The 115,343-nt window shown below is 39.1% G+C and carries 102 protein-coding genes, 3 pseudogenes and 1 riboswitch (1 of these 106 running past the window's edge); of the genes and pseudogenes, 38 read left to right on the top strand and 67 right to left on the bottom strand.

All coding sequences use genetic code 11. The features are described 5' to 3' along the window. Both JWG41_RS18830 and JWG41_RS18825 read right to left on the bottom strand, forming a co-directional pair. Positions 1-306, bottom strand: the 5' end (the start) of a protein-coding gene (locus JWG41_RS18830) for a J domain-containing protein (protein WP_205271347.1). 405 nt of this gene lie to the left of the window's left edge; 306 of the gene's 711 nt are visible here — the first part of the coding sequence; its start codon is at positions 304-306; the stop codon falls past the left edge of the window. Between the two features lie 15 nt (positions 307-321). Further along, positions 322-1,041: an LIC_12936 family protein gene (locus JWG41_RS18825; RefSeq protein ID WP_205271346.1), complete on the bottom strand. Its 720-nt coding sequence runs from the start codon at positions 1,039-1,041 to the stop codon at positions 322-324. Positions 1,042-1,159: 118 nt separating this feature from the next. Here JWG41_RS18825 and JWG41_RS18820 point away from each other — a divergent pair, with 118 nt between their 5' ends. Then, positions 1,160-1,504 (top strand): STAS domain-containing protein, encoded by a 345-nt coding sequence (locus tag JWG41_RS18820; protein ID WP_135601399.1) that lies wholly within the window; start codon positions 1,160-1,162, stop codon positions 1,502-1,504. A gap of 10 nt (positions 1,505-1,514) precedes the next feature. On the opposite strand, the gene JWG41_RS18815 is transcribed toward JWG41_RS18820, so the two are convergent. Beyond that, positions 1,515-2,084: an LIC10729 family protein gene (locus tag JWG41_RS18815; RefSeq protein ID WP_332461315.1), complete on the bottom strand. Its 570-nt coding sequence runs from the start codon at positions 2,082-2,084 to the stop codon at positions 1,515-1,517. A gap of 36 nt (positions 2,085-2,120) precedes the next feature. Between JWG41_RS18815 and JWG41_RS18810 the strand changes: the two genes are divergently transcribed. Next, complete coding sequence (locus tag JWG41_RS18810) at positions 2,121-3,053, top strand: bifunctional riboflavin kinase/FAD synthetase (protein WP_205271344.1); 933 nt, start codon at positions 2,121-2,123, stop codon at positions 3,051-3,053. Here JWG41_RS18810 and JWG41_RS18805 read toward each other — a convergent pair. The 6 genes from JWG41_RS18805 to JWG41_RS18780 are packed head-to-tail and all read right to left on the bottom strand — an operon-like array spanning position 3,039 to position 9,656. Next, positions 3,039-3,803 (bottom strand): hypothetical protein, encoded by a 765-nt coding sequence (locus tag JWG41_RS18805; protein WP_205271343.1) that lies wholly within the window; start codon positions 3,801-3,803, stop codon positions 3,039-3,041. The two genes, JWG41_RS18810 and JWG41_RS18805, sit on opposite strands and share 15 nt — an antisense overlap. 8 nt (positions 3,804-3,811) lie before the next feature. After that, complete coding sequence (gene rodA / locus JWG41_RS18800; RefSeq protein ID WP_205271342.1) at positions 3,812-5,326, bottom strand: rod shape-determining protein RodA; 1,515 nt, start codon at positions 5,324-5,326, stop codon at positions 3,812-3,814. Beyond that, positions 5,326-7,263: a penicillin-binding protein 2 gene (gene mrdA, locus JWG41_RS18795; RefSeq protein ID WP_205271341.1), complete on the bottom strand. Its 1,938-nt coding sequence runs from the start codon at positions 7,261-7,263 to the stop codon at positions 5,326-5,328. The genes rodA and mrdA overlap by 1 nt, the downstream gene beginning before the upstream one ends. Further along, a complete protein-coding gene (mreD, locus tag JWG41_RS18790) occupies positions 7,260-7,775 on the bottom strand; it encodes a rod shape-determining protein MreD (RefSeq protein WP_205271340.1) in 516 nt (171 codons plus the stop codon). The genes mrdA and mreD overlap by 4 nt, the downstream gene beginning before the upstream one ends. Then, a complete protein-coding gene (gene mreC, locus JWG41_RS18785; RefSeq protein ID WP_205271339.1) occupies positions 7,772-8,953 on the bottom strand; it encodes a rod shape-determining protein MreC in 1,182 nt (393 codons plus the stop codon). The genes mreD and mreC overlap by 4 nt, the downstream gene beginning before the upstream one ends. 58 nt (positions 8,954-9,011) lie before the next feature. Continuing rightward, complete coding sequence (locus JWG41_RS18780; protein ID WP_205271338.1) at positions 9,012-9,656, bottom strand: hypothetical protein; 645 nt, start codon at positions 9,654-9,656, stop codon at positions 9,012-9,014. 70 nt (positions 9,657-9,726) lie between these two features. On the opposite strand from JWG41_RS18780, the gene JWG41_RS18775 reads away from it, so the two are divergent. From JWG41_RS18775 to JWG41_RS18765, 3 genes are all read left to right on the top strand, one after another. Beyond that, positions 9,727-10,452 (top strand): hypothetical protein, encoded by a 726-nt coding sequence (locus tag JWG41_RS18775; protein WP_205271337.1) that lies wholly within the window; start codon positions 9,727-9,729, stop codon positions 10,450-10,452. A gap of 15 nt (positions 10,453-10,467) precedes the next feature. Beyond that, positions 10,468-11,178 (top strand): YqjF family protein, encoded by a 711-nt coding sequence (locus tag JWG41_RS18770; RefSeq protein WP_205271336.1) that lies wholly within the window; start codon positions 10,468-10,470, stop codon positions 11,176-11,178. A gap of 211 nt (positions 11,179-11,389) precedes the next feature. Next, positions 11,390-12,358: a hypothetical protein gene (locus JWG41_RS18765; protein WP_205271335.1), complete on the top strand. Its 969-nt coding sequence runs from the start codon at positions 11,390-11,392 to the stop codon at positions 12,356-12,358. A gap of 44 nt (positions 12,359-12,402) precedes the next feature. On the opposite strand, the gene JWG41_RS18760 is transcribed toward JWG41_RS18765, so the two are convergent. Genes JWG41_RS18760 through JWG41_RS18730 form a run of 7 tightly spaced genes read right to left on the bottom strand, consistent with a single transcriptional unit; the run spans position 12,403 to position 18,412 of the window. Beyond that, positions 12,403-13,071 carry a hypothetical protein gene (locus JWG41_RS18760; RefSeq protein ID WP_232374115.1) on the bottom strand — a complete coding sequence of 223 codons (669 nt, stop codon included), beginning with the start codon at positions 13,069-13,071 and terminating at the stop codon, positions 12,403-12,405. Positions 13,072-13,116: 45 nt separating this feature from the next. Then, complete coding sequence (locus JWG41_RS18755) at positions 13,117-13,929, bottom strand: hypothetical protein (RefSeq protein WP_205271333.1); 813 nt, start codon at positions 13,927-13,929, stop codon at positions 13,117-13,119. 26 nt (positions 13,930-13,955) lie between these two features. Then, positions 13,956-14,546 (bottom strand): LOG family protein, encoded by a 591-nt coding sequence (locus tag JWG41_RS18750; RefSeq protein ID WP_205271332.1) that lies wholly within the window; start codon positions 14,544-14,546, stop codon positions 13,956-13,958. Then, entirely contained in the window at positions 14,533-15,669 is a 1,137-nt protein-coding gene (locus JWG41_RS18745) for a hypothetical protein (RefSeq protein WP_205271331.1), read from the bottom strand. The genes JWG41_RS18750 and JWG41_RS18745 overlap by 14 nt, the downstream gene beginning before the upstream one ends. Further along, entirely contained in the window at positions 15,666-16,511 is an 846-nt protein-coding gene (locus JWG41_RS18740; protein WP_205271330.1) for a DUF4846 domain-containing protein, read from the bottom strand. Before JWG41_RS18740 ends, JWG41_RS18745 begins: the two co-directional genes overlap by 4 nt. Next, complete coding sequence (locus JWG41_RS18735; protein WP_205271329.1) at positions 16,508-17,530, bottom strand: zinc-dependent alcohol dehydrogenase; 1,023 nt, start codon at positions 17,528-17,530, stop codon at positions 16,508-16,510. Before JWG41_RS18735 ends, JWG41_RS18740 begins: the two co-directional genes overlap by 4 nt. A 54-nt stretch (positions 17,531-17,584) precedes the next feature. After that, entirely contained in the window at positions 17,585-18,412 is an 828-nt protein-coding gene (locus tag JWG41_RS18730) for a hypothetical protein (protein ID WP_205271328.1), read from the bottom strand. 86 nt (positions 18,413-18,498) lie between these two features. Here JWG41_RS18730 and JWG41_RS18725 point away from each other — a divergent pair, with 86 nt between their 5' ends. Next, positions 18,499-20,139 carry an ankyrin repeat domain-containing protein gene (locus JWG41_RS18725; protein WP_205271327.1) on the top strand — a complete coding sequence of 547 codons (1,641 nt, stop codon included), beginning with the start codon at positions 18,499-18,501 and terminating at the stop codon, positions 20,137-20,139. Here JWG41_RS18725 and JWG41_RS18720 read toward each other — a convergent pair. After that, complete coding sequence (locus tag JWG41_RS18720; protein ID WP_205271326.1) at positions 20,136-20,573, bottom strand: ABA4-like family protein; 438 nt, start codon at positions 20,571-20,573, stop codon at positions 20,136-20,138. The genes JWG41_RS18725 and JWG41_RS18720 overlap by 4 nt on opposite strands. After that, positions 20,570-21,493, bottom strand: coding sequence for a hypothetical protein (locus tag JWG41_RS18715; protein ID WP_205271428.1), 924 nt, complete (start codon positions 21,491-21,493; stop codon positions 20,570-20,572). The genes JWG41_RS18720 and JWG41_RS18715 overlap by 4 nt, the downstream gene beginning before the upstream one ends. A 70-nt stretch (positions 21,494-21,563) precedes the next feature. Between JWG41_RS18715 and JWG41_RS18710 the strand changes: the two genes are divergently transcribed. Next, positions 21,564-22,235 carry a TetR/AcrR family transcriptional regulator gene (locus tag JWG41_RS18710; protein ID WP_205271325.1) on the top strand — a complete coding sequence of 224 codons (672 nt, stop codon included), beginning with the start codon at positions 21,564-21,566 and terminating at the stop codon, positions 22,233-22,235. On the opposite strand, the gene JWG41_RS18705 is transcribed toward JWG41_RS18710, so the two are convergent. The 6 genes from JWG41_RS18705 to JWG41_RS18680 form a co-directional block, all read right to left on the bottom strand. Further along, complete coding sequence (locus tag JWG41_RS18705; protein WP_205271324.1) at positions 22,213-22,794, bottom strand: slr1658 superfamily regulator; 582 nt, start codon at positions 22,792-22,794, stop codon at positions 22,213-22,215. The two genes, JWG41_RS18710 and JWG41_RS18705, sit on opposite strands and share 23 nt — an antisense overlap. Positions 22,795-22,916: 122 nt before the next feature. Then, on the bottom strand, positions 22,917-24,428 hold the full coding sequence (locus tag JWG41_RS18700; RefSeq protein ID WP_205271323.1) for a PP2C family protein-serine/threonine phosphatase: 1,512 nt from the start codon (positions 24,426-24,428) through the stop codon (positions 22,917-22,919). A gap of 131 nt (positions 24,429-24,559) precedes the next feature. Further along, positions 24,560-24,907: a slr1659 superfamily regulator gene (locus JWG41_RS18695; protein ID WP_205271322.1), complete on the bottom strand. Its 348-nt coding sequence runs from the start codon at positions 24,905-24,907 to the stop codon at positions 24,560-24,562. Positions 24,908-24,920: 13 nt separating this feature from the next. Then, positions 24,921-25,478 (bottom strand): slr1658 superfamily regulator, encoded by a 558-nt coding sequence (locus JWG41_RS18690; RefSeq protein WP_205271321.1) that lies wholly within the window; start codon positions 25,476-25,478, stop codon positions 24,921-24,923. A 151-nt stretch (positions 25,479-25,629) separates the two neighbouring features. Continuing rightward, a complete protein-coding gene (locus tag JWG41_RS18685; RefSeq protein WP_205271427.1) occupies positions 25,630-26,490 on the bottom strand; it encodes an LIC_13355 family lipoprotein in 861 nt (286 codons plus the stop codon). A gap of 140 nt (positions 26,491-26,630) precedes the next feature. Further along, positions 26,631-27,197: a hypothetical protein gene (locus JWG41_RS18680; protein WP_205271320.1), complete on the bottom strand. Its 567-nt coding sequence runs from the start codon at positions 27,195-27,197 to the stop codon at positions 26,631-26,633. Positions 27,198-27,376: 179 nt separating this feature from the next. Further along, positions 27,377-27,501, bottom strand: a riboswitch (cobalamin riboswitch). A 149-nt stretch (positions 27,502-27,650) separates the two neighbouring features. Between JWG41_RS18680 and JWG41_RS18675 the strand changes: the two genes are divergently transcribed. Next, positions 27,651-28,412 carry a lysophospholipid acyltransferase family protein gene (locus JWG41_RS18675; protein ID WP_205271319.1) on the top strand — a complete coding sequence of 254 codons (762 nt, stop codon included), beginning with the start codon at positions 27,651-27,653 and terminating at the stop codon, positions 28,410-28,412. 40 nt (positions 28,413-28,452) lie between these two features. Here JWG41_RS18675 and JWG41_RS18670 read toward each other — a convergent pair whose 3' ends face one another. Genes JWG41_RS18670 through JWG41_RS18660 form a run of 3 tightly spaced genes read right to left on the bottom strand, consistent with a single transcriptional unit; the run spans position 28,453 to position 32,012 of the window. Continuing rightward, a complete protein-coding gene (locus JWG41_RS18670) occupies positions 28,453-29,085 on the bottom strand; it encodes a TetR/AcrR family transcriptional regulator (protein ID WP_205271318.1) in 633 nt (210 codons plus the stop codon). 60 nt (positions 29,086-29,145) lie between these two features. Next, on the bottom strand, positions 29,146-30,984 hold the full coding sequence (locus JWG41_RS18665) for an alginate export family protein (RefSeq protein WP_205271317.1): 1,839 nt from the start codon (positions 30,982-30,984) through the stop codon (positions 29,146-29,148). Between the two features lie 41 nt (positions 30,985-31,025). Next, positions 31,026-32,012, bottom strand: coding sequence for a sodium-dependent bicarbonate transport family permease (locus tag JWG41_RS18660; protein WP_205271316.1), 987 nt, complete (start codon positions 32,010-32,012; stop codon positions 31,026-31,028). Positions 32,013-32,156: 144 nt separating this feature from the next. On the opposite strand from JWG41_RS18660, the gene JWG41_RS18655 reads away from it, so the two are divergent. From JWG41_RS18655 to JWG41_RS18605, 11 genes are all read left to right on the top strand, one after another. Beyond that, entirely contained in the window at positions 32,157-33,710 is a 1,554-nt protein-coding gene (locus tag JWG41_RS18655; RefSeq protein ID WP_205271315.1) for a helix-turn-helix domain-containing protein, read from the top strand. A gap of 38 nt (positions 33,711-33,748) precedes the next feature. Further along, complete coding sequence (locus tag JWG41_RS18650) at positions 33,749-35,359, top strand: SulP family inorganic anion transporter (RefSeq protein ID WP_205271314.1); 1,611 nt, start codon at positions 33,749-33,751, stop codon at positions 35,357-35,359. Between the two features lie 61 nt (positions 35,360-35,420). Further along, the gene (locus tag JWG41_RS18645; protein ID WP_232374113.1) at positions 35,421-36,341 is read left to right on the top strand and encodes a TPM domain-containing protein; all 921 of its coding nucleotides are present in this window, start codon (positions 35,421-35,423) and stop codon (positions 36,339-36,341) included. Between the two features lie 114 nt (positions 36,342-36,455). Further along, positions 36,456-37,748, top strand: coding sequence for a TolC family protein (locus tag JWG41_RS18640; RefSeq protein WP_232374112.1), 1,293 nt, complete (start codon positions 36,456-36,458; stop codon positions 37,746-37,748). Continuing rightward, positions 37,738-38,607, top strand: a complete 870-nt coding sequence (locus JWG41_RS18635) for an efflux RND transporter periplasmic adaptor subunit (RefSeq protein WP_232374128.1) — start codon at positions 37,738-37,740, stop codon at positions 38,605-38,607. The genes JWG41_RS18640 and JWG41_RS18635 overlap by 11 nt, the downstream gene beginning before the upstream one ends. 77 nt (positions 38,608-38,684) lie before the next feature. Beyond that, complete coding sequence (locus JWG41_RS18630; RefSeq protein WP_205271311.1) at positions 38,685-40,631, top strand: ABC transporter permease; 1,947 nt, start codon at positions 38,685-38,687, stop codon at positions 40,629-40,631. Then, complete coding sequence (locus JWG41_RS18625) at positions 40,628-41,254, top strand: TetR/AcrR family transcriptional regulator (protein WP_205271310.1); 627 nt, start codon at positions 40,628-40,630, stop codon at positions 41,252-41,254. Before JWG41_RS18630 ends, JWG41_RS18625 begins: the two co-directional genes overlap by 4 nt. A gap of 77 nt (positions 41,255-41,331) precedes the next feature. Beyond that, a complete protein-coding gene (locus JWG41_RS18620) occupies positions 41,332-43,305 on the top strand; it encodes a right-handed parallel beta-helix repeat-containing protein (protein WP_205271309.1) in 1,974 nt (657 codons plus the stop codon). Between the two features lie 15 nt (positions 43,306-43,320). Beyond that, the gene (locus JWG41_RS18615) at positions 43,321-43,632 is read left to right on the top strand and encodes a PLDc N-terminal domain-containing protein (protein WP_205271308.1); all 312 of its coding nucleotides are present in this window, start codon (positions 43,321-43,323) and stop codon (positions 43,630-43,632) included. A 19-nt stretch (positions 43,633-43,651) separates the two neighbouring features. Further along, on the top strand, positions 43,652-44,713 hold the full coding sequence (locus tag JWG41_RS18610) for a multicopper oxidase domain-containing protein (protein ID WP_205271307.1): 1,062 nt from the start codon (positions 43,652-43,654) through the stop codon (positions 44,711-44,713). Further along, positions 44,695-45,261, top strand: coding sequence for an SCO family protein (locus tag JWG41_RS18605; RefSeq protein WP_205271306.1), 567 nt, complete (start codon positions 44,695-44,697; stop codon positions 45,259-45,261). Before JWG41_RS18610 ends, JWG41_RS18605 begins: the two co-directional genes overlap by 19 nt. On the opposite strand, the gene JWG41_RS18600 is transcribed toward JWG41_RS18605, so the two are convergent. The 11 genes and pseudogenes from JWG41_RS18600 to JWG41_RS18550 form a co-directional block, all read right to left on the bottom strand. After that, entirely contained in the window at positions 45,239-47,155 is a 1,917-nt protein-coding gene (locus JWG41_RS18600; RefSeq protein ID WP_205271305.1) for a sensor histidine kinase, read from the bottom strand. The genes JWG41_RS18605 and JWG41_RS18600 overlap by 23 nt on opposite strands. Positions 47,156-47,165: 10 nt before the next feature. Further along, positions 47,166-47,645: pseudogene (locus JWG41_RS18595) on the bottom strand (energy transducer TonB); the annotation flags it as partial. A gap of 170 nt (positions 47,646-47,815) precedes the next feature. Further along, a complete protein-coding gene (locus JWG41_RS18590; protein ID WP_015681199.1) occupies positions 47,816-48,217 on the bottom strand; it encodes an ExbD/TolR family protein in 402 nt (133 codons plus the stop codon). Positions 48,218-48,219: 2 nt separating this feature from the next. Beyond that, positions 48,220-48,833 (bottom strand): annotated as a pseudogene (locus tag JWG41_RS18585) (MotA/TolQ/ExbB proton channel family protein). Position 48,834: 1 nt separating this feature from the next. Continuing rightward, entirely contained in the window at positions 48,835-49,338 is a 504-nt protein-coding gene (locus tag JWG41_RS18580) for a hypothetical protein (protein WP_205271304.1), read from the bottom strand. Beyond that, the gene (locus JWG41_RS18575; protein ID WP_205271303.1) at positions 49,338-51,854 is read right to left on the bottom strand and encodes a TonB-dependent receptor plug domain-containing protein; all 2,517 of its coding nucleotides are present in this window, start codon (positions 51,852-51,854) and stop codon (positions 49,338-49,340) included. The genes JWG41_RS18580 and JWG41_RS18575 overlap by 1 nt, the downstream gene beginning before the upstream one ends. Further along, a complete protein-coding gene (locus JWG41_RS18570) occupies positions 51,826-52,167 on the bottom strand; it encodes a hypothetical protein (RefSeq protein ID WP_205271302.1) in 342 nt (113 codons plus the stop codon). Before JWG41_RS18570 ends, JWG41_RS18575 begins: the two co-directional genes overlap by 29 nt. After that, complete coding sequence (locus JWG41_RS18565; protein WP_232374110.1) at positions 52,164-52,580, bottom strand: hypothetical protein; 417 nt, start codon at positions 52,578-52,580, stop codon at positions 52,164-52,166. Before JWG41_RS18565 ends, JWG41_RS18570 begins: the two co-directional genes overlap by 4 nt. 8 nt (positions 52,581-52,588) lie before the next feature. Further along, positions 52,589-52,963: an LIC20211 family lipoprotein gene (locus tag JWG41_RS18560; protein WP_205271301.1), complete on the bottom strand. Its 375-nt coding sequence runs from the start codon at positions 52,961-52,963 to the stop codon at positions 52,589-52,591. Between the two features lie 126 nt (positions 52,964-53,089). After that, positions 53,090-53,827, bottom strand: a complete 738-nt coding sequence (locus JWG41_RS18555) for a LytR/AlgR family response regulator transcription factor (protein WP_205271300.1) — start codon at positions 53,825-53,827, stop codon at positions 53,090-53,092. Between the two features lie 9 nt (positions 53,828-53,836). Next, positions 53,837-55,762, bottom strand: a complete 1,926-nt coding sequence (locus JWG41_RS18550; RefSeq protein WP_205271299.1) for a SpoIIE family protein phosphatase — start codon at positions 55,760-55,762, stop codon at positions 53,837-53,839. A gap of 92 nt (positions 55,763-55,854) precedes the next feature. Here JWG41_RS18550 and JWG41_RS18545 point away from each other — a divergent pair, with 92 nt between their 5' ends. The 3 genes from JWG41_RS18545 (at position 55,855) to ahpF (ending at position 59,046) form a co-directional block, all read left to right on the top strand. Continuing rightward, entirely contained in the window at positions 55,855-56,772 is a 918-nt protein-coding gene (locus JWG41_RS18545; protein ID WP_205271298.1) for a hydrogen peroxide-inducible genes activator, read from the top strand. A gap of 106 nt (positions 56,773-56,878) precedes the next feature. Continuing rightward, a complete protein-coding gene (gene ahpC, locus JWG41_RS18540) occupies positions 56,879-57,442 on the top strand; it encodes an alkyl hydroperoxide reductase subunit C (protein WP_205271297.1) in 564 nt (187 codons plus the stop codon). A gap of 44 nt (positions 57,443-57,486) precedes the next feature. Next, positions 57,487-59,046 (top strand): alkyl hydroperoxide reductase subunit F, encoded by a 1,560-nt coding sequence (ahpF, locus tag JWG41_RS18535; protein ID WP_205271296.1) that lies wholly within the window; start codon positions 57,487-57,489, stop codon positions 59,044-59,046. On the opposite strand, the gene JWG41_RS18530 is transcribed toward ahpF, so the two are convergent. Together JWG41_RS18530 and JWG41_RS18525 are read right to left on the bottom strand one after the other, a co-directional pair. Then, a complete protein-coding gene (locus JWG41_RS18530) occupies positions 59,032-61,410 on the bottom strand; it encodes a PAS domain-containing protein (protein WP_205271424.1) in 2,379 nt (792 codons plus the stop codon). The two genes, ahpF and JWG41_RS18530, sit on opposite strands and share 15 nt — an antisense overlap. Positions 61,411-61,453: 43 nt before the next feature. Next, the gene (locus JWG41_RS18525; RefSeq protein WP_205271295.1) at positions 61,454-61,888 is read right to left on the bottom strand and encodes a hypothetical protein; all 435 of its coding nucleotides are present in this window, start codon (positions 61,886-61,888) and stop codon (positions 61,454-61,456) included. Between the two features lie 146 nt (positions 61,889-62,034). Between JWG41_RS18525 and JWG41_RS18520 the strand changes: the two genes are divergently transcribed. From JWG41_RS18520 to JWG41_RS18510, 3 genes are read left to right on the top strand one after another with little or no spacing between them, the layout of a single operon-like run. Then, positions 62,035-67,104: an alpha-2-macroglobulin family protein gene (locus tag JWG41_RS18520; protein WP_205271294.1), complete on the top strand. Its 5,070-nt coding sequence runs from the start codon at positions 62,035-62,037 to the stop codon at positions 67,102-67,104. Next, positions 67,101-69,290, top strand: coding sequence for a transglycosylase domain-containing protein (locus tag JWG41_RS18515; RefSeq protein ID WP_205271293.1), 2,190 nt, complete (start codon positions 67,101-67,103; stop codon positions 69,288-69,290). The genes JWG41_RS18520 and JWG41_RS18515 overlap by 4 nt, the downstream gene beginning before the upstream one ends. Beyond that, entirely contained in the window at positions 69,277-70,932 is a 1,656-nt protein-coding gene (locus JWG41_RS18510) for a sulfatase-like hydrolase/transferase (protein ID WP_232374108.1), read from the top strand. Before JWG41_RS18515 ends, JWG41_RS18510 begins: the two co-directional genes overlap by 14 nt. Here the strand turns inward: JWG41_RS18510 and JWG41_RS18505 are convergent. Next, positions 70,929-71,600 (bottom strand): TetR/AcrR family transcriptional regulator, encoded by a 672-nt coding sequence (locus JWG41_RS18505; protein WP_205271292.1) that lies wholly within the window; start codon positions 71,598-71,600, stop codon positions 70,929-70,931. The two genes, JWG41_RS18510 and JWG41_RS18505, sit on opposite strands and share 4 nt — an antisense overlap. 234 nt (positions 71,601-71,834) lie before the next feature. On the opposite strand from JWG41_RS18505, the gene JWG41_RS18500 reads away from it, so the two are divergent. Together JWG41_RS18500 and JWG41_RS18495 are read left to right on the top strand one after the other, a co-directional pair. Then, positions 71,835-72,245: a DUF5329 family protein gene (locus JWG41_RS18500; protein ID WP_205271291.1), complete on the top strand. Its 411-nt coding sequence runs from the start codon at positions 71,835-71,837 to the stop codon at positions 72,243-72,245. Between the two features lie 129 nt (positions 72,246-72,374). Next, on the top strand, positions 72,375-73,550 hold the full coding sequence (locus JWG41_RS18495; RefSeq protein ID WP_205271290.1) for a YncE family protein: 1,176 nt from the start codon (positions 72,375-72,377) through the stop codon (positions 73,548-73,550). A gap of 46 nt (positions 73,551-73,596) precedes the next feature. On the opposite strand, the gene JWG41_RS18490 is transcribed toward JWG41_RS18495, so the two are convergent. Next, positions 73,597-74,445 (bottom strand): NAD(P)H-binding protein, encoded by an 849-nt coding sequence (locus JWG41_RS18490; protein ID WP_205271289.1) that lies wholly within the window; start codon positions 74,443-74,445, stop codon positions 73,597-73,599. A 147-nt stretch (positions 74,446-74,592) separates the two neighbouring features. On the opposite strand from JWG41_RS18490, the gene JWG41_RS18485 reads away from it, so the two are divergent. Continuing rightward, on the top strand, positions 74,593-75,489 hold the full coding sequence (locus JWG41_RS18485) for an AraC family transcriptional regulator (RefSeq protein ID WP_205271288.1): 897 nt from the start codon (positions 74,593-74,595) through the stop codon (positions 75,487-75,489). On the opposite strand, the gene JWG41_RS18480 is transcribed toward JWG41_RS18485, so the two are convergent. The 6 genes from JWG41_RS18480 to JWG41_RS18455 all read right to left on the bottom strand — a co-directional run bounded on the left by JWG41_RS18480 (position 75,457) and on the right by JWG41_RS18455 (position 83,536). Further along, complete coding sequence (locus JWG41_RS18480; protein ID WP_205271287.1) at positions 75,457-76,326, bottom strand: RNA polymerase sigma factor; 870 nt, start codon at positions 76,324-76,326, stop codon at positions 75,457-75,459. The genes JWG41_RS18485 and JWG41_RS18480 overlap by 33 nt on opposite strands. Then, positions 76,323-76,700 (bottom strand): DUF1304 domain-containing protein, encoded by a 378-nt coding sequence (locus JWG41_RS18475; RefSeq protein ID WP_205271286.1) that lies wholly within the window; start codon positions 76,698-76,700, stop codon positions 76,323-76,325. Before JWG41_RS18475 ends, JWG41_RS18480 begins: the two co-directional genes overlap by 4 nt. A gap of 102 nt (positions 76,701-76,802) precedes the next feature. After that, positions 76,803-78,410 carry a hypothetical protein gene (locus JWG41_RS18470; protein ID WP_232374107.1) on the bottom strand — a complete coding sequence of 536 codons (1,608 nt, stop codon included), beginning with the start codon at positions 78,408-78,410 and terminating at the stop codon, positions 76,803-76,805. A gap of 277 nt (positions 78,411-78,687) precedes the next feature. Then, positions 78,688-80,304 (bottom strand): hypothetical protein, encoded by a 1,617-nt coding sequence (locus JWG41_RS18465; protein WP_205271284.1) that lies wholly within the window; start codon positions 80,302-80,304, stop codon positions 78,688-78,690. A gap of 231 nt (positions 80,305-80,535) precedes the next feature. Continuing rightward, a complete protein-coding gene (locus tag JWG41_RS18460) occupies positions 80,536-82,050 on the bottom strand; it encodes a hypothetical protein (RefSeq protein ID WP_205271283.1) in 1,515 nt (504 codons plus the stop codon). A 55-nt stretch (positions 82,051-82,105) separates the two neighbouring features. Next, positions 82,106-83,536, bottom strand: coding sequence for a glycogen/starch synthase (locus JWG41_RS18455; RefSeq protein ID WP_205271282.1), 1,431 nt, complete (start codon positions 83,534-83,536; stop codon positions 82,106-82,108). A 70-nt stretch (positions 83,537-83,606) separates the two neighbouring features. Here JWG41_RS18455 and pckA point away from each other — a divergent pair, with 70 nt between their 5' ends. Beyond that, complete coding sequence (pckA, locus tag JWG41_RS18450; RefSeq protein ID WP_205271281.1) at positions 83,607-85,199, top strand: phosphoenolpyruvate carboxykinase (ATP); 1,593 nt, start codon at positions 83,607-83,609, stop codon at positions 85,197-85,199. A gap of 279 nt (positions 85,200-85,478) precedes the next feature. On the opposite strand, the gene JWG41_RS18445 is transcribed toward pckA, so the two are convergent. From JWG41_RS18445 to JWG41_RS18435, 3 genes and pseudogenes are all read right to left on the bottom strand, one after another. Continuing rightward, on the bottom strand, positions 85,479-86,315 hold the full coding sequence (locus tag JWG41_RS18445) for a hypothetical protein (RefSeq protein WP_205271280.1): 837 nt from the start codon (positions 86,313-86,315) through the stop codon (positions 85,479-85,481). Between the two features lie 96 nt (positions 86,316-86,411). After that, entirely contained in the window at positions 86,412-87,323 is a 912-nt protein-coding gene (locus JWG41_RS18440) for a hypothetical protein (protein WP_205271279.1), read from the bottom strand. A 181-nt stretch (positions 87,324-87,504) separates the two neighbouring features. Then, positions 87,505-90,717, bottom strand: a pseudogene (locus tag JWG41_RS18435) (FN3 associated domain-containing protein). Positions 90,718-90,966: 249 nt separating this feature from the next. On the opposite strand from JWG41_RS18435, the gene JWG41_RS18430 reads away from it, so the two are divergent. Beyond that, on the top strand, positions 90,967-91,467 hold the full coding sequence (locus JWG41_RS18430; RefSeq protein WP_205271278.1) for a hypothetical protein: 501 nt from the start codon (positions 90,967-90,969) through the stop codon (positions 91,465-91,467). 33 nt (positions 91,468-91,500) lie between these two features. Here the strand turns inward: JWG41_RS18430 and JWG41_RS18425 are convergent, their stop codons facing one another. From JWG41_RS18425 to JWG41_RS18380, 10 genes are all read right to left on the bottom strand, one after another. Then, the gene (locus tag JWG41_RS18425) at positions 91,501-91,707 is read right to left on the bottom strand and encodes a helix-hairpin-helix domain-containing protein (RefSeq protein WP_205271277.1); all 207 of its coding nucleotides are present in this window, start codon (positions 91,705-91,707) and stop codon (positions 91,501-91,503) included. A gap of 5 nt (positions 91,708-91,712) precedes the next feature. Beyond that, positions 91,713-92,219, bottom strand: a complete 507-nt coding sequence (locus JWG41_RS18420; protein WP_408611797.1) for a DUF1993 domain-containing protein — start codon at positions 92,217-92,219, stop codon at positions 91,713-91,715. 145 nt (positions 92,220-92,364) lie between these two features. Continuing rightward, positions 92,365-93,303, bottom strand: coding sequence for a hypothetical protein (locus JWG41_RS18415; RefSeq protein WP_205271275.1), 939 nt, complete (start codon positions 93,301-93,303; stop codon positions 92,365-92,367). A gap of 145 nt (positions 93,304-93,448) precedes the next feature. Further along, positions 93,449-95,059, bottom strand: coding sequence for a TPM domain-containing protein (locus JWG41_RS18410; RefSeq protein ID WP_205271274.1), 1,611 nt, complete (start codon positions 95,057-95,059; stop codon positions 93,449-93,451). A gap of 100 nt (positions 95,060-95,159) precedes the next feature. Beyond that, positions 95,160-95,885, bottom strand: coding sequence for an Ig-like domain-containing domain (locus JWG41_RS18405; RefSeq protein ID WP_332461319.1), 726 nt, complete (start codon positions 95,883-95,885; stop codon positions 95,160-95,162). 229 nt (positions 95,886-96,114) lie between these two features. Beyond that, positions 96,115-96,948 (bottom strand): hypothetical protein, encoded by an 834-nt coding sequence (locus tag JWG41_RS18400; protein WP_232374104.1) that lies wholly within the window; start codon positions 96,946-96,948, stop codon positions 96,115-96,117. A gap of 197 nt (positions 96,949-97,145) precedes the next feature. Next, positions 97,146-97,874, bottom strand: coding sequence for an Ig-like domain-containing domain (locus JWG41_RS18395; RefSeq protein WP_205271272.1), 729 nt, complete (start codon positions 97,872-97,874; stop codon positions 97,146-97,148). 170 nt (positions 97,875-98,044) lie between these two features. Further along, entirely contained in the window at positions 98,045-98,872 is an 828-nt protein-coding gene (locus JWG41_RS18390; protein WP_205271271.1) for a hypothetical protein, read from the bottom strand. A 98-nt stretch (positions 98,873-98,970) separates the two neighbouring features. Beyond that, positions 98,971-99,732, bottom strand: coding sequence for a hypothetical protein (locus tag JWG41_RS18385; RefSeq protein ID WP_205271270.1), 762 nt, complete (start codon positions 99,730-99,732; stop codon positions 98,971-98,973). A gap of 67 nt (positions 99,733-99,799) precedes the next feature. Beyond that, the gene (locus tag JWG41_RS18380) at positions 99,800-100,618 is read right to left on the bottom strand and encodes an LA_0442/LA_0875 N-terminal domain-containing protein (RefSeq protein WP_205271269.1); all 819 of its coding nucleotides are present in this window, start codon (positions 100,616-100,618) and stop codon (positions 99,800-99,802) included. Between the two features lie 270 nt (positions 100,619-100,888). Here JWG41_RS18380 and eat point away from each other — a divergent pair, with 270 nt between their 5' ends. Further along, positions 100,889-102,199 carry an ethanolamine permease gene (eat, locus tag JWG41_RS18375; RefSeq protein ID WP_205271268.1) on the top strand — a complete coding sequence of 437 codons (1,311 nt, stop codon included), beginning with the start codon at positions 100,889-100,891 and terminating at the stop codon, positions 102,197-102,199. 17 nt (positions 102,200-102,216) lie between these two features. Here eat and JWG41_RS18370 read toward each other — a convergent pair whose 3' ends face one another. From JWG41_RS18370 to JWG41_RS18355, 4 genes are read right to left on the bottom strand one after another with little or no spacing between them, the layout of a single operon-like run. After that, positions 102,217-104,289 (bottom strand): adenylate/guanylate cyclase domain-containing protein, encoded by a 2,073-nt coding sequence (locus JWG41_RS18370; protein ID WP_205271267.1) that lies wholly within the window; start codon positions 104,287-104,289, stop codon positions 102,217-102,219. Further along, positions 104,289-105,836, bottom strand: a complete 1,548-nt coding sequence (locus JWG41_RS18365) for an FMN-binding glutamate synthase family protein (RefSeq protein ID WP_408611792.1) — start codon at positions 105,834-105,836, stop codon at positions 104,289-104,291. Before JWG41_RS18365 ends, JWG41_RS18370 begins: the two co-directional genes overlap by 1 nt. 44 nt (positions 105,837-105,880) lie before the next feature. Then, the gene (locus JWG41_RS18360; RefSeq protein WP_205271265.1) at positions 105,881-106,279 is read right to left on the bottom strand and encodes a response regulator; all 399 of its coding nucleotides are present in this window, start codon (positions 106,277-106,279) and stop codon (positions 105,881-105,883) included. After that, positions 106,276-107,799 carry a PAS domain S-box protein gene (locus tag JWG41_RS18355; protein ID WP_332461314.1) on the bottom strand — a complete coding sequence of 508 codons (1,524 nt, stop codon included), beginning with the start codon at positions 107,797-107,799 and terminating at the stop codon, positions 106,276-106,278. Before JWG41_RS18355 ends, JWG41_RS18360 begins: the two co-directional genes overlap by 4 nt. 137 nt (positions 107,800-107,936) lie before the next feature. On the opposite strand from JWG41_RS18355, the gene JWG41_RS18350 reads away from it, so the two are divergent. Continuing rightward, positions 107,937-108,290: a single-stranded DNA-binding protein gene (locus JWG41_RS18350; RefSeq protein ID WP_205271264.1), complete on the top strand. Its 354-nt coding sequence runs from the start codon at positions 107,937-107,939 to the stop codon at positions 108,288-108,290. 47 nt (positions 108,291-108,337) lie between these two features. Here the strand turns inward: JWG41_RS18350 and JWG41_RS18345 are convergent, their stop codons facing one another. Continuing rightward, positions 108,338-109,411 (bottom strand): hypothetical protein, encoded by a 1,074-nt coding sequence (locus JWG41_RS18345; RefSeq protein ID WP_205271263.1) that lies wholly within the window; start codon positions 109,409-109,411, stop codon positions 108,338-108,340. Positions 109,412-109,462: 51 nt separating this feature from the next. Beyond that, positions 109,463-109,969 (bottom strand): DUF3332 family protein, encoded by a 507-nt coding sequence (locus tag JWG41_RS18340; RefSeq protein WP_205271262.1) that lies wholly within the window; start codon positions 109,967-109,969, stop codon positions 109,463-109,465. A 131-nt stretch (positions 109,970-110,100) separates the two neighbouring features. Here JWG41_RS18340 and JWG41_RS18335 point away from each other — a divergent pair, with 131 nt between their 5' ends. The 6 genes from JWG41_RS18335 to JWG41_RS18310 all read left to right on the top strand — a co-directional run. Continuing rightward, positions 110,101-111,561: an MBOAT family O-acyltransferase gene (locus JWG41_RS18335; RefSeq protein ID WP_205271261.1), complete on the top strand. Its 1,461-nt coding sequence runs from the start codon at positions 110,101-110,103 to the stop codon at positions 111,559-111,561. A gap of 116 nt (positions 111,562-111,677) precedes the next feature. Next, positions 111,678-111,956: a PilZ domain-containing protein gene (locus JWG41_RS18330; RefSeq protein ID WP_232374103.1), complete on the top strand. Its 279-nt coding sequence runs from the start codon at positions 111,678-111,680 to the stop codon at positions 111,954-111,956. Then, positions 111,953-112,645, top strand: coding sequence for an NAD-dependent epimerase/dehydratase family protein (locus tag JWG41_RS18325; protein ID WP_205271259.1), 693 nt, complete (start codon positions 111,953-111,955; stop codon positions 112,643-112,645). Before JWG41_RS18330 ends, JWG41_RS18325 begins: the two co-directional genes overlap by 4 nt. Beyond that, positions 112,642-113,379 (top strand): lysophospholipid acyltransferase family protein, encoded by a 738-nt coding sequence (locus tag JWG41_RS18320; protein ID WP_205271258.1) that lies wholly within the window; start codon positions 112,642-112,644, stop codon positions 113,377-113,379. Before JWG41_RS18325 ends, JWG41_RS18320 begins: the two co-directional genes overlap by 4 nt. A 25-nt stretch (positions 113,380-113,404) precedes the next feature. Beyond that, positions 113,405-114,571, top strand: a complete 1,167-nt coding sequence (gene metK, locus JWG41_RS18315) for a methionine adenosyltransferase (protein WP_205271257.1) — start codon at positions 113,405-113,407, stop codon at positions 114,569-114,571. 2 nt (positions 114,572-114,573) lie between these two features. Further along, the coding region (locus tag JWG41_RS18310; RefSeq protein WP_205271256.1) for a transketolase family protein at positions 114,574-115,343 on the top strand (770 nt) is incomplete at its 3' end.

The following is a 115,343-nucleotide window of genomic DNA, read 5'->3' as shown; positions in this document are numbered from 1 at the left end:
TGTGAATCGAACCCGAGAAACTGGCAGGACTACCGGATGTTCTTCTAGTTTGCGTTTTACAAATTCGCGAGCGTAGTTTTTTTTGAATTCCTCATCATATGATTTTCGTCCCTCTCCGGTTAGGGTTTGGTAGGCGAGATAGAGGATTTGGAATTTGGAATAGGAACCAGTGAGAGGATTGTCTGGGTGGAATTGTTTCACCAGATGACGGAAAGAGGTTTTAATCTCTTCCGTCGTGGCTCCAAAAGGAATCTCTAGGACTTCGTAAAGGTTGGTAGGTTGTTGTGGTGGTATGGTGTGACTCATTCCACCCTCACAGTATTATGGTTCTTGAAAGTCCCCGCTGACAGAAACTTCCAATACGGATTCAGAAACCACTCGAGTTTCTAAACTACCTTTTGCTTGAATGTATCGGTCAATGGTTCTTGCCACTTCACGGAGTCTATCTCGGTATGCAGCTGCTAAACGGAGTCTTTCCCATGGGCTTTGGATTTTTTCCAACTCTAAGTTCAGTGTATTGTCATCTGCATTAGTTACAGTGCGAACAGAAAGTGTTAGTCCTTTCACTCCACCAGCTGTATTGTTTTTTAATTCACGGTAAGTGGTGACTGGGTCTTTGCCTCTTTCCGTGAGTGATTTTCTGGACCAAAAAGCAATTTCATCTAATGAAAATCCGCCACCTTCCGCTCCGCCACCACCTTTCAATTTCATAACGAAACGACTGTGTAGGACATAACGTGGTTCAAAGGGTAGGTGGATTTCCCTTGCATTGGTCACTTGACCATAACGGCTATCTTTGATTTTCTTTTCGAAACTTAGGAATTTCACCTTATCGTTGATCACTGCGTGGTAATCATCGATTTCTTTGCCGATTCTTTCGATCTTCTGTTGTTGTTTTGCGTTATAAGGAATGAGAGCAATGCTTCCATCCGGATTTAACTTTTTAGAATCTGATTGGCTAACAGGTTCATTTTTTTCGTCGGCAGCAAAAAGGCCAACGGTGAGTAGAAAGGATAGAATTAGGACAAACGAGATGCGCATACGAACTCCCAGATAGTAGACTCTATATATATTTTCGACTTTTGAAATGAAATCATTAATTTGTTAAAAATAAGGTTGATAAAAAACGCAAAAACCCGATCCTTGCGGAAGGTCTCCCATGGAAATAAATCTAAAAAAAAATGCAGACGCCTATGTGATCAGCATTTCTGGAAGTTTGGACATTTACACTTCCCTGGATTTTAAAAACTTCCTGGAAACCAATGTTCCCACTCAACCCACTGAAAATCTACATGTCATCATCAATTTAGAGAAACTCAATTATATTGATTCCTCTGGAATTGGAATGCTCATCAAACAGCTGAATTATGTCCAGGAACTGAAGGGAAAGTTCTCCATTGCCAATATGAAACCGGCGATCGAGAAGGTTTTCAAAGTGGCAGGCCTTACTAGTTACTTCCAAACCATTGGCGAAGACGAATACCGCGAAAAATACGCAGTTTAGTCGTTTCTTTTTACTCTCTCGCTCCTAGTCGATTTTCCAATACAAACGCATCCCAAACCCCCCAAAAACGCCCAAGTGAGTTATTGCTTGGGACGAGATCGACATAAATCTTTCCATCAGGATACTCAGAAGGTTCCAAAGGAATTTCAATGGGATTGGGAAAACTTTGGTTTCTGTCAGCATAAACAGAAAGTTTGGGCCTTCCATTCACAAGGAGGTTCAATTTTCTCGGTTTGAATTTAGATCCTTTTAAAGGTCTGTACCGAGTTATGTCCAAATAGAGATACACTGTGGATTTGGAAACGATGGGTTTTTCCAAAAGGAAACGAAGTCCTGTTTCTGGTACCATCCTACAAATGTAGTCTTGCAACCCGAGGTGGGCGCCGTCCGGTTCCAATTCATAAGACTGGTAGATGGCCCAAGTTTTCAGTTCGGGGAAGGTGGCAATGTCTTCTGGGAGGAGGCCTTCTTCCAATCCAAATTCCTGTTTGGGAATGATAGAGTCTGATGCGAACACAGAAACCAAGTTTGATAAAAAGATTGCCGTAAGGAGAAGGATTCGTAGTTTCAATGGAAGCACCTAGTACAAGTATCGGATTACGAGACAAGTCCCCCTTTGAAAATTATTCGCTCTTTAGAACTGATCCAAAACGAGTTTCAAAATGGCTCCTCCTTGACTCTCGGCAACTTCGATGGGATCCATGTAGGCCACCAGACCTTACTCCTTCGAACTGTGGAAAAAGCAAAGGAACTAGGGATCCCTTCTGTGGTTGTTACCTACTATCCAAACCCTTCTGTGGTTCTTGGCAAAAAACCAAATTTTAAATACCTCTCTTCCGAAAAGGAAAAAGAAGAACTCATCAGTGGGTTCGGCATCGACTACTTACTTGTTTTGGATTTTACTTTGGAACTTTCTAAAATGTCTGCAGAAGACTTTTTAGAAAAAATTATGATCCAAATTTTGAACGCCAAACATATAGTCATTGGTTATAATCATTTTTTTGGAGCAGAGCGCCGCGGTGATTTCACACTTTTAGATTCAAATAAAACTAAATATGGTTATGCGGTGGAATTAAAAGAAGCCGTCTTAAAAAAAGAAAGCAAAATCTCTTCTTCTCTCATCCGTGGGTTTTTGGAAAAAGGAGAAATGGAAGAGGCTAAAGTTCTTTTAGGAAGGAACTATCATATTTCTGGAATTGTTTTTGAAGGTGCCAAACGAGGAAGAACGATCGGATTTCCTACGGCAAATATCAAAGTGCCGGATGATAAACTTCTTCCCACCATTGGCGTTTACGCTTGTTTTGCGAAGTTTGATGGAAAAGACCATAAGGGAATGGTCAACATTGGACACAACCCCACCTTTGATGGATTGGGTCTTCATGTCGAAGTGAATATTTTTGATTTTGATGGCGATTTGTATGGCAAAGAACTAGAATTAGAAATTGTTCAAAAGATCCGAGATGAAAAAAAGTTTGGGGGATTGGAAGAATTAAAAGGCCAACTCGCAAAAGACAAAAATACCTGTGTCCAAGTTTTAAATTTTAACTAAGTGGTATAACTTTCCTTTTCGTTTGATTTTTCCTAAAACCTGTCCGTTCGTAGAATCTTTTTCGAGTAATCCTTCTAGAGATGTTTTGGATACGGCCCAATCTTCTTTCAGTTCATCAAAATAAAATCCAAGTTCTTCCTTTGATGAATCTTTCATCAGAATCACATTCTTTTGTTTTTTCTCACCTTCTTCCATGAGTACAAATCCAGGGCCTGGAAATAAAGGAATGGACTTATCTCCTATCTTTAATTGTTTTTTGAAGGCAGGGATATTTCTAAGAATGCGGTAACTCTTTTTAGGAATTAGAAAATGGACACCTTCTAACACATAACAAATAAAAATCAACTTTCCATTAAGCCTTTGTGATGGAACTTGTGGTTGTTTTTTTTCTGTGAGACGAGTGGCAATCCGAGTGATTCGGTTTTTTAAAGCAGAATCTAAAAACTCAATTTTATCTTCTGATTTGATTTTGTCTAAGATATGAAATAAAGAATCGAACTCTTTCTGTTTGTATTCATTTTTGATTTGGAACTTATGGACTTCTGTATTTAGGCGTTTGCTTCTTTGTAAAAAGTATGGGGATTCGTTTGTTTGTGAAATTTGAATCAGTTTTTCAGAAAGTTGGATCATGTTTGTGATACAATTTTTCGAATCTCTTTCCAGTTCTTCCAGACGAATCAATTCATTTTCTAATTTGATTTTGGTCTGAAAGAACTCTTCTGCCCCCAATACTTTTTTGGTCGGTTTCATGGCGGTTCTTAGTTTGCAAACTTACGTTTTTTGATCGAAAGAATAATTCCCACAGCAGTCATCGCCATCACCAAATGCGATCCTCCGTAACTCATAAATGTGAGTGGAACGCCCGTTACAGGGAGAAGTCCAATCACAATCCCCACATTGATGGCGATATGGAAAAATATCATGGCAACAATTCCGGCAGCAAGTAGGGAACCAAACCTGTCTTTACTTTCAAAACTAATTTGGAGTCCTCGCAGTGGGATCGACATTAGAAAGAATAGAAGTAATACACTTCCAAAAAATCCAGTTTGTTCTGCCCAAGATGCAAAGATAAAGTCTGTTCCCGATTCGGGAACATGAGGGATTCTTCCTTCTGTCATCTCCCCGTGAAAGAGTCCTTTCCCAAAAACCTTTCCAGAACCTACGGCTGGTTTGGAGGCTCGGAGTTGGTAACCCGCACCTTGTTTGAATTGGTCAGGGTTTAGAAAGGCAGTGAGTCGAATGACTTGGTTTTCTCGGAAAGGAATGGATTTGTGGACGGCAATGGCTGAGAGGATGGAAAGTCCTAAAATCCCAATCGTGATATAATAGTTTCTCAGATTTTTGGATCCGCGTGCGATACGAATAAAAATCATCACCAAACTAATAAGAGCGAGAGTTCCACCCAGGCCAAACATAAAGGCTTCGTTCGATAGGATTTTATAACCGACACTCGCATATTCATCTTTTACGATTTCTGCGGCTTCCCGAATCATTTGTAGATTTTTAGGATTTTCGATACCAGGTAAGGTAAGGCCTGATACTTTTTTTCCATCCAAGATGAGCCAAATTTTTCCTTGGAGTTGGTTTACGATCGATACCAGTTCTACCTTGTTATCTTTGCGAAGTAAATCCACCAAAGGTTGAATGAGTGTTAGTTGGGAGTAAGCAAGATACATGGGAACCATCAGTGAAATCCCACCAAAGGTGAGCAGGGATCCAACGTGCAAAATATCGGCTCCACCTAAATACAACATGGTGAATAACATGGGTAAAAAAGACACTGCCGTTCCAAAGTCTGGTTGCAAAATAATAAAAAGCATCGGCACCAAACAGATGATAAATGGCACAATGAGTACTGTGATTTTGTGCATTTCTTTTTCTTTTAAAACCAAATACTGTCCAAGTAAAATCACTGTTGCGAGTTTCGAAAACTCAGAGGCTTGGAGAGTGATGGGTCCTAGTTTTAACCAAGAACGAGCCCCCCGACCGGAAGGAAGGTATCCAATTCCAGGAATCAGTGTGAGTACAAGTAGTACAATGGAAAAGATATAAATGAAAAGAGCATAGGAACCAATCAACTGGTAGTTGATCCTAGACATAAACCACATGGCAGCAAGTCCAACAAATACAAAGGTAAATTGTTTGTACCAACGACCCAGTCCATCAGCGGTGTTGGCTTCTTGTGTGTACAATGTGAGAACTCCCGCCATTGCCACGAGGACTACGGAGAAGATGAGAAAAAAATCGAGTTTTTCGGTATTGCGATCAGCCATTAAAATGCCTCTTGTTCTACTGGTGCTTCTTCTAGCATGGTTTTGGCCCGTGACCTGTCCGTTCTTGGGAAAGATCCTGGTGGAAAGGCAGCTTTAAATACTTCTCTTGCGGCAGGAGCAGCGGAAGCTGCGCCACCTACACCATATTCTACGAAGGCTGCAACTAATATCTGTTTTTCGGGAGGTGCATTGACTGGCGCATATCCAATAAACCAAGCGTGGTTTGAGGAAGAAGCTCCTCTTCGTCTGGTTTGTGCCGTTCCCGTTTTACCGGCAATTTCAGGAAGGGTTGGTGAGTTGAGAACACCAGATGCCGTTCCCGAATACCCAACCAAATACAATCCTTCTTTCAATGCTTCAACCGTTGAACGTTTGAGGGGGATATCTCTCAAAATTGTTGGTTCTGTTTTTTGGATGAGGGAGTTATCAAGAGGGCTTCTGATTTCTGAAACCACATAGGGTTTATAAATTTTTCCATTATTCACGACAGCCATATAAAACAGAGCCATCTCAATCGGAGTGGTTGAAATAAAACCTTGGCCGATGGAAAGGTTGACTGTGTCCCCATCAAACCACTTGTTTCCATAAGTTCTTTTTTTCCAATCAGAACTGGGAATGAAACCTGTTGCTTCCCCAGGAAGGTCGATTCCCGATTTTTTATCTAAACCGAATAACCTACAGTAGGCGAGGATTGGTTCGGCGCCTAATTTATATCCTAATTGGTAAAAATATACGGAATTGGATTTTTCCAAGGCTTGGGCCAAGTTGAGATCCCCGTGATTTTTTTTGTCCCAGTTATAAAATACTTGGTCCGGTACCCCTTTGAATGTTGACTTCAATGTAAAATTTGCCGGACAAGAAAATGTTTGTTTGGGATCAAAATTGATTTTGTGTTCACTTTCCATAGCAGCAAGGCCCACAAGGGTTTTGAAAGTGGATGCGGGTGGAAACCTAGATTGGATTGCTAAATTTAAAAAACCACCGTTGTTTGTAACACGTGTAAAGTGGTTGGAACGATCCAGTTTGTTTTTTCCAGAAAGGATATTGGGATCGTAAGATGGATTGGATGCCATGGCTAAAACTTCACCAGTGGTTGCTTTGATAGCTAGAACCGTTCCCCTAACACCCTTTAGGGCACGATAAGCGGCAATCTGCATATCTCGATCAATGGTGAGAACCAAATTGTTTCCAGGAACCGAATGTTCGATGACTCGTTCTTCTTCGATATTTCCTTCGGTGTTTCTTTTTTGGATGCGGAACCCGTCTTGGCCACGAAGAGTCGTGTCATAAAGAGATTCAATCCCACCTTTACCAATGAGTTGGTAGGTTTTGATTTCTTTTTCTTGAAGATCGCTCGTTGTTGGTTTTCCCACATAACCAGTTACATGCGAGAGAGCAGGCCCCATATGATACACACGTGCTGGCGAAGAAACTAAATAAACATATTTATTGATATTATCTAAAACAAGGATTCGTTCTTGTTGTTCGCGTGAGATCCCTTCTAAAAGCACAAAAGGTTCTCTCGAACGAATTTTTTTAATCATTCGCGAGTCTTGGAGTTCTTTTTCGTAATAAACGATGGGGATGGAAAGGGCTTCGCAGAATTTATAAATAAAATCTTTTACCTTTCTTGGATCGTTTTTCAGTAAACTTGTATTGAGAATGACGTCGAGAGATGCGGAGTTGGAAACCAGAGGTTGGCTAGTTTCCGGAGTGAGAAAATTACGATCAAAAATATTCCCACGATCAGCAGGGATAGACTCACTTCTGCGGACAAAACGTTCGGCTTTTAGGGAGTTCTCACTTCCTTGTACAATCTGTAGATTGAATAACTGAAGGATATAGGCTGTTAATGTGAAAACAACCATACCTGTAAAAAAGTACAGTCGTTTTCGAAAACTAGTTTCTAAGCGAAACTCAGATGCCGACTGGCTCATTGCCTCACCTCATCTGCATCTAATCGGAAGGCCCAGGAGAATAAAAAGAACAAGGCCGGACCGATGAATGCGTTGTACAAAGAAACATACAAAAAGGAATAACTTTGATTGGAATGAAAGAACATCAAAAACAATAGATAAGTAATGATTCTTGAAACCAATGTAAATCCAAGGATATAGATGGTAATGGAAATATAATTTTCCGTATAGGAAGTTCGCATCACCTTACCAACGATGTATCCGATGATGGCATAAGAAAAGGAATGGAGTCCAATTTTGTAATAAACAATATTGTCTCCACCGATTTCACCACCGAGTGCGGTGTCGGTGAGTAGGCCGCCAAAAAATCCAAGCCATAGTCCATAGAGTGGGCCTTTTCTTAGTGCAAAAAAGACAACAAAGATCACCATAAAGTCTGGTCGAACGGCATTTCCTAGTTCAAACAAATTCGATCCATTTAAGAAATGGGAGAGTAACAATCCAATGATGATAAAAAGTTTATCTAAAATCATGGTGATGTCTCCTTAGGTCCTTCTTGGGTAGAAGGAGTGGATGGGGCAGTTGGTGTAGAATCAGGTGTATTTGTATTCACAGATGGTTTTGTGTATTGAGGAGTTCCGAAAGTAGAAGGGAAGTTACCTTGCCTCTTTTCCTGTTCTTTTCCTTTTTTATTATAATCTTTTTCTTTTGGAAAATCGATTTCTCCAAAGTAAGGACCATCAATTTGAATTGTTTTTTCTGCCGGCCATTCTTCACGCCATTTCTCTGGTTGTTTCTTTAGAACAATTACATGTAGAAGTTTGTCAAATTCAACAAACGGGCGTAAGATGGCAGTTTTGAAAGATCCATTTCTTGGGCCTTCTTCGATAATGGTTCCCACAGGGATTCCGGAAGGGAAAACTCCCGATCCACCAGAACTAAATACAGCTTTTCCAATTTTACTAAATCCTTCTGTAAACATTGTGTTTGCTGAAGTTGGTGGTGGGTTTGGACCCATGGGAAAATTACCAATGGCTTTGGGATCAATCACAATCCCTGCATCAATGTAATCTAACAAAACATCTGTTCCGCGACCACTGTTCCCATTGAGAGAGGCCCAAAGGTTAGTTCCTGGAATGGCAACACCCATAGAAAAGTTGGAATTGATGATGGGTTGGATGACGGCCGATCCTTTGGAAACAGCAATGATCTTACCTACAAGTGCTTCTGTAAATTTACCCTTTTCATCCAAGGCCCGAGCGACCACTGGCATATAAGGTTTGATTCCGACTTCGGAACCTTTGTTGATGATGATGGTGCGGTAGATGGCATTCAAACGAACACTCAAAACTTCGGCACGAACGGAAGGGTAATCCGTATGGAGTGGGAAGTTCAACTCTTGTCTGAGAATGTCATTCTCGGATTTGAGTCTTTCCACATCTTTGGAAAGTTGGCGGTATTCTTCCATCACGTTCAAACAAGAGTCGCGCTCTTCTCGGACACGTTCGAAAGACTCCAGTTTGTTATAGCTACTTTTGATTAAGGATCCGAAGGAATCAAAGGACCCAGAAAAAAAGTCGCCTACACCCTGAAAGCTGGCAATCCCTCTCACCATGAAGTTGCCGTTCCAAATTAGGGAAGTAAAGGAAAACAGGAATACGAAGAGTAGGGAAAACAATTCGTCATTTTGATTGATGCGATTCCACTTCATGGACTTATGTCACATTAATTTTATTGGAAATAATATTTCAAGCGCGAATCGAATTTGGCTAAATTTTGAAGTCGCCTGGGCCCGTGACTTCAGGAAGGAAATAAAATGAGGAGGGAGAGGCCATTTTTGCCCCGCCTCGAATGGTTTGTAATCCTTTGGGACTACGAAAGACGGTGACCCGAACGCTGTCCGCAGAAGGAAAGGACCCACCGACAAACCCCAACTTCAGTCGCACTTCCCCGGCACCAGGATCTACCACTTGTGCGAAATAGGTTTTAGATCCCATTTGGACAATGGCAAATTCCCGAATGTGGAAGAGAGGCCTGGGGTCGCTGGCATTTCCTAGAAATTTTGAAATGAGGGAAAGGAAGGCCGGAAAATCTGCTTGGTCCAAGGAAGATACGTAAGTGAGCAAGTGTTGGCGAAGGTATTCTTTGGCATGGTTGTGGGCAAGGATCACCCGGTGGCGTCTGTCCAGCTGGAAGTAAAACGACTGTAAAAGTTTACGTTCTCCTTGGTTGCAGCCGGCGCGAAAGGCCAAACGATCCAAACGTTTGCTATGCATTCGGATGAGTTCTATCCTTTGGGTGATATAGGCCGAGATCCGAAACGAAAGGTAAAAGAAAAGAACGAGCAGGACAAGTTGTACCAGGGCAAATTCATGATCCCCCTTCCAAATCCAAACTGGTCTTTCTGGAAACATTGGTTGTTAGACGTATGGATTTTCCATTTTGTGCTTTAGTTGGGAGAGGGATGAGGTAACTTGGAGTTAGATGGGAAAACCGAATTCTAAGATAAAAATGATTCCATGGATCAATTTTTTATTCATCCTACTTTTTTTAATTAAATGTGCAAATACAACCACGGCAGAACTAAAAAAAGTTTCCCTAGAAAATTCGTTGAGTCACCAAAAAACGATTACCATTAAACTCAACAACTTCAAGGATCTAAAAACAAAGGTGAAGGTTTCTCTCCAAAACCTAAACTCGTTTGCTGCCGAAAACTATAAGTATGAAGCAGAGTATTCTTTTCAACAAACGATCGAAGGAGATTCGATCACCCTTGAGATTCCTGAAGGTAAATTTGTAGGCTCTATCTCATTACTGCCATCTCAAACAACTCCTTTTTACAAAAGTATCCAGGGGTTTCATACGATCTATTTCGGTACAAATAAAAATTATGCAAAAAGCGATTATAAAGAACCAAATTGTTTTTTGAACTATTTTCAAGGTACTCAATTGTTTTTACTTAAATCGTCTGCTAATTTTTGCCCCATCCTTGATTTAACAGAAAAAAACAAAAATTTTGAATTTTCGATTCCAAAGGAAGACGAACTCAATCCGGAAAGAACACTTTGGGGTCTTTATCTAAGTATTTCCTCTGCCTTTGCCCCTGCTTTTGTATATTATCCCTATGCACCTTTTCTTGCCTTCCATGGAATTTTCGGAGCCACTCAAAACGTGGTAATGATTCAATTAGACAAACATGATTTATATTAGTTTGTAAATATACAAATGAATAAAGAAATAGAAGACATATTAACTTGCACCGAACATAGGCCTTGGAAAATGCCAAACCAAAAATGGTTTTGGTACCAAGAGTGGAATGGTGTTATCTTTTTACATTATCAAATTGAAGAGAAAATAATCAGAGGTTTAGTTCCAGCTTCTTTGGAATTGGATTCCTTCGATGGGTCTTATTGGATTTCGGTTGTTGCCTTCTCCATGAATGAAATCCATACTAGACATACATTCCCAATCCAGTACCTTTCCAATTTTCATGAAGTGAATTTGCGAACTTATGTAAAAAGTAAAAATAAGTCAGGTGTATACTTCTTAAGCATTGAAGCAGAAAAATTGATTCCCACTTTAATCGCAAATCTTCTTTCTGGATTACCTTACCAACATTCGCAAATTAAAAGATCCGCAAATTCGTATTCTTTGTTTGGGAAACGAGGCAAAATAGAAATTGAATTCAATATTACAAACCAACAATCCAATTCTTCAAAATTAGATTTATGGCTAACGGAAAGATATTGTTTATATAAAGGTAAAAATAATGATCCCATCCCTTTGGAAGTTCATCATAAACCATGGGAGTTATATGGTATCGATATTGGAGGTTTAGAGATCCAATACAATCAATGGAATCACATTGTCGATTTTCAGCATCCAGCATTATGCCATTATTCGCCAGGAGTCAAAGTAGTGGCTTGGAATCTGTAACAGGGCAATGGCTGGCTATTAATATACAAAGTGCTAAATGCACTCATTGGTTTTAGGAGTTTCGAATCCGATAATATAGAATCAATTGATTCAATTGAGAATCGATGAAAGAAATAAAAAGTTAAATTCGGAAGTCTTTAGCTTCAAAATACGACTTGAAACTATATTCTTTAGTGTCATCCTTCAAACTTAAATAAGGTGAATCGATCCTATGAAAAAAGTCATTGTATATCTTGTTCTGGTAACTGCGATACTTCACTTCTCTTGTGCCTTCTTTGCCATATCCACGGCTCCCAGTAAAAAACAGAATACCACCGAATCCGAGTTAGCCAAAACGGCGAATGATTTTTTTTGGAAAACACTTCATGGCGGCGATTATCATCAAATTCCAAAAGCGATTGAACTTTTAACAGCTGCTTATCTCGAAAATCCGAACCATCCGGATTTGGCAGCACGTACGGGTTGGCTTCATATATGGAGATTGGCAGAAAGGAATCGAATGGCAAAGGTCCCTGCTACCATCACGGATGATATGACTCTTTGTAAAAAATATTTTTCGGAAGCCTATAAACTAAATACAGAGGATGCCCGTTACCTTGGGTTTCTTGGCTCCTGTACTCTTGCGGAAGGTACGGTTGACAATGATGAACCTACAATTCGAAAAGGATACTTCCAACTAAAAGATGCGATCCAAATGTGGCCTGAATTCAATTATTTCACTGCAGGATTTGTTCTCAGCCAGTTGCCGCACGACTCACCCCAATTCAAAGAAGCATTGGAGATGCAGTGGGAAAATTATAATTTATGTGTCGGCGAAACAGTCGATCGAAGTAATCCCGATGTTCAAAAATATATGAATTTAGAAACGAAAGAGGGAAACAAACGAGCTTGTTGGAATAGTTGGATTGCTCCTCATAATTTTGAAGGTTTCTTTTTAAATATGGGAGACATGTTAGTCAAAAGTGGTGATCCAGAAACAGCAGTCAAAATTTACTTAAACGCAAAAAAATCAAAACAGTATAAGGACTGGAAATTCATTCAAATTCTGGAAAGCAGAATGAAAAATGCAGAAAGTAATGTGACTCATTTCCGAAAAATTCCATTACAACAACAAGCGCCAAATTATCCAACGATGATGATTAACAGTCCATTCAGTTGTGTTGGGTGTCATCAGAAATAGATTTTAAAAAAGGTTCTAGTCTTGCGATCTATGGATGCATATGGTCATTTAGCAGAAAAATCCATTCCTTCGTTTTTATATAATACGAACTGATTTTTATATTCATAACTGTAAGAAATATGTGAATTTCTGGGAGTTAAAATTTCGAATTCGTTTGTATTGTTTTTTTGATCGTCTTTCTTAAAAACCAAAATGGTTCGAATACACATCAGAAAGTCGGTTCCTGTTTTTAGGATTACTTTGTTATAAGGATAATCATCATTCATATAGAAAGGAAATTTTTTAGAAATTCTACTCCCTCTTTTGTAATAGGAGTAAGGATAAAAATAGGAAATTCTAGATTCGTATGAATTGTCATTTAATTGAAAGTGATGATTTTCGATATCTTCTGTTATGTTAATTTCTTTTTCCTTATCAAAACAATACTCATACATAATATGGATTCTGTTTGGATCAAACGGTTTGATCGCCAACTTTTCCTCTTTATTGAATGTGGAATTGTTGATATCACGAGTTATGAGTTTTAGGTTTTCTGATTCTATATAAAAAGCAGAATGATGATAGTGTTTGGAGCCATAAAAGGCCGCTTCTTCAAATTTTATATTTGTTACGTTATCTAATCTATAATGAGAATTGAGTCCTGGAGATATGAGAGTTAAGGCACAAGCATGGAAAGAGAAAAAAAGAACGACAATCCATTTTTTTGAAATCATTTGATTGCATTTCATCTAGACATACCCATTATCGCGGTGCCACTTTCAATCCGTTAAATCTACCTCTTCGAAGTTTTCTGTTTGATGGCGAAACATCCAAAGTTTATCTCCAGAATAAAAATTGATAAAAGCATCTCGCATCTCAAATTGATAGATGCCTCGAAGCAGTAAATTCTGTTCGAATTGGGTCTCTGATGGAAGATCAATCACAAGAATTCTGCGTGTGGTGATGATGGCAGCTTTATCGTATAAATTGGCAAAAGATCGAATGGTTTCTTGCTCTAAACTTATGGTTTCCCAATGATTGGTATATCCATTAAATAAATACATTTTTCTGTCACTTATGACTAAAGCCGATTTATGACCCGTTGCCACTCGATATTGTTCTTCCCCAAAAAAGTGACCTTTTTCCCATTCAATACTTGAATTACTAACGCCTAATAAATTTTTCTGAGAGACTATTATACAAATATCTCCATAACACTTGTTATAGCGGATGTGTTCGCCACGTGTGGAGTAGGAAACTTCACTCCCATCCGACAAAAATGCTTTTAAGGAAAGGTGGCCTTCCACAAAATTTATGGTTGTTTGGATGTAGGGATAGGCAGTTTTATCTGTAACAATATTTTCGAAATTGGTTACATCTAGCTTTACCGGTACAGTGGGCACATTAAAAATTCTTCGTTGTTCTGGAGAAAGTTTTCTTTTGTAGTTTTGGCTGGTTTCATATTCATGGAGCCGGCCATCATCAATTCCGTGCCCAGGATTTGCATTCATGGAACCGAAGCAAAGAAATAAAAGTCCCGTACCAAAAACGAAGGAAATCAACGCTGTATAAGAAAAAAGTCGGACGTACATTTAGGTTCCTTTCTAGTTAAAAAACTTTATACATTGTCTTCCGACAACCATTTCTCCGTATTAGACGGTGAATAGTTTTGGATGGTTTGTAATAGATCCTTAGAAGTTTCTAGAATTTGTACGAGGGCGGCATTTTCTTTTTTCAAAAACCCTGAGGTCACCATATTTTGCATGAGAGTGAGTAGGGGGTTATAAAATCCAAGCCAGTTGAAGATGATGATGGGTTTTTGGTGTAAACCTAACTGAGACCAAGTGATGACTTCGAAAAACTCTTCCATGGTTCCGAGTCCTCCAGGTAAAACCACAAAGGCATCGGACAAATCGAACATTTTTAATTTCCTTTCGTGCATACTTTCCACGAGGATGAGTTGGCCAAGTCCCGCATGTTCGATTTCTTTCTTTTTTAAAAATTTGGGCAATACACCGGTGACTGATCCATTTTTTGACAAACATCCGTTGGCCACAGCACCCATAAGGCCTACGCTCGCTCCCCCATACACTAAACCAATTTGGTTTGAACCTAAATATTCACCTAACTCATATGCTGCGGTCATATAGTAGGGGTCAAGTCCGGGGGATGATCCACAATATACTGCAATGTTTTTAATTTGATTCATTTTTGGTTGATTCTTTATAATAGAGAGTGTTTAAAATTAAATTATTTAGATCGATGTCTTGCATTCCATGGTGATTGATTCGTAAAAAACATTTTCTGCGAGATTCAATGAGTTTTTCGATTAGAATTTCATTTTTGATTGTACTCGAAAAAAAGTCTAAGGGATGGATGGAATGAGATTCACCATTTTCTTGAATCATCTTTTCAATTTCAGACAATAACTTTGCCTCAGAAAAATCATTGGAACTCTCTCCAAATTTTTTTTTCAGTTTGTTAATAAAAAAATCGTAGTTTTGATTTCTAACATAGTTTTGTTCGCTAATGAAATAATCTTGTGTTTCTTTGGAGAGGGACTTGGGATTTAGTTTTAAATAAAGATCCTTTCCTACCTGGCCCGCATTATCTAATAAGATATAAGTTCCATTAACAAAGGTTGAATGGTCTTGTTCAGTTTCTAACATTTCATAAATATCATTAGCACAGTATGGAGTACAAATCCTTCTAAGAATACTCGTAATGGATTGCCTGAGTTTGGTATCTTTTTCTGTTTTGAGTATATTGATTAAATGTGGAACACTTTGGTTTCCATAAATACCATATAGATGAGTTCTTTGTGCATGAGGAGAAACCATCGCCACATGTTGTGGGATAAAAAAAGATCTATTCTCATTTCGTAAAAATCTTTTATCGATAGAGTTCAAAAACCCAGGAATTTGTTTTTCGCTCAGAAATAAAGCCAAACGAAAGTACTGCTGTATGTTTTGAGCTATAGTTGGATTTAGAAAGTCAATGGATTCGTATGTTTTCAGAATAGTATCCAATGTTTCCTTGTCTGGACTGGAAACGGTCAAATACCAACTTAGATCGAGTAACACCATTTGGTTCGGTGAATTAGAATTAAGTTCTTCTTTTAACTTTGAATGAATGATTGGGATCGATACTGATTTTTTTTCTGAAAATGTTTTCCAGTTGGCATCCATCAAAGAATTGAATTCTCCAATTTCCTTTTTGTCTTCGGAAGCTTTGATGGTTCGGATGGATTCAATAGAACGAAGGACTTCTTCTTCGTAGCTTTCTGCGGAAAGACCAACGGTAAATACGAATAACAACAACCAATACTTCATTTTACAAATCCATAAATTTCTTTTGTAGGAAATTCCCATTCCGGCGTGGGAAAGGATTGGTTCTCGGGAACTTCAAACCAAGGTGAGTATTGACTTGCAGATTTCAAAATATGCATCTCCTGAGAAGGCATATAACTTTGTGCCAGAAGAAATAAAGTTTGTCCACCTTTTCCTGTTACTTGGTCTACCACCATGACCACATGGCCCGGAGAACCGGCCTCAATCCATACATCACCAGGAGTTAAATTTTGGATGGGTTTTTTCTTAAGTTCTGATTTTAAAGAAATGGTTCCTGCATAGATATAGATAAATCGTAAATACTCTTCAAATACATCTCGACCCGTTCCTTGTTTGTATTTTCCTTTTTTCCATTGGGATTTGTTTCCTGTGACTTGGACACGTTCTCCTTTGGTAAACCGTGAAAATTCCACTTCCATTCCATTGCTGATTTTAAAACGAATTTGATCGTATTGTTTTCGCGAATAAAAATACTCAGCCCTTAGTTTCATCACAGCATCGGCACATTGGATCAAATCTTCTCGTAAAAGAGGGAAGTCTAAAACGGCCGCATGGACTTGGTTGGGTTTGATCCTTCCGTCATAGAGTAAAACAGAACTTCCTTGGGATTTTAAAGGGAAGTTTTGTAAATACGTCGCAAAACTTTCGTTTGCAAATCGAACCCTTTGGAATCCACCTGGTGCTGGAAATCGTTCCATAATGGAATCTGCATATAGGTTTGGCAAAAAAAATGGTAATCCTGTAAGTAGAAACCCCATCGAAAATACATAAAACCAACTCAGTGAATTAGATAAGTTTTTCCCTTGGGGTTTCGTGGATTTCATTTTGTAATCACCAGTTTGATGGATTCTTCGAGCCATGCTTCTTTCGCATCATCAAAGTTAGCAGTTCTTGTGACAATTTTTTCTGGTGTGAAGGTTCCCGAAAGAATGTACGGGTAGAGAGCTTCTATGGAATCTTTGGATTCCACTCGTCCTAAATGAATTTCTACACCTTGGTTGTACATTTCCAGATAAGGTATTTCCCATTGGTTGGTCCAAAAGATAGAAGCAGAACTAAAAATGGCGTTTCTACCGAGAGAACGAATGGCAAAATCCCAACCTTGTTTGTTTGCAGATGCATCACAAACCAAATCATATTTTTTTGTGGGTTTAGGGAAGATTGTGAAAAATTCCACTGGGATTCCTAAAGATTCCGCCAATTGGATTCTTGTTGTATCGGTATCAACATACAACACTTCGGCTGTCTTTGTTTGGTGGAGAAACAAAGCTGTATAGAGTCCTATACTTCCCGCGAGACCCCCGACAACGAGAACCTTCGGATCTTTTCTTTGATTTAAAAATCTTCCTGCCAATTTCCAAACTTCGGCAATATTATCGCTGAGACTTGCGATTCCCACCGGATCTATTTTTTTATCAATTTCAAATAGCATCTGTTTTGCGAAAGGAATTTTGATTTCATCCGCAATGGCACCGCCAAAAGTTTGGGCTCCAGGTGGCATTCCATAAGCGGATGTATATGGAACGGATTCACAAGAATTGGTATGATGAGTTAAACAACTCGGACAAGAACCACAGGAAATCTGGAAGGGAACGGCAACTGTCATTCCCACTGAATACAAACTTGTCAAATCTTCAGAGACCGATTTGATTTTACCAACAAACTCGTGTCCTACGGGAAAAGGAGCACGAAATAGAGTTTCTCCTCGAAGGATGGGTAAATCCAAATCACAACGAGCGATGGAGACCGGTTCTACAATCACTTGATTTTCTCCGGTGATTGAAAGTGGATCTAACTCTTCCCACTCTAAAATTCCCTTTTTACGAAACATGAGTCGACGCATATAGCCTCCGTATACCAATTGGTCTATTTTTGTTTGTTTCTAAAAATAAAACAACTAGAATTGACTAAACCAATTCGGAACTTTGGGAAGTTCTGTTTCTTCCCAGGACCAATCACCAAGTACAGTGACAATGGGTGCCTTCGATTCCAAGGCCAAAGACAAACCACGACTTAGATCTTTTCTTTCCGTGGGTCGGTATGGCGTTTTAAATTGAGATTGAAAGGCCTCTTTTTCATGTTCCCAAGCGTAGGATAGAAAAAAATCCATAAACTTTTGATCGGAGTTTTCAAATCGACTTTTTAATGTTAGGAGGTCTGGATTGTTTGTTTTTTTCATTGTTCGTTGGAGAACAATCGAAATCCCTCTGACACTTTTAGAGAAAAAAGTTCCTGCTCTGACGATCTTTCTGTTTTTTGGATTTTCTAATGCCCAAAGATCGGCTTTGTATTTGGCAACTCCCATGGAACCATAAAAAGACAAGGTATGACTGAGCCAGTAAAACGCAGAGTAGGCGACCATGAGTTCTGGCTTCAATGCCTCTTCCAATTCGAGAATGGGATCTAGACAAATTCCGAGAGTGTCTTTGATTTGTTTGGGACTACTCTCCGCAATCGGAAATCCCACTTCTCCGAGGGCAGGAGTGTAGATGATGGCTTTAAAACTGGGACTGATATTGTGATTTCCCAGATCTGCTACAATCTTTTCCGAAAGGCCAGGCTCTGCTTTTTTGTCAAAAAATGTAAGATCCGCATTCGACACGGGTTCGTTTGTTGTAGTTGATGTTATGATATAGGCAGATGGATCTTTCTCTTTTAGACAAAGGATGGCACTTTGGCCCGCCTCTCCCGATCCTCCGATGACCAAATATTGGTTTTGTCCCATGAATTCCTGCCTGAATGGTGATAAGATATTAATTTTCGATTGATCCGTCAAAACTCTCCTGTTTTATTAATCGGAACAAGCGAAATATGAAAACGATCTTATCCTGTTCTAATTGTTTTAGTGGCCACTCTGTTTCAACTTCCAAATTGGAAGGAAAAAAAGGGAAGTATCGCTGCAAAAAATGTTCTTCCTGGAACCATTTTGATTACCGTATTGAATTTGAGTCAGGGACCTCCGACTCACTCGTGTTATTTGATCTTCATTTTAATGATTCAATTCCTGAACACAAACTCCAAGGTCAGATTTTTGGAAGATACTCCACGGATTTTGTATCTGATTGGTCAAATGAAGAACTTGTTTTTTTGAAAGATGAAGAGGGAAACGAACACGATTTACGAATTTCGATTTCCGGATTACCTGAGATTACTCGGTTAAAAAATTTACTCTTCGATATCACATCTGAATCTCCTTCCAAAACTTTAAAAATTATCATCAATCAAAATGTAAATACTTCCCCTGTAAGATTATCAATCACTATAGATTCGTTAGATGATCGTTTTGTTTCAGGGAAATTGTATTTGGCCATTGCAGATCAGTGGAACACTTTGTTACACGGAAGTTTTACTGCCACACATATTTACAAAATCCAATTCGATGAGCATGGCGATTCTGATAAAAAACTTCCCGAATTTGTTTCCAGTGAACTCGCGTCTAAGATTTTTGCATTGTCTGGAAATATCTTATCCTTACAGGAAAATTTTTCCCTTTTAAACGAACATCTCAAAGATGAATTACTCACTCTTGTCATGTACCATTGGCCGGAAAACCCATCTTCCATTTCAGAAGTTCATTTTAAAGAAGAGAACTTACAGGTAACTTTCCAACTCAGTCAAAAGAAGTTAAATGAAACCTTAATTTTTCTTCTTTCAAATGAAGTAGTTCCCAATCAAAAACATTGGCAATTGATTCATGAAGTCGTCTGTCATTCGGAAACAGAACCATTATTTATCCCACTGCTGAAACATAAATTTCCGGAAGGTTATGAAAACCATTTAGGTTCTAGTTTGGAATCTAAAAACGAGGACAAAACTCTCGATTGGTTGGATTCCGATGATGTTTATCTTTTGGATTCCTTTGTTCGAACTGTGGGGTCTCTAGATTATGTAATCCAAGATCCGATTCGTAATCCTTTGGGTTTTTCTTTGTTACAGGAAAGTTTTGTTCGTGCACGATACAAATCGTGTATGCGTCTTTTGGAACGAGGGGCCGATCCCAACCAACTGGATGCCAATGGAGAAACAGCCATCTTTAAGTTGTGTCAGGATAGTACACTTCGTTTACAAGAAAAAACAGCGCTTATGGATGAACTCATTCGCCGAGGTGCCCGGGTAAATCTTCAGTCCGTGAATGGAATGACCCCTTTACATTGGTGTTCAGTTTTTGGGGAACCGAGTATGGCAAAAAGATTAATCCATGCAGGAATCGATATTCATATCTCAGATAACACTGGTAGTACGGCTTTACACGAAACTTGTAAATTTGGAAATTCTGCTGTGCTTGCTTTGTTATTAGAATCTGGTGCGAAGTCCAACGCTAAAACCTTAGATGAAAAAACAGGTAGGGATCTAGCTTTTGAAAATTTGGAAATTGCCGAATTAGAAAGTGATGAAGAGAAAAAGAACAGATGCCAACGAGTTCTTTCTCTCCTCGATGTATATGGTGGTTAGGTTGTTTTTACCTTTTTGGTTATCTTTTTTGTAACCAGTCTTAAAACCAAATACAATAACCATCCTGCCGGCCCAAAGTAAAATGTAAGGGCCAAAATGGGAACAAGAAGGAAACGATGAATTCCTTCTTTAATTCCGTCTTCCACTTCCCAGGTTCCAAGAAACAAATCAAAGGCAAGATAATGAATCCATCCTGCCAATAAAAAGTAATCATTGGCAAAAAGAGACCTTACCGATTCCAAACTAGAAAAATCTCCTTCGGCCTGTCCATTTCCGATGATAAGAGCAAACACATAAACTCCGCCGAGTAAAAGTCCAGATACGAAGACTCTCAAAGGTCGAATCACCTTCAATTGGTTTGGTGATAGGATCAAAACTAACCAAGCGATGACTGTGATGCCATTGGCAATTTGAAAAATTAGGGAAGGGTTCATATAGTGACCTGCTTTTGCATTTTTGTGGGTTGTGAAATTATTTTTAAGAGACAAAGAGATATGAGTAACAAGGAAATTCCATAGAGACTCGTATACATAGGATTCAAGTGAAACACAGACTCTCCATTGAAAGTTTGGATGACCATGATGACATTCATTGATAAGAATAGAATTCCAGTGAATCGAACCAAAGTTCGGTTTTGCAAAGTATCAACTTTTCGACTCAAATAAGCGGCAAGAAAAACAAAAATCTGCATCACATGCATTCCAAAAAAATGGGGAACACGCATATCACCGAGTTTTGTACTCCAACCAAAAAATAAGATTCCTTTGCCAGGATCTCCACTACCGAACTGGTGGGAGCCACTGGTTTCTAAGATCCCTGCTTTCATTGCCTCTAATTGTTCTGGTCTAGGGGAGGTCATCATAAAACCAATGATCATTCCAAAACCAGCAATGGTGAGCCCCCAAACAAGACTTTCTTTTACCGACTCTGGAATGGCTTCTTTCCGAAAGATTTTGTATCCCATCCAAAGGTGGAAGGCCCAGAATATGGAAATACTTGTGCCCATAACCGAAAATACAATTTGGTTCCAAGTGGTTGTGATATTGAAGTGGCTTGCTTCTCCGCGTGCCGCTTGTAAGGTGATGAGGACAATCTCAATGAACGAAGTAATCGTTAAAACCATTTGGATTTTGTGTTGGTGTTTCCAATCTCTGAGAAAGGTAAACATAACCCAAACGGTAGTGAAGGAGTACAATCCCACGGATAGGGAAAACTTGAGGGGTTTGACCCAGACATTGACTCCTAAAAGGGTTCTTGTATCGAGGAATAGGAGGGGAAGGATGGCAACTGTGAGCACTGCCATAGCGATCCCATTCCAAAAAAGTGGTTGTTTTCTATAGTTGGCAAAATCCATAATGTAGACAGTGTAAATATAAATGTATACTCTGTCAACATAGAAAGTATACATTGTAAACATTTTTAATATGAAACCTGCCAAAAAAAAACAGACCCTCCCCAAACCAAATTCGGCGACTCCCTCGAAATCCAGCACCTACCACCATGGAAATCTTAGAGAAGAGGTTTTAGAACACTCCCGAAAGGTCCTAGAAACCAAAGGAGTCTCCGCCTTGAGTTTGCGTGACATCGCAGGTGACTTGGGTGTGAGCCATACCGCCCCTTATCGCCATTTTCCCAAAAAAATGGACCTCCTCCAAGCCCTCGTAACTGACGGATTTCGGGAACTCACAGAGGGTATGGAGAGAGCCTGGGCCTATTCGGATGATCCTTTGGAAAAAGTAAAAAAGGCCGGTGAAGAGTATATTTCTCTCCTCCTAAAAAATCCAAGAAGATCAGAACTTATGTTTGGTGGTGAGATTTATGTTTCTGGTGATCCGATCTCAGAGGATTTGAGAGAATGCGGAAAGTTAGCCTATTTGGGAATGTATAAAATTGTGGAGTTTGGCCAAAAGTCTTTGAAGTTAAAAAATTCTGTCCCTACAGACACTCTTATGATGAGTTTTTGGAGTGGTGTTCACGGCTTTGCTGTGTTAAACGAACGGAAGTGGAAACAAATCAAATCCAAGGAAGAAGAAGAAATTTTCCGTAAAGAGGTAAATCAGATCTTAGAGATTATCATTGAGGGAACCCGTCTGTAAAATAAATGACACGGTTTGTGACGGTAGTTTCTTCCCCGTTCGATTCAATAATAACTTCCATTTCTACCGGATAATCTTTCAAAACTATGATCAGACCGATTCCAGAATGTTGCGGATCGTTTTCATTGGTTTCTAGTTTTTCCAGATACAAACTTTCCAAATCGTTTGTAGAGAAAATTTCTTTTAAACTGGTTTCGTAAGCTATTACATTTTGTTCATTCGATTGGTTCTGAACTAATATTTCAAAGATTTTGCCTCTATGGATGAGAGAGATGTCAATATCTGCTTTTTTATCATAAGAATATTTTGCAGCATTTTCTAATAATTCATTAAACACGGTGGAGATGGAATTAACGATATCTGAATTTTTCATATCCATCGAATCGGAAGGGATATCGGGTAAAAAAGAAAAACCGTAAAAATAACCAATAAAGTCGGACATGATTCCGATCCGGCGCCAATGCCGCATTAAATCCAAAGGTTTTAATTGGATTTGAATTTTGGAAACGGGTTCTTGTTTGATACTATTTGCAGATTTAAAATTGCCGTACTTTCGCATAGTTCTAGTTCAACTAACGACTGTATATGAGTAGTTTCAATGCCGCAAGCGCTTTTTCTGACTCATTTTGCATTAATCGGCGTTATTCTGCGAAAATTAATCCATTGACCAAGGTAGGATTTTTAATCTTTTTTACGCATGATCATGATGGTAATGTCATCATAAACATCCATTCCATCAATGAAGACGTAGATATCTTTAAAGATGGCGTCTAAAATAGCGTCAGTATTATCAAGTTCTATATGTCTTTCGAGTGATTCGATTAACCTTTGAGATCCGAATTGTTCCCTTTTAGGATTTTCGGCCTCCGTTGCTCCATCTGTATATAATAGGATGATGTCCTTTGGTTGGAGAGGAATTTGTTTTTCATGAATAAAATCGTCAATAGATTCTGTTAAACCAACTAACATACCATTATCGACGGTATCTATAATTTCTGTTTTTTTCAGAGTATGACGATAGACGATAATGGTCTCGTGTTGTCCCACGGTGCTAAACACACCATTTTTATAAGAAAATAAAGACAAGGTAAGGTTCCGAATGTCATTCATTCGAATATGAATATTGGAAAACAATATAGAGTTGATGGAACGAAGGGATTCACGTAAAGAAATTACCGTTGAACGTAAAGTTGTGATAAACGCTGACTGAGTCATAAGCATCACCACTCCGGAAGCAAGCCCGTGGTCTGTTACGTCGCCTATTCCAATATAAACAGTTCCGTCTTCATGGTGGATTACATCGTAATAGTCACCACCCACTTCTTTGGCTGCGTCCATCCGAGCAGAAATTTCTAGTTCTTGGATCTTTTTTAATTCCTCGTTACGAGGAAGCACCATGGCCTGAATCTGTCTTGCTACTTCCAATTCCATTCCGAGATGCATGTTCTCTTCTAAGATGGCTTGTTTTTCTGTACTAAAAATTAAATCTGCTTGTTCATGAGAAGTACGAGATGTATTGCGGATTGCATAAAGTATCAACCCACCTGTGACAATCATGTATGTCAGGATGAGAAAAATTCCCATAGGAATAGCACTGACTAAAAAGAAGGTACTGTTTTCTTCCAGAAAGTTTGGTTTCAGATGGGACGACAACTCGATGAGTTTTGTATTCAAATCGGTCATCTCTGGATAGAAGTAAATGGTTAGAGATGCATACTCAACAATTAGTACAATGACCGCAAAGATGATAGTCTTTGTATTATTCCGTATCGAAGCGAGTGCGATGAGAATGAAGAACACATAGATCATTGGAGCTGCATACACAAGGCTCGGGTTTTTTTGTGCGTTTGCCGTATATCCTATAACGAATGTTAGTAGACTAATCTCTAAAAAGGAAGAAAGGAATTTAAAGATATTAAGATACTTGCCAGATTTTTTTAACGAATAAAGAACAATGAAGTTATAACTGAGTAGAATTAAGATGGCGGAAATTTGGTAATAAAACTCAACAATAGGACGGCCAGAAAGCAGTCCCAAAGTGGAAAAGATAAAGATCATTCCAAGGAAGAAGAATCGGAACTTGGTCGCGAAAGTTTCTGCCCGGAATTCCCCTTGGTAGGCAATCTCTTTTAGTTGTTTCTTGTAGTAGTCGGATAGGACGAATCGATTTGCGTTAGCGGGAGATTGCGGCATAGAGTAAGGTTTTCTTTCGTTATATTTCGCGCAAAAAAAAATTGCGGAACATTGATTATAACATTATACATCTTGCATAAATTGCAAATGATTTTTCCTTTTTTAAAGAGGAGGGTTGGGGGCCTGTGATTTTAAGAGATTTCTAAAACCACTTGGTCCCAAAGTTTTTTGAAATTGGATAGAGATTTCGACTGCCAAGAAATGTTGGTGGATCCTTGGATTTTGATTTGGTAAGCTGCCGTTTTTCTTGAATCAATAATAAACATGGATAGGGTAGTGATCCCTGAGCTGTTTACAAATTGTAAATCTCTGAAGTCCAAGGTCAGTGCGGATCCTTGGCTAAGTTTGGCTGCGTCTCTTAAAAATAATTTTATAGGTTCATAAGCGGGTAAGTTCTGCAATCGGATGGAGCCTACGAATTTGACAGTCTTAGTGGCTTCGTTGTATTGTATATTGTAATCTAAGTCTTTGATTTCCATGAAGCTTCGCCTATTATATCTCTTCTACGTTAATAATTGCTCTTACTGTGATTTCATGAGTATCGACATCGATCTCATGGAAACTATAACCAAAACGGACAGGGTAGTCCTTTAAGATCATAAGAAGGCCCAATCCCGATTTAGTTTCTCCATCTTCTTTGGCTTCGAGTGTAGAAAAATACATTTCCTCGACGTTCCCAGACTGGAGTTTGTTTACAAAAAGCTCAAAACTATCTCGTAAGGTTTTTGACGCCACATTTAAAACATCAATTCTTAAAAGATTTCCGTATTGTTTTAATTCTACGTTGATCCTGCCTTGTCTTGCTTTCGAAAACTTAGAGGCATTTTCAAGAAGTTCGTTAATGATCGTCGATAGGGAGTTAGCTTTCGATTCACTAGCTTCATAACAGTACGAATAAAATCCGGCAACAAAATTTGCAGTAAGTCCACACCGTCTCCAGTACGAAGTCATATCAATTGGTTGGAAGATCAATCGAAGTTGGCCATCAGCAGGCAAATTTTCTGGAATGGTATGGTATTCCCCAATAATAATGGGTCCCTTTTGATTCAATTCTGTCTCCGTTTATTTTTGGATGCGCACCGAGGTGTGGTTCTAAAAAAAAGAACTCTTTTTAAGGATCGGTCAACTGAAATACAGGTCGTTTTTTAATGTTTTTTTAGTAGAACATCGAAGAAGACAAATCAGACATAATGGCAAACCATTATTGAATTTCGCGTGCAACGACTCCATCAATGTCGCTTCCATTATAACTTCCAGGAGGCCAAGGAAAGTTGATTCCTGTGTTTGGATTGTTCACATTGCTTGCGGAGGTAATCTTTAGGAATTTAAAGCCGTTTGCTTTGATATTATTGGCTAAGGTTGTATCACAACCGATATCATTCGGATCGGCTGGGTCTAAATTGTCTAAATCGAAACCATCACCGCCACCTAACAAAAACGAACCACCGGTGTTAATGAAAAGGTCTTCGTTGGAATACGGTTTTGTGGTCATATTGTAATAAACAGGGCGGAGTCCACCGAAACGAGTCCAACTGTCCATTAAGTTGACATTGGCTCCCGAATAACTGGGGTTAAACCCGCAAAAATTCGTTCCATCAATTGAAACTTGAACGACGGAAGGATCCATGGCATAGGTATTGCTATCATCAGAGATGCGGAAACTATTATCATAGATGATAAAGTCTAAGTCAGAGGCATTTTTTACAGTTTTGCCTCCCCAACTGAGAACTATCGTTGCACCGGCTCCAGTGATGTCCAATGCATAGACATCGAGGGAACCTGCCATCTCTCCTGCACCACAAACTCCGTTGATTGCTTTTTTTGGATCGTTAAAACCAGAGATACTGGAGTTTGCACTCACGACGGTTGTAGCAAGATAGATGTCCGTGGGGAGTGTTGCCTTTGGGCAAACACTAGCATTGGAAGCTGCATTCAGTAAAGGTAACAGAGCAGCAAGATTCTCTTCTGCGGAACCAGATGCAGATTTTTTACAAAAGGAAAAGGATACAAATAAGATCAGAAACAAAGGACATAATGTTTTTATTTTGAAATGTTTTTGCATCGCATCTCCCAATTTAGGAATTGATTCCGTAAAGTCCAGTCCAAGTTGTAATTTCTTTTTTTGAAACATCAGTTACATTCATCACTGGAAGTCCCCATCTTTGCAATAGGGACTTCAGTCAACTTCTCGATTAGAAACGATTATATTTTCTTGTCGTATCTTGAGAATGCAGAAGCACCGCAACCGGAGCTACCAGGATTTGTTCTAGTGGATGTATCAGCTTGCGCTTTTGCAACATCGTATGTTTTTCCAAAAGCAACTGTGCATAACCAATAAGAGTTTTCTTTCGCAGTATTTTTAAAATAGAATACTTTGTTGTATTTTCCCTTGTTTGTATCACCAGCAAAACATCCACCGTTGTTTTCAGGGTTTTGAGTGATGAAACTTCCTTCTGCATTGTTAAATTCAATAATGATGTAACAGCTAGAGAAACCACCGAAAGCAGAACTGTCGTCTAGTTGTAATCCGTGAGTGCCGTATTTAGCAGAGAATGTAGTTATGGTATCCAATGTGGTTGCATTTCCAGTGAAACTATTCCAAACACCGTTCAAAGTAAAATCTTTACTTGATTCGGATACTTGACCAGCTAACAATCCCATGAGTAGATTGTTATTTGAATCTGTTTCAGAAACTTGTTTTTCTGTGCTGCAAGCAATGAGTGCGAGCAAAATCAGGGAAAGGGCAGTGGTTTTGAGTGTTCTTTTCATAGAAGTCTCCTAAATAGTTAAAAATTCAGGGAACTCGATTTAGCGATAAACAAACTTTTGTTAGGTCTTTCCTAATTGAAAAATATTGTTTTAGCGCTTGTTTCGGGTGCCCCGATGCCTTCGGGGCCCCTGGATCCAAATGGAGGACATTTGGAATCAGTGTGTAAAGTTCCTTTACCACGAGGTAAACTTTACGGGGAAGATCTGGCTCACCAAACTTTGGTTTGGATTACAGTTGCGGGTCAGCATAGGAATTTCACCTATTTCCTCCCTAAAGGTATTTCCCAGGATTTTGCCAAAGGGGGAATTGTCAAATGTAAAGAATCGTTTTGCCTTTGCAGAAAATCATTACAATTTGATTTTTTTTTAAGATTCTAAGCTTAGAGACAAATTTACGCAGTGAATTTTGCAACCAACTGGGAACAACTAGTTCTAACAGAGTAGAGGGATTATATGTTTTACGTTTTAGGTCGGCTGATCGGTTTTATTTTTATGTGGGCATTTGTAAAACCCATGCGCCAAATTTATGGAAGAAAAAAAGTGAAATTGGAAAACGATCACATCTTACGAGAGTTTAGCGGTAAATCGGTGATTCTCATTGCCAATCATATCAAACCTCGGAATAAATTTTTACGATTCATTACACTTCCTTATGATGCCTTTGTGATTCGTGGAGTTTTGAAACGATATGGAATTTATACAACGGCTCTTGCCAGTATTGATTCCGGTAAAAAACCAAAAGATAGTTTTCAGAAGGCAAAAAAACAAAAAGTGGAACAACTCATCAAAGGGATTGTTACATCGATTGACCTCATCCCTGTGAATCGTAACGAATCAGATCCGCGCACAATGAAAGAAATGAAACAACGGATCGCTAAAGGTAGTTTGGGGATTGGAATTTTCCCGGAAGGTACTTGGTTTCGTGGGTTCCGAAAGTCTCGCAAACTCCATCCCGGTATGGCAGTACTCAGCAAACGTTATGGCCTACCCATCATTCCTATGTTCTTAGATGCTTATAATTTGAATCAACCCATTCGTTTGTCGGTGGGTAATCCCATCCGGGAAGTCAAAGATGCGTCAGAAACCCTTAGTTATATTCGAAGTGAGCTCATTCGGTTAAAAGACAAAGGAACTTCTGTTTTGGTTACTTCCGAAGCGGAAGAAGTTGAAGATGATGAAAATGACGGTTTGGAAATTTCGCCAAGTATTGGTTAGTATACTTTGATACTAAAGTTTTTCTTAAATACTGCAGCACCTATTTATTGTTAGGATACTTTTTACTCAGGAGTTTTTGGAAATAGGAAATCCCTTCTTCAATGGGATTTCCGGAACCTTTTCGTTTACGAAGCATTCCTGTCATATCCAAAACAATCACTCCATACATCCAACTCCACATCATCCGAGCAATGGCAGGATATTCATTTTTAGGATAAGGAATTTCGCCGGACTCAAATCCAATGCGAACCGTTTCTAAAAAGAAACGATAACTTTTTGGCAATTGAGGGAAGGCCTTTCTATGGACGCCACCGTAATCGGTGACAAACATGACTTTGTGTAATTCACGGTTGTTACTGGCGAAGTTAAAATAGGAACGGGCAATGGCGGCCAATTGTTGGAAGGCAAAACCAGATTCTTCTTCAGCACTTGCTTTTTTTAACATGGAGAGGAGTTCATCCTCACCGGATTTGATTAAGTCTTGGACAAGATCGATTTGGCTTTCGTAATACGAATAGGGACTGGCAACACTGCAACCGAGTCTATTGGCGATCTTTCGCATGGAAAGACCTTCCAGCCCTTCTTCCTTTAAAATGAGAAGGGAGACGTTTTTAATTTCCTCGCGAGAGAGGCTATTGCGAATCCGTCTTTGTTTGTTTGAGGCTTCCAACATGGATTTGAATCAATCTGACCTCCATGGTATTCAAATCCATACAAAAATCGAACGTTTTTCTTAAAAAGCAGCGTTGATTTGGGCATAGGCCATATAAGCATCCCTTGCCAGTTGGTTTTTGCCTTGTAAGTAGTTTTGGTTCCATTCAAAGGACTGTGTTGTGGTATTGTATTGGACTTTGCTATTCCGATAGTTACGGACGGAATCTCCTGCGTTCAAATACCCAAATCCCATCCATAAGGAAACAAAATCATTAATTTTCCCGTGCCAAGTTAAATCCACTTCCGTATAAATCCGTTTCCCCAGTGCATAAGGTGATGAATAGGAATTGTTGGAATAGTTTTCCGTACTACCTTTGTCAGCTGATACAGGATAGGGATTTTTTTCACCAAGGGAACTTGTGGAGTTGGCAGCACCACTAATGGCATACCATGCATCTTGTTTTTCTGCTTTATCATTTTGGAAATAAGTAATTTGGAATTCACCAAAGGATTCTGTTTGGTAAGTGATACTGACAGATTTGGAATATAGATTCTGCGCATTGATATTTTCTGAAATTCCGGCCACACTATTAAAATAGGGAATCACTCCAAATCGGGGATTGGCCAATGTTTGGAATGTGGATACAGAAGCATCCGCTCTATTTTTGTCCCCAGAAGCATACAATACCTGACCACCTAATCTTAGTTTTTTGAAAAAAGTATATCCTGTTTGGAAGACATGCATTTGGCCTGTATACCTTTCTCTTTCGGTTCTTGTGTTGTCATATTCGCTAGGAAGGTATTCTTTTAGATAAGGGTCTTGGATTCGTCGTCCACTCGTTCCAGTTTGGAAGGCAGATTCCCAAGTGAAATCCCATGACTTTCCTTCTGGTAAAAAGTTTCCTTTGGTTCTGTTGGTGAGACGAAATCCAGTGGTGATCAAGTTTTGATTTTGTTTACTTCTGTTGGCTGCGAGTGGATCATCATTTGAAGATTCAGGAAGTCCGGTAATTGGATTTACTGGATTTTTTTTCCATTTGCGAACCACACCCAAACTATAAAGATCCAAAGTGAACCAATCAGGAATGGTAAAACTATTATAGGTTCCGAGTAATGTGGTGTCTGTTCCCGTGGCAGCCGAATTGAGTTTGGGATCGTTTGCTGATACCACTCCATTGGTTCCGCTTTGCGTCCAATACGGGCGTGCCATTAGAAAATGGATTTTGAAATTGTCGTAGTTGAACATAAGCCTTGCCCCATCAAAGGAGAGTCCATTGACAGTCCAGTTCCCACCACCGATCATACGTTGGTCACCATAGGCCCAAATTTGTCGTCCAACTTGTAACTTGGAACGTAAAGGAAGTTGATTCAGTGTTAAAAATGCTTCTCTAATTCCTGTTTGGTTTAAGGAGGCGGCATTGGTTTGGTTTTTGGAATAAATGTCTGCTGTGTTGTTAAAAAAATTGGCTCGGATGTCACCGGTAGATGCAGGTGATTCCCCGCCCCAAACACGAGCATCTTGGAGGGTTACTTTGGCTTGTATATAGGGACTGGGATCAAAGATAAAATAAATCGAAGATGTTTGGACGGTTCTATCCGTGTAACCTTTATCAGACGCATTGAAATCCATATTGTATCTGGATTCTTGCCTTGGCCTTAGATACAAACCAAAACGTAATACATCATTTAACCAAAATTGTTGTGAATTTGCTGAATGTTTAGATAGTTCTGGTTCCACAAACATATGGCGATTGTATTCAGGATCAATCCCTTTCTCTTTCATTGAAGAAACGTAAGGTTTGGGAGTTTGAGTGGTTCCTTCAGAACTCGGTGTTTCCATTGGTTCTGCCATCGTAATTGTTAGCGGCAAAAATACCGCTAACAATAGAAAATAGAAATAACCTTTTGATATAGTCATGATGTATCCCCTTTTCTGATAAATGTAAATGTTCCTTTAACTTACGTAGTTCCCGACATTACTTTAAGAATATAAAAGTATAAAGGAATTCCAACGATGATGTTGATAGGAAATACAATCGATAAAGCAACCGTTAAATAGATACTTGGGTTTGCTTCTGGAATGGATTCCTTCATAGCTGCTGGCACTGCAATGTAAGATGCTGAGGCACAGAGAACCACAAACATAAGGGCATCACCAATCGGCATTTGTATGATTTTTGTGAGGAGGATGGAAATGACTACGTTGATCAACATAATGATGAGTGCCGATCCTACAAGAAAGAATCCCACCTTTTTCAATTCACGCATCTGTCTTGCTGCATCGATTCCTTTATCCAATAGAAAGAAGGTGAGTAGACCTTTAAAAATATCTTCTGTGAATGGTTTCGTTGTATTCCATCCAGACTCACCTGATAAATAACCAACAATCAGGGCTCCAATCAGAATATATACAGAAGAACTAAAGAAAGCTTCGTGAAGTAATTGTTTCCACTGGATTTTTTCGTTTAGGTTTTCGTTACTTTTCTTTTTACCCAATCGATCAATGATCACAGCAAGAACGATAGCGGGTGATTCCATAAGAGCCATTCCTGCAACGATGAAACCTTGGTATTCATATCCATAACTATGTAAAAAAGCACCTGCAGTTACAAAGGTCACTGCACTAATGGATCCGAAACTTCCGGCAAGAGCTGCTGAATTTGCATGATCTAGTTTAGCTCTAAAGATAAAGTAAGAGTAGATCGGAACAAAACATGCCATAAACATACAAGCAATGAGTGTCATTAGATGTTCTTCTGCAAAAGGTGATTTGAAAAGTTCATGCCCTCCTTTGAAGCCGATAGAGAATAAAAGATACAAAGAAAGGAATTTGGAGACTCCCTCTGTAATTCGTAGGTCTGATTTGAAAAATACGACACCCATTCCTAAAAAGAAAAAAAGCACCGGTGGGTTGAGAATGTTGTTGAGTGCTGCGTGGAAATCCATAATTTCCCCCCTCTGGTTACCATCATTTTAGACACTCGTTTTGTCCAATATCATAAAATTGGACAAAAAATATTGAGTTTCAAATTTCCATAAATCTCGAAATCGCTTCCTTGATCGCTGAATTTGCAAAGACTGGTGTTTGCGATGAAACGAATGGCTAAAATCATGCTCCTATTGGCAATCCTTGCCGGTTTAGGTGGATGTTTATGGAAGCCTGAGAGTTTCTACGGCCGCAATATCAGCCAAAATGTCCAATTTTTGGTACCTCACCGGACAGAAATTCCAAAAACCTGTAGCCACGAATCTATCCAATCTTTGCGGAATTTTGTCTGGATGGACAACCGCAGTTCCGATTCCTTACGAGGAAAACGAGAATTAGGAGGGCAATGGGTTCGCGTTGAGATCAAAAACGACGTATCGGTAGATACTTATTTCAGCATTCTCATCCAATGGATTAATATTCCCTTTGTCGAACTTTGTTCGGAAGGTGAAAATGGGGAGGTCACCACTTCTTATAGCGGATATGTTTGGGAAGATTGGATGGAAGTCCTTTCCCCTTTCCCACATTTTAATGTTACGCTGAGAGCCAACGAAAGTCGTTATTTTTATATTTATTTAGTTTCTAATGAAGATTTAAATTTCCCGATTCGGACCGTTTCCCATGCAAGTTATCGTTCCATCGTTTTGTTTCGATTTTTGACGTTTTTGTTTTTCACCATGATGGGAATTGTATCCTTTGGTTGGGCAATCTCTGAATATTTAAAATCAAAAGAAAGAGTCTATATTTCGATCTTAGTTCATTTTTTAATGTTTTTCCTTCTCGTGTATTCGGTGCACGGTAAGGAGATTGCCACTATATTCGGAAATTCGAATGATTTAGTTAGGCATTCCTATTATATCTTTTTATCTATTAATCATTTTATATTTTTTCTGTATCTGGCATCTTTCGATCGTTTTGTGGGGAATCGTTTTTCAAATCAGATAGGGTTTTGGGTTTCTGGCTTTGCCGGGTTTCTTTATTTGTTAGTTCCTCTCTATCCGAGAGTGTATGAATTTAGAATCTTTCTAGTATTGTCTATATTTGGAACCGCTGCTTATCATTTATTCAAAACTCATAATTCTTTATTCTCAAAAGAAGAAAGTGATGCGAGGACTTATGTATTTGGTTGGTTCTTTTTCCTTTTTTCCGTCTTCTTAAAGACATTGTTCCACTTTGATTTTTATCCTTACCAACCGTTTTTCATTTATGCTGCTGTATTCTATCTACCCTTTTTGACAGCGGGTTCTTTTTTGTTTTTGCGGAATTATGAAAAACGAGACAAATCAAAAACCAGATTCAGATCTGTTACTACGAAATTAGATAAAACAGAATTTCGAAATAAACTGGAATCGTTGTTAGTTGCTGAAAAAATATATTTGGAACCGGATTGTAATGAAGAACTCATTGCTTCTAAAATGGGACTTTCTTACCACCAGTTAAGTGAGCTGATTAACTCAGAATACAACTTCAACTTTCCATCTTTACTCAACCAATATAGAATTAAAGAAGCTATGGCAATTCTAAATGAACGGCCTGAACTGAATGTAGCTGAGGTTGGAAAACTTTCAGGATTTGGATCCAGGTCGGCGTTTTATTTGGAATTCAAAAAGCAGTCTGGAATCAATCCAAATCAATTTCGGAAAAATAGAAACATATAAATATACAGATAGTTAATTAGATAAAGAGGATGTTCCCTATGGGCAGTAAAGACAACGTAAAAGATTGGTTACCTGGGTTAAAGGAAAATTGGCGATCAGACATTTTGTCTGGTTTTATTGTGTTTCTCATTGCGTTGCCTCTTTGTTTGGGCATCTCACTGGCTTCAGGGGCTCCGCCGATGGCTGGAATTTTTTCCGGGATTGTTGGTGGAATCATCGTTTCTTTGTTAAGCGGATCTCACCTAACAATTAATGGACCAGCAGCAGGACTCATCGCTGTGGTTCTCAATTCGATTATGGTACTTGGTGGTGGGGATGCCAAACTTGGTTTTGAGCTGACCCTTGCGGCCATTGTGATCGCAGGTGCCATTCAAATAGCCCTCGGATTTGTGAAGGCAGGAAATTTAACCGTTTATTTTCCCATCTCTGTTGTACATGGAATGATGGCAGCGATTGGAATTATCATTATTTCCAAACAGTTTTATGTAGCACTGGGAATCACTCCTAAGGCCAAAACGATCGGTGGATTACTTTTAGAAATTCCATTTAGTTTTTCGTTTGTGAATCCGGAAGTGGCCATCATCGGGATCTCGGCGATTGTTATCATTGCCATCTTAGCAAAAATTAAAAACCCTCTCATTAAAAAACTACCAGCACCACTCGTAGCTGTGTTAGTTGGTATTATTCTTGGAGTGGTTTTTGATTTAGCAGATGAACATTCCTATACATTGCTCGATCAAACATATAAAATTGGCCCCGAAAAATTAGTAAACTTACCCGCTCATATTTATGATGGGATTACTTTTCCTAACTTCTCCCGATGGAAGGACGGAATCTTTTGGGTGATGGTCATCACGATTGCTTTGATTGCAAGTATCGAATCTTTGTTAACGGCGACGGCTGTTGATAACACAGATCCGTACCGCCGTAAATCCAATATGGATCGTGAATTGGTAGCAAAAGGTGCCGGTAACTTTTTTCTCGGATGGATTGGAGGTTTACCTATCATCGCAGAGGTGGTTCGTTCTTCAGCCAATATGGAAAATGGTGCCAAAACTCGATGGTCCAATTTCTTTCATGGACTCTTTTTACTCTTTTTCATTTTACTTTTGCCTGGATTGATTCATAGGATTCCTCTCGCGTCACTTGCCGGGATTTTGATTATGGTGGGGATTCGATTGGCTTCTCCTCATGTTTTCAAAGAAACTTATGAAAAAGGTTGGGACCAAATCGTTATCTTTTCAGTGACTGTGATACTTACGATCGTAGAAGATCTGCTAGTTGGTGTTTTCTGTGGTATAGTCACTGCGATTTTGATTCAAATTTATTTTGGAGTTCCTCTTCGATACATCTTTGTTGCCGATATCACTGTAAAGTCTGAAAACAAAGTCCATGAATTGTATGTAAAACATGCTTTGTTATTTTCAAACATGATTTCATTGAAATTAATTTTCAGAAAAATTGCTCCAGGCGAGCGAGTGGATCTTAAGTTTGACAAGAACGTCAAAATGATTGGGTTTTCGGCCATTGAATTTTTGCAAAGTTTCAAGCGGGACTATGAGGAACGAGGTGGGGTCGTGAATTTGATTGGTTTTGAAGATTTAAAACCAATCTCAGCCTACTATGGAGCGACTCGAATCCACAAGTAGTCGATAAAAAAATTCTTGTAACTGAGTGTTTTAAAATCAATATCCTTGTATGCAAAGGATATTGATTTTTTCCCTTCTTTTTCTCCTTCCCATTTTTATCCAAGCAAAAGATGTCCCCACTTTAAAAGCTCGAGTGATGGATGAAACCTGGACTTTGAATGCTGGTTTCGTTTCTGCCCTGGAGAAACAACTTAAAGACCATGAAAATCGAACCAGCAACCAAGTTGTTGTCTTTGTGGTTTCTTCCTTAGAGGGAGAGGTCCTGGAAGAATATTCGCTTAGGGTTGCTGAAACTTGGAAACTAGGGCAAAAGAAAAAAGACAATGGGGTTTTGTTACTCATTGCTTTGGATGATAGGAAGTTGCGAATCGAAGTTGGGTATGGACTCGAGGGAAGTTTAACGGATGTTCTCTGCCATCATATCATAGATGAGGAAATTAAACCTTTTTTTAAAAAGGGAGATTACGAGTCCGGAATTCAAAATGGGGTGAATGCAATCCTCGGTGGAATCGATGGTTCCTATACGGCTCCCCTGCCGGAAGATTTTTCTCATTTAGGTCCATTATCCTTTTTGGGTGAACTATCCGCGGGCCAAGAAGAGATCCCTATACCAATTAAAATTTTTGTCACCGTTTTTGTTTTGTTTGTACTCGGAATTTTTACTTATGTGGCCGCTAACACACCGTATATTGGTTGGTTTCTCTATTTCTTTTTATTTCCTTTTTGGAGTTTGTTTCCCACTGCCATCTATGGGGCCAATATCGGAGCTTCTATATTTTTAATTTATGCTATTGGAGTTGGGATCTATAAACTCTATCATTTGTTAACTCCACATGGACGGAAGCGGATGAAGAAAGGGAGTTTTGGGGGATCATTTGGAAGTTCTAGTGGTGGTTGGTCCAGCAGTGGGAGCTCTCGTTCCGGTGGATTTAGTGGCGGTGGTGGAAGTTTTGGAGGCGGAGGTAGTTCTGGAAGTTGGTAAATTTTTTCAAAAATTTCCAATCTTCGGAACTTTTCTGATCAAACTTAGGTTTAGTATATAGTGAAGTTGAGTAGAATTATAATAGTTCCTTTAGCGGTTTCCGGTTTCGTCACTTTGAGCGCAAAACCGATCCAGGTGAAAGAACTCTGGCAAACTGCCTTACAATCCAATCCCGAATTTTTATCGGCGAAAGCAGATTACGACAAAGCCTTTTTTGAAAATGAAAAAAGTTATGCTGGGTATTTGCCGACAGTCAATGTGCTTGCTTCGGCAAGACAGTCGTCTGCAAACTTTAGTGGTTCGGGTACTGTGAATGATCCTTTGATCAATGGGGCCAACGCAGGTTCGAATACAACACAAACATCCAGTTCGGGAGAGTCTCGGCCGACAGCAGTCAATCGTTATTCCGTGGGACTTAGTACAAACCAAAACTTGTTTGCTGGATTTCGAGATAAAAGTGGGATCGATAAAACAGAAGCTTTACTCCAGGCAGCAAAACAAACGTTACATGATTCTCGCTTGAAGGTTTGTTTTGAATTGAAGTCTGGATATGCACAGATGTTGTATGCAAAAGAACTCCACCAACTTTCCGAAAAAATCAAGGAGAGACGGACCAAAAATCGTGATTTAGTGAAACTTCGTTATGAAGTGGGGCGGGAACACAAAGGTAGTTTTTTACTGAGTGAATCCTTTGTGAAACAATCAGAGTTTGAAGTCTCTTCTGCATTTCGACTTTTTGAAAGTAACCTGAATGAAGTAGAGAGAGTGATTGCCAATCATTTGGACATCAATATCAATTCAGAGTTTGCGTATGAACCAGTTCTAGAGAAGAAATATTCGGAAAAAGAAAAAGAATCACTTTTGGAATCACATCCATCCGTCATGGCAGAACAGTCCAAAGTAAGAGCGGCTCAGGCCAATATTGGTGTGGCAGAAGCAGGGTTTTATCCTGACTTAAATTTAAGTGCCACTATGACGAGACAAGATGATGTTTGGTTGCCAAAACCAAGAAATTATAGTTTTGGATTGAATTTAACCTATCCATTGTTTAATGGCGGTCGAGATTATTATAATGTAAAGATTGCCAAAACAGAATATGAAAAATCCATCCATACGCGAGATTCAAAAAGAAATTCCCTTTCGTTTTCTTTGGAGCAGTCCCATTTAAATTTTAAAAATGCTTCGGAACAATTAGTCGTGTTAACAGAATTTTATAAGGCATCGGAGATTCGTGCAATGATTGCAAGGTCACAATACTCCAATGGACTAATTAGTTTTGAAAATTGGGACATTATCGAAAACGATTTAATCAATCGTGAAAAAAATCATTTGTTGGGTAAAAGGGACCTGAGTTTGGCAGAAGCTACTTATTTGCGAAATTTAGGAAAGTGTTTTGATGAAGATTAAATTTGTATTCATTTCCATTGTTGTTATTATTATTTCTGTAACGGTTTATCTATTTGGTTTCGGTAAATCAAAATCAAATACCAAACTGGAATCTTCGAAAGTATTTCGTGGAGATTTGATTGTTACGGTTCGAGCCACAGGAACTGCCATCCCGAAAAACCGATTGGAAATCAAACCTCCGATTGCGGGACGAGTGGAATCGATTCTCGTGAATGAAGGGAATCATGTGGGTCGTGGGAAAATCATTGCTTGGATGAGTTCTACAGAGAGAGCTGCACTTCTCGATGCGGCAAGAGCCAAAGGAGAAGATGAATTAAAAAAATGGGAAGATTTTTATAAACCTACGCCTGTAATTTCGCCTTTACGTGGTTTGGTGATTGCATCAAACATTAGTCCTGGACAAACCGTCACACAACAAGACATCCTTTATGTACTTTCTGATAATTTAATGATTCAGGCAAAAGTAGACGAAACGGATCTATCAAAAATAAAAATAGGCCAGACTGCCAATGTCATTGTTGATTCTTATTCAAACACTCCCATCCAAGCGAAGGTGACTCATATTGGATACGAAGCGGTGACAGAAAACAATGTAACCATGTACAATGTTGATTTGGAATTAAAAACCATCCCCGAATATTTGAGAAGTGGGATGTCGATTACCATAGACTTTATCCTTTCCGAAGAGAGGGATGTGTTACTCCTTCCCAATGAGTTTGTCAAAGGTGGGTCTGGGAAAGGAAAGGTTACAAAAAAGATTGATGGTGAACTTGTGGAAACGGTAGTGAACATCGGAAGTTCTGATGAACAAAATACGGCAGTGCTTTCAGGTCTTACGGAAAATGAATTTGTGTTTTGAAAGAAAATTGTTCAAGATGAGAAATATTCAAGTAGTGGCGGTCCGTTCTCTTCACCAAAGATACCAAAGAGATAGTATTGTTAGCAATTGAGATTCATAACCTAAACAAATCCTATACGATAGGAAAGTCGAAATTCCCAGTTCTTGCTGGGATCAATTTAAAGATCGCACAAGGTGAGTTTGTCGCCATAATGGGCCCTTCTGGATCCGGTAAATCCACGTTATTACAAGTGATGGGACTTCTCGATCATGTGGATTCGGGCACCTATACATTGTTTGGTCGTAGAGTAGATGGGGAGTCCTCTGATTTGTTATCCGATGTACGGGGGAGCCTCATCGGTTTTGTTTTTCAACAATTTCATTTATTATCTAAATCCAATGCATCTCAAAATGTGAGTTTGCCATCGTTATATACAAATGTAGATCATACTGAGGAAAGGGCTGTAGAACAGTTACAAAAAGTCGGATTGGAAAATCGAGTGCATCACACTCCGAATGAACTCTCCGGTGGACAACAACAACGAGTAGCCATTGCGCGTGCCTTACTTGTTGATCCGCCCATCATCTTTGCCGATGAACCCACGGGAAACCTAGATTCCAAAAGTAAAATTGAAATCATGTTGGAATTACAACGCCTTCATGAAGAAGGAAAAACCATTGTGATGGTCACTCATGAACCAGAGATGGCAGAGTATTGTGATCGAATCATCCATGTGAGTGATGGACGGATTGTATCTGATGAAGGAAAAAAGAAAAAGAAAGATTCTAATCTTTTACCAAAAACAAATCTAAATCGGAAATCAGGTTGGCCCCTTTTCCAAGGAATCTTCTTACAATCATTGTTTTCCTTATCCTCCAATCGTTTGCGTACCTTTTTATCGGCTCTTGGAATTCTATTTGGTGTTGTTTGTGTGATCTCAGTGATGGCACTAGGAGAAGGGGCGAAAAAATCAGTGGAAGAACAATTTTCTTCGTTAGGTGCTAACTTAGTCATTGTTCGTACGGGAGGGATGAGGAGTGGAGGTGTATCCTTAGAAGCAGGAACCGTCAACCGGTTGGATGTTTTTGATGTGGGGGCCGTTGCTAAAAAATTTTCAGAAGTAAAACAAATCTCCGCTGTTGTGAACGGAAGAGGGCAACTAGTTTTTGGAAATCGGAACTGGAATAGTTATATTACAGGAGCAAGTCCCAACTATGAAACCCTGCGCAATTTAGAACCATTAGAAGGTAGATTTTTTACAGAAGAAGAAAACCAAAAAAGAGCTCTTGTTTGTCTTGTAGGAAACACGGTGGTCAGAGAACTCTATGAAGGAAAAAATCCTGTTGGTACTTATTTAAAAGTAAATCGGATTTTGTTTCGAGTCATTGGCCTCCTGCCTGAAAAAGGAAGTGCGGGATTTCGTGATCAGGACGATGTGGTTTTGATTCCACTAAACACTGCTATGCGAAGATTATTAAATAAAGATGCCGTTGATAGTTTGGAAATGGAATTGGAGAAAATCGAATCTTCCGAAGAATTCACAACTTCTTTAAAACGATTTTTACATGAAAGGCACGGAACCAATGAATCTATGGGAAATCTTTACCAAGTGATGAATATGGCCGACATCCAATCTGCAGTTTCTGAAACCAACCAAACCATGACCACTCTTCTCATTGCCCTTGCCACGGTTTCTCTCATGGTAGGTGGGATTGGAATTATGAATATTATGTTAGTGTCTGTAAAAGAAAGAACAAAAGAAATCGGTCTCAGAAAAGCTCTCGGGGCGAGAGAGTCCGACATTCGGATGCAGTTTTTAATTGAATCTACCTTAACGAGTTTGACCGGCGGGATCGTAGGCCTTGTTTTTGGAATCCTAGCCGTATTATTTTTACAAGAATACTTTGGTTGGACGATTGTTTTGTCCTTTCCTTCTATTGGATTTGCATTTCTCTTTTCCATATCGATTGGAATTTTGTTTGGTTGGTGGCCCTCGGAGTATGCTGCCAAATTGAGTCCGATCGTTGCATTACGATCTGAATGAATATAAAATTAAATCCACGGAAAATTCCCCAACAGAAACGTTCGATTGAACGGTATCAGAAAATTGTTGATACCGCTATTGAATTGTTAGGTGAAGTTGGGTATGATGATTTGACTACAGATTTGATTGCGGAAAGGAGTGGGATCTCTGTTGGTTCCATCTATCAATTTTTTCCGAACAAAGAATCCATTATTTATTCCCATGCAGAATCTTGTTATTTTATCCTGCATGATTATTTTTTTAAACTTTTAGATGAAGAGTTAAAAAAGAAAAAAAAGTTTTCTCCTGACTTCATTGAATTCACTCTTCATGCCTTTGAACGAACATTAAGTGAAGTGAAAGGCTATCGTTTGATCAATTCCATACTTTATACCAACCAAGCATTGTTGCAATTGGATATTGAAAGTAATGAAAGGTTCGCTAAGTCCCTTGCTGAAAAAGTGATCCTCGCCTTGTTTCCTAAAGTGGAGAAAAAACAAGCTTACTACCGTGCGCTCATGATCGTGGAAACGGTGGATGCGGTGTTCAAAATTGCCCAAAGAAAGAGAAAAGCGGCCGAAAAGAAGGCAGTGATCGCCGAATTAAAAAGTTTGTTATTTGTATATTTTTCCTCCTTCCTTTGATTTAACATTGACAAAGTTTTAACACAGGTGTAAAATTCTCAAAATGTGAGGAAATCCTCATGTTCTGGGAAAGACCTATGAAAAAGACCAAAAAGATTTTATTAGGAATCTCAATTGCGGTATTCATAACACTTGGTATGAATCATTGCAGTTCAGAAGATCCTGCCAATTCGGCCTTTGTCCACGTCACGATGATGGATAATGCCTTCCACCCGCCAGTCATTCGAACTTTTAAAGGCGGCAAAATTCGATTTGTGAACGAAGGAAACAATCCTCACAATGCCATCTCGATCACCAAAGATTGGTCTACAGAGAAAACATTTGGAAATTTAGCTATGTTTCGTGGTGCGCATACCGATGTGTTCTTTCCTGAAGAAGGTGTGTTTCCTTACTTCTGTTCTTTTCATGCATCACCAGATGGTAAAATCGGAATGACCGGTGTTGCTGTGGTTGGAAATGCCTCTTTCAATCCGCAGTCGAACATTGCCAAATCAAAGATATCCAAAAAATGGACAGGAGTGACTCGTAAGGTTCCTTCTCAATACAAAACCATTCAGAATGCAGTGGATGCAGCTTCTCCTGGTGACTTAATCCTTGTTGCCAAAGGGATTTATAAAGAAGAAGTCACTGTCACCACACCTTCGATTGTGATTCGTGGGGAAGATCGTAATGAAACCATTATCGACGGTGAGTTTCTACGTGGAAACGGGATCATGATTGTGGGAGCTGACGGTGTCGCTGTAGAAAACCTAACAACAAGAAATGCTACACTGAATGGTGTGTATTGGACTGGAGTGAAAGGTTACCGCGGATCTTACTTAACAGCTTATAACAATGGTGATTACGGAATTTATGCCTTTGATTCGGTTGATGGACTGATGGAACATTCTTATGCTTCCGGATCTCCAGATTCTGGATTTTATGTAGGGCAGTGTAATCCATGTAATGCGATAATCAATGACATCATTTCAGAGAACAATGCACTTGGATATTCCGGAACCAACTCGAGTGGAAACTTATACCTATTATCTTCTATATGGAGAAAAAACCAATTGGGAATTGGTCCAAATACCTTGGATCGTGAGTTACTTCCTCCACAAAAACAAATTGTGGTAAAGAAAAATATTGTTTATGATAATAACAATACCAATGCTCCTTCCAAAAAGTTGGAATACCCATCCATCGGAAACGGAATCGCATTGCTTGGTGCCTTAGAAAATTTAGTGGAAGATAACTTAGTTTTTAATCACAAAAACTATGGAATTTTAGTCACGATGAATATCGACGAAAACATTTGGATCTCCAATAACAACGTAGTGAGGAACAATAAAGTTTATCATTCCGGCAGGGGAGACATTGCGCTCAGTGGGCCTGTGAATGTGGGGAACTGTTTTGAAGGAAACTCTTATGGAGTGTCCAGTCCACCTCTCCTCGAAACCTTTCAGTCCTGCACGGGCATTCGTTATCCTCATGTAGGTGACTTGTCTTCTAGTATTGGACTATTGGCTCTCTTTGTGCAGGCAAACCTTCGTGAGTTTGTACTTGGTTCTTATAAAAACCAACCAATCCCACCATCACAATTGACTATGCCTAAAGAAAATTTTGGAAATGTAAGCCCTGCCCATGATGTTTTTGAAACAAACAAAGGTTTGATTGCTTCTGCGGAATTACCAAAACTCAGCCAAGCTGAATTTGATGCAGCAACTAATCCTATGTATACTTCGGGCTGGAGAGTTCATTTTCCGGGAACCATCAAAACATGGTATTTCCATCTTATGGGATATTTGTTGCCCTTTGCCATTTTTGCCGCATGGACGGGACTTGCTATCTTGGATCGATTCTCTGCGAAAGGTTCTAAGTTAGATTATTACTTTTGGTTGATTCTACTAGTTCCGTTTATTGGATCTTTGGTTTATTTATACTCTAAAGAATCTAAAATTTCTAAGACTGTTCGGAACACAGTAGTGATCGGTGGTATTTTTCTTTTCTTTACGATTCTGGCTTATGCCGGTTATGCGATGACGGCGGTTACAGAACCGTCTGTAGTTTAATATAGGAGTTTATTTATGGAAACAACTTTTGCAAACCCAGGTTTTTGGACCTATTTTATCGGATCTTACGCATATTACCTTCCCTTTGTTTTAACAATGGTTTGGGCGCCACTAGCACTCTTTGGACTTTCGAAACAAAAGGGAATGGATACTACAAAACAAATCATTTGGTCACTTGTGATTTTGGTGGTTCCTGTTCTTGGACCTGCTGTCTATTTACTAGTAGCTGATACCGAATACGAAAAAAAATTCAAACAAATCGCCGTTGGCGGTGGTTTTGGGGTGTTGGTTCTTGTTTGGGTACTCAGTTTAATTTCTCACATTTAAGATTTTAGAGAGCGGTATCATGGATCGGAAGAGTTTTTTAACAACACTGGGATTTGGAATTACAGGACTTGTTGGGTCGTTGTTTGGATCCATCAAATTCAATTCGCGAAACTCTGAGGAAATTTGTGGACCTTCTGATCCTTCTACTGCAACTAACTTTGGAGTGGTGACCACTCCCACCGTCAGCGACGATTACCAAAATTCAATTGGAGCTGGCGGGAGTTTACGTGGAACAAATACTTATGGAAGTATGGCCCATCCACCTTTTTATATTAAAGAAGAATACACCGAAAGATTTTACTACCCACCTAACTATAAAAATACGAATTCGAAAGTAAAAGATTTTAAGTTAAATCTTTTTCCTTTGAGTATGAATATCGCACATAATGTAAACTATCCTGCCTGGACTTTTGACGGACTGGTTCCAGGGCCCGTACTTCGAGCCAATTTAGGAGATACACTCCGAATCCATGTCAAAAATTCTAGTCCTGATCCCCATTCTTTGCACTTTCATGGAACCCATGATCCCTTAGAAGATGGATGGGAACCAATTCCTGCATTCGGTGAAAGGACGTATCAAATAGAAGCGGGACCTATTGGGCTTCATCCTTACCATTGCCATGTCCCTCCACTTATGGTTCACACCGCCAAAGGTTTGTATGGTGCTCTACTTGTGGATCCACCGGTGAAACGAAAACCAGCGCATGAATTTGTTCTGACATTCTCTGGATGGGACACGAAAGGTAAGGGTAAAAACGACTACTATACTTGGAATGGTGTTGCAGGGATTTATGATCGTTATCCAATGAAAGTTCCTGTTGGGGAAAGAGTTCGTTTTTACATTCAAAATATGATGGAACGAGAACCAATCATTACTTTCCATTTACACGCTCAGACTTTTGATATCATCCGAAATTTAGGAAGTGTCGTTCCCGATGGGCATTCTGATGTAGTGTCCCTGGGACAAACAGAACGAGTGGTCATTGAGTTTGTTCTGAAGAAAAAAGGTCGGTATATGTTCCACCCGCACCAAACACATATGGCTGAAAATGGAGGAATGGGTTGGATCGTCGCCGTATAACTCTAGTAAGTATTTTTATTTTGCTCAGTTTTTTTTCTTTTTGTAAAACAAAGGAAGATACAATCAAAGAAGAATGGAAACAGTTATCTTTTGTCAAACCAGATGGAAGTTTACTCGAACCAAAGTTTTGGTCTGAAAAAAAATCGGTTTTGTATTTTGGATTTTCCCATTGTCCCGATATGTGTCCTCTCGCTTTGACAAATTTTGGAAGAGCTTCCTTGATACTCGGCGAAAAGTCGAATCGGTTCCGATTTATTTTTGTAACACTAGATCCAGAAAGGGATTCCCCTGCGACGTTGAAAAACTATATAGAAAACTTTCCGGGAAAAAATCTAACAGCACTTTCTCCTAATGCCGAGTCTTTAATCAAACTTACAGATTTATTTGGAATTATCAGAGAGAAAGTGGGAACTGGAAATACTTATAGAATTGATCATTCTAATTTTATTTATGTGTTGGATGAAAACTTAAACACACTCACAAACTTTCCCGGTGGAGTTTCTGCTAATGTTTTGGCTACCAAACTTAGAGAACTTGCGGAACTCTAGAAGTCAGTATAATTTCAATCTCGGTTCTTGCACCTTCAGGATAATTTCGCGTTACTTCGAAACTAAACTCGGAATATAAATTCTTGAGTCGTTCTTTTATATTTCCCAAAGATCGTTCTAAAAGTTTTGATTTATCTGCAAGTAGTTCTTCTGGAATCCCAATTCCATTGTCATACACTACAAAACTAAAAACAGAATCCCGAACCATCTTTGCATGAATGAATAATTGAAATTGGTCATCAGCCGATCCACGGAATCCATGTTTAAAGGAGTTTTCTATAATGGGTTGGAGTAACAAAGGTGGCAATACTACGGAAGAAAAGTCCCCAGATTTTTTAAAATCAATTTGGATTGTATCATAAAATCTTAGTTTTTGTAAGTGAAGGTAATCTTCTAAAAAATTCCATTCTTCCTCGAAGGGAATCCAATCTCTATCAGTTCTGTCTGAAATGAATCTATAATTGTTTGCAAGACTTAAAATCGCATCACCAATTAACTCTGGTTTGATTTTGTGAAGGGCATGGATGGTATTTAAAGAATTAAATAAATAATGTGGACTCATTTTTGTTTGTAAGGTTTTGAGTTGGCTTTCTTTGAGAGATTTTTCTGCTTTTAACAAATCTTCTTTGTAGACTTGAGCTTTTTGTCTATTTGCAAAAATCGTACGTTCTAAAGCAAAACCTTGCGAGATCACACCAAATAAAACTCCCCAAAGAACCACTTTGGAATTTGAGTTATCATTGGATTTGATAGATAAATAAATTTCTAAAAATACAAGAAACAAGGTAACACTAAATCCAATAAAATGTCCGAAGGCTTCCTGGTTTCCTTTTTTCCATGCTTCAAAAGTTACATAAATGGGGCCGATGATATTTAAAAGATTGAATAGAATAAAAAAACTTCTACTGCTGATTAGTAATGAGTGTGAAGAATCAAAAAATGGAAGGGAAAAAACTAATACCGTTGTGAGCGAACATATAAATACGTTTATGTAGATGAGTATATCAAGTGTGCGGTAACTTCCCGTTCCAAAAAGCCGACGAACCCCGGATAACATAGGGATAAAAACAAAATTCGAAGATATGGTCGTGAGTATAAATAATGTTTCTGAATTGGTGAATAGATAACGAATGAGTACGTTTGACGTAAGTCCTAAGAGGCCAAAACATAAGGAAAACGATGCAAAATCGAGAAGGATATTATACTGTTTTTTGTATTCAATAAAGTAAACCAGCGCACAAATAATTCCAATCATTAAAAAGAATGAATGAAAGAATATTGCTGTAAGATTTTTTAAAGCAATCTCGCGGTATAGGGCAGTTTGTTTCCCCACTAAGTTTTCGATAATCGAAATTAAAAAGAGGATTCCTTTTTTGTGATACAATCGTAAATAGTAATATTCAGAATCATCATTTGGAACCTTAACCCAATCGAATTTTGATTGGAATATGTTCGGAAGTTTATCTTGTTCTGAAAATTCTCCATATTTAAATATCGAATCACCATATGAGTTAAATATTTCTATATTGAGTCCGGCATGTTCTAGTAGAAAATATAGTTCTCTATTTTCTTGTCGGTTGGGAAAAGCTTTGGATCGTAACCAAATAAAATCGGAATCGGTAATCCGTTTGAGTTCTGTATCATCAATCCAACCTGAAATTGATTCCCAATACACTTTGTGCATCTTTTGAAAATCAATTACCCCGTAGTCATCAGTGGGGATGTCACCAACAAAGTATTCTGTATTTTCTGTTAAGTAATATTCGGATAGTGAACCATCAGTTGGTTTTAGAACGGAATAAAAATAAGAAGTGATAGATACACTTGCAACAACGAAAAGGAGGCAGATGGATAGAGTTGGTCTTTCTAAAAATCTGCTCCCCAAGTTTTTCATAGAGAGTATGTTAATCTTCTAAGGAAAACAAAATAGGCAATCTATGCGCCATTTTTTTCGGTTGGCCTTGCACATAACCTGGACTAAAACGAACGCGTTTGATGAGTTTCATCGCGGCCTCTTCGAACCCATAACCTGCTCGACCAGAAACAATTTTTGCCGATTGTAAACTTCCGTCTTCATTCACTTGTACTAAAAGTACAACTTGTTTTTCTACAATATTGGCTGCTTTGGCTTGGGGAGGAAAATAGTCCTTCAAATCAAAGTCAATGATCGCAGTTGGCATTTTGTCTCCGTTGAAAGAGAAAAGGTATCCATCTTTATCTGTTCCATTTCCGGAAAGTTGGTTGGGATTGATATCGGAGTTGTCCGGTTCATCGGCCTTGTCTTTGTTACTTCCTTCTACCCACTCTTGTTTTTCGATAGGTGCAGGAGAGGATGTACCACCAATGAGTTCCGGAGGAATGTCTTCGAAACTAACATCTACATCTTCGAAGTTTGATTCTTCAACAACTTCATCACCACGTAATTGGCTAATTTTGTAACCAGCATAAGTTGCGGTATGGACAAACAAACTACCAATCAAACATACGTGGAACAAACGTTCTCTGTTCTGTTTGACAGATTGTTTAAAGATTACCCATAATTCCGCGATACGATTCATTTTTTTACACTGAGGGCAATTTTAGTGACACCCGCTTTTCGGATGATTCCCATCAGCTCCGTAATTTTTCCATAAGGGAGGCTTTCGTCTGCAGACAACGTTAAACGCATATTAGGTCTGATTTTTGCTTCTCTTTCGAGATTTCGAACTAAACCAGAAATATCTGTGTCTTTGCCTTCCAAAAGGATGGCGCCTGTTTTGGTGATTGCTACCTGTACCGACTCGGCAACATTCGGATCAGCAGCTTGTACTTTTGGTAAATTGATATTTAAACTTTCTTTTTTAAGAAAGTTTGCCGTTACCATAAAGATGACAAGAAGAACTAAAATCACATCCACCATGGGAGTGATGTTTATACTTCCAATTTCTTCGTCTTGTGAACCTGATGCTCCAGCCATAATTATACCTTTGTCTTATTCATTTGATAAGAGAGTAGTTCTTTTTTCAGAATTTCCATATTCTGCAAAATGACCTTGGACTTTCTAGAAAAATAATTGTTTGCCATTACCACAGGAATTGCGACTGCAAGACCAGCTGCCGTTGCGAGTAGGGCTGTAGAGATGGAACGCATCACCACTTCCGCACCAGAACTTCCCAAGGTTCCCAAACCATAAAATGCCTTGATGACACCAAGAACTGTTCCTAACAATCCAATAAAAGGAGCGTTGTTTCCCAATGTGTTTAGGATCGGTAAACGTTTTTCTAGTTCCAATTTTTCAGAGAGAATTTGGCCATCTAAACTTTCATCCAATCCCTTTCGCCCTAGTTTTAATTGTTTGAGTGCAAATTGAACGAATCTTGTATAAATGGATTCTTCGCCGGCATCAGTTTTCCAGTGAATTTCTGGTTCTTCTTGTAATGAAGTTCTAACTTCTGCTAGATAGTCTTCGTTTTTTTACCTAAAGTTTTTTTATAGTAAATTAACCTTTCCGCAAATACTGCTAATGCGATCACACTCGCCACTCCCATTGCAATAAAGATTAATTCTTCACCTATTTCTACATACTCTTGCATACTATTCTCCGTTTTGAATGTTATTAAATAATAAATATAATGGAATCTGATCCGCGCTAATTTGATTGTTAGTTGTCGCAAAACAAGATCTTAAACAAGAAATTGCTGAACTAGAAGTTAGACTAGACTCTATCAGTGCAGGGATTGTTGATTGAGCACAAATTCCTGAACTGGTTTTTGATTTCCAATCGGTTACCTGGCAGTTAAAGGCACAGGTTTGTGCAATACCAGACATGTATTTATAAGCTGAATTTGAAATCATATTTTGGCAGGTTGATGTTTTTACTGCCGCAGTCGTTTCTGTGAATGTTCCACCAACAGCAGTAGCATAAGCCTTGAAACATAAATCTTTATTTGTGATGATTGATTCGCATGTTTCTTGCGGTGCGTTTGGTGTGGCGAGATATTGTAACAAAACTGTTTCCTTGTAGGAATCTTCAATTTTTTTAGATTCACTACAAGCAAAGGTGGTTGTGAGACAAATAAGAAGGATTACATATTTCATTAGAAGTGTACCTCCATACCTACGTTGAAGAAAGGAATGACTGTTCCTCCCGGAAGTTCTAAGGTTCCGAAGGTATCATTTTGTCTAGGGTTTGTCGCTGAGAACGGTCTTGAGTTATCATAATCATAACCATTTTTATTTTTTCTCATGTAAACGTTTACGATTTCTAAATACCAGTTTATAAAACCCCAGGAATAGTTTTCAAAGATATCAAATCGAATATCAAATCTATGAAAGTCAGTTCCGCGTTTCACATATCCATACTGGGGTGAATTAGGGTTATTCGAATACTGTGGGTTCCAATAGGTAAGTCCATTGAGTGGATTCGAAAATCTACCACCATCGTCACCAACCACTGGTCTTGAAGGAACCGATGTTAAATAACTCCATCGACCACCAATTTGAAAACCTTCACTCATTCTCCAACCATAAATAAAGTTGGCAACATGAGTTCTGTCCCATGGAGCTAATTGTTCTTTTGAGTTTGGAAAGTAAGCCGCAAGGATTTTTCTTTCAATCCCGCCAACTTGCGAATTGTCACCTTCATAAACTTGGTATAAATTTGTGTTTTGAAAGGACTGTGACCAAGTATAAGAGATCCAACCAAACCAATCTCTAGTACCTGGGCGCGCATTTTTACGAATCAAAAGTTCGTATCCATGGGACCAACCAGATGCTCTGTTTGAATAGTTTAGCGGACGATTGGCGACGATGGGTTGAGTTAACCATTGTCCTTTGTCCGGATTCATACCAACAGGAGAGGAAATATATGGATCATCAATGATAGTATCGGTGAACTGGTTTTTGAATACTTCTACTTTTACTTGCCACACTTGATCAATCTTTTGATCAATACCGGCACTGACTTTTCTTGCTCTTTCGAATCGTAAATCAGGGTTTCCTGTTTCCGCATTAAAATTAGTAGTTAAAGGAAATCTAGATACATCTCCACCACTTCCATAGATTGTCATCCCTTTTCCAACTTCTGGAAACGTATAGGAAGCTGTGGCTCTCGGTGTTAAGGCACCATTACCAGTGACTTGAACATAATCATAACGTGCACCTGGTTCGAATAGAAAGTTTCCAAATTTAAAATGGAGTGTCGTATATGCATTGTAATATGGGGTATTTCCTTGGATACTAAGGGGCCGACCAACGAAATCAGGACTTGCCGAGTTGTAAGGGTTAGGTGATGGATTGGTGGGATCACGTAAGGCAACCTCTGTTCCATAATCTCTGAAGGAAAATTTTCTCACTTCTGTTCCAAAATCTACTTTTAGAAATTTTGTTGCTGTCCAATACGCATCCTGACGAACACCTACATAACTTCCTCTTTGGTATTGTTTTCCTTGGATACTTCCAAAACCAACATTATACTCACCGATAGGATCAAAGTTAATTAAAGTAACACGGTTTTGAAACTTATCACCTGGAATCCAACTGTATCGAAGGGCTGTTGTTCGAAAACTTTGTCCGAAACTTGCTTTCGCACCGCTTAAAAGTGCCAATGGTGAAGCTGTAGGGTCATTTGCAGGTTTATTGGGAACGTCGATGGCAAAGTTATCTTGAGCCGATAGGTTATAAAAAGAGATTTGGTGTTCTGGCGTAAAGTTATGAACGTATTTAATCTGTGAATCGTTATAACGCGGAAGTCTGATCCCTTCTGGCAAAAGTCCTGTGGCACCCAAAGATTTATCCAAATAACCAAGTTTCCCGGCGATGGCGAGATAACCTTTCCCTCCGGAAGTAGGTGTCGCAGCATAAGCTGTTGTGTTCCATAAGGAAACTTGAAAGGCACCTTTAGTTTTTTGAATTGAGTCTACTGTCTCAATTTCAATCACACCACCAGTCGCATTATTAAAGTTAGCAGGGTATGCGCCGGAGTATAAATCAATGGATTTGATTAAATCATTATGAATGACAGAAGTTAATCCATCTAAGTGGAATGGATAAAGAATTGGAAGGTCATCGTAAAGATACGTGTTCGCATTGGGATTGGCACCGCGTACGATAATACCATTGGCACCACCACCAAATCCAATATTGGGAATGACTCCAGGAAGTGTTTCCAAGGCACGAAGAGCTTCTCCAAAAGTACCCGGCATCCTTTTGATTTCTTCATAACGAACTTTAGTTCTTGAAGCTACCGTTTTTTCCCGCTCTCCTTCTACGACAATACCTGTCTTTGGAGCACTTGCTTTTTTTTCGGTATAGATGGTTCTTGATTCATCTTCAGAGCCAACAGAAATTTTAATTTCCTGGATTCCTGAATCACGTAACAAACGCAAGGTGTAATCACCCGGCGATGGAAAATCGAGAGTTATATTTCCTTCCGCATCAGTTTGTGCAAATTTTTTCGTTTCAAAAACCAATACAGATAAATTCTTTTCTGCAATTTCCTTTTTTGGATTAATCAATTTGGCACGGATACTCACAGCAAGGAGTGGGGATCCAAAACTAAAGAGAAAAATCCCGACTAAAATACGATTATTTAATTTGAATTTTGCTGATTTCATTGAAGTTTAAATACCAAGGGATATCTCCCGTTTCTTGTTCGAGGTAAATGAGGGTGCAAGGTAGGGGATATCCAAGAAACGGACATTCCGTACGGGTGATCGAGATTGTACACAAATCCAAATTTCTTTTAATTGGTTTATTTACGATGACTAGCGGTGGATTGGGAATAGGATTCCCACATTTTTCCGAAGCAAATTTAGCAGCAGCATATACTTGGCTTTGTGCATCACTAGTGTCTACACGATCCACTGAGGGTCCACAATGGATGATAGATCCAAGAGCAATTAAAAAGGTAATTGTCCCGATTTTCATTTGGTACCTTTTGCCCCTGTCCCTGTTCCAGTGGTTGTGATGTCCGTTACTTCTGGTTGACCCACTACATCAGCGGTTACATTGACTGCAGTCACCAAACCAAGAGGGAAATAAGCTTTATCCTCTCTTTGGATTTTGATATTGATTAGAGTTTTTCCTGTAGGATATTTTTCTAAAATTTGACTCATCGCTAATTCTACATTAGGTGCCTTTGTCACAGGAAACATTCCTAAGAGATAAAAAGCGGAATCTTGCCCTTTTCCTTTCCCGAGAATTTTATAATCGGTGGAACGTACAACTGTAGCTGAATCATACAAATAGATCTCTTTGGAGACATGAGAGCCAATACATCCCATAAGCATAATGGAAGCTGAGAAGAAACTTATAAAGATTTTGAGAATAGAAGTTATCATTGGTAATATTATTTTTTGGTTTTAGTCGTTGTTGCAGATGATGAAAATCGAACCAAATCACCTTTGATAGTGAATCTGTATCTTGTGATAGGTCCAAAGATGGATTTGTCATTCCAGTAACGAATATTAACGAGTGCGTCCCCAGAATCCTCCTCCATAACTTTTTCGTATAAGTCGCCGACAGGTGGTTCTGTAAACGGAAGGCCAAAGATAATGAAGTCAAGTGCATACCAAGTAAAGGTTTTTTCTACGGTTTTTACAGTTTCGTAAGGAGTGTTTGGTATTGGTTTGTTGCTAGTCGCAAGTCCTACGGAAGAAGAGGCACAATTCACTAAACCTAAAGACAAAATAAAGATACTGGCAGCGGTAATAAGATGTTTCATAAAAAGACTCCGTTCGTATCCAAATCGCATTTCTTTGGCTTTGGTCAACGGAATAATTATACTAACGGTGATTAACTACTTAACTCGGAATGAACGCTACATATTCCGGAGTGAAATCAGAATGGGTTACAGTTTGAGCGCTTCTTTTAAATTTTGAGCAAAGGAACGGCCAACGGGAAGAGTGGTTTCGTCCTCGTTTTTTAGTTGGATGGTGTAAGACCCACCCTTATCATATCGGAGACTTGTCACAAAATCCAGATTTACTAAGAATCCTTTGTGGATGCGAATGAACTGTGTGGAAGGTAACTTTTCTTCAATTTCTTTCAGTAGTTTTGAAGTTTCGTAATCTTTTTGGGAAGTATGTATCACACAACTTTTGTTATTTGCAGAAATGAAGTGAATGTCTTGAAACGGTAATAAAAATACTGCCGAATCGGACTGAATTTTGAGATGAGTTTGTTTTTCTTGTGCCGGTGGAGTTATTTGTTTCGATTCTTGTAAAAACCGTAAGGCCTTATCTACAGACTTTCGAAATCGTTCAAAGGAAAAGGGTTTGAGTAAATAATCCGTTGCATCCAAATCAAAAGCTTCTACGGCATGTTCACTGTAGGCAGTGGTAATGATAAAAAATGTGGATTTGTTGTGTTCCTTTCGTAAGATATCCATTCCATTCACAGCAGGAAGGTTGATATCCATAAAAACTAAGTCAAATTTTTTCTCTTGTAAAAGGTTTAAAGCTTTGTCCCCACTTTCTGCGATGCCTGCCAGTTTTAATTCGGAACAGTTCATGATATAGTCCATCATGAGCATCCTGGCAGGATATTCATCTTCAATGATTAATACTGAATAGGTGGAAGAATCCATGAATTTAATTTATGTTACATCAATAAAGAAAAAAGTGACATCGTCTTTCAGTTCCTCTTCCGAAAATTTTGAAATTTGAACTATGATTTCCTGGGACAATGATTTTATATCCTTGTCTTTTCCTCTCTCCAGTAGATCAAGTATTTTGCTTTCACCAAACAATTTATTTTCGGCACGAGCTTCTGTCACACCATCGGTGAAAAAAAAGTAACGATCGCCGGCTTCCATTTTGTGGGTCCATTCACTATACGTGAAGGATTCTTTCCAACCAATGATGGGACCCTTTACTTGCATAAGTTCGAACTTGGCTTTGATCCGATTGTAAATGAGTGGATTTGGATGGCCCGCAGTCGAGAAGGTGATTGTTTTTTCCTTTGTATCAAGGAGTGCGCAACAGGCTGTGATAAAATACCGACTCACAAGAGAAGTAAGAGCTCGGTTCATATGTTCGAGTACGTCTTTCGGTGAGTTGATACTTTTTGTAGACTCTCTAAATTGTACTTTTACCATTGATGATATAAAGGCTGCGGGAACTCCATGTCCTGCAACATCAGCAATTAACAAAAGCAGACGGTTGTTGTCTAACTCCACCCAATCATACAAATCTCCACCTACTTGTTTCATTGGTAAATAAGTTGTATGAATTCGGATTCCTAATGTATTCGGGTGTTCTTTGGGTAGAAGGTAACTTTGAAGTTGGGATGCAAAAAATAAATCTTGTTCTAAGTCTTGATTTTTTTCTCGAAGTTCAATGGTCCTTTCGTGAACACGAATTTCCAAATCTTTAGTTAATACAGAAAGTTCTTTTTCGTTTTTTGCATGTCGATAGGAGATAGCAACCCCAGAGAGGATCATTAGAATTAAAAAACCATACTGCGTTAAGTAGATATTTTTTCCTGAGGTAACATCAATCATGATGTCGATCGTAGCACCTATGCAGATACAAATAAATCCCACTGCTAAAAAATAAGCTTCGGCCTTTTTTTCTTTTGCTGCTCGAACCACTCCTCGGATGATAAAATACACAACCACTATCAAAGAGAATTCCCAAATTCGTAGAAGTAAGATTCTCGTTGGAATTTGAATATCCCAAGTTTGCATAAAAGCGATACAGAGTAGGAAAAAAACAAGCAACCTTTCTTTCAGATGAAACTTATTTTGGAACAAGGAATAACTAAATAGAAAAATCGAAATAGGAAGAAGAGTTTGTGATGTAAAAAATACTTTTAACCAAAAGAAAAAAGAAAAGTTGGTATAGGTATAACTAATATTTAAGAGCGGTAATCTCCACATAACAAAAATTAACGTGGATAATAAAAGATAAAAATTTGCTTTTGCCTGTCTTTTTAATATTATTGAAAAAATTTGGTAAGCCCCAATTCCAAAAAACAACATGATGAAACAGAAATCTCGTCCATCTTCGTTGATAATAAATTCTTGTAAGTGGTCATAGTTTCCCATCACGGGAATCTTTCTAAAAATTCCGCCTTGAAAGGTTTGGTTCCGAAAGTGAATTTCTAATTCGAGTTCGTTGACATCGTTCGCTTTGAGTACAGAACTTGGAATAAAGTACAAACGTTTGTAATACCAATTGGGTAAATACAATCCTTCTTTTGAGATACCACCAGTACTCCCTAACAAAATTCCATTGATAAAAAGTTTGTCGACTTCTTGGACACGGTCTAAGTAGATACCCAGGGGTTTGTTGTCTGGCTCGTAATAAAAGCTAGTTTTGTAAGATCCGTGAACCGGTGGGTTCATTCCTTGTAAGGAGAGGCCTTTGCCGACTTGGATGGGTTTTGTTTCCCCTTGGGACGTAAATGTCCAGCCCTCGGACAAAGTCGTTAGGTACTTAGAACTTACTTTGAGTGGTTCCGAGGAAAGCGAAAATACCGCAGTAAGTAAAAAGGGGAAAATAAATGAGAGAAATCTCATCGCTATCGGCTAAAGATAGTTGCGTACAGAGAGAATGCAAGTTGATTTTCCGTCTCTCATTCACTTTAGTTATTTTTTTGGAGAGTAAGTAGATGACAATCACCCAACTTCGATATATCGTCGCTTTAGATCAGTTTAAGAGTTTTGCTAAAGCCGCCGAACATTGTTTAGTTGCTCAACCTACAATGAGTTTACAAATTCAAAAAGTAGAACAAGAGCTGGGTTTTGAATTGTTTGATCGGAAAAAAAATCCCGTCATTACCACCAAATTAGGGAAAGCGGTAGTCGATCAGGCTAAAAATACACTGAAAGAGGCCGACAAACTTTTTGAAATCGCAGGCCAGTGGAAGGACGAACCTGCGGGAAATATTTCCATTGGAATCATTCCGACAGTCAGTAATTATTTGATTCCTTCTGTTTACCAGAGTTTACAAACAGAGTTTTCTAAGGTGAACTTTCGGATTTCGGAACTACCCACTCTTTCTATTTTGGAAAAATTGGAATCGGAAGAGATTGATTTGGGAATTCTTGCGACCCCGCTCAAAATTCCTAATATCGTAGAACATCCGCTCTACTATGAACCCTTTGTTGTTTACTATCCGAAAAATGCCAAAGAAAAATCCTCCTCGGTTTCCATGAAACATATTGAAAAGTATCCTTTACTTGTGCTAGGTGAGGAACATTGTTTTCGCCATCAGTCCTTAAAAATCTGTAATCGGAACTCACTGGCAAAGATTGAAAGTGGAAGTGTGGAGACACTCAAAAGAATGGTGGATATGGGAATTGGTGTCACTCTCCTCCCTAAGTTGTCTGTGGAGAAATCCTCGGAACGAATTGTTCCTTTTGATTCTCCGGAACCGGCTCGGGAGATTAGTTTGGTTTATAAGAAGGGATTTTACAAAACCAAAATTCTAAAAAAACTCACAAGTTTGATCCTCAGTGTGATTCCAAGCGAATACCATTCCAAAGAAAAATTCAAAATCATTGGAGTGTCTTTAAACCAAGATTAGACCAAATTTGGGCAATAGCTTTTGTAAATCTTGTCATTTATAGTATTTATTTTACAAATGATCAAATTGGGAGTATATTCTTCTTAACATCAAAGGAGGATATTCAATGTCCAATATCAACACTCAAATTCCTGACTTTACTACGGAAGCCTTCCACAACGGCGCTTTCAAAAAAATTAGCAAAAAAGACGTTCTCGGAAAATGGTCCGTATTTGTTTTTTATCCTGCGGATTTTACTTTTGTTTGCCCTACAGAACTTGGCGATGTAGCAGATTATTATGAAGAACTCCAAAAACTAGGAGTGGAAGTGTATTCCGTTTCTACTGATACACATTTTGTTCACAAAGCTTGGCACGAAGCAAGTGAGACCATCAAAAAAATCAAATATCCAATGTTAGGTGATGCTTCTGGGAAGATCACTCGAGGATTTGGAATTATGATCGAAGAAGATGGTCAAGCACTTCGAGGAACCTTCGTAGTGAACCCAGAAGGTGTAATCAAAACGGCGGAGATCCATGACCTTGGAATTGGACGTTCTGCAGAAGAACTCGTTCGTAAAGTGCAAGCAGCACAATACGTAGCAAACAATGACGGCGAAGTTTGTCCTGCAAAATGGAAACCAGGTAATTCCACTTTGAAACCTGGTCTTGACTTGGTAGGAAAAATCTAAACTAAATTAGGCGGGGTGAAACCCGCCTAAATCGGGAGGTTATTATGTTAGATGAATCAACAAAAGAACAAGTAAAACAATATTTTGAAAGGATAAAAAGTCCGGTGAACATTCGTTTGTTTTCGGGAGTTCATGAAAAACGTGAGGAGTTGATTGAATTTTTAAATGATATCGTCTCTTTAAGTTCCAACATTAGTCTCGAACATTCTTCGGATAAAAATGATGGTCTTCGTTTTTCCATTCTTTCGGAAGGAAAACCAACAGGAATTGAATTTTCAGGAATTCCTATGGGACATGAATTTACATCTTTGATTTTAGCCATTCTGCAATCGGGTGGAAATCCAATCAAATTGGAAGAAGGAATCCTTTCTGCCGTATCAAAATTAAAAGAAACTTTACACTTTGAAACCTTTATCTCTCTTGATTGCCATAACTGTCCCGAAGTCGTACAAACTCTCAATAGTTTTTCTTTAGTCAACCCTTCGATCTCACATAACATGATTGATGGAGCTATGTATCCAGACCTTGTGAAAGAAAAAAACATCCAAGGGGTTCCGGCAGTTTTTCTAAACGGAAAACGTTTTCTTTCTGGGAAGGCGGAAGCTTCCGTTATCTTCGATAAACTTTTAGAATTGTATTCTGTTCCTGAATCTACAGAAGAAAATGCCGGTATTACAAATCCATCCGATATTTATGATGTAACTGTGATTGGTGGTGGGCCTTCTGGTGTGACTGCCGCCGTGTATTCAGCAAGAAAAGGATTAAAAACTCTTGTCATAGCTGATCGGTTAGGTGGTCAAGTAAAGGATACTTTGGGAATTGAAAATATTATTTCTATTCCTTATACAACAGGTCCAGAACTCACTCATGTTTTGTCCGAACAATTGGATAAAAACCAAATCCGCAAAAAAGAAAATGTCCGAGTTTTGAAAATTGAATCCGGGGATTTAAAAACCATTCATTTGAATACGGGAGAACGGATTCTTACAAAAACAGTCATCCTTTCTACCGGAGCTAAATGGCGGGAACTGAATGTTCCCGGCGAAAAAGAATTCGTGGGGAAAGGTGTTGCCTATTGCCCTCACTGTGACGGACCATTTTTTAAAGATAAGGATGTGGCTGTTGTGGGTGGAGGAAACTCCGGAGTGGAAGCTGCTTTGGATCTGAGTGGGATTGTAAAATCAGTCACCTTAATTGAGTTTGGTGATCGGTTGAATGCGGACCAAGTGTTACTCGACAAAGTGGCCAAGTCTTCCAATATCAAAACTTTGGTAAAAGCACAAACCATGGAAATCCAAACCAACACGGAAAAGGTGACAGGACTTACTTATAAGGATAGAAGTTCCGAACAATCAGAAACCATCCCACTGGATGGAGTTTTTGTTCAGATTGGTCTTGTCCCAAACAGTAGTTTTGTGAAGGATTTAGTAGCTACCAATCGTTTTGGAGAAATACTGGTCGATGAAAAATGTAAAACCAATGTGGATGGAATTTTTGCTTGTGGAGATGTCACAAACACTCCTTACAAACAAATCATCATTGCTATGGGTGAGGGAGCAAAGGCTGCGATTAGTGCTTTTGAATATCTATTACACGCGGCTTGAAGATAACCATTTTTCAACGGTTTTGTAAAGATCGGCAGAGGAAAGTGGTTTGGTAAGAAAGTCATCCATTCCCGATTCCATTGCCGTATCTTTTACTGAAAAAAACGCTCCCGCCGTCAATGCGATGATGGGAGTTTTTTTCTTTGTATCTTTTTCTAAATTTCTAATTTCCATTGTGGCCGTATAACCATCCATAACTGGCATCTGTAAGTCCATAAAGATTAAATCCGGAACTTTTTGTTTGAATTGATTGATGGCATCAGCACCATCGGCGGCATATCTCATTTGTATATTGGGATATCTTTTTAATAACATTTTTGATAACAGTCTTTTGTTTAGATCATTGTCTTCCACAATCAAAATATCATTTTGAATTTGATTGTTTTCAATGATTGCAGATTCATCGGGAATGGTTTGTTTTTCTTCAAATAAATTGGAAGATACTGATCCTGAGGAATTTACATGGAGGGATAAAACAAAATAAAAAGTGCTCCCCTTTCCTAATTCACTTTCGAATCGTAAAAGAGAATCCATCTTGTGAATGAGTTCACTTGTGATCGTGAGACCAAGTCCTGATCCACCGTACTTTCTTGTGATGGAAGTATCTGCTTGTGAGAAGGAATCAAAAAGTTTAGTCTGAGAACTGATGTCGATTCCAATTCCTGTGTCAGACACAGAGAACTCAATGTCGATCATCTCTCCTGTTTGTTTGATTGGTTTTACGGAAACTTCTACCTTCCCTTCATGAGTAAACTTGATGGCATTTCCAATCAAATTGGAAAGGACTTGTCTCACTCGCAAAGGATCTAGAAATACGAATCTGGGTAAACCTGGATCTAGTTTTAGTTTTAAAGGAATGGCTTGGGAGGCGGCAGAGATTTGAAAGAGATCTACCGTAGATTGAACTAAGTCGATAAGATCCGTGCTGATTAGTTCTAATTCCATCTTTCCGGAATCAATTTTTGAAAAATCAAGGATTTGATTGACTAGGGATAACAAACTTTTTCCAGAAATATAGATACTACGTAAATATTCTTTTTGTTCATCTGAAAGTGATGCATGTAACAATAGTTCTGTGAAACCAATAATTCCATTGAGTGGAGTTCGAATTTCGTGGCTCATATTGGCTAAAAAATTGCCCTTAGCAAGGTTGGCGGCTTCTGCCATTTCTTTTGCTTTTCGTAAGGTATGTTCTATTTTTTTGACTTCTGTTAGATCTGAATTGGATCCAACCATTCTGATTTTGTTTCCCGATGCATCTCTTTGGATATAACACCGAGACACAACATGAGCATAATTTCCTTTTCTTTTTTTCATCTGGAAACTGAACTCGAAAGTTTCTCTCTGTGAGGATAAAATATTTTCTAAAAATTCAGAGACCCATTCGGAATCATCGGGATGGATCAAACTTTTCCAAAAACTGATCGGTACATTATCTGATTTTTCGTCGTTTCCGAATTCTAACCACCATCGCCTAGAATAGATTACTGTATTGTTCACCAAATCCCAGTCAAACCATCCATCGGAACTCACTTCTAAAATTAACGCATATCTTTCGTTAGATTCTTTTAAGGCATTTTCAGCACGTTTTTGTTCTGTTATGTCTTTGCTTGATCCGACAATAAACTTTATTTTTCCATCGACTTCAATAGGAGTGAGTGCCGTAGTCCAGATTTTTGTTCCTGCAGGCATAGGGATACTTTCTTCATAAGAGATTGTATGTTTTTCCCGAATCGCATTTCTATAATTTCTGATCACAGGGGATCCCAATATTTCCCCTAAAAGATCAATAGGAGTTTTGCCTTGAATGGCGGATTGAATGACACCGGTTGCTTTTTCATAAGCTGTATTGACCCGACGGATGACAAAATCTCCATTCTCCATCACTTCGACAAGGAACATGGAATCTTGGCTTCCATTAAAAAGAATATTATTTTCGAGTAACAGTTGTTTAATTTCTGTAGATTCACTTTTAATAAAATCTTGTACTGAAAGTAATTCTGAAATATCGGTGACCACTCCATCAAATCGTAAGATTTTTCCAGATTCATCTCGGATCAATCGGCCTTGGCTTTGGACAAGTTTGATTTGGTTGTCTTTCGTTTGGATTCGATATCGGATTCGAAACTTATTTGTTTCGTTTAACGAACTCAGTGCGTGTTCGACTATATGTATGTCCTCGGTATGGATCATTTTTCGCCAAGCACCTAACTCATGTTTGAAAAATTCTATTGGGTATCCGCTGAGAGTTTCCACGGAAGGGCTGACATAAATAATTTCTAACTCCGGAAAACTAGCTGAAAAGACTACCTCCTCCATGGCGGAGAGAATTTGCATTTCCAATGAAGGCGGAGGAGTTTGCATACCGTCCATTGGACGAATCTTTCCGAAATATCTACAAACTAAATTAGGATTTTCTAATAAGAAATGGGAGCGCCAAACTAGGTGTAAACTGGTTGTAACTCATCCCGAGTAGATCCGTCTCGTTCAAAACGCGGAACTCATCCACAAAATAAGGCCAGGGAAAAGGGGCATTTTTTGTATATTTTAGGACAAGGCTTGGGTTTCCGTCCAGTCGTGACGGAGCGATGGACAAATGCATGGGGTGGCGTAACTGGAACTCTGTCTCTTTAGGCGACAAAAACAAATTATAAGCAATCTCTGAACCATCAAATGATTTCCCCCACCAATGCCGAAAGGACATAAAGTTCAAACTGAAACTAGCACCTGTTTGCAACCATTTGGGACCGATCCACTCGGCTCGAAAATTCCCTGTAGGAAAGGAATCGGGTGCCTTTAATTCAAGAAATTGTTTTTTGATTTTGAAGAGAGACATCGTCATCAATCAAATTCCAAAATCCCAAAAGCATAGCGAAAATTCTGATACAATCAAAAAAATATAGAAAGATTTTCCATTTCATTCAGGAAAGAGTTGGCAAACAAGGGAGTCCGTCGTAGAACAGGGAACATTCGAATTTCGGAGTTCTCATGCGTAAGTTGGTATTGGCTTTTAGTTTTCTATTTTTCCTCAGTTCTTGCAATTCTATCAGCGGCGTTTTTCGCTCTATCAAACGCATTATCTTTCCTAGCAGTTGTCGCATCGAAGTCAAACTAGACACTACTGACCTAAAATATTTAGAAGATCTTTGGGATTACCGCTTCACAGTTTCCGAAGATACCAATTTGCAAGAATTTGCATCAGCCGTTCAGATCTCTCCCAAACCATCCAACCTTCGATTCGATTATTCTGATTATGTGACCCGAGAGATTTCCTTGGACCATTGGAACTTTGATCCGAATATAGAGTATGAAATCAAAATTGGAAAATTTTATGCAGAGAACGATTGTTTTTTAGAGACTCCTGTTAGTTTTAAACTTCCAGTGATGGCAAGAAAACCTTCATTCTATTTATCTCGTGAAAATATATTTGAATCCAACTTAAACAAAGTCCTTCCTATTTTCATTTCGAATGTTCCCGAATTTCAAATTCGATCTTCTGAATTGTCAATCCCCGTTCTTGTGAATGCAATCGCAACACTCGGGAACAAATATTATGAATTCGAAAACCAACTGAGTTGGAAAAAAACGGTATGGAAGTCCGGTATCAAAGTGAATGCCTTTGGAAACCAAGGTATGGATATTGATTCCTATTTTGGTGCCAAACCGAATACAAAAGGATGGATCGCTTTTCAGTTAGGAGCCGATGTCATTGGCGAAGGTAACAAGGAAGAATACAAAAAAGAATCTATATTTTTACAATCCACCAACTTAGGCATCACAACCAAGTTAGATCCAAATACACTCCATGTTTGGGTACATACTCTTTCCAAAGCAGAACCAGTTTCCAATACCAATATCAGTTTGTATGAAAAAGGAAGTTTGCGTGGGACATGTAAAACAGATAAAGATGGACATTGTACAGTGCCGTCCATCAGTGATACAAAATCTTACGATAAATCGGTGTTAATTGCCGAAGACTCTTCTGGTGATAAAGCCTTTCTTCATTTTAATGAAACACATATCGAAGGATATAGCGATTATTACACAGAAAACCATGTTAAAGGAAAAATTTACTTCGATCGAAAGTTATACAGACCAGGCGACCGTGTGGAGATCAAAGCTGTACTTGCGGATCGAAAGAATGGGACACTTGTTCCTTATAGTTCTAAAAGTGTAAATATACAAATTCGAGATTCTCGTGGAAAGGATGTGAGTAATACAAATCTTAGTTCCACAGGGCAGGGGGGAGTTGCCACAGGGTATACCATTCCTTCGGATGCACCTCTTGGGCATTATTCTGTAACCGTTTATGCCGCTGGAAAAAATGATTCCATCACTTACGATACCTTCCAAGTCGAAGAATTTCGACCTGTGAACTTTATGGTGAACGTCAATTTAGCAAATGTCGTAAACAAAGACCAAAACATAAAGGGAACGGTGGAAGGGAAATACATGTTTGGTGCTCCTATGGGTGGAGCTAAGATCAGTTACTCGGTCTTAAAAAGAAAAAGACATATTTCCTTCGAATCATTTGTGAGTTATGATTTTTCTGATACTTGGTATGATTACGAAGATGAATATTCCGAAGGTAACTCAGATTATGTAAGTGGATCGGAAGGTGTTTTGGATTCCAAAGGCCTTTTTGCTTTGGACATTCCTGTCCAAGACTTAACTCGTAAATTTGCGACAGATGGGGAAGATATCGAAATTGCAGATCCTTTCAATTTGGTTGTGGAATCCTCTGTATTTGATGTCGATGGAAAGTCGGTTACAAAATCTTCGAGTATCCCTTACAATCCCTCGGAAACTTATGTAGGTTTGAAATGTAACGATAGATACCAAGCGATAGATAAACCATTTCAATTTGGAGCTCTTGCAATCAATCTACAAGGAAAAGCCGTTGCCGGTGCGGAGTTAAAGGCTTATATTATTTATAATGACTGGACTTCTGTTCTGTCAAAAGGAATCGGGAAGTTTTTCTTTAGAAGTAACCAACTAACAAAGAAAGTTGTTGAGGTCAAAAAACTCGTTTCGAAAGCCGATGGAGTTTCTTTTGATTATAAGGCAAAGGATTCCGGAAGTTACACTGTTTTAGTTTTAAACAAAGATAAAGTTTTTTCCCGCGTGGATTTTTATGCTTATGAAAAAGAATCTTATTATACTTGGGACTTTCGTGGGGACGACTCCATCGAATTACGTTCCGATAAAAAAGAATACAAAATTGGGGATAAAGCAAAAATCCTCATCAAATCTCCTCTGCAAAACGCTCGTGTTATCGTGACAGTAGAAAGAGATTCCGTTTATTTCAAAAAATCTTTTTTGATGAAAGGAAACAGCGCTCCTCTTGAAATTCCCATTGAAGAGTCTTATCTTCCGAATGTGGATGTCAATGTGGTGATGTTGTCGGGTAGGTTGCCTGTGCCTGAGGGACTATCTTCTGATGATATTAAAGAATTTAATGAACAAGACTTAGGTGCTCCGAAAGCCAAAACGGGATCTGTGACTTTAAAAGTCAATTTGGCATCAAGAACGGCACCTGTTGTGATCAAAACGGACAAACAGGAATACCAACCGAGAGAACAGGTGAAATTGTCGATTCAATCAAGTCCCGGTGCGGAACTCACAGTATCAGTCGCTGACCGCGGTGTTTTAGATTTGGTTGGTTATTCTTTTCAAAGTCCTGTGCAAATGTTCTATCAGTATTGGTATAGTATTGTAAAAACATATGAACTTCGTAGTATGATCATCAAACATTATATATACGAAAACAAAGGAGATAGTCCCGGTGGGGATTACGGCGAAGATTCGGGTGGTGGGTTTTCGGCAGAATCGGAATCTGGTGCGAGGAAAGACTTTCGGTATACCGCTTATTGGAATCCGGTTGTGATTGCCGATAGTAGCGGGAATGCCGATCTCAGTTTTACTTTACCAGACAATTTAACTACATTTAGGATTATGGTTGCTTCTTCCGCCAATGGAAAGTTTGGTGCTTCCAATTCCGAGTTTATCGTCAAAAAGAATCTAGTTTTACAAAAAACCGTCGCAAGGTTCATTCGTGTTGGCGATAATTTAGAGTTAGGTGGAAGTATCACCAACAATACTAAGAAAAAAGGTAAATTTAAATATAAAATCGACTCCAAGTTTCTTTCTGAGGATAAAGGTTGGATCTCAATTGAACTTGCTGCAGGTCAAACCAAGGAAGTACTTCGAACTTTCCAGATTTCAGAATCACAATACATCAAACTCAAACTAGACCATCCTAAGGATGAAATTCAAGCGTCTTACCAAATTTCTGTGGAACCAGAGAACATGAATGAGTTTGCCGACTTAAAAAAATCCGATTTGTCTGACGCTTTGGTGGTGACCTTGCCAATCAAAGAATTTGATCCAGTAACATCGGTTCAATTTTCGGGATATACGGATTCGGAACACAAAACATTGATTTCCTTCCCTAAAAAAGAATCTATTTTGTTAAACAAAGGATCACTTGACATTCGTATGTCGGGAACGGCTCTTACTGCCTTAAAATCTGCCTTCGATTTTTATGAATCCAATCCTTACTTTTGTATGGAACAGAGGACATCGGCTTATCTTCTTTCTTTGAGTGCCGGAGAGTTATTAAAAGAATTCCAATACAAAGCTCCAGCGAAAGATTCTTATGATTTTACTCAAATTGAAAAGTTGTTTTTAGATGAGATGTCTGAGTTTCAAACATCGGAAGGAAGTTTTAGAGTTTGGAAAGGCCATGGTAGAACAGGGTATCCTTATTTGACTGCCTACATCGCCTCAGTGATGCAGATTGGAAAAGACAAAGGGAAAAGATCCAACGCACAAGCCTATAAATTGGCAATTCAATATTTAGAAAACTATGTAAAGAATCCGACAGAGACCTCGATCAACTCATACCAAACTCTCAGTTTGATTTATTCTGTTCTTTCTAAAGACAAAAAAGAAATTCATTCTTTAGAAAAAACTTTGGTGGATCATTTCGAAGAATTGAATTTAAAGTCGCGCGGAATTTTTCTTACGGCATATGCTGAAGTACATAAGTTAGAAACTGTTGATTCCGATCCTGTGTTTAAAAAATTATTCGCAGAATACACAAAGTACATTGCCTATGAAAAAGAATTATTTGCAATCAAACCTTTAAAGCAGAATACAGATGAATACTATTATTATTCATATTATAGTTCTTCTTCTGTACTTGGCCATTATTTGCGATTGTTACTTAGGGTAGATTCAAAAAATCCAAGGATTGTGGAGCTTGTGAAATCGATTATGATGGATCGCCAAAATCATTTTTGGTCAGACAGTCATAGTGTTGGAACCATCGCATTCGCACTCGCCGAATATCGGAATCGTTTTGAATCCACATCTCTTGATACGGAAGGAGAGGCCATCTTTGGAGAAAAAACGTTAATCGAAGAATCTTTTTCTTCCTCTTCCGATTCTATCTACAAAGAAGAGATTACATTCGATCGTCTGTTTGAAGGAAAAGATCCATCGGGCCGACCATTGGTATTCAAACGAACCAGTTCCGAAGGTAGATTGTATTTTCAAACTAGGTTGATGTATGTTCCTGTAAAGGATACCACCACTCAAAAGTTTAATGGTCTTGAAATAAAGAAAACTTTGTATCGCATTGATGGAAGAAATTCCAATGGAGATGCCATCTTAAAAGAAGTAACGAGTTTACAACGAGGATCCACTTATCTTGTAAAAGTGAAAATACTGAGTAACTTAGAACAAGCCTTCGGGATGATTGTGGATCCAATTCCAAGTAATACAGAGATTGTAAACACATCCTTTTTAACAGAAAAAGCATCCGATGGAGAAGAAACCGAAGTTACAGAGAACTACTATGGTGGATACAAAGAATACAGGGATGATCGTGTCATCTTTTCAGAAGATCGAATTGGAAAGGGGGAAACAGAGTTTAATTATATATTAAGACCTGTGGCAAAAGGGAATTCCATTATGCCGGCTTCCAAAACCTTTTTGATGTATCATCCACAATTTTATGGAAATACCAATACCATTCGAGTGAAAGTGGAGTGATTTCTAAGACCAAAATTACCATTTATATTATGTTAGTGGGAAGTATGATCATTCCACTAACAGGATTTTTACTAAGACCCGTTTCTTTTGAATCCCTTCGCAACCATTCAACTGTCAGAATCCTAACCCAGGAAGGGACTCTCATTGGTCGGGGAAAAAACAAAAATCAAACCAAACAAGATTGGGAAAGCATTCGTGAGTATCCCAACTTTGTCCCAGAGATTTTAAAAATTGCAGAAGACAAACGTTATGATTCCCATCACGGGATCGATGTATTGGCAGGATTCAATTCCCTTCGTTCCTATATTTTTTCGGAGGGGAAACGTGGAGGGGCATCCACCATCACAATGCAACTTGTGCGGATTCAAAATCCAGAAATTCGATCTTATCCATTTTTCTTACGAAAAACTTTTGAAATTTTTGAGGCATTTCGCTACGAAGTTTGGCTTACCAAATCGGAAATTTTAGAAGCCTATTTAAATTCTGTCTCCATCCATTCCAATCTGGTTGGATTTCCATCCACATCACTGACGTTATTTGGAAAACATATCCGATTTTTATCGATTGAAGAAACAGTTTATCTGACCGTTCTCATTCGGAAAAATAAACCCTCAGAAGAAGAATTATCCCTTCGATATCATAATCTAAGGGATCGAATTCCCTACACAATTCCAAAGTTAGAAAATCCAAACGAACTCACGGTTGGTTTTTCTTCTTCAAACAAGCCGAATTTTTCGGAATCATGGAAAGGGGAACACCAACACTTTCTCAATTGGATTCGAACTTTGATTTCTATCCCTTCCGAAGAATTTGTTTCTTCCTTATCTTCTGAATTAAATTCCGAATTACATTCAATTGTGAACTCAGAACTAGAAGGGCTAAAAAGGTGGAATGTATCCAATGCCTCTGCCATTGTTTTGGAACGTGTTCCTGGTAAAGACGATGAATTAGAACTCAAAGCCATGATCGGATCCAAAAATTTCTTTGAAGATGGTAATGGAATGGTGAACGGTAGTTTGGCATATCGAGATGCGGGTAGTACTCTCAAACCATTGTTATATGCCATCGCAATTGAAAAGGGACATTATATTGTTAATTCCATTTTCTCTGATGAAAAATACTCCTTCTCTTTAGGGCAGGGAGGAAACTACCTTCCGAGAAATGCCGACCTTCGGTATTGGGGAGATTTGACTTTGGCCGAAGCTCTCGGAAACTCAAGGAACATTCCCGCCGTCACTGCGATCAACCAGATGGGTGTGACTCCTTTTTATCGATTTTTACAATCAGCCGGATTTGATCATTTAAAAGAATCTCCACAGTTTTATGGTCCAGGTCTTGCTCTTGGTGTTGGCGGAACGAGTCTTTTGCAGCTAACGCGTGCATATGGCTCATTCCCTTTGGATGGGGTGTTACCAAAAATTCGTTTGGGGAAAATGGATAAAAAACCATTGTATTTCGGTGACTCAATGCGCCTCTTTTCGAGTGAAACTGCCGAAGAAATAAAATTTGTTTTGAAAGATCCTAAATTAAGGCAAAGGGCTTTTGGTCGGAGGAGTTATTTGGATTTTCCATTTCCTGTTTCCATTAAAACAGGGACTTCTAAAGACTATAGAAATTCTTGGACAGTGGCATTTAACGAGAATTATGTGGTCGGCGCTTGGGTAGGAAATTTTTCTGGAGAACGAACCATGGATGTTTCCGGTTCCTTTGGAGCTGGACGGATTGTACAGAATATATTTCGAAGTTTGATGAAAGACAAACCAAAACTAGATTATCACTCTCAGTTCACCGAACCCCGAAATTTTTGTAGGCTTACTGGGAAGTTAGCCCTTCCCAAATGTCCATCCATCGTTTTAAGAGTGCGAAAAAAAATCTTACTCCCCACACCATGTGACCAACATAGCGAAGAGTCCAATGTTTCCATATTAGGGGTTGGTTTTGTGTATCCTTCTATGGGCCAAGTCTATTTATACCATCCATCTTATGAAAAAGAAACACAAGAGATACCGGTTCGGATTCGTGAAATCAAAACTCTAAAAGATCCGAAACTCATTTGGAATGGCCAACAAGAATTCAAACCATCCACAAGTGGGGACTTACGTCTCCCCATTGTCCGTGGAAAACAGTCTTTGGTATTGTATGATGGAGAATTGAAGAAGGCCTCTGTTGATTTTGAAGTTAGATAAGATGGGTGGTTTGATGAAAAATATCCTTTGGAAAAAATCACCAATGGCTATTTTCTATAGTTTCTCTTATTTTTTGTATGGTTTCATTTCTTTTTCATTTGGAGTTTGGATTTTCTTTCACGGAGTTTTTATTACTTTATTTTCAATCCTTGTATTACTTATAGATTTCTTTCTCGATCATAACTGGAACAAAAACTTTAAGTTAAATACGATATTCCGTTTGGTTCTATGGACTCTCTTTGTGATGGCATTCAGTTACCAAGAAGTCTACCAAACAGCATTGACTTTGGATCTTTTGATTTATTTTTTCCAACACATCTCTTTGTTATATTCTGATCTTTTTAATTTTTTATTGGAATGGAAACTGATCCAGTGGATGGCACTGGGAATCGGATTTTATTTGATTGTTTGGAATCCGGAGAAAGAACAAAAAAGACATTGGTTCCTACTGTCTTTTGGTTTGTTGTTACTTGTTTTCTTACGCTCTGGTTCTTGGATGAATCCCGACTTAAGTTGGAATCAAAACCAAAAGGCACCTAACAATGTACAGAGAGTGAAATCAAACCTGGAATCTATTTCTGGTAAACCAAACCTTGTTTTGGTTTTGTTGGAAGGGGTTCCGAGAAAACATTTGGTAAAAATCAAATCTCGTTACATTAATTTTTCGAACTTAGAAGGATCTCATTTTTGGATCCCTATGCCACATACTTCCAAAAGTCTATTCACTTGGATGACAGGGATTTCACAACTGAATCACACTCGTTTGCAGTTGGACGGCTCTGTAATGGAATCCAATCTTCCCAAACAATTAGAGAGAACACATAATTATCACACTTCTATGATCTACACCCAATCCATCTTCTTTGAAGGGATGGATCAGTTTTTCCCCAAAATCTTTCAAACTGTTTGGGAAAAGGGTGATTTGGAAAAACGTTATGGAGGATTGTATCCCTCCTTTAGCTGGGGAATGGATGACCGAGTGGTTTTACCTGCATTGAAACAAACCTCTGATTTTAGCAAACAACCTTTGTTTGTTTTGATCGGTCTTAGCCAAACCCATAGTCCTTATTTTGTATCCAATGAAAAATCCAGAGTTTCCTTTCGATCACCTTTGGATCGTTATATGGTTTCGCTTGAGGAAGAAGTGGAGGTGTTGGATTCTATTATTTCTTATTGGAAAGAAAACTCTTCACGGGAAACGGTTCTTATCCTTTCTGCCGACCATGGAGAATCCTTTGGAGAAGAGGGAGCTCATGCCCATAACTACTCTTTATACAATCAGGAAACCGATGTTCCCTTTTTATTGTATTTTATCAAATCGGGTCAACTCTACATTCCAAAACTAGGAACTTCGGTAGATTTCAAAGATACGATCTTAAGTTTACTCGAGACTCACTCGAACCAAAAAGAAGAAATATTAAAATCAAATTTCTTTAGTCCCGATTACAGTCCGAATTTAGTTTTAAAAACATGGAATTCTGAAATTCAAAAATCTTGGATTACCGAAGGTAAAAAGTATATATATCATAGTGATCGGGATCTATTAATCGAAACAGATTTTATGGAAGAAAAAAGAGTTCCGATTACAAATTCCCTTTTGAAAAAAAAAGTATTGGATGAAATATATTCTAATATTCGTTAAACGGTTTTGTGACCATTTAAAAGTGTTAGGATCGAAGTTCGAAGAAAACTTTTATAATCTAAAACAAAGATGTCCAATCCATCTTCTTTGACTGCTTCTCTTACTTGGTTCGAAGGAAATCCATGTGACCAAGAACCAACCGCTAAGGCATGGCATTGCATAAGAAACAAAAATCCTGATTTTTCATTTAGAAATGGGAAGGCTTGACAAAGAAGTGGTAGGATTCGAAAGATTTGTCCTTTTAAACTCAGTTTGAATTCACGAATGGTTTCCACACTGGCATTTTTTTCTAAGATGGTAGGGACAATAGGAAGTAGTTTTAAAAATCGAACATGTCCGTCCATGGAGTCAACAAACCATTTGGAAAACACATCGGCATCGACTGGTTTTGTTTCTGTTAGAAATTTTTCCATATCCAAAAACCACGCTTCATAATCGGCATTGTGAACACGAAGACAAAGGTCTTCTTTTGTTGGAAAGTATAAATACAAAGTTCCTTTCGCAATTTTGGCTCGTTTGGCAACTTCATCCATAGAGAGTTCCGCCCAATCTTTTTTTTGCAAAAGGAAGGCTGCGGATTGGAGAATTGTAGTTCGTTTGGAAAGTTTGTCTTTTTCCAATACGGCTCTTTTTTTTGGCGATCGTTCTGCAACCAACACGCGACTCATACCTCCAATCTAGGAAACTCTGAAAAAATATGCTAGAAAAAAACGATTATTGACTAGAGGTCAATTTAAAGTAACCAGCGGTCATTTACATGTGACTTATAGTCATAAAATTCCTATTTTTTGTAAGGATTTGGTTAAATCTTTCTATACAAAATTAAATTTACGAATCAATATTCGATCAAAAGATAAACTTATTTTTTGATTTCTAACCAATCGGAAAATTAGGATGTGTTTATGAAAGTTCGTCGAATCAGTTGGATTTTTTTCTTCACTTTGTTTTTCGTTGGTCTGGAGTTTCCACTTCTTTATGGAAAAACAAGTAATTGTCCACAGTTAACGGAAGAACAGAAGATTGAAAAACTTTTGTCTGGAGTTGGAAAACTCCAAGGAAGTTTGATTCGTAATGGAGAAACTCATTCCGCAGAAGCGGCAGAGAAACACCTTCGTTATAAATTGGAAGAAGCAAAAAAATCCTTCTTTGCTCCCGATCCCAAAGAATGGACTGCCAAACTATTCATTGAAAAAATTGCTTCGAAATCCTTTTTAACCGGAACACCGTACCAGATCAAATTCTTTGATGGAAAAGAAATCAAGTCAAGAGACTGGTTACTCGCAGAATTAAATAAAATAGAATCTTGTTTATAATTGAAAGAAGCGAATGTTCTACTGAGCATCAGTGGGAAACAATTGGGAAAAAAAATTGATAAACAATGGTTGTAAAAAAATAAAACTCATATAGCATAACCCACCATACCCATACGGTAGGAGCCCCTTATGTTTCGATTTTCGTTTTTTTATCTTTTGATCCTACTCTTTAGTTTTTCCTTATCGGCACAGAAAATAGAATCAGAGTTTTCGTTTAAAACGGACTTCGCTGTTCGACCTACATTTGTGGAAGGGGATAACCCATTCTTTGTGAATGGTGGTAAGTGGGTTTATTTGGGAAGGACTGCCGACTTTGATGAACCTGGATTGTATTTTTATGATACCGAATCCAAAGAGAAAATCTATCGTCCTGTTCCACTGGAAACATATTACCTTTCCCATCCAACCGAATTTTTCGGAAAGATAGAAACAACAGGCAAACGCCTACCACTGACCATTTATGAATTTTTATTTTATGATGAAGTGAATCACCGTGCAGGCTTTGTGATTGAAAACAAACACAATTCAGTCAATGGTAAACGGTATTTTTTTATGGGGTGGAATCTTTCGACCAATGCCATAGATGTAGTGGAACCAATTTATGAAATTGGTGAAGTCGATAAAAAATCATTTGCCATCAGTTCTGTTGTTGGGTATTCAAGGGAAGATAATACGGGTTATTTTACCTTTGCCGTAGATGCAGATTTAAAAGACAATGAATCCGTTGATGTAACTGTTTTTATTTATCAAATTCAAAATCAAAGTTTAAAAAAGTTAAAAGAATACAAATCAAAATTTTATCCTTATACACCGGAATTCCATCCAGAATCAAAACAAATCCTAATCGCCTGTTATGCGGAAGACTTTCAAAAAAGAAATCCAATGGGATATTTGTATAAAGTAGACTCAAATTCATTCCAGGAATTTTCCATTCCTTCCACTCCTTATGGTATTAGTTTTTCTAAAGATGGAAAGTATTTATATATGGCAGCTGCTGACACAGGTGAAGTTCGTATGTACAATACAGATAATCTTTCCGATATGAAAAAATCTAAATGGGGAACACATGGTCATAAATTGGGGTTTTGGAAAGAAGGGGAACTGGTTTGGGTTCGTAACTCTGGGCTTCATATTTATGATCCCATCACTCTAAAGCAGAAGAAAGTCATTCCGACAAAAAAATTCTATAAGAATCAAATTAATGTGAGTGGGTCGACCTTTTTGCCATTTCGTAAACTACTCCTTCGCAATATATTGGAAGATACGACTGGCGGTGCCGCCAACCGTATCTTAATCGCCGATTAAAATTAATTCCCTTTAAGGGAATGCAACCTAAACGAAGTGTTTGGATTTATTTCCAAGCACCTGCATTTTCTTTTGCATACTGACTAAAGGAGATAGGATCTTTTCCTGTTAAAGTTTTAATTGTATCAACGATTGCTGATGCAAAGCCGTCTTTTAAGGCACCTGCAATCATCACAAGAAAAGCCGCATAATCTTTGGGAAGACCAGCAGATACAAGTGAAGATTCAAATACTTTTGGATCCACATCTACATATCCAATTGTTTTTCCACTTACTTTCGTTAAATGGTCTGCAACTTCATTGTGATCGATGGATTCAGGTCCTGTCAAAGTGAAGGCTTGGTTTTCGTTTTTGGATGTTGTGAGAAGCACGGCAGCAACAGAAGCAATGTCTTTTGCATCAATGAAACTTGTTTTTGCAGTTCCACCTGGGAAATAAATCTTTCCGTCCTGTTTGATACCTGAGATCCAAAATGTATGGAAGTTTTGCATAAACCAGTTCGGACGAATGATATTCCAAGGAATTCCCGCGCCTTCGAGTAGTAGTTCCGTTTTGCGGAATGGTGCTTCCGGTGGTGCGTGTTCCACACCCATTGCCGTCATCAGCACAAGTTTCTTCAAACTAACTTGTTTTGCTTTTTCGATCCAAGGGGAAAGAATTTCATATTGATTGGTTTGGCCGGGAGGGCTTAAAAAATAAGCGGCATCCACTTTTTCCAAAACTTCCAAACCTTTGTTCAGTTCGCTAGAATCAGCAAACACCCAATGTAATTTCTCGGAACTCTTTTGAGATTCCGGTTTTCTTGATCCTGCGAAGACTTCATGTCCTGCGTTTAATAATTCGGTTACGAGATGACCGCCAACGAGTCCAGAACCGCCATATACAAATACTTTCATAGTTAATCCTTGAATTCGGAAATGAATCCGTTATTGTTTCTCTATAATACTCCGAAAAATATAGACTGTCTATGTCATAAAATATTAAAAATATATCCAAACGTATAAATTGATAGACATTTGGTGAATATTTGAGAAAAAAAGACTATGGATCTACTTTCTGATATTCTCGCCTCGGCTGGTTGGAAAAACGACCTACTTTCCAAGGGTCAAATTTTTGATAGTTTTGGGTTTCATTTCCCCTGTGAAAAAAGTGGAGGTTTTCATGTCGTAACACAAGGCAGTTGTTATGCGAGGATCGGCGGAACCATTATCCCTTTGCACAAAGGGGATCTTATCTTTATCACGAGAGGAACCAATCACGAATTATTGTCCGACCCCAAAGCTAAAGTAGTAACCATAGAACGATTCCTCGGTGATAAAGAAATTCGGGTCAAAAAAGAAAACCCTGTCACCACCTTTGTTTCCGTTCGTTACGAAGTCCCGCCAGGCCCCATCCACCCTTTATTTTTGGAACTACCAGAATACATTCATATATCTTATGAAACCATCCAAGCCCACCATGCCCTTGGAGATATCATTCAAATCCTTTCTCGTGAATTGGAACTCAATCTTGGAACCGATTTAATTGTACAAAGATTAACAGACATTTTGTTGTATTATATGTTACGAATGTGGCTAGGCCAAAATGTAGATTCCCAAGCGGGTTGGATCAAAGCCTTTCATGACACACAAGTTTTGTATGCCCTCGAAAAATTACACAATGGATACAGTAAAGATTGGACCATTGAATCTTTAGCAAAGGAGACTGGAGTCTCGAGGGCCAATCTCGCCAACCGTTTTCGTGACGTTCTCGGAATTCCTCCGATGGAATACTTGGCAAAACTCAGAATGGAAAAAGCCAAACAATTATTTCAAAAGGGAAATATGGGGCTTGAGGAAATTGCACAAAATGTAGGTTATGCGTCTGCTTTTTCTTTTTCGAAAGCGTACAAACGTATTTTTGGAAATTCACCGAGTCGTGAGTGGAAACGAGTTGTGTAAAAGCGTCCGAATGTTTTCTAACTGATTTTTTTTTGGTAAGAATTCGGGGTGATTGCGAAATACTTCTGCTGCTTTTCTAATTTTAGAAGTATCGGTCATCATGGGTTTGATTTCTTTCCATCTCCCATCTAATTTCATTTGTTCTGAAAGTTTGAGATAGGATTTAATCCTTCCGGCCCTCGTTGCATAACCTAATCGATTGGGGCAATGGCAAGGGTTTTCTGCTTTTGTGAGACCACATTCTTTTCCAAGAAATGTTTCCATTTGTTTTCTGGACCTAGATAATTTCTGGCGAAACGCTTCTGGACGAATTCCCATCACGGATGCTCCTTCTTCACTCGAAGTTTGAAACACTTCTCCTAAAAGATAGGCCATTCTATACGGTCTCGACAGACCTTGTAACATAGAGTAGGTGCAAGCTACCTGCACATGTAAAACAAGTTCGGAAACTTGGGGAGAGGGCTCTTCTTCCATGGTAACGGTTGGAAATTCGGGAGGGACATTGTATGTGTTTTGCGTTCGGTGAAGTTCTTCCCGAATGGCCCGAAGATGCACTTTCCTTCGTTCCATTTTCGATTTTTGTACATTGATCAAGTGGTTACTGGCGATCCGATAGATCCAAGTCGAAAGTTTACTTTCTTTTCGAAACCCGCCTAGGTTTGTAATCACTTTCACCAAAATTTCTTGGGTGGCGTCTTCCGCATCTTCCGGGTTCCATAAAAATTTCAATGCCAGAGAAAATACTTTTGGTTGGAAGATTTGAATGAGCTCCTCCAAAGCATTAGTTTTTCCAGCGAGTGAACTTTCTAATAGAGAAAGATGCGGATCTTCTATCATCGATTTTTATTGGCTATATAATGAACAATGAGTGCAAGTAATGCCGGTAGACCTTGTGAAAAGAGAATGGAAAACTTAGCCGTTGCCGAACCATAAATTCCTGCGACCACTACACAGATGAGAAAAAACAAAATGGTTTGGAATTTTTGATTTTGGTCTTTGATAAAGAGTAGAGCCCAAAAAAGTCCTGCAGCTAAAAATCCATTGTAAAGACCTTGGTTTTTTGCCAACTTAGCCGTGATCTCTGCTGTTTCTGGTGTTAGTTGGAAGACTTTCATTCCAAACTCGGTTTTCCATAGAAACATTTCCAATACTAAAATGAACACGTGTTCTACGGCCACAAAGCCAGTCAAGATGAGGGAAGTGAGTTTCATACAATTCTCCTAAAGAATGATTTTCCTATTGGGACAATTGATTTTACCGTTTGTGACAGAATTACGAGAAAAAAATAAAAAAAATCCACTGGTTTTGAATGATTAAGGTTCCTCGGGCGCAGGCCGAGTCGAAAGTTCGAGAACTCCTTTTTCTGTTGAGATATCAAATACATTCTTCAATCGCACTAGTCTACCACCGCAGGCCTGTGCAAAAGAAATGGTATCGGCCATAGGTTCATCTGCTGCGGGTGGGTAATTGACAAAACTGGTTTCATAATCGATTGATTGGTACTGCCCATTAAAACCGGCGATGTTTACAGTGGTTTTTTGCAACGGATTAGTTCCATTTCTTACCGGAGTTATGGTTAACCCCGTATAAAGACTTCCATTTTCAGGAGAATATAAATGCGCTTTCACTGAATTTGTTTCTGGGATGTAAGTAATGACAGGAGAAATTTCTAATGTGTCGGTAGTTGTAGAACCTAGAAACTGATTCCAAAGCAGATTCCCATTCCAATCAAATTTTGAAAAAATATTATTCCTGAAGTTTGTAGAACCTGAATAGTTTTGGAATGGGTGGATGGATGTTCCAAAATCTCCTGCACTAACACCGGTTGTATAAATTCCATCCGAACCTGGCGTTATTCCATAAATAGTCCCAATTGTATAACTTGGGCTAATGGATCCAAGATAAGTAATATTAGAAATAGAAAAACCAGATAGAGAAAGCTTTGTGACCATTGGCCTTCTATAATTGTATGATGGAAGCGGATGACCCGTAGAACCTGTAAAATTGTCATCTGCACCGCCAAATAAGAGAATTGATTGATCTTGGCCAATAACTGCATTCAATATCGATATACTTCCATTAGATGGTAAGTATCTTTGTTTTATTGGAACTCCTTGGTGTGATATAACAGCCCATCCAATTTCTTCATGACTTGTGTTGTTTCCATTGGAAGAAACTTCCATTGCAGGAAATTCACTAAAACCATTTGTATCGGGAGCCGGGGATCCCGCACCGCGTCCATTAAAAAATAAATGAAGGTTGTCCAAAGCATCTGTGACAAGGGAAAATCTGGATTCTACAATGGAGTTATCTGATTTGTCTAGGTAGGTATTCCAAACACGATTCCCATTGGAATTAAATCTTGCGAGCAACAAAGCATTAACGTTAGATTTTGGAGATATGGGTGATCCTTGCGAATTTTTGACATAGGCTGCTACGACAATGTCTCCATTAGATAATTCAGTGATTGGTGCTACTTCTTTTTTGTCAGAAGCAGCGTATAGTTCTCCGATATAATCTAACCATTCAATTTGTAATGTTTTTCCATTCACTAGGAATAGGATGACATTCATATCCGAACCAGGTGTACCTGAAAAAGAAAAATTCTTTCCTGCAGTTTTACCGTTCCAATTAACTTCCTCAAAGACACCAGCGGTGACGGCAAAGTTTCCATTTTTGAGTTTAACTAATTTATAAGGATATGTTTTGTAGGTTCCAGTTCCCAAACGAACTGACGTTTTTAAATCTGGGTTACACAAACTACGAAGGTATTCTTCCCATAACCAAGTTTCCATATAACTCTGGGACGTCGGATCTTTTGGGTTGTTCAGTTTGATTTTACAGTTGTTATATTGTGTTAGGGTAGTCAAAAGAATTAGAAGTACAAAGAACTTCTTATCGATATTTATATGTTGTTTCATTGCCAAACTAAATTTACTTTCTGATGAGAAAGGTTTTTTCTATTTAGGTCATATTGGAAGAAGTGGTGAATTCCTCAAGTCCTTTGTTGAAATCCCTAAAGCGATACACTCGTAATTTAAAGATATTTTAAGTAAGTATTGATTTTGATCGATTTTCTTATTTATTAAAAATTGAATATTCTGTATTTCGAATGCGCTTATTCTCTAAAAAAGTGTCTCAATTGTTTTGATGTCTTGGGTATAAATCCCTGTGGTTCGTAGCGGATATATTTATGGTTTAAGGTTCCTCAGCCGCAGGCCGAGTCGAAACTTCCATCCATCTCGCTGTAGTAATCGTCGAGAAGGAATTAAACAAGTTGAAGATAGTCACCATTCTTCCTGAACAAACTTCTGCTTGGTTCGAAATAAATCTTCCGTTATTTCCGCTGACATCAGAACTTCCTTCATAGAGTTGGATTTGATTGAATGCACCGGTAGAAGGATTCATTTTTAATCTGGCTTGTCCTAACGCGTATTGAACAGATCCAGAAATAAGTGCTGGTGAAATTCCTGTGAATGGAGTTCCATTATCAACTGTAAGTAGGTTTCCTACTACCTCTCCTCGAGCATTGTTATAGATAAGATTACCAGGAAGAACATCCGGCACATTATAACCTGTCGTTCCTAAGTATTGACTCCAGAGTAAACTAGTTGAACTTTGATCTGGCTTTAGAATTTGATAGTTTCTTCTTCCAGAGCTTCCTTGGTATAAATGGATCGTGTTAGGTGTTGAATAGGGTTGATCTATTAGACTTGCAATAAAAATTTCCTCGTTGTTCAAAATTGCTTTTTGTGTTTTGTAAGTTGTAGAAGCAGTTGTTGGACCGTAGTAACTTACTGCATCCCAATTAAAAGATGAATTTAGAATCCCATAAAAACCCCGTGCTTCAGTCGGTCTTGGGTGGCCGGAGAATGATGCAAATTCATTGAAAGTATCGCCTACGATTAATATCCTATCTAAATAGGATTTGAAAAAAAATGCCTCCGTCGATAAACCAGTGTTAGGTAAAAACTTCTGGCTGATTCCATGTCCACTTCCATCAACTAAAGCAATGGCAATTTCTTTCTGACTTGCTAAAGAAGAATTGGATGAAGTTGCTGGTGCTGGCAAACCAGGATAACTTAAGCCCGTGGAATCAATAGTAGGTGTAGACGCTTCGGAGATCCCTTGATACAAAATCGCCATTTGATCAGAAGGGGTGACAGTCATGGAATAACCCTTATTGGAAAATCTTGTATTGTCTTTGTTTGCATATCCTTGCCAAACAATTTCACCAGAATACTGATTGTATCTAGAAAGAAAAAATGCCAGTGTACCGGTTTTTGCATTCAATGTATTGGTTCTGCCAGTTCCATTAACAAGTGCAAAAAATCCTAGATCCCCATTGGAATACTCATCAACTGAAATGACGTCAGGATGAGCCCAAGTTTCAACTCCGTAACTCATTTCTCCAATATAGTCTAACCAAAGAATGCGAGAAAAATATCTATCAATGACAAAGACCACTCCATTTAAAGCAGAGTTTTGGTGGTTGTTATGGATTCCGTAGGTGTTTCCATTCCAAACCAAGGGTTCTTGAGTCACAGCTGTGACTACAGTGTTTCCACTCCTTAATGCTCTGATGGAAAGAGGGACGATTAATGTATTTCCTGTCCCCAAGGAAAAACTTCCTCGGGCATCGGGGATACATCTAGAATTCAGATACGCATTCCAAATCGCCGTCTCCAAAAAACTTCTCGATCTCGGATCACTCGGATTGTTTAAATCCAATTTGCAATGACCAAAAGAGAAACTGAGATAGAAAAGGCTGAGAAATAGAAAGGCAAACTTCCGAATTCTTGAATGCGAGACCATAGTTCTTTCCAAATCCATCAACCCCAAACGGAAGATGGAAATTAATTATTGAATTTAGATTCTAAAAGAGAACAGAAAGGAGGAAGATTCTCAAGTCATTTGTGGGATTATATAAGAAAAATTTTGGGGAATTGCGAGGGGTACGAGGTTGAGGTTGGGTATAGGTTATTGAGATTTTGAACTTTTCTGCAAGTGCTTTGATTTGTCTTACGTTCAGTTCTCTTTTTACACTTAAGGCAAACTCACATTCTCGATTGAGATTTGTGTCGGATTGGGAGAAGGCGACGCTGTAAATTTTGTATAATTCAAACGAGCCAATTTTCCTGAACAAACCTCTCGCATCACTTCTGTTCGCTCCTGTGTTGGGGATGTTAAGTTGGAAGAATAATGAAAGCGATTGAAAGTTCCTACTTGTGGGTTGATAAAAACATCAGCCAATGTATAAGGGCCAACTCCCCCGCCAGTGGTTGCATCGGGTAACGAAGTGAAACGACCGCTAGTGGCAGTGGCTTGGGTTCTTACCAAAAGTTGGCCTGAGGAAAGGATGATTGGTTCTGCTTCTGTCATGGCTAACACATCCTCAGAGGAATTTCCTAAAAAAGAATTCCATTGAACCGCACCATTCGTATTCAATTTGGAAAATAGAAAATGTTTTCTGACTCCATCAGCTGCTACCGTTGGTTCCGCAGGACTGCCATAGGTAAAACGAGCTGAGCCGATTGTATAAATCATATCATCTTTCACAAGGAAACGATTAGGATCGCCATAGTCACCTTCTGCCGCAATTCCCAAATAAGAATACCAAAGTATAGTTCCATCTGCTTCATTCAATTTCATGACAAAAGGAACCACAGAATCAGCGTTAGGGTGTGAAGTTCCACTGACACTTTGGTTTGTGGCCCCGGTGATAAATAATCCAGACGAGTTGGTTTCAGCTCCAAAGATAAAATCATTTCCTGAGCTGGAAAAGTATCTTTGGTAGGCCATTGAGCCATTTTCATTTACGGCAACATGGATGAAGTCTGAGTCAGTTCCTCCACCAAGAGTTGAGTTATTAATGCCTGGCCCATCGACAAATGCTATATGGCTTCCAATATTTTCAATAAACACATGTAAGCTGTTGGATACATCCATTGCAGAGACAACATAGATTCCAATACTGTCTGAATCAAAGTAGGTATACCAAACGCGTGTTCCATTTTCACGAATCCTACCTACAAAGAGAGAAGGGATGTTGATTCCTGACTTGGCATTGAGGGGAGTTGGTTGCGATGCACCTGTAACTATAAAAGCAACAGAAATGTCGCCATTTGAATATTTTCTTAATTTTGGTTTATAGGTTACTTCGCCACTGGCTTCACCCAGATAATCCACCCAAAGAATCTCTCCGTTATCTTTTGAAACACGCATTAAGAACGTATTCAAAGTAATTCCGGAACTGCCAACGAAACTGTTAGTGACTCCTGCTGGAGAACCCGAAATCAAATATTCTTGTGTGACCCCAGATATTAAATAGTCTCCATTCGAGAGGGTGATTAAATCGGATCCCGTTGTTTTAAAGGTTCCGGTTCCATACGTTTTTTTCCAAGTTCGAAAGTTTAAACAAGGATCAGATAATAAATAAGCTCTGATTAGATTGGTAAGGAAAAAATCTTGTGAGGTAGGGTCGCTTGGGTTATTGAGTTTTAATTTGCAGGAAGATGTGAGAAGAACCAAAACAAAAACAGGAAAAGAGAAAAATTTCATATACTAGTGATAACAATCGAATCCAAACCCCTTCTTAATGAATAGAATAAATTGACTAAATATTCAATTCAATGGCTTTCGAGTAGACTGATTGGTATTCTATTTTTCTTTTTTCCCAACTCCAATCCAAATTCATAATGTTTTTCACTACGATATCTCTTTCTTGTGAAAAGAACAAATCTTTGGCTCGTTCCAATGCATATCCCAGCGAACTCACATCATTCGGTTCAAAGACAATACCTGTTTTGTATTCTAAAATACTGGATTCTTCGACTGTATCACGTAATCCCCCCACACGCGATACAATGGGAATCGTTCCATAGGCATGGCTGTACATTTGGTTGAGCCCACAGGGTTCAAAGAGGGATGGCATCAGAAAAAAATCACTGGCGGCTTCGATTTTGTGGGCTAGACTTTCATTGTAACCTTTGTAAAAATAAAATACATCGGGAATGGATTCTGAAAGTTGAGAGAAAGCATTTTCTGTTTCTGGGTCACCGGAACCAAGAACCACATAACGGTGTGGTAGGTGTAGTCTTTCTAAAACTGCTTTTAAGAATGTAGGATATCCTTTTTGGTAGGTAAGTCTGCCAATGAGTCCTACCAAAGGGGCATCCAAAGGCATCAGTGGCCTTCCGATTTCCTGAAACAGTTTTGTTTTGTTTTTTAACTTGCCCGCTTTCCAGTTTGCATCCGAAAAAGTTTGATCGATTCGTTTGTCTTCTTTTGGATTCCATTCATCCGTATCAATTCCATTCAAAATTCCCGAGTAGTCTTTTGCCCTTTGGTTCAAACAATAACTCAGACCAAATCCATTGGGCTCTGCGAGTGTTTCTTCTCTGTAACCGGGACTGACGGTGGTAATTTGGTTCGCGGAAAGAATTCCGGCCTTCATATAATTGCATTTCCCATCGTGGTCAAAGGGACTTGTCACCAGCCGAAAGGGTTCTTCTTTTAAGAATCCAGTCATCCAAAACGGATGATCTCCTTGGTACGCCAAATTGTGGATGGTGAAAACTGTGGGGATGGGGAAGGCGGAATCTTTTTGTAAGGCAAGGGAAAGGGCTGTATGCCAATCATGCGCATGAAAAACATCCACTTTCAGAATTTGACTTAAAGCATAACAAGCGTAAGAGAACATCGCAAACCGAAAGTGTTCTTCTTTGTGTCCATAGATGGAATCTAAAGTTTGGAAGAGGTCTGATTGGAAAAAGTACAAAGTGACCCCGGATTCTTTGGCTTCCAAAAACCGGGAAGTTTTGAGAACCGAGACCACAAGGGAATCTATTTCGGCATCTTGGGGGAGTAGGGCAGGATACACTTTGCCCGTATATTGGGGAGGTTTTCCCAACTTGCCAATCAGAGGCAATGCGACATAAACTTCTTCCGTCTTTGCCTGCTCTTTCGTAAGAGAAGCAAGCATGTCGGCAAGGCCACCCATCTTGATGTAGGGAAAATATTCTGCGGATGCATGTAGAATCTTCATTTTCTGTTATTGACACCGACTCGCAAAATAAGAAGCTAGAAAAACACAAAGTGAAATCGAGGAGAGATCCATGTCAGTATCTACTAATCTGCGCGGCCTTGCTGAATTAGGCCTTAAACCATCCGAAGTCTTCCATAACTTATCTTACGAAGAAATTTACCAGCACGAATTGAACAACAAAGAAGGCGTAACTTCCGATAACGGAACGATGATGGTAGATACCGGAATTTTTACGGGTCGCTCCCCTAAAGACAAATATTTTGTCGATGAACCTTCTTCCCAAAACAACATTTGGTGGGGTCCGGTCAACACAAAGGTTTCCGAAGCCATCTTCACTGAACTCTATGCAGAAGTAACGAAATTTCTCGATAACAAAAAACTTTATGTTTTTGATGGTCATGCTGGAACTAACGATGACACACGAATCTCTCTCCGTGTGGTTACTGAAAGAGCTTGGCAACACCATTTTTGCACCAACATGTTCCTTCGCCCGACTAAGGAAGAACTTGAAAAACTTCATCCAGAATTTACTATCATCAACGCTTCTGGTTACAAAAACGCAAAATACAAAGAACACGGTCTTAACTCCGATGTATTCGTGATCTTCCACTTAGCAAAAAAGATATGTATCATCGGTGGAACCGAATACGGTGGAGAGATGAAAAAAGGAATCTTCTCCGTAATGAACTACTACTTACCACTGAAAAACGTGCTCACTATGCACTGTTCAGCGAACGTTGGTAAAGACGGAGATAGCGCACTTTTCTTTGGTCTTTCGGGAACAGGAAAAACCACTCTTTCTACAGATCCAAACCGCAAACTCATCGGTGATGATGAACATGGTTGGGACAACAATGGTATCTTCAACATTGAAGGTGGATGTTATGCAAAAACCATCAACCTAGATCCAAAAACAGAACCAGAAATCTATGCAGCCATCCGTCGTGATGCCCTTCTCGAAAACGTTGTGTATGATGCAACTTCTAAGAAAGTGGATTACTCTTCTGCCGCAAAAACAGAAAACACTCGTGTATCTTATCCCATTTTTCACATCGATAACATCCAACCAGGATCTAAAGCAGGTCACCCAAACACTGTGATTTTCCTTACTTACGATGCTTACGGTGTTCTTCCTGCGGTTTCTAAACTTTCTATCGAACAAGCTATGTATCACTTCCTTTCTGGTTACACAGCAAAGGTTGCGGGAACAGAGCGTGGTGTGAAAGAACCACAAGCAACTTTCTCTGCATGTTTTGGTCAGGCGTTTATGACTCTTCACCCAACATACTATGCAAAGTTACTTGGTGAAAAAATGAATGAGCACAAAGTAAACGCATACCTTATCAACACAGGTCTTGTTGGTGGAAAGTATGGTGTAGGAAAACGTATGAACCTTCCTGCCACTCGCCAAATCATCAATGAAATCCTAAACGGTAACATTGAAAAATCCGAGTTTGAAAAACACCCAGTTTTCCAAGTATCCTTCCCTAAAACCGTAGAAGGTGTGGATTCTCATATCCTCAACCCACGTAACGCTTGGGAAAACAAAGAAGACTACGACAAAACCGCAGCTGACCTTGCAAAACAATTTGTTGAGAACTACAAAAAATACCTCACTGGTTCCAAAGAATTTGACTTCAGCCAATACGGACCTGTCGCTTAAAGAAAAGAGTCAGTTCCCACCAAACCAATTTCGCCGGCTTACGTAAGTAAGTTGGTGAACGGCCAAGTCGGAAACAAGGAAGCCACTCTAACGGAAACGGGGAGTGGCTTTTTTTGTGCGCCTCGAAATGGTTAGGTGATTGTAGTCTTATCGAAACCCGACCGGGCTCACTCCGGGGTGCGCTTTCGCTCCCGTCCCCCGCCATCGAGCGATGGCAGGTGACCAAGCCCTTCGGATCCCTGGCGCAGGAGATGGTTTTATCAAAGATTCATTTGAATTTTAAAAACGAATTCCAAGTCCTACCTTAGCAGAATAATCTTGCAATGACCAAATGTGTTCGTCCTTCATTCTTGATAGATTGGTTATAGTGGGACTTTGGATTTTTTTTCTAGCATCGTAATTGGTGCCAACTACTTCCAATACTAAATACAAACGCTCCGAGAGAAAGATCCTTGTACCAACTGTTACATTCGATTGTAGAATATTTGCTTTCGAAAATCTTTCCTTACCTAGACCAAAACCCACTCGAATGTATGGATCGAAAATGGAATCTTGCAGAAAATGGTATGCCAACTGTACATTTGCATAACGCATATGTAAGAAATCATTATCAGAATAGGTTTGGTATGGTGATAGTATTTCATAATGGATGACCTGCGTTAATGGATACCCATTAAAATTCGGATTCAATCGACTTAAATTTCCTAATTCAAATATTGTATCAAATTTTTTGTTAGCGATATCGTTGGCTTGAAAATCAACCCCATACAATCCAAACCCAAGTCCAAATCCTGAATTAAAAATATATTCAAAAAACAAAGACTTCGACTGGCTATTGATTTTCCCCTTGGGTGAGTTTTCAAACGCATACAAACTTGCCAATTTTTCCAAATCAGTTCCATAGGCTGTCGTATAAGACCCAAACACATCTCCTTGGTTATGGAAATTGTTTTTTTTATTCATCAGAGAACTGTTGATATCGGAAGGTTTTGTAGGAGAACCAAAACTTTCCCCGTAATTGCCTTCCAGATAAAAACGATTTCGAATCGAGTTGGATTGGGAGAATAGATTTGTAACAAAAAGTAAACTTAGAATAAAAATTATTTTTAGTTTCATGATGGAATCACTATTTTTTCTGGATGTGAATTTTTCACAACAAATATCTGTTATTGTATCCTGTAGGTTGAATTAACTTAATATTCTGAAGTTTAATTAATGTGAATTTGATATTCCAAAATAAATCGAATTATATGTATCAACCAATCGATCATATTTTTTTTCGTTGGTAACATAGAGATGGTCTATTGCGCCTACATAAGTATAGTTCGTTTTGTCAAAGTTAATGGATCGAATGGTTGACTGGTTTCTGCTAAATCCAACATAGAATTTTAAGTGATCATAGAATTGATAAGAGAGCGAAATCTCTGCCTGAAACCCTAAAATTTCCGTAATGTTATTTGGATTCGTTTTGGATAGATAAAAGTATGGGCCCACAGCACCATCAGCATAATAACCATTGCTAACTCTTTGATTTACAAAATTACGATTTCCATAGGTTACGTAAGGATCAAATCCTAAATTTAATTCCAAACCATCCATCAATTGAATTTTACTGCGAAGTAGTACAGAAATTCCATAAGAATTGATTTTGTCAGAGTTGATTAAACTGGCCACTTGGTAATTTTCAACATTGTAAAAGCGATCAATTTTTAATAATCCAAGTCCAAAGTAGAAAATTTGATGATCGAAAGGCAAATAATAGAAATGGAACCTATATTCCTGCCTTTGGGCATTTCCAAATCCATAGGTAGTCGGATAAATACTATTATTAAAGTAATATGCTTTGTAATAGAGGTTACTTGTTCTTATATCCACCATATCAAAATCAAAACCAAAGTTTTTATTTGTGTTTCGATATTTAAAGAAAGGTAAGCAAACGAGTTCTTTGTTATTTTTTAATTCAGATTGGTTGTATCCAAAGGATTTGTTCGTTTCATAAGGGAAATAAGTGATGTTCTGTGCATTGAGTCCATATTCAAAAGTGGCTGGTTTGGTTACGGTTCCTTCTGCATTTAAGATAGAAGAAGAAACGAAGAAAAGAAAGATTAAGTTATTTAGTCTCATTGAATTCCTTTGGGATTTATTTTTTTGAATCATAAGTTGTAAAGTTCTGTGCGCCTCAATTTGGTTAGGTGATTCACATTGTATCCCAAAACCGACCGGGCTCCTCCGGGGTGCGCTTAACGCTCCCGTCTCACCCAAAGTGGGTGAGACCAAGCCCTATCGATCCCTGGCGCGGGGGATGTTACCAGATAAAGAGGCCGGGTGTAGCAGAACCAGAATATTGCGGTGAAACTACATAAAGTTTTCCATGCTTAGTATCTAAAATTGAGCTTGGTAATAAGCCAGATTCTATCCCACGATTAGCAGAAAGGTCACTATGAATGCAATTTGAACCATCCTTGTTGCATCTAAATAGGCTCGGTTTATTACCATTTTGAAAATTTCTCGTCGTCACTAGTAGTTTAAGATTATTGGTATCAACAATTAAGGTTGGTCGTAGACCAGAGTCCGTCCCTTGACCAGCAGAAATATCACTATGAATGCAATTTGATCCATCAAGATTACATCTAAAAAGGCTGGGTTTGCCATTGTTTGCAATATTTTTAGTAACAATCAACAATTTATTGTTTGGTAAATCTATGACTGCGTTCGGATGCCAACCAGAATTGTTTCCTTGGTTCGCAGAAACATCAATATGTAGACATGAGGTTCCATCTAATTCGCATCGAATTAAGCTTGGTTTTCCATTATTAGAAGCGAAATGAGAGACTACTAAAAGTTTTGAATTAACATAATCAATTAACAGACTGATTGAAAGTTCAGTATTTGAGCTTTGTCCAGCTGAAACATCTAAATGAGCACAATTGGTAATATTTAAATCACATCGGTATAAACTAATTTTATTCTCATTTGCTAGATTATGAGCTACCACTAGTACTTTTTTAAAAATATAATCGATTATTACTTTTGGAGTTCTCCCAGATCCGGGACCTTGTCCTGAGGAAATATCTTTATGAACACATTCGGTTCCATCGATATTGCACCTAAATAGGCTCAATTTTCTTTCATTATTATTATTTCGTCCGACTACTATTAATTTGGAATTAATAACATCAATTGCTGCTTGAGGAGTTTGTCCCGATGAGGCAGCTTGGTTTGCAGAGATATCTACATGTTGGCAATCTGAACCAGTCAAATCGCATTTTATCAGCAAAGGATTAGTATTCCTTTGACCAACAATTAATAATTTTTCGTTAGTTGAGTCAAAAAAAATATTTACTGGTGCTTCAGTTTGTATTCCTCCCAGGCCTGCCGATATATCCATGTATGTACCCGTAGCACTTGTTCCTGGTGGAGTAGCAGTCGTCAATGCAAATGATTCTAATAAAGAAATCGCACTATTTCCAATTGCATTACTCGCCACCACCCGAAAGTAATATAATGTCCCACCACTCAGTCCCGTGACCGTCGCATTCGGATCAGTTACAGGCCCAAAACTACTCGATGCCGTTGTCACTCCAGGACTTGTGCTATAGTACACTTTGTAAGAAGTGGCACCAGTGACTGGCCACCATTGCACCACGGCACTCGTTCCCCCTGCCTGTGCCTCCACAAAAGAAGGAGCATCTGGTGGGCCTACATGGAAACTTTGGTTTCCAACATTACTTGTGTTACCCGCTAAGTCACGAGCCAAATATTTCACTTGGTTACTTCCATTGGAAAGAGCGACTGGTGTTGCATACACTGTTCCATTAGTTAGCGCTCCACTTCCGTCAAACGTGGGTTATGTGCCGTTTAATGTATAAATGATTTTATCGCATCCACTCCCGCCAGTATCGGAACAGGAGAGTTGGAGTTGGGTTCCTGATGTAAATGGGCCGGAGCCAGACGGAGAGGACATGGTGACTACGGGAGCCGTTGTGTCTTTATTTGTAGTGCGCGTGGTGGAACCAAAACTATCAATTAGGTTGGCCACACAAATGCGAATGGTATTCTCACCTTCCACAAACTGGGAGTTGGCAATGGTGGTGGATGTATCCGTGGTGGTAGCGATATTGCCGGTTACATTGGCATTGGAGCCGGTATTGGTAAGTGCGGTTCCGGTGGAACAGCTAGAGCCACCCAATCGAATTTGGTAGCTACCCGCTTTGCTACTTTGCCAGCTAAGAGTGACATTGGATGATCCATTAATGGCGGCAGTATGCGAGTTCACCGTGATCGTAGCCACTTGGGTATCGACAGTATAATTTGCTGAATGTACACTCGATACATTGCCCGCTTTGTCACGAGCCACAAACTTTGTATAGGTGACAGTACCGTCTGTCATACCAATGGCGGACGTGTATAAGGTTCCACTACTTACGGTTCCTGTAGTTCCTTGGATGGCAGGGTTTGCCGGTGCAGAACCCGCTTGCACGGCATAGGCGATTTGATCACATCCACTTCCGCCAGTGTCTGAACAGGATAGAGAAACCGAAGTGGCCGTTCCATAACTCCCAGCACCGGGATCAGCAGACACAACGGAAGCGGTATCATCTCTTTGCAAAGAGGCTGAGGCAAATCCAACCAGAGCATTGGAACCCGTCACACAGATGCGATAGGTTTTGGTAGCTTCACCAGTAAAGTGTGTATGAGAACGAACAAATGTTTGGTCAACGTTTGCTGTTGCCGTTCCGGTTGCAGCTATGGTACCGGAATCACAAGCACTCCCTTCGCGGACAGTAAAAGAACCAGTTCGATTGGATCTCCATGTGGCAGTGGAGGTACCGATGGCTCCCGCTTGGGAACTGATGGCAAGCGAGGATTGGCTTACAATGCTGATGGCGGGAACTTGGGTATCGATCGTATAAACCATGCTAAGCGGTGTGGATAAGTTACCCGCCAGGTCACGACAGAATGCATTGAGAGTATGCGTTCCTTCCGTAGAAAGAGATACAGCTTTAGAAGAGGTTGTGATGACTATCCCATTCTTTGGGGAGAAAGCGGGAGTGGATCCATCTAAGGAATAAACTAAGGAACCGGGAGCTCGATTGTCTGTACAAGTCAAGGTTGTGGTTTGCGTTGTAGAAAATATGCCAGCTAATAAAGAACTAGTGAGAGTAGGCGCAGTGGTATCGTTTAAGATGGCGACAATTACAGTGTCATTCGGAGTTCCATCTCCATTGGTATCGATTAAAATAAGGTTCGGAGTTGTGCCACCGGTGAGATTGATCCCATCAGATACCCCGTCCCCATCCGAATCTACCAAAGTTCCATCCGGTTTTCCATCGCCTGACAGATCAATGGTGGTGCCGGGGGTTAGGTTCTGGGAAGAGCCCGGGGATCCACCGACTAATCCGAATAAGAAGGCAAAGAGGCTAAAGTCAGTTTGTGAGTTTCCGGGAGGTAATAATGCACAATGGCTTGTAAATAGAGTTAGAAACGTAAGAAGGAAAAGTCGTTTTTGGATTCGCATTTAAATTTTCCCCTAAAATATATAGTAATATTCAGAAATGATAATGTAAATGGTCTGATCTGTGTCATACAACTAATTTTCATTAGTTTGTGTAAAAAGTTGGAATTTACCGTTAATAACGTTATGAAACCATGGTTCAGAAAAGATAACAGTTGTGATTTGGTACTTCTTAAAAAAAATGGAAAAAATTACTCGTTAAAGCATAAAAATCAAAATTATGTTATTTAGAAGTTTTCGATCTATCAATCCATGAAATACCCGTGTAACTTCATCTCTATTCTCCTCTTAGCATTCTTTTCCTGTGTAAAACGGGAAAAAGAAAAATCGTTTTATGAACAATTTCCAGGGTATTTGAATCCGATCCTTTCTGAATCGAGTGCTTGTTCTGCGGCGACAGATGCCTATCCGGCAAATGTCTACCCCTGTTATTTAAAATCGGAAGATCCTATTTTCTATCGTTATGATACAAATGTTTTTATTGATCCAAGCACGAATTCAGTGCCCCAAGGAACTCCCATTGGGTGTCGGTGTAAACTGGATCCACAAATAAAGTCACATACATTTAATGTATTTCAAAGTTTGGCCGATTATCCGAATAACCCTCAATATCCCAATCAATCTCAGTTCGTTATCGCAGACAGTCCAAACTCTTATATTGATTCATTTGTTACAGGGAATGTTGTTGTTTGTGTTACGTTTATTCAATCCTGCGGTGGTAAAAAGGTTTATCAGAAACTTTTAATTGAATGATATTTTCTTATCTTATCGTCGATGCTGAGTAATTTAATCTTTTAGTTTCTTTCCCATTTTCTTTAAGGCCTCTTCGATTTTCGGAATAGAACTTGGACCAAACCCATGCAAACGAAGGAGATCTTTTTTAGAATAACGAGTGAGATCTTCCAATCGTGAAATTCCCAGTTCATTCACAAGAGCCCTCTGTGCGGGGGCTCCTAGGAAATCTAAAAAATATGATTCATTCTTCTGATTCATATTCTTTATTTTTTAAACGGCATCTCCCCTAAATAATCTTTTTTCCCAATTTCAATTCCATTGTGTCGGAGGATCGCATAGGCAGTGGTTATGTGAAAGTAAAAATTGGGAATCGCGTGATTGGTGAGGTATTCAAATCCTGTTAGGTATTTTCCTTCCCATCTCGGTTGGGATACCTTGATTTCGGAAACTAGTTTAAAATCTTCTGCTTTATAAGTATCTAAGTATTGGATCACGGAACCAATTCTAAGTTTTAATTCCTCCAAATTGATTTCGGAATCTTCGTGAACGGGAGCATCTTTACCGGAAATACGAGACACACAAAGTTTAGCAGTATCGCAAGCAATTTGGATTTGTTTTGTTAAGTGGAATTGGTCAGGGAAGAGGCGTGAGTTGAGTAAGTTCTCAAAGGCGAATTTTTTGGCAACGGAATGGGCTTCTGCTTTTTCTAAAATTTTAATTAAATTCCCGAGTCCTTTTTTAAAAGCTTGGACGGAGATTTCATATACGATCGATTCATTCATTCTTCTATTCAAATCGAAGACAATGCAGAATCAATCTAATAAATTGAATCAGTATGGCGTTGGTATCGAATTGATAAGATACAAAAATGATCAAACTTTGGCCGTCGAAACCAAAGTCAATGTAGAGATGTTTTTAGATCGCAATCCCGCCCGAGAGGACAAGTTCTAAGAATCCAAAATTTTGTGAAGCGCGGTTGGATCCACCACTTGTGAGAACGTCAGTGAGGTCGATGTAACCACCTTTCCCACCAAATTCTATAAAGTAAGTTCTAGAGAATTCATAACGAGTGGCAACATATCCAGAAACACCATAACCAGAAAGATGGAAGTTATTGTTTTGTCCTTTGCCTAACACGCGTACGTCGCTTCGGCATACGACTGGTCCTGCTCCAATAGTGGAAACCAAACTAATTCCACTCAGTCCATCGGACGCAGTATAAAGAGGAGTGATCCATCCAAAATCTAAAAATAGATAGTTCAAACCATCCGTATGTTCATACTTTAAAATATCAGGAGTTAAAGTAATGGTTTGGTCTCCACCATGGTAACCGGCCATCTGTTGGACATGTTCGGGAAACAGGTAGATAAACACAGCCGATTCTAGAGACAAAGCCATTTGGTTTTTAGCAATCACTCCAGGGTCAATATAACCCGAATACTTTACCGGCTGGCCTTGGGTGACCACATACTTCATATGATCTTGGCCAAATGCCAAAAAGAATCTGTCGGTGAAGAAATAACTGACCTTTAGATTGTATTGTGGGATTTCAAATTTGGAAGGGTTTAGATATACTTCTGCTTTAAAAGATTCGGGTTTGTCTTTGGCATCAACACCTTTGAGAGTGTACTCGTATCCTGGACCACGAAAATTGATATCGCTTTGAGTATAGTAACTTCTGTTATATCCCCATTGGATATTCCAATTTCCTTTTTTATCGTGAATGGTGAGGGGAGTGCTGTTTTCATCGGCCCAAATTGAGGTGCTGAGAAAGGAACAAATCAACAGAAAGTAAATTTTATGTTTCAAAGAAACAATCCCTTGTTTGTTTCTAGATTGATACGATCGGAACATAAACCATATTCTAAATTGCTATAAAAATCGAATAGGCGAATGTATGTTTGGTTCCGAAAAAGAAGAACTTTTTTAAGTAGGGATAAATACTATATTTGTTTTCTTCTCTTTCGGTTTAGAAATACTCTGCTAGTTTGAATCTTTTTTAATAACTGCCGCCGCTTCCCCCGCCCCCAGAGGAACCACCACCAAAACTTCCACCACCGCCTCCGCTCCCAGAAGAACCGCCGGAACTACTCTTTTGTTTTTTGGGAATGGTTTCATATTCGACAGCACTGTGTTTGCAGTGGGCACAAGTCCTTCTGACTTCCACCGATCCAGAACTACTATAGGTTGCTTCACTCAGGATTTTGCTGGATTTACAAACAAAGGTTTCAAACTTACAGTCCGGGCAGGTCTTAATTTTTGGAAAGGAAGTGCCTTTATAAATGTATTCAGGACTGATATTGGGGAATTTGAGAATGGAGTTGGCCTCACATCCTGGACAGACCCAAACATCATAATCGATGGAATTGACAATTTCTTCAGAAATTTGACCTTTCGACAAATGGGTGTTATCCTCTTCTTCCGAAAGTTTGATCATCGCAGTTCCACATTTCTTGCAGTTTCTGGGAATGTTTCTAATTTTCAAAAGTCTTGCACTTAACTTTTGCAAACGTAAATCACCCCAAAAGATGGCATAGACTACAATAAAGGCAATGGTCAAAAAAATCGAAACAGGGAAGATGGCATCATCCAAAAACTCAGAGAGAAGTGTGATGGTAAATACCATCGGAGTGATAATGACACCATAGAATAAAGGAAAGTCTGTTTTATGAACTAAATGGTATTTTGCTGTGGGAGAAGGAATGATCCAAACAACAACCCTTTGTAACAAATGTAAGATTAAAAAAAGTGCAATATAACCAAAGATGAAGTATTGTTTGTTTTGCCTTGTTTCTTCCTTTTCGATCCTTTCCGATTCGCTTAATTTTTCATTTAACAATCTTGATTCTTCATCATTTAAAAAATAATTGGAAGTGGTATTATAAGTTTCAATGGTTTTGTCTAAAATTTGTTTTTCTTCTTCGCTGAGCTGCGTATAAGATTTACTTTGATAATCATAATAGTCAGTTCTTTCCGATGTGGTTTGGTTATTTGTATCTTCTACGGCAACATCGGCGACGGCCACAGTATTTGTTTCTGAAAGGAGTTGGTCCACTTCTAGTTCTGGGTGGTTCAGTTTGGTAATTAGCGCAGCCACTGTATCCAGATGCCCTTTTTGAAAATTGTCTGCTTTGAATGCGGGGATGGTGTAAGTATCAATGATTCGTTTGACAACCATATCGGGAAGGTCACCTTCCAGTCCATATCCGATTTCAATTTCTACTCGCCTTTGGTCGATGACATGAAGGACAAGGATTCCATTATCTTTTCCCTTTTTCCCAATTTTCCAATAGTTGAAGAGTGCCACTGCAAAGTCTTTTGGCACATAACTTTCAATCGTCGGCAAAGTGACGACGGCAATTTCTAATCCCGAAGACGCCTCTTCGGTGTTGATCAACTGGTCAATGGATGCTGTGTCACTCAAAACGCCAGCACTGTCTTCCACCCAACTATTCCTAAGTTCTTTGGGGTTGGGAACTTGGGCTACGCGTGCGTCGATTCCTTCCTGATTAGGAGAGCAGAAGGAAGTTAAGAGTAGGGAAGTTGCTACTGCAAGAGCCAGTAGAATTTTATGGAAGTAGATTTGTCTTTGGTTCAACGGTGCATTCACGACCGCTAAAGAGTATGGGGTATGCTTGGTTTGTCAAGTCGGAGTTAAGGAGGACAAGGTGATTGGCATGTAAAGGAAATGGTTCTCGTTTATTATTCAATTAGGAAGGCATGCATGGTGAAAGACAGGTAAATTTAATGATACGAGGCGATAATGACTTTCCAGTTTGCGATTTGATTCCAGTTCCAAGGATTATCGTATAGGTATTCCCCACGCTGATTCCAGATGAATAAGTAAGTGTGAATTGATTTGTAGCAAAATTTATAGTTGTATTAAACGTAATGGACGGAGACGAAATTACGTTTGCTGCAATCCAAGCTGCCTGGTCAGATACAGAGGTGTCCAAAGGTTCGGAAAATGTAAATTCAAAATATGTTGGTAGTGAGTTATCTGCTGAATTAGGTGTTGGGTCTGATGTCACCAAATCGAAATATTCAGGAGTAGAACCTGGCCCATAGAATTCTAAATTTACCAAATCGGGACCACTTGCTGATATGTTATTCACAATTACGCTTCCAGGAAAGGGAATAGTTATTGTAAACCTAAACAACTCCGAGCCAGCTTGATCCACTCTTATGGTTGTCTCTCCCGTACTTAGGGTTAGATAAAATCTGCCTGCTGGGTTTAACGTATTGGAATCGGAAAGTCCATCTAACTGATTCGTTCGGCTAACGATAGTAAGTGTTCCTCCTGATACAGCAACTCCGTATTGATCGACAACTTGGCCTGTGATTTGGACAGTTCGTGGCCCAGCAAGAACAGCAGCAATTCCTAACGTACTGACAGGATCGTTCTCATCAATTTCAGGATTGACTATGGGCTGCACCAAGGGATTGAAATAGCAATTCCCCAATAAAAACCATAAACATACTAAAACAATTGAAGTTGGTAATTTAGGATGTCGGTTCATAAGAATGGGCTCCACAAGTCAGGGTGATGGTTTTAGAAAATGAGACTTTGTCTTGGAGAAAAGAACCAAGACATTAATATTACCGAATTCCGGTTTGTTTGGCAAGAAATTTCTTTATAAAAAAAGGATGAAAAGGAGCAGGCTTCTAAGGATTGTATTGATAATTAAATCGAATCGTTCTTTGGGTTAATAGCTTCCCAGTAGCAGAAAGTACTCCAGGTTTTAAAGTTAACTCATATTCGACCGAACCCGGTAAAGTCATTGCCGCAATTGTTAAAGTATTTTCTGATACATTCATAAAATTATCAAATGAAATCTGTGGCGATGTTGCGATATTTTGGGCAATCCATTCTTCAACCAATGGCCCTGTTTCTAATCCAGGCATTGGCGCTTCTGAAAATCTAAAAATGAAACCAGGTATATAATTTGTTACAGTTGCATTATGCAAACTGACTTCATTCATACCTTGATCTAGATAATAGGCCTTCACCAATTCAAAAAAGTTAGGTGGTGCGTTAGCCCTTATGGTTCCTAAGTTTGAAATTTCATAATTGGATACTGTGTCAGTCACTTCGGAGGTAATGTTGTCTGTCCCAGATACATTCAATACCAATGTAAAGATTTTGGATTCATTTTGACTTACCGTAAAACTAAGTTTCCCCAATTGGTAGGGAAGGTAGAACCTTCCTCCAGAATCAGTTGTGTATGGTGGTAGAGTTGATTTTGTATTGTTTGAAGTAGCTGGTAGTGATAAAACTAGTCCAACCATAGCTTCGCCAGAGGAGTTTCGAAGTTGACCTGTAATCAGAAGGTTAGTAGTTCCGAGTGCGAGCCCAAGGATACCAAGGGATGCATTGTTATTTTTATCTTCGATTGGATTTAAAAATCCATTCACAATCGGATTGAAATAACAATTTCCAAGAAAAATCCACAAACTCAAAATGATTGGCAAGGTTCGTCGGGTTGAAAGTAAGTTCATGTCTTTTCTCCGGATATCAGAAGATTGGAGTTGGAAATGCATTCTGATAGGGTTATGTTTCCTATGAAGTAAATTCTATTGTAATGGGATAGTTTGGCAAGAATATTCAGAAAAAATTTAACCTAACAGAAAGGTATTGGCGTTTTCTGAACTGATTCTGAAGAGTTAAGTCGAAAAAAATTGATTCGAAAATCTCCTCAATTCCCTAGATCATCCACCCTAAATTGGATCGTCGTTGGTTTGAGCGATTTCCCCGAAATAGATTTGATTCCAGAATTCAGCGTTAGGGTATAATTGGTATACGCATCGAATTCATTATTTAAATAAATGAGTGCATCGCTGTTCGAGATACTTGCAGTCGATACAACAATCGAGGGACTAATGGAAACATTTTCTATCGCCCAAGTAGATAAGTCTCCCGGCATCTCTAGGTCTTCGGAAAATGCAAAGGTCAAATTTTCGCCAAACAAATTGATATTATTTTCATCAACTAACATTCCATCGTAGGGAATAGAAAATAGTAATTCCAAATACGTAGGTGGCTCTACGCCCAAATCATAAACCTCTAAATTCGAAATTTTATACTCAGAATGATCGATTGAGATCACCGTCAATGATGTGGGAGTGACCTCAAGCTGTATGTTGACTATGGTACTAATATCAGTGAGTTGTAAGGTTACGGGTCCAGTAAATACATTGAGATAAAATCTACCGAAAGTATTTGTAGTGGAAGTGGTTGCCTTTGTTTGTGTCGATAAAGACGGCCCTATTAGCTGGAGTCCGGCATTGGAAACGGGCACTCCCAAACTTTTGATTTGGCCTGTGATACTCACGGCAATGGATTGGTTGTTAAAACCACCGGTTAATCCAAGTAAGGCGGATGTGTTTTCTTCCTTTACTTCTGGATTGAGTAATTCATTTACCAAAGGGTTGAAGTAACAATTTCCCAGTAACATCCATAAACAGAAAAAAAATAGGAAATTTTAATAATCTATGATGGTGGTTCAATTTATTTCTCTTACAGAATAAAGGATTAGTTTGGCAAAAGAAAAAGTATTTAGTTTTTGAAATCCAAAAGTTCGTAGAATCGAATTTTTTAGTAAAAACTACAACTTTGCACATAACAAAATTTTATTCCTCGAGGTGTCAGTGATTTTCCAGAAACAGATTTGATATTAGAAGTAAAATCAATAGTAGTTACATTGGTAGAAGATATACCTTCAGCTCCACTAATGGTGATTTGATTTCCAACAACTTCTGGAAGCCCATACCCGACGGACGGCGCGGGTGCAATGACCACTGAATTTTGAATCCATGATGAGTCTTCGGGGTCTACATATGCTGGAGCTTCATCGAAGATTAATAATAATTTTGTTGGTGATTTTCCCAAATTCGTTTTATGAATGTTTACCAATGTGGACTGTCCTTCCACTGCAAATACACCCACCAATTCAAAGAAGCTAGGTGGTGCACTAGCGCTTATGGTACCTAAATTGGAAATTTCCAGTCCGGCGGGACCTCCACTTGTCTCTGATGTGATGGCCGTTGGATCCGAAACATTTAACGTGAGTGTGAAAAATGTAGATTCATTCTGTAAAACTTCAAAACTAATCCTACCTGATTGGTAAGGAATATAAAACCTTCCTCCCGTATCGGTCCTGTAAGGTGAAATAGATTTGGATAAAAGAGAAACGGGGGATGGAACTAAAACGAGTTCAGGCAATGCCGTTCCAAATTGATCACGGATTTGACCAACGATTAGTAGGTCAGAACCGGCTGAGCCGAATCCAAGTAAACCAAGGAATGAATTATTTTTTTCTTCCTTAATCGGATTCAAAATTCCATTCACAACTGGATTGAAATAACAGTTGGGAACTAAAGAAATTAAGATTAAATAAAATAGGATTGTAAATCTATGTTTCATTTTTTTTTCCCAACGATGAATGACTTAAAAAAGCAAAAGACAAAATTTCAAATGTATCTATATTTCCATGAATGAATCGAATTATTGGAATTGAAGCGTTAATTCGCTAAAACTCCAACTCTGAACTGGATGTTTGTTGGTTTGAGTGATTTTCCCGAAACGGATTTGATTCCAGAATTTAATGTTAGGTTGTAGATTGTATTAGCGGTGATTGTGCCTGAATCAATCATAATGGATACTGCGCTACCCATAAGCCCTGGAGAATTCAGTGTGATCGAAGGATTCACTACAAAATTTTCGGCAACCCAAAGGAATTGGTCGCTAGGTTCCTCTAATTCTTCTGTAAACGAAAACATAAATCCTCCAGATATTGCCTGAATATTCGTGAAATCAATGTACATTCCATCATAGGGTATTGAATTCGCTATATCTAAATAAACTGGGGCATTGGTGGTGGAAGTATAGGCTTCAAGATTGGAAACTGTATAGGAAGAATTCCCAATGCTAACCAAACTTACTGTAGGTGGCATGATTAGAATTTCAATTTTAAAAATGGTTCCAGAATGGTTCACTTGGAGTTCTATTGGTCCCGGTTTGCCAATGACGTGAAACCTTCCACCTGAATCGGTAGTGCTTGTTAATTCCGATTGTGGACTTACAACACTTACAACGGCACCTACAACAGCCGACCCATTGGATTTCAACTGTCCAGTGATTCCATAGGATGATGGAGCCAATCCAAGAATACCTAAATAAGCGGCGTTGTTATCTTCCTCCGCCAATGGATTCAAAAATCCATTGACAACCGGATTGAAATAACAATTTTGAAACAACGAAAAGGATAGAAGTAACAATCCCATCGACTTTCTGGATCGTATAACGGAAATAATTCGAAAAATTGACAAATTCATCTGAATCAACCTAAAATTACTTCTTCTTCTTCAAAGCTTCTAAATCTTTTTCTAGTTGTTCCAACTCGTATTTTTCTTCCGCTTCTTTTAACTCTTGTTCGGTTCTGATTTGTTCCACAGCTTCGTCTTTGATGCGTTTGATTTCCGAATCAGAAACCATACGGTATCCACTGCCTTCACAAACATCGACGATGATTGTTTTACTGGTGATTGTGACGAGAAATCCGCCAAGTAGTGTAATTGCCATATCTGACCAAGTAGAAGTTTGTTTGATGCGAACAGGTCTGTTGTCTTTAGGAAGTAATTCATTCCAATCTGGTTCTTTGAAACGAAGGGCTCCAAACAACCAAAAGAATTCTGAATACTCTTTATATGTTTGACACTTTGCCGAGTCAGGAGCAAGGGTGATCATATTTCCATCGGCAACGGAACCAAGAACAAAGGAATCCCGAAGGCTATGGGTAACCACTTCGCCACCTTCTTCTTTTGCTTTTCTTTCTGATTCTTGTCTTGTTAGTTCTTCTCTACGTTTACGAATCTCTTCTTGTTTGGCGGCGATGGCCTTTTCTTTTTCGTTTTTACGTTTTTCTTCTTCTTCTTTACGGATCGTTTCTTCTTCTGATTCGGCCAAGTCTTTGTAGATAATTTTCAAAACAGACTTTTTCGAAATCACCATATGTTTTCCGTTTTGAGTATCTACTTCGACATTGTCCACGTTCTGGTTGGTCACAATCCCTTTGATGGATTTGCCTTGTTTGAGAAGGATGGTTTGTATTGCACTTAAGGGAAAAATTGTAAATAATAGTATAATTAAGGTTAGATAGATGTTTCGCATTTTTTAAGTCCGTTCTTAGTATTTGCCCTATATTATTAGGATTTAGAATCATTTGCAATTCCGAATTTTAGTATTTACCAGAAATACTACGAGAAATGGACATTATTTAGCTGAGTTCGACATGATTCCCGCCAAACATCCCCAATCGGACGATGAAAAAAGTTGTCGCTTAAAGGTGTAGTTTGATTCGTATATTACATTGTTTTTTCATTGTATACTTGGTTCTTGTTTTGAATTTGATACAGATATGTTTTGTTACAAAGAGGTAACATGAAAGAAGACGGGAAAATGCATAAAGTTCTACATTCTGTGCATTTATGGGGCATCGCTGTAGGGCTTGTCATTTCTGGTGATTATTTCGGTTGGAATTTTGGATGGTCCAAGGCTAGCTTTTGGGAATTTAGTTTTGCGGTTGGATGGATTGCCACCTTCTATGTGCTATTTGCCCTTTGTTTTACAGAACTTGCGGCCAGTATCCCACAATCCGGTGGACCTTCTGCCTATGCCAAACGGGCTCTTGGCGATTTGTTTGGACTAGTTACTGGGTATTTGGTTCTTGTCGAATTTTTACTCGCACCACCTGCCATTGCTTCGGCGCTTGGTGGATACATTCATTTCCTTTTTCCCGTTATACCAGCATTTGGTGCTGGTATCGTTATGTTCTGTTTGTTGTTGTTAATCAATTTAACGGGGATCAAACAAACCGCTCGGTTTGAACTTCTAGTCACTCTTGTGGCGGTGTTTGGACTTCTGTTCTATTTAGCCTTTCTTGTGCCCTATGTTTCCTTGGATCGGATTCCTCCTTTGCCTGAAGTCAGTTCCATCTCTTGGAATTCTGTATTTCTTTCGATTCCTTTTGCTATTTGGTTTTTTCTGGCAGTGGAAGGAGTGGCATTGGCCGCCGAAGAAGTTCGTAATCCTGCCAGGGACATTCCGATCGGATACACGGCTGGTATTTTTACTTTACTCTGTTTGGCGGGGCTTATTTTTGTTTTTACTGCCTCTGTGGTTGATATCAAAGAAATCGCTGAGTTAGATTACCCATTGTCCTATGTATTACAAAAGTTATATGGGAATGATTTGGTTTGGCCTTTTGTATTTACTTTCATCGGTTTGTTTGGTCTCGTCGCATCCCTTTTTGGAATCATCCTTGGAAACTCGCGGTTGGTTTATGCGATGGCAAAAGAAGGATATCTACCTACCTATCTTTCTAAATTAAGTAGTGGTTCTTTGGTTCCGCAAAATGCAGTCCTCAGTGGTGGGGTTCTAGGTATTTTTTGTATGTGTTTTTTAGACACGGCAGAACTCATCACCATATCAGCATTAGGTGCTTGTGGGATGTACATTTTGAGTTTAGTTTCCTATTTTGTTTTGCGTAAAAAAGAACCAGAAATGCCGAGGCCTTACAAAGCCCCATTGTATCCAGTGCTTCCTTGTGTGGCGCTCATTCTTGGAATTGTCGCTTGTGGTTCGGTTTGTGTGTCTGAGCCCTATTTGGCACTCGGGGTTTTGGGATTTGGAATTGTATTGGCGTTTGGGTATCGTTTCAACCAGAAAAGGAAGTCGGTTTCGTTACTTTGACGAATGTCTTAACTCACTTAACTTCCAAATTCCATTTTTGATTTTTCTTTTGCTTCCTGGCTACGTTCTAAAAATAACCTCGAGACAGAATCATCGGGGTTATGATCTAAAAGTTTTGTAAATCCTTCAATCGCCTCTTCAAAGTCATCTCGGCGAAATGCATCTAGGGCTAAGGTATATTCATCTTTAGAAGATATGAGTCGAGATGTTTTCTCTGGTTCGTATCCATCTAATACTTCTACTACAAAAACAGATTCTGTTTTTCCTTTGATGGCCACTCGGTCAAGTAACCGGTAGTGGTATCCTAATCCATCGGAGGCTTCGATAAAAGTATCCGCACTGATCACAATGCGTGAAGAAAAGAGTTTTGTGATCTTTTCAATTCGAGAGGCTAGATTCACTGCATCAGAGATAACAGTCCCTTCCATTCGTTTGTGTTCCCCTAATATTCCTAAGGTGAGATTTCCTGTGTGGATCCCAATTCCTACTTCGATAGTGATATAACCACAGTTAGCTCTATGGCTATTGTAAATACGAATGGCCTCTTGCATTTCAACGGCTGCTTTGATGGCATCATTGATATCATAAGGAAATAGAGCCATAACAGCATCACCGATAAACTTATCAATGAATCCATTGTTGTGTCGGATGATGGGGCCCACTCGTTGTAAATAACTGTTTAAAAAATCAAAGTTTTCTTTAGGAGTGAGTGTTTCTGAAAACTCTGTAAAGGATCTGATGTCAGCAAAAAGGATACTCATCCTTTTCTGGACTTGGTCTCCTAAGTCCACGTGGCGGATATCTGTTTTGCCTAAATGGAATAAAAATTCGGTTGGAACAAACCGACTAAAAGATCCACTCAGTTGTTTTTGTTCCTGGGCAAATTCGAGAGTTTTGGTTAAGTTTTGGCGAACAATGCGACCAAATGTAATGACTTGTAAAAATACAAAGATCACCACGCTCGCAGGTGCTATGTACATAGTGTGGATGTAGGATTCTGCGTGTAAGACATCATTGGTGGCACCCACAAGCACCAAAAGCATTCCAAATAACAGAAGTTTGGATTCCATTCGGTTTTTTTTGTAAGCACGATACAAATAAACAAAAATAAGAACACCGTTGGCAACAAAGGCGATTGGATAAATGGAGGCTGTCTCTGTGAAATAAACCGGTGGTAACAAAAGTCCAAGGGTTAAGATGGATGATAGAATATAAAAGAAAGTCCCCATTCGTTTGGAGAAGTCTTCTGGAAAAATGGTATAAAAATAATGATAGAGGAGTGGAGCCGACCAGAACCAAGAAACATATTCCAATCGTAATAAAATCCAATACGGAATATCGACAAATTCGATTAAAATTCTTTCCCCAGTGGAAATGGTTCTAAACAAAACGGCGATAGAAAACAAAAAGATTCCTACTGTGTGTTTGCCATCACGATTGTAAAAATACATCACCAAAAAAAACAAACCCACGAAGGTCAGAACGGAAGATAACATGGTTTCGTTAATCTTTCGTTTGGTGAGTCGGTTTTCTGCTTTGGTGTATGGGGAAATGACGATGTCATTCCAAATCCCACCCTTTCTATGTACATAGTTGGCAACATAGAGGTCTATGGTGAGGTCAGATGTTTGCGGCAAAACAACAATGCTGGATTTAACTTCTGGTATATATTCGTTTGGATTGGGACCTGGTTTCCCTGATCCACCTAAATACTTTCCATTAACATAAATGGCGTACGAAGTGTCCTGCTCATGGACGGTGAGGGCCATGAGCTCCGAAAGATTGTCTGCCAGTTTGAGTTTGATCCGAAAACTAGCATGTCCAAAACCCCCAAGCATTCCGTATGGCATTTGGTATCCATTCCAATGTTTCGGAAGGTCCAGGAATAAATCGGAATCGGTTTCTTGAATTTGGTTTGGTGCTGTATTCCAGAAAAATTTCCATTCCCCATTCAATGCAACAAACGGTTGATCGGTGAAGGAATGGTTGTTTAGGTCTAAAAAACCTTTTACAATTTCTGCTTTTATATTCCTCTCCTCTGAAAGACAACCTAGGTGGAGGAATAGGAGAACAAAAAAGAGTTTTTTCATTAGGCTTGTCGTTTCGGAAATACCGTATAATCCTGAAGTTTAGTGAATTTGACTTCGTCTCGTTTGTAACCGAGTAGACCTTCTAAGGTTTGGTATCGATTCATCCCCATACTAATTTCAACATCTTGGCCTGTGAATTGTCCTGGGTGTTCGTATCCACAAGAGTGAGCCAAACTCAAAAGCTCTTTTCTAAATCCTTGGATGTATTTGGCGGCACGTTTGCCTTTGATTTCTGGATCCACACCACGTTGTAACCACCAATTCTGAGTGGCGACGCCGGCCGGACAATGGTCTGTATGGCATTTTTGTGCTTGGATGCAACCAATGGATAACATGGCTTCTCTTGCTATATTGATGAGATCACAACCCATGGCAATCGCAACCACGGCGCGATCAGGAAATCCGAGTTTCCCTGATCCAATCCATACAATTTGTTCCGATAGTCCTTCTCTTTGAAAGAGAGTGTAGACTCTTTGGAATCCAATTTTGAAAGGGAGAGAAACATGGTCGGCATAGGTTAGGGGAGCGGCACCCGTTCCTCCTTCTCCTCCATCGATGGTGATAAAATCAGGACCTTGTGATGTTTGTTTCATCTCGCGGGCCAGCTCTTCCCAAAATTCAATTTCACCCACAGCACTTTTGATTCCCACAGGGATTCCTGTTGCTGCTGCTATCCTTTCAATAAATTGTACGAGTTCTTTTACATTGGTAAACTCGCTATGAGAGTTGGGAGAGATACAATCCTTTCCTTCTTCGACATGGCGGATGGCTGCAATTTCTGCATTTACTTTTTTGGCAGGAAGGATTCCACCTTTTCCTGGTTTGGCGCCTTGAGACAATTTGATTTCGATCATCTTCACACAAGGGTTCTTGGCTACTTTCTCTTTTAAAGCTTCCAAACTAAATTTTCCCGAATGGTCTCTCGCACCAAAGTAACCAGTTCCAATTTGCCAAACCATATCGGCCCCTTCCATATGATACTGGCTTAAGCCCCCTTCACCTGTGTTCTGATAGGCGCCGGAATCTCTCGCTCCTCGGTTGAGTGCCATCACTGCATTTTTTCCAAGAGATCCAAAGGACATAGCGGAGATATTCACAATGGAATAAGGTCTGTATGGAAATTTACGTTTGGTTCCGATGACTTTCAGACAAGGGATACAACTGGCATCTTTGTTATGAATATAAGCCTTGGCTTCTGGATAAGGAAAGGCTTTGTGTTTGATGATGGGATAACCTGGTTCGTATTGGATTTCTGTGGTTCCAAATCCAAAGTTATTGTTTTGGCCTTTGGCTGTGGCATAAATCCAACTTCTTTCCGATCGATCAAAAGGACGTTCTTCTTTATCGTTGGCCACCCAGTACTGTCTGAGTTCCGGTCCGATCATTTCTAAGAAATAACGGAGCCGTCCCACTATGGGGAAGTTTCTCTGAATCGTGTGCGTTTTTTGTGTCACATCCCGGATAAAGACGAGAACGAAAAACAACAAAACTCCAACGAGTGTGGCGGACAAGGGATAGGTTTCAATCCAGGTGAGTATTTGATCCATAAGTGGTGCGTCCATTTCTATATACGAAGCAAAATGATGACAAGCTAAGATTGGACGTGTGAAAGTGATTCCAAAAGTTTTTCTTTCGTAAATGGTTTGAATATGTATCCGGAGATGATCGGAATTTTTGCGGCGCGATCTGTATCAGCTGTGTCTACAGATGAACTCACTAAAAACACTTCGATGGTTTTTGGAAACTGAGGGATGATTTTTTCGAAGGCATCTAAAAATTGCCAACCATCCATAAAGGGCATATTGATATCGAGAAAGATGATATCGGGAAGTTGGTCTTTATTTTGCACTTCCGTATGAAAAAAATCCAGTGCGTTTTCCGCGTCAGAAAACACGAGCACGTCCCCTTTGATTCCTGCATTGGAGATGATCTTCTTAGTAGTGAATTGGTAGATTTTATCATCGTCGATGACACAAATTTTGGGAGTCATTTGGCCTCGTTTCCTTCGGGGAAGTACATAAGAAAGGTAGCGCCTTCCTCGGGTTTGGAACTCACCTCAATCTTCCCCCCTACCGATTCTATTTTGTACTGAATCAAAAATAACCCCAAACCTTTCCCACTTATCTGACGATGAAAAGTCTTTCGAAGCTGAAAAATTTGATCACCATAACGCTCTAAATCGATCCCAATTCCATTATCGGAAAAGGAAATTACCGTCTGAGATCCCGCGGCAAAGGATTCTACCGAAATCCGAAGTTTCCTGTGGGGATGGGCAAACCGGATCGAATTGCTCAAAAGATGTAGGAAAATCGTTTCTAAAAATTCTTTGGAGAAAAAGACCGTCTCTTTTCCCGAAAAATTGGATTGGATTTCGACTTCTTTCTCTCTCAGTTCGCCTTCCATCAGTCCCAGCACATTGGAGAGGGACTCAGAAATCTTTAGGGATTCCTGTTTATAGGAATCTGGATTTTTAATTTTTAATGTAGTGATGAGTTCGGAAAGAACAGTCTCCAAGGTTTTGGTTACCTCTTGCAGATGCCCTTCCAATTCTCTGATTTCTGGAAGTTGGTTTGTCTCTTGCATCAAATCCAAAAGACTTCTTAGGTTACTCACAGGAGCCCGTAAGTGGTGGGAAATGATTTGGTTATAGGCTTGGAGTTGTTTGTTTTGAGTTAAGAGAGAATTGGTTGCGGCCTTTAGGTGTTCATTGTTTTCGCGTAGCAAAGTTTCTGATTTTTTTCTTTCATCAATGTCGATGATTTGTGCCAGGTAATGGATGGGATGGCCGCCATCATCCCGAAGGACAGTGACTGTGATATAAGCCCAAACTTTGTTTCCCGATTTATGAATGTATTGTTTTTCAATGGAATAGTTGTCGATGATTCCTTTTTGGACTTCATCTCGCAGTTTTAAGTTTTCTTCCAGTTCATCCACGGAACTAATATCCGAAAAATGTTTTCCGACAATTTCATAACTTTTATAACCCAAAAAATTGGCAAAGGACTCATTGGATTCATCGATGTAACCCTGTTTTCCAGTGAGTACGAGTCCAATTGGAGAATCATGGAACAACGTTTTGAACCTGCGTTCGGCCAGTGCCAAATTTGTTTCGGTATCTATTTTATCAGAAATATCTCTGGAAGACGTATGTAAATATTTTTGTCCAGTGTTGGGATGGATCGTTAAACGGTTGTCAGACTGTAGCCAGATGTAGGTTCCATTCTTATGCAAAAATCGGAAAGTTGTATGAATGTTTACTTCCCCACGAAGTAGGGGTTGGTGTGACCGTTCTTGGATCAGTCTTCTTTCATCGGGATGAAAAAAATCGTAAGGATTTTTGCCAACAAGTTCCTCAGATTGATAACCAATGATTTTTTCGGAGTTAGGACTCACATAAATATAAGTTCCATCTGGTTCGTGTAAACAAACCAATTCACGGCTAATAGCTGTTACTAGGTGGAGTATTTCTGAATCGGGAAGTCCCACAAAGAAATTCTTCACTGGTTCCACTCGGTTGTCTATCCGAAATGCGAATTGTGGATCGTTGATTCTATAAAATTAGTAGGAATTGGCCTTTTTTTACAACCAACTCGTAGAAAACCGCTCCGGTGTTATATGTCTAAGTATTTTGATTTTAGGATACTCAAATGAAAAATCTATCGTATGTCATTCTGGACGGAAATTTAACCGCAGATCCAGAAGAAAGAACCATTGCGGGAGGTAAGTCACTCGCTAATTTCACATTGGCAGTCAATCACACTGCTAACAACCAAGAAGGTAAGGATAAGGAAGATGTGTCTTACTTTGAGGTGGAGGCTTGGGAAAAGTTGGGAGAGAACTGTGTCGAATACCTAAAAAAAGGGAGTAAGGTAACCGTGATGGGAAATCTGAAACAAAACCGATGGAAAAGTCCAGAAGGGGAAAACAAATCCAGAATCAAAGTGACCGCTTCTACCGTGCGTTTTGACAGTGTTCGCAAAAAAGAATCAAAGGTTGCTTAAAACATAATTTGGCGGGTGTTGGAAATCCCATCACCCGTTATCATTACTTAAGGGGTAGGGATCGTTCTTTTTTTATGTTTTGTATGCGTTGGAGAATCAAAAATCGAATGGGTATCGTTATGTTCCGATTTGGAATTTTCACCAGATTCTTCGGTTAGTTTTTTTTCATCCGTTCGATCGTCTTGTAAGGATTGTTTTCCGTTTTTTACCACAGACAAAATACGAAAGTATCTCGGAGAAGAAACTAAGTTCCATTCTCGAAACATAAATTTTGTAAATCCGTGTTTGGGACCATACACACCATTCGTGGATTCCATTTTGGTTTTGATATTTGTTTTAAAGTCTGTTTGTTCATCTTTTGTGAGATTAGGAAACTGCGCCACTTCCCCGTCCACATAACGGTTTCTTAAAATATCTAATTCCCTACGATTGCGTCTTGTCACATCTTCAAAAAAATAATCTTTGGGACCATTACAGTTTCCAGAGTAAGATTCACAATTGGGCTCGAGTTGTGGGTTCACAAAGGTGAGTTCTAAATAGATACTGATGTATTCTCCTGGGTTTGGAACTTTTCCATCTTGGATTTCCAAAACTTGAGGAACTGTGTCTCTATCCGTATATTGTCTTTCAATGGCTTCCCGTGAGATTTTAGTTTCTGGACTTGTGCTATTCACCTTTACTGGTTTTTTAGATTCACCCACAATCACTTTGTTACGCATCACTTCTGTTTTTGTTTCCAAAATTTCATACGCTTGAAAGTTGACTGGTTGTTTGGCGATAATCTCACCCTTTTGGTTTATCACAATGATATGGTGATCTAAAATAGTGCCGGCAATGATTTCTTCGATGATACTAATTCCTGCATCTTCAAAAAACAAATCCAACTGGATGAAGGGAATTTTGTTTTCCGAATACTCTACATTCACTCCCGGCTCTTGGGCCAAAGGTTTTTTCCCTTCTTTGGATTCTGAATGGACTGCTTCGGATTTGGTAATCATCCGGATGCGGTTGAGATTGATTTGTTCTGTATGTGTAGGAAAAGTGGGGGTGATTACCTGTTGCGGAGTTTCACATCCGAAAGAAAGGAGTAACAGGAAAGAAACCAAATAGAAACGATTCATAGTTTAAGTATCGGCCATAGATTGCCCCTAAAATTAGGGGCAATGTTGCTGTTAGAACTGTTTTATGCCTGTAGGAGGAAGGATTGGTCCACTCGCTTGGAGGATTTCTACATATTTGCCATTCACTAAACGGAATGCTTTTTCAGGTTTGTCTTTTAGGAAATAGACAGTTTCTGTTCCTTTTTCTGTAGGAGCTTCCATTTTCAAAACCTTTCCCCATTCAGAGTAAGTAAGAGTGATGGTTTTGCCATCTTGTGAATATTCTTTTACTAATTTTCCATCAAAGTCATACTCAGCCATTGCGATTGGATTTCGGTCTGTCCAAAATTCGATCAGGTTAAAAACGAGAATGTCTAAGAAACTTCCAATTCCATATGCAATATAAAGAGGGAAGATCATTAGTAAGGAGCGAAAGAAACTAGCGAGTTTACCTGATCCAATTTGGATGTTTCCGTTAAACGAGTATACTGCTTTGATTGCGCCGAATTTTCCAAAACAATTGGAAAGAAGACCAAAGGACAAAAGTCCCACAAGAGCTGTTTTTAATATTTTTTTCATTTTTTACCTCTTAGTTCTGAACTAAAAAAACTAGAGACCAATCTTAGGCGATTCTGCAACCCTCTGCAAGCCGAAATGATTGACATTGTTATTTTTTCGAAGAATCTGGTCTGAATAGAAGGCATGTCCCATTGATCTTTTCTGATTTTGAATATTTTGTCTTCTTTCTCTTCGTTTTTTTTACTGTTTGGTATTTATTCCCTGCCATTTTTTCCAACCAATCCAGAGAAACACGAATCTTACATATATTCCTACTCATTAGTAGTTATTTCTTTTACATGTCTTGGGATTACCGCTTTGGTGCTCTCATCCTACTTTCCACTGCGATCGACTACTATGTAGGACTCAAACTAAGCCAAGAAACCAGGGAGAAGGTAAGGTATTATCTCTTACTCTTTAGTTTGATTACTAATTTAGTATTTATTCTGGGATTTTTTAAATACTATAACTTTCTTGTTACCTCTATTAATACAGTCACCAATCCAATGTTTGGTGCAGATGCTTTGCCTATTCTAAAAATCATTCTCCCGGCGGGAATATCCTTTTTTACATTCCAATCTTTATCTTATACCATTGATGTTTATAGAAAAGAAATTCCAGCCGAAAAAGACTTCATTCGGTTTGCTTTGTTTGTGAGTTTTTTCCCACAACTGGTGGCAGGTCCGATTGTGACTGCAAGAACCTTTATGCCGCAATTGTACAGTCCCAAAAAACTGGAAGACATTGAGTTTCGTGTGGCGATTCGATTTTTTATCTTGGGTTACTTTAAAAAAGCAGTCCTTTCCGATATGGTGGCTCCTACCATTGACACCATTTATGCAGATCCATCGGGTCATCACGCCTATGCTTTGATCATTGCCGCTGTTTTGGGTGGAATCCAAGTTTATTTAGATTTTAGTGGATATTCGGATATGGCCATTGGAAGTGCTATGTTACTCGGTTATAAACTTCCCACCAATTTTAATCTTCCTTTCCTTGCTACTTCTGTCTCTGGTTTTTGGCGCCGTTGGCATATGACCTTAAATTCCTGGTTACGCGATTATATTTATATTCCTATGGGTGGAAGTCGAGTAATATCCGTAAGACGAAAATTCAACCTTTGGTTTACCATGTTTGTGAGCGGGGTTTGGCACGGAGCCCAGTGGACCTTTGTTTTCTGGGGTTCTCTCAACGGAATTTTTTATGTTTTGGAAGAAATTTGGCGGGAATGGTTCCCGATCAAAAAAGAGAATGCGACAACAAAACATTGGTATGACGCTCCTCTTTGGCTTTTCCAGAATCTTTTTAATAGTTCCGTTTTCTTTTTTGGGGGTGTATTTTTTCGTTCCCTCACTTGGGAAAATGCCTGGATTCACATTCGGGGGATCTTTACCTTCCAAGCGGGACAAATCCGGCCTTATATGTGGAAAGACTTCCTTTGGGTCCTATTTTTCCTATATTTAGGCCATGCCATTGGTTATTTGATCTTTGAAAAGGGAAAAGGGAAACAAATCCCGGCCAGTTTGGAATTTGCCCTCTATCCGATTGTCTTTCTTGTCTTGAATTTAGCTACACCAGAAAACTCTATTCCTTTCATTTACTTTCAGTTCTAATTTGCTTTTTTCGTTTCCAATAATGGGAATCCTTGTACCTTGTTGCTATGGAAAGTGAGCGAAGGCTTCCAAGAATATCCCCCGGTGACTTTTCTGAATTTGAGGTCCATCTAGATTTGGAAGGGATTACACTATTCGGAAAGTTAGGGAATATTTCGGAAGAAGGCCTTTGTTTTTTGGGTGAGGATGACTTACTCAGCGATGAAATTGAGTCCCAAGTTTTGGGAAGTATCGTTTGGGCAAAAGGCACCAAACGGATGTTCTTTGAAGGAACTGTTATGTGGACTCAAAACTCAAAAATCAAAAATGTAATCTACCATATTGCAGGAATCCAGTTCCAGGAAAGACTCAATCTTACCGATTCCATGCTCGCACGTAGTTTGGAGATCAAATGAAAATATTACTCCTTGGTGGAACCGGCCTTATCGGTAAACAAGTGTTACTCTCTCTTGTTTTTTATCCCCAAATCAAAAAGGTAATTGTTTGGGCGAGAAACTCGCAATCTGCCTCCAATCCCAATGTTCCCATTGAAGTGGTAAAGGTTCAGTGGGAGGATTTTAAAGCGGGGAAAGTTTCCATTCCGGATGGAATCGATGCTGTTTTTTGTTGTTTGGGTACAACAATTAACAAAGCAGGGAGCCAAGAAAAATTCAAAGAAATCGATTACGAATACCCACTGCTCGCAGCCAAACAAGCAAAAACAAAAAAGATTCCAGGATTTTATATCATCACCGCAATGGGATCGGATCCTAATTCTTCGATATTTTATAATCGTGTGAAAGGGGAAATTGAAACAGAACTACGTAACCTACAATTTCCTTTTTTAGGAATCTTTCGGCCCTCTCTTCTCATTGGAGAAAGAGAAGAAGTCCGAGTGGGGGAGAAAGTGGGAGAGTTTCTTGGTAATCTCATTCCTTTTGGACTCCTTGGGCTCAAAAAATACAAACCGATTCCTGGTGAGTATGTGGCAAAATCCATGATTCATTCTTTGTTACACAATAAACCAGAGCCGGGTGCGGCACCTACAGTGAAAATTTATGAAAACGATGTCCTTTGGGAAATCGGTAAGGACCACTCTTTTTGATTCCAGACAACAAACAAAAACCCTATTCCAAAACCAAATACATCATCTTGAGTTGGGTGGTTCACTTCATCGTCAGAGTTTGGTATCTTTTTATACGAAACCAAAAATTCATCATCCCTGCCGAGAGTGCGAAGACCATTGAAAAAGGTTCTGGATATATCATTGCTGTTTTTCATGAAACCACACTTTCTCTTTACAGACATGCGACCCAGTATTTGAAACGAAAGAAAAAAGCGGATATGGTGGCTCTTGTATCCCAATCCAAAGATGGAGAGATCATCCACCAAACCTTTGCTCGATCTAACCTTCGTTCGGTGCGGGGTTCTTCCACAAGAGGGGGCACTGGCGCATTCCGTAATATCCTAAAAGAAATGAAACATGGTGCTGTTCCTATCTTTACTGTGGATGGACCCAAAGGCCCGAGACGAGAAGTAAAACCTGGGGTCATTGTGACCGCCTCTCTCACCGGATTTCCCATTCTGTATTTGCATTCTTGTTATGACAGGGCTTACACTTTCAAAAGTTGGGATAGGCATTTTTTCCCTAAATTTGGGGCACGGCTTTTTATCCAATACGGGGAGCCGTTCTTTGTTCCCAAAGGCCTTTCCGAGAGCCAAATGGACGAATACGCCAAAAAATTGGAAATTGCCATGGGGAAAAATGCGGAAACCCTAGAATCCTATGTGCGTGGACTATACCCCGACAATTCTATTGACGTACCGCCTAAAATCTAAAGTTTAACCAAGTAAGGTAAAAAATATGTCCTCTCTTAAAAACTATATCTTCACTTCCGAGTCCGTATCTGAAGGACACCCGGACAAAGTCTGCGACCAAATCTCTGATGCCATTCTCGATGCGTATTTAGCCCAAGATCCAAAATCTCGTGTGGCTTGTGAAACTCTTGTTACAACAAACCTCGTAGTCATTGCCGGTGAAATCACCAGTAAAGGAAAAGTAGACACACAAGAAGTGGCTCGCGATGTCATTCGTAAAATTGGTTATAACGATATCAATATGTACTTCGATGCTGATTTTGCTGTGGTTGCATCTCACGTGCACGCACAGTCACCTGACATTGCCCAAGGGGTCAACGAAGGAGAGGGTTTACACGTAGAACAAGGAGCAGGGGACCAAGGTCTTATGTTCGGTTTTGCGATTGCAGAAACTCCGGAACTGATGCCAGCTCCGCTTTATTACTCTCATAAACTTTTGGAACATCTCTCCGAACTTCGCCATACAAACAAAATCGATTGGCTCCGTCCTGATGCAAAATCACAAGTAACCATCCAATACGAAGATGGAAAACCAAAGAGAGTGGACACTGTTGTGATTTCTACACAACACAAACCAGGTGTGACTCACAAACAAATCGAAGAAGCAGTGATTGAGGAATGTATCAAAAAAATGATTCCAAAAGAACTTCTTGTGAACACTCGTTATTTTATCAACCCTACCGGTAAATTTGAGATTGGTGGCCCACATGGTGATACTGGTCTTACAGGACGTAAGATCATCGTAGATACTTACGGTGGAATGGGTCGTCATGGTGGTGGAGCTTTCTCTGGAAAGGATCCATCTAAAGTAGATCGTTCTGCAGCGTATATCGGTCGTTATATTGCGAAAAACGTTGTAGCAGCTGGTCTTGCTCACAAATGTGAAGTGCAACTTGCTTATGCAATTGGTGTTGCAGAACCTGTATCGGTTCTTGTGGATACATTCGGAACAGGAACTATTTCTGACGAAGAAATCTCAAAACGAGTTCTAGCAAACTTCAAACTCACTCCGAAAGGAATTGTGGATGGTTTGGATCTTCTTGGAAAAGGAAGAAAATACCAAGAAACAGCGGCTTATGGCCACTTCGGTAGAACAGGTAGTACTTTTACTTGGGAAAAAACTGATAAAGCGGAAGCTTTAAAAAAAGGATAATTATGGGAGCACCTAGCCAATCCACAGCGGACAAAAAAGCAACAAGAGATGCATACGGTGAAGCCTTAGTTGAGTTAGGTGACTCCAGACAGGATATCGTGGTTTTAGATGCGGATCTTTCCGGTTCCACTAAAACTGCGGATTTTAAGAAAAAATATCCTGAACGATTTTTTAACGTTGGTGTCGCTGAACAAAACTTAGTTGGTCATGCGGCAGGTCTTGCCCTTTCTGGATTTGTACCTTTTGGTTCTAGTTTTTCTATGTTTTTATCTGGTAGTGCTTGGGTAGAAGTTAGTTACAGTGTTGTTTTGGCACAAGTAAACGTGAAACTCGTTGCGTCTCACGGGGGAATCACTGTCGGAGAGGACGGTGCTTCTCACCAGTGTATTGAAGATTTTGCAATTATGCGAGTCATTCCTGAAATGACTGTGATTTGTCCTTCTGATTTTAATGAAACCAAACAAGTCATTCATGCCATTGCAGATTTTAAAGGTCCTGTTTATGTGAGAGTGGGTCGTCCGGCAATCCCTGTGATTGAAAGAGAAAACTACAAGTTCCAAATTGGAAAAGCAGAAGTCATCTCCGAAGGAAAAGACGTTTGTATCATTGCCAACGGTGTGATGGTAAACGAAGCTATGATTGCTGTGGGATTACTCAAAGAAAAAGGAATCAATGCCAGCCTTCTTAATATGGCGACCATCAAACCTTTGGATAAAGAAGCCATCATCGCCAAAGCAAAAGAATGCGGGGCCATTGTGACTTGTGAAGAACA

It is taken from the genome of Leptospira chreensis (genome assembly GCF_016919165.1).
In the GTDB taxonomy this organism is placed as follows: Bacteria; Spirochaetota; Leptospiria; order Leptospirales; family Leptospiraceae; genus Leptospira_A; species Leptospira_A chreensis.
This window is presented reverse-complemented; position numbering and strand designations above follow the sequence as displayed.

Bases quoted from the DNA above. Each gene is read 5' to 3' on its own strand.
- JWG41_RS18505 (WP_205271292.1), bottom strand. From the start codon at position 71,600: ATGAGTCGCGTGTTGGTTGCAGAACGATCGCCAAAAAAAAGAGCCGTA.
- JWG41_RS18340 (WP_205271262.1), bottom strand. From the start codon at position 109,969: ATGAAAAAAATATTAAAAACAGCTCTTGTGGGACTTTTGTCCTTTGGT.
- ahpC (WP_205271297.1), top strand. From the start codon at position 56,879: ATGTCCAATATCAACACTCAAATTCCTGACTTTACTACGGAAGCCTTC.
- JWG41_RS18615 (WP_205271308.1), top strand. From the start codon at position 43,321: ATGGAAACAACTTTTGCAAACCCAGGTTTTTGGACCTATTTTATCGGA.
- JWG41_RS18705 (WP_205271324.1), bottom strand. From the start codon at position 22,794: ATGCGAAAGTACGGCAATTTTAAATCTGCAAATAGTATCAAACAAGAA.
- JWG41_RS18580 (WP_205271304.1), bottom strand. From the start codon at position 49,338: ATGAAATATGTAATCCTTCTTATTTGTCTCACAACCACCTTTGCTTGT.
- JWG41_RS18445 (WP_205271280.1), bottom strand. From the start codon at position 86,315: ATGAAACTAAAAATAATTTTTATTCTAAGTTTACTTTTTGTTACAAAT.
- JWG41_RS18545 (WP_205271298.1), top strand. From the start codon at position 55,855: ATGACAATCACCCAACTTCGATATATCGTCGCTTTAGATCAGTTTAAG.
- JWG41_RS18590 (WP_015681199.1), bottom strand. From the start codon at position 48,217: ATGGCTGGAGCATCAGGTTCACAAGACGAAGAAATTGGAAGTATAAAC.
- JWG41_RS18415 (WP_205271275.1), bottom strand. From the start codon at position 93,303: ATGTTCCGATCGTATCAATCTAGAAACAAACAAGGGATTGTTTCTTTG.
- JWG41_RS18350 (WP_205271264.1), top strand. From the start codon at position 107,937: ATGAAAAATCTATCGTATGTCATTCTGGACGGAAATTTAACCGCAGAT.
- JWG41_RS18770 (WP_205271336.1), top strand. From the start codon at position 10,468: ATGAATAAAGAAATAGAAGACATATTAACTTGCACCGAACATAGGCCT.
- JWG41_RS18460 (WP_205271283.1), bottom strand. From the start codon at position 82,050: ATGAAATTTTTCTCTTTTCCTGTTTTTGTTTTGGTTCTTCTCACATCT.
- JWG41_RS18685 (WP_205271427.1), bottom strand. From the start codon at position 26,490: ATGCAAAAACATTTCAAAATAAAAACATTATGTCCTTTGTTTCTGATC.
- JWG41_RS18475 (WP_205271286.1), bottom strand. From the start codon at position 76,700: ATGAAACTCACTTCCCTCATCTTGACTGGCTTTGTGGCCGTAGAACAC.
- mreD (WP_205271340.1), bottom strand. From the start codon at position 7,775: ATGATTTTAGATAAACTTTTTATCATCATTGGATTGTTACTCTCCCAT.
- ahpF (WP_205271296.1), top strand. From the start codon at position 57,487: ATGTTAGATGAATCAACAAAAGAACAAGTAAAACAATATTTTGAAAGG.
- JWG41_RS18370 (WP_205271267.1), bottom strand. From the start codon at position 104,289: ATGAAAAAACTCTTTTTTGTTCTCCTATTCCTCCACCTAGGTTGTCTT.
- rodA (WP_205271342.1), bottom strand. From the start codon at position 5,326: ATGGCTGATCGCAATACCGAAAAACTCGATTTTTTTCTCATCTTCTCC.
- JWG41_RS18525 (WP_205271295.1), bottom strand. From the start codon at position 61,888: ATGACGATGTCTCTCTTCAAAATCAAAAAACAATTTCTTGAATTAAAG.
- JWG41_RS18760 (WP_232374115.1), bottom strand. From the start codon at position 13,071: ATGATTTCAAAAAAATGGATTGTCGTTCTTTTTTTCTCTTTCCATGCT.
- mrdA (WP_205271341.1), bottom strand. From the start codon at position 7,263: ATGAGCCAGTCGGCATCTGAGTTTCGCTTAGAAACTAGTTTTCGAAAA.
- JWG41_RS18715 (WP_205271428.1), bottom strand. From the start codon at position 21,493: ATGGATTTTGCCAACTATAGAAAACAACCACTTTTTTGGAATGGGATC.
- JWG41_RS18825 (WP_205271346.1), bottom strand. From the start codon at position 1,041: ATGCGCATCTCGTTTGTCCTAATTCTATCCTTTCTACTCACCGTTGGC.
- JWG41_RS18495 (WP_205271290.1), top strand. From the start codon at position 72,375: ATGTTTCGATTTTCGTTTTTTTATCTTTTGATCCTACTCTTTAGTTTT.
- JWG41_RS18500 (WP_205271291.1), top strand. From the start codon at position 71,835: ATGAAAGTTCGTCGAATCAGTTGGATTTTTTTCTTCACTTTGTTTTTC.
- JWG41_RS18655 (WP_205271315.1), top strand. From the start codon at position 32,157: ATGAAACGAATGGCTAAAATCATGCTCCTATTGGCAATCCTTGCCGGT.
- JWG41_RS18695 (WP_205271322.1), bottom strand. From the start codon at position 24,907: ATGGAAATCAAAGACTTAGATTACAATATACAATACAACGAAGCCACT.
- JWG41_RS18325 (WP_205271259.1), top strand. From the start codon at position 111,953: ATGAAAATATTACTCCTTGGTGGAACCGGCCTTATCGGTAAACAAGTG.
- JWG41_RS18520 (WP_205271294.1), top strand. From the start codon at position 62,035: ATGCGTAAGTTGGTATTGGCTTTTAGTTTTCTATTTTTCCTCAGTTCT.
- JWG41_RS18570 (WP_205271302.1), bottom strand. From the start codon at position 52,167: ATGAAAATCGGGACAATTACCTTTTTAATTGCTCTTGGATCTATCATC.
- JWG41_RS18620 (WP_205271309.1), top strand. From the start codon at position 41,332: ATGAAAAAGACCAAAAAGATTTTATTAGGAATCTCAATTGCGGTATTC.
- JWG41_RS18400 (WP_232374104.1), bottom strand. From the start codon at position 96,948: ATGAACTTACTTTCAACCCGACGAACCTTGCCAATCATTTTGAGTTTG.
- JWG41_RS18740 (WP_205271330.1), bottom strand. From the start codon at position 16,511: ATGAAATCCACGAAACCCCAAGGGAAAAACTTATCTAATTCACTGAGT.
- JWG41_RS18555 (WP_205271300.1), bottom strand. From the start codon at position 53,827: ATGGATTCTTCCACCTATTCAGTATTAATCATTGAAGATGAATATCCT.
- JWG41_RS18390 (WP_205271271.1), bottom strand. From the start codon at position 98,872: ATGAAACATAGATTTACAATCCTATTTTATTTAATCTTAATTTCTTTA.
- JWG41_RS18780 (WP_205271338.1), bottom strand. From the start codon at position 9,656: ATGTTTCCAGAAAGACCAGTTTGGATTTGGAAGGGGGATCATGAATTT.
- JWG41_RS18635 (WP_232374128.1), top strand. From the start codon at position 37,738: ATGAAGATTAAATTTGTATTCATTTCCATTGTTGTTATTATTATTTCT.
- JWG41_RS18610 (WP_205271307.1), top strand. From the start codon at position 43,652: ATGGATCGGAAGAGTTTTTTAACAACACTGGGATTTGGAATTACAGGA.
- JWG41_RS18560 (WP_205271301.1), bottom strand. From the start codon at position 52,963: ATGAAACATCTTATTACCGCTGCCAGTATCTTTATTTTGTCTTTAGGT.
- JWG41_RS18625 (WP_205271310.1), top strand. From the start codon at position 40,628: ATGAATATAAAATTAAATCCACGGAAAATTCCCCAACAGAAACGTTCG.
- JWG41_RS18675 (WP_205271319.1), top strand. From the start codon at position 27,651: ATGTTTTACGTTTTAGGTCGGCTGATCGGTTTTATTTTTATGTGGGCA.
- JWG41_RS18700 (WP_205271323.1), bottom strand. From the start codon at position 24,428: ATGCCGCAATCTCCCGCTAACGCAAATCGATTCGTCCTATCCGACTAC.
- JWG41_RS18650 (WP_205271314.1), top strand. From the start codon at position 33,749: ATGGGCAGTAAAGACAACGTAAAAGATTGGTTACCTGGGTTAAAGGAA.
- JWG41_RS18750 (WP_205271332.1), bottom strand. From the start codon at position 14,546: ATGAATCAAATTAAAAACATTGCAGTATATTGTGGATCATCCCCCGGA.
- JWG41_RS18820 (WP_135601399.1), top strand. From the start codon at position 1,160: ATGGAAATAAATCTAAAAAAAAATGCAGACGCCTATGTGATCAGCATT.
- JWG41_RS18805 (WP_205271343.1), bottom strand. From the start codon at position 3,803: ATGAAACCGACCAAAAAAGTATTGGGGGCAGAAGAGTTCTTTCAGACC.
- JWG41_RS18530 (WP_205271424.1), bottom strand. From the start codon at position 61,410: ATGCAAACTCCTCCGCCTTCATTGGAAATGCAAATTCTCTCCGCCATG.
- JWG41_RS18455 (WP_205271282.1), bottom strand. From the start codon at position 83,536: ATGAAGATTCTACATGCATCCGCAGAATATTTTCCCTACATCAAGATG.
- JWG41_RS18670 (WP_205271318.1), bottom strand. From the start codon at position 29,085: ATGTTGGAAGCCTCAAACAAACAAAGACGGATTCGCAATAGCCTCTCT.
- JWG41_RS18665 (WP_205271317.1), bottom strand. From the start codon at position 30,984: ATGACTATATCAAAAGGTTATTTCTATTTTCTATTGTTAGCGGTATTT.
- JWG41_RS18565 (WP_232374110.1), bottom strand. From the start codon at position 52,580: ATGATAACTTCTATTCTCAAAATCTTTATAAGTTTCTTCTCAGCTTCC.
- JWG41_RS18765 (WP_205271335.1), top strand. From the start codon at position 11,390: ATGAAAAAAGTCATTGTATATCTTGTTCTGGTAACTGCGATACTTCAC.
- JWG41_RS18465 (WP_205271284.1), bottom strand. From the start codon at position 80,304: ATGGTCTCGCATTCAAGAATTCGGAAGTTTGCCTTTCTATTTCTCAGC.
- JWG41_RS18725 (WP_205271327.1), top strand. From the start codon at position 18,499: ATGAAAACGATCTTATCCTGTTCTAATTGTTTTAGTGGCCACTCTGTT.
- JWG41_RS18425 (WP_205271277.1), bottom strand. From the start codon at position 91,707: ATGAATCAGAAGAATGAATCATATTTTTTAGATTTCCTAGGAGCCCCC.
- eat (WP_205271268.1), top strand. From the start codon at position 100,889: ATGAAAGAAGACGGGAAAATGCATAAAGTTCTACATTCTGTGCATTTA.
- JWG41_RS18735 (WP_205271329.1), bottom strand. From the start codon at position 17,530: ATGCGTCGACTCATGTTTCGTAAAAAGGGAATTTTAGAGTGGGAAGAG.
- JWG41_RS18385 (WP_205271270.1), bottom strand. From the start codon at position 99,732: ATGGGATTGTTACTTCTATCCTTTTCGTTGTTTCAAAATTGTTATTTC.
- mreC (WP_205271339.1), bottom strand. From the start codon at position 8,953: ATGAAGTGGAATCGCATCAATCAAAATGACGAATTGTTTTCCCTACTC.
- JWG41_RS18360 (WP_205271265.1), bottom strand. From the start codon at position 106,279: ATGACTCCCAAAATTTGTGTCATCGACGATGATAAAATCTACCAATTC.
- JWG41_RS18470 (WP_232374107.1), bottom strand. From the start codon at position 78,410: ATGAAACAACATATAAATATCGATAAGAAGTTCTTTGTACTTCTAATT.
- JWG41_RS18730 (WP_205271328.1), bottom strand. From the start codon at position 18,412: ATGGGACAAAACCAATATTTGGTCATCGGAGGATCGGGAGAGGCGGGC.
- JWG41_RS18490 (WP_205271289.1), bottom strand. From the start codon at position 74,445: ATGAAAGTATTTGTATATGGCGGTTCTGGACTCGTTGGCGGTCATCTC.
- JWG41_RS18365 (WP_408611792.1), bottom strand. From the start codon at position 105,836: ATGGATCAAATACTCACCTGGATTGAAACCTATCCCTTGTCCGCCACA.
- JWG41_RS18480 (WP_205271287.1), bottom strand. From the start codon at position 76,326: ATGATAGAAGATCCGCATCTTTCTCTATTAGAAAGTTCACTCGCTGGA.
- JWG41_RS18345 (WP_205271263.1), bottom strand. From the start codon at position 109,411: ATGAATCGTTTCTATTTGGTTTCTTTCCTGTTACTCCTTTCTTTCGGA.
- JWG41_RS18660 (WP_205271316.1), bottom strand. From the start codon at position 32,012: ATGGATTTCCACGCAGCACTCAACAACATTCTCAACCCACCGGTGCTT.
- JWG41_RS18710 (WP_205271325.1), top strand. From the start codon at position 21,564: ATGAAACCTGCCAAAAAAAAACAGACCCTCCCCAAACCAAATTCGGCG.
- metK (WP_205271257.1), top strand. From the start codon at position 113,405: ATGTCCTCTCTTAAAAACTATATCTTCACTTCCGAGTCCGTATCTGAA.
- JWG41_RS18600 (WP_205271305.1), bottom strand. From the start codon at position 47,155: ATGAAAAACTTGGGGAGCAGATTTTTAGAAAGACCAACTCTATCCATC.
- JWG41_RS18575 (WP_205271303.1), bottom strand. From the start codon at position 51,854: ATGAAATCAGCAAAATTCAAATTAAATAATCGTATTTTAGTCGGGATT.
- pckA (WP_205271281.1), top strand. From the start codon at position 83,607: ATGTCAGTATCTACTAATCTGCGCGGCCTTGCTGAATTAGGCCTTAAA.
- JWG41_RS18430 (WP_205271278.1), top strand. From the start codon at position 90,967: ATGAAATACCCGTGTAACTTCATCTCTATTCTCCTCTTAGCATTCTTT.
- JWG41_RS18680 (WP_205271320.1), bottom strand. From the start codon at position 27,197: ATGAAAAGAACACTCAAAACCACTGCCCTTTCCCTGATTTTGCTCGCA.
- JWG41_RS18720 (WP_205271326.1), bottom strand. From the start codon at position 20,573: ATGAACCCTTCCCTAATTTTTCAAATTGCCAATGGCATCACAGTCATC.
- JWG41_RS18440 (WP_205271279.1), bottom strand. From the start codon at position 87,323: ATGAGACTAAATAACTTAATCTTTCTTTTCTTCGTTTCTTCTTCTATC.
- JWG41_RS18380 (WP_205271269.1), bottom strand. From the start codon at position 100,618: ATGCGAAACATCTATCTAACCTTAATTATACTATTATTTACAATTTTT.
- JWG41_RS18775 (WP_205271337.1), top strand. From the start codon at position 9,727: ATGGGAAAACCGAATTCTAAGATAAAAATGATTCCATGGATCAATTTT.
- JWG41_RS18745 (WP_205271331.1), bottom strand. From the start codon at position 15,669: ATGAAGTATTGGTTGTTGTTATTCGTATTTACCGTTGGTCTTTCCGCA.
- JWG41_RS18485 (WP_205271288.1), top strand. From the start codon at position 74,593: ATGGATCTACTTTCTGATATTCTCGCCTCGGCTGGTTGGAAAAACGAC.
- JWG41_RS18755 (WP_205271333.1), bottom strand. From the start codon at position 13,929: ATGTACGTCCGACTTTTTTCTTATACAGCGTTGATTTCCTTCGTTTTT.
- JWG41_RS18550 (WP_205271299.1), bottom strand. From the start codon at position 55,762: ATGAGATTTCTCTCATTTATTTTCCCCTTTTTACTTACTGCGGTATTT.